General features: G+C 38.3%; 119 protein-coding genes, 2 tRNA genes and 2 pseudogenes (1 of these 123 running past the window's edge). 45 read left to right on the forward strand and 78 right to left on the reverse strand.

Annotated features, from left to right (window positions below; all coding sequences use genetic code 11):
• Positions 1 to 5: 5 nt before the first annotated feature.
• From P375_RS09185 to P375_RS09220, 8 genes are all read right to left on the reverse strand, one after another.
• A complete protein-coding gene (locus P375_RS09185; protein ID WP_039136328.1) occupies positions 6 to 254 on the reverse strand; it encodes a hypothetical protein in 249 nt (82 codons plus the stop codon).
• Positions 255 to 549: 295 nt separating this feature from the next.
• Complete coding sequence (gene tatC / locus P375_RS09190; protein WP_039136331.1) at positions 550 to 1,278, reverse strand: twin-arginine translocase subunit TatC; 729 nt, start codon at positions 1,276 to 1,278, stop codon at positions 550 to 552.
• Between the two features lie 27 nt (positions 1,279 to 1,305).
• Positions 1,306 to 1,866, reverse strand: a complete 561-nt coding sequence (tatB, locus tag P375_RS09195; RefSeq protein WP_039136333.1) for a Sec-independent protein translocase protein TatB — start codon at positions 1,864 to 1,866, stop codon at positions 1,306 to 1,308.
• Positions 1,867 to 1,868: 2 nt separating this feature from the next.
• Positions 1,869 to 2,105: a Sec-independent protein translocase subunit TatA gene (gene tatA / locus P375_RS09200; RefSeq protein WP_021461294.1), complete on the reverse strand. Its 237-nt coding sequence runs from the start codon at positions 2,103 to 2,105 to the stop codon at positions 1,869 to 1,871.
• A gap of 70 nt (positions 2,106 to 2,175) precedes the next feature.
• A complete protein-coding gene (gene ubiB / locus P375_RS09205) occupies positions 2,176 to 3,816 on the reverse strand; it encodes a ubiquinone biosynthesis regulatory protein kinase UbiB (protein WP_039136335.1) in 1,641 nt (546 codons plus the stop codon).
• Positions 3,813 to 4,442, reverse strand: coding sequence for a ubiquinone biosynthesis accessory factor UbiJ (locus P375_RS09210; protein WP_039136337.1), 630 nt, complete (start codon positions 4,440 to 4,442; stop codon positions 3,813 to 3,815). Before P375_RS09210 ends, ubiB begins: the two co-directional genes overlap by 4 nt.
• 10 nt (positions 4,443 to 4,452) lie before the next feature.
• A complete protein-coding gene (gene ubiE, locus P375_RS12655; RefSeq protein ID WP_039136340.1) occupies positions 4,453 to 5,226 on the reverse strand; it encodes a bifunctional demethylmenaquinone methyltransferase/2-methoxy-6-polyprenyl-1,4-benzoquinol methylase UbiE in 774 nt (257 codons plus the stop codon).
• Between the two features lie 9 nt (positions 5,227 to 5,235).
• Positions 5,236 to 6,690, reverse strand: coding sequence for an aminoacyl-histidine dipeptidase (locus P375_RS09220; protein WP_039136342.1), 1,455 nt, complete (start codon positions 6,688 to 6,690; stop codon positions 5,236 to 5,238).
• Positions 6,691 to 6,819: 129 nt separating this feature from the next.
• On the opposite strand from P375_RS09220, the gene gpt reads away from it, so the two are divergent.
• From gpt to P375_RS09245, 5 genes are all read left to right on the forward strand, one after another.
• Positions 6,820 to 7,278: a xanthine phosphoribosyltransferase gene (gpt, locus tag P375_RS09225; protein ID WP_013746851.1), complete on the forward strand. Its 459-nt coding sequence runs from the start codon at positions 6,820 to 6,822 to the stop codon at positions 7,276 to 7,278.
• A gap of 22 nt (positions 7,279 to 7,300) precedes the next feature.
• Positions 7,301 to 7,885: a D-sedoheptulose 7-phosphate isomerase gene (gene lpcA / locus P375_RS09230; RefSeq protein ID WP_039136344.1), complete on the forward strand. Its 585-nt coding sequence runs from the start codon at positions 7,301 to 7,303 to the stop codon at positions 7,883 to 7,885.
• A gap of 102 nt (positions 7,886 to 7,987) precedes the next feature.
• Positions 7,988 to 9,532, forward strand: coding sequence for a phosphoethanolamine transferase (locus P375_RS09235; RefSeq protein ID WP_052121823.1), 1,545 nt, complete (start codon positions 7,988 to 7,990; stop codon positions 9,530 to 9,532).
• An 83-nt stretch (positions 9,533 to 9,615) separates the two neighbouring features.
• Complete coding sequence (locus tag P375_RS09240) at positions 9,616 to 10,278, forward strand: response regulator transcription factor (protein WP_039136346.1); 663 nt, start codon at positions 9,616 to 9,618, stop codon at positions 10,276 to 10,278.
• Complete coding sequence (locus tag P375_RS09245) at positions 10,260 to 11,630, forward strand: sensor histidine kinase (protein WP_039136348.1); 1,371 nt, start codon at positions 10,260 to 10,262, stop codon at positions 11,628 to 11,630. The genes P375_RS09240 and P375_RS09245 overlap by 19 nt, the downstream gene beginning before the upstream one ends.
• A 61-nt stretch (positions 11,631 to 11,691) precedes the next feature.
• On the opposite strand, the gene pfkA is transcribed toward P375_RS09245, so the two are convergent.
• From pfkA to ung, 5 genes are all read right to left on the reverse strand, one after another.
• On the reverse strand, positions 11,692 to 12,657 hold the full coding sequence (pfkA, locus tag P375_RS09250; protein ID WP_039092036.1) for a 6-phosphofructokinase: 966 nt from the start codon (positions 12,655 to 12,657) through the stop codon (positions 11,692 to 11,694).
• Between the two features lie 129 nt (positions 12,658 to 12,786).
• Entirely contained in the window at positions 12,787 to 13,686 is a 900-nt protein-coding gene (locus P375_RS09255; RefSeq protein WP_039136351.1) for a cation diffusion facilitator family transporter, read from the reverse strand.
• Entirely contained in the window at positions 13,676 to 14,245 is a 570-nt protein-coding gene (locus tag P375_RS09260; RefSeq protein WP_245176447.1) for a hypothetical protein, read from the reverse strand. Before P375_RS09260 ends, P375_RS09255 begins: the two co-directional genes overlap by 11 nt.
• Positions 14,235 to 15,014 (reverse strand): peroxide stress protein YaaA, encoded by a 780-nt coding sequence (gene yaaA, locus P375_RS09265; protein WP_039136357.1) that lies wholly within the window; start codon positions 15,012 to 15,014, stop codon positions 14,235 to 14,237. Before yaaA ends, P375_RS09260 begins: the two co-directional genes overlap by 11 nt.
• A 14-nt stretch (positions 15,015 to 15,028) precedes the next feature.
• Entirely contained in the window at positions 15,029 to 15,697 is a 669-nt protein-coding gene (gene ung / locus P375_RS09270; RefSeq protein WP_039136359.1) for a uracil-DNA glycosylase, read from the reverse strand.
• Positions 15,698 to 15,995: 298 nt separating this feature from the next.
• On the opposite strand from ung, the gene grcA reads away from it, so the two are divergent.
• Entirely contained in the window at positions 15,996 to 16,379 is a 384-nt protein-coding gene (gene grcA / locus P375_RS09275) for an autonomous glycyl radical cofactor GrcA (protein ID WP_039136361.1), read from the forward strand.
• A gap of 53 nt (positions 16,380 to 16,432) precedes the next feature.
• On the opposite strand, the gene P375_RS09280 is transcribed toward grcA, so the two are convergent.
• Both P375_RS09280 and P375_RS09285 read right to left on the reverse strand, forming a co-directional pair.
• A complete protein-coding gene (locus P375_RS09280; RefSeq protein WP_052119434.1) occupies positions 16,433 to 16,885 on the reverse strand; it encodes an NfeD family protein in 453 nt (150 codons plus the stop codon).
• Positions 16,882 to 17,838 carry an SPFH domain-containing protein gene (locus P375_RS09285; protein WP_018346390.1) on the reverse strand — a complete coding sequence of 319 codons (957 nt, stop codon included), beginning with the start codon at positions 17,836 to 17,838 and terminating at the stop codon, positions 16,882 to 16,884. The genes P375_RS09280 and P375_RS09285 overlap by 4 nt, the downstream gene beginning before the upstream one ends.
• 187 nt (positions 17,839 to 18,025) lie before the next feature.
• Here P375_RS09285 and moeA point away from each other — a divergent pair, with 187 nt between their 5' ends.
• On the forward strand, positions 18,026 to 19,255 hold the full coding sequence (gene moeA / locus P375_RS09290; protein WP_039136363.1) for a molybdopterin molybdotransferase MoeA: 1,230 nt from the start codon (positions 18,026 to 18,028) through the stop codon (positions 19,253 to 19,255).
• An 8-nt stretch (positions 19,256 to 19,263) separates the two neighbouring features.
• The gene (gene moeB, locus P375_RS09295) at positions 19,264 to 19,992 is read left to right on the forward strand and encodes a molybdopterin-synthase adenylyltransferase MoeB (protein ID WP_039136366.1); all 729 of its coding nucleotides are present in this window, start codon (positions 19,264 to 19,266) and stop codon (positions 19,990 to 19,992) included.
• A gap of 47 nt (positions 19,993 to 20,039) precedes the next feature.
• On the opposite strand, the gene P375_RS09300 is transcribed toward moeB, so the two are convergent.
• The 5 genes from P375_RS09300 to arsC all read right to left on the reverse strand — a co-directional run bounded on the left by P375_RS09300 (position 20,040) and on the right by arsC (position 22,573).
• Positions 20,040 to 20,333, reverse strand: a complete 294-nt coding sequence (locus P375_RS09300) for a heavy-metal-associated domain-containing protein (RefSeq protein ID WP_039136370.1) — start codon at positions 20,331 to 20,333, stop codon at positions 20,040 to 20,042.
• Between the two features lie 2 nt (positions 20,334 to 20,335).
• Positions 20,336 to 20,698, reverse strand: coding sequence for a mercuric transporter MerT family protein (locus tag P375_RS09305; RefSeq protein ID WP_013746833.1), 363 nt, complete (start codon positions 20,696 to 20,698; stop codon positions 20,336 to 20,338).
• Positions 20,670 to 21,776: a transglutaminase domain-containing protein gene (locus tag P375_RS09310; protein ID WP_039136372.1), complete on the reverse strand. Its 1,107-nt coding sequence runs from the start codon at positions 21,774 to 21,776 to the stop codon at positions 20,670 to 20,672. The genes P375_RS09305 and P375_RS09310 overlap by 29 nt, the downstream gene beginning before the upstream one ends.
• A gap of 173 nt (positions 21,777 to 21,949) precedes the next feature.
• Positions 21,950 to 22,135, reverse strand: coding sequence for an alternative ribosome-rescue factor A (locus P375_RS09315; protein WP_230585709.1), 186 nt, complete (start codon positions 22,133 to 22,135; stop codon positions 21,950 to 21,952).
• Positions 22,136 to 22,210: 75 nt separating this feature from the next.
• Positions 22,211 to 22,573, reverse strand: a complete 363-nt coding sequence (arsC, locus tag P375_RS09320) for an arsenate reductase (glutaredoxin) (protein WP_013746830.1) — start codon at positions 22,571 to 22,573, stop codon at positions 22,211 to 22,213.
• Between the two features lie 281 nt (positions 22,574 to 22,854).
• On the opposite strand from arsC, the gene rplM reads away from it, so the two are divergent.
• Positions 22,855 to 23,283 (forward strand): 50S ribosomal protein L13, encoded by a 429-nt coding sequence (rplM, locus tag P375_RS09325; RefSeq protein WP_026211022.1) that lies wholly within the window; start codon positions 22,855 to 22,857, stop codon positions 23,281 to 23,283.
• Between the two features lie 16 nt (positions 23,284 to 23,299).
• A complete protein-coding gene (rpsI, locus tag P375_RS09330; RefSeq protein ID WP_013746828.1) occupies positions 23,300 to 23,689 on the forward strand; it encodes a 30S ribosomal protein S9 in 390 nt (129 codons plus the stop codon).
• A gap of 230 nt (positions 23,690 to 23,919) precedes the next feature.
• Here the strand turns inward: rpsI and P375_RS09335 are convergent, their stop codons facing one another.
• Positions 23,920 to 24,264: a DUF496 family protein gene (locus tag P375_RS09335; protein WP_013746827.1), complete on the reverse strand. Its 345-nt coding sequence runs from the start codon at positions 24,262 to 24,264 to the stop codon at positions 23,920 to 23,922.
• A 212-nt stretch (positions 24,265 to 24,476) separates the two neighbouring features.
• Between P375_RS09335 and serC the strand changes: the two genes are divergently transcribed.
• The 5 genes from serC (at position 24,477) to gloA2 (ending at position 29,941) form a co-directional block, all read left to right on the forward strand.
• Positions 24,477 to 25,562 carry a 3-phosphoserine/phosphohydroxythreonine transaminase gene (serC, locus tag P375_RS09340; RefSeq protein WP_039136374.1) on the forward strand — a complete coding sequence of 362 codons (1,086 nt, stop codon included), beginning with the start codon at positions 24,477 to 24,479 and terminating at the stop codon, positions 25,560 to 25,562.
• An 18-nt stretch (positions 25,563 to 25,580) separates the two neighbouring features.
• Positions 25,581 to 26,678, forward strand: coding sequence for a histidinol-phosphate transaminase (gene hisC / locus P375_RS09345; protein WP_039136376.1), 1,098 nt, complete (start codon positions 25,581 to 25,583; stop codon positions 26,676 to 26,678).
• Between the two features lie 28 nt (positions 26,679 to 26,706).
• Positions 26,707 to 28,005 (forward strand): 3-phosphoshikimate 1-carboxyvinyltransferase, encoded by a 1,299-nt coding sequence (gene aroA, locus P375_RS09350; RefSeq protein WP_039136378.1) that lies wholly within the window; start codon positions 26,707 to 26,709, stop codon positions 28,003 to 28,005.
• 197 nt (positions 28,006 to 28,202) lie between these two features.
• Entirely contained in the window at positions 28,203 to 29,540 is a 1,338-nt protein-coding gene (gene hemA / locus P375_RS09355) for a glutamyl-tRNA reductase (protein WP_039136380.1), read from the forward strand.
• Positions 29,528 to 29,941, forward strand: coding sequence for an SMU1112c/YaeR family gloxylase I-like metalloprotein (gene gloA2 / locus P375_RS09360; RefSeq protein WP_039136383.1), 414 nt, complete (start codon positions 29,528 to 29,530; stop codon positions 29,939 to 29,941). Before hemA ends, gloA2 begins: the two co-directional genes overlap by 13 nt.
• A gap of 426 nt (positions 29,942 to 30,367) precedes the next feature.
• Here gloA2 and pal read toward each other — a convergent pair whose 3' ends face one another.
• The 10 genes from pal to P375_RS09410 all read right to left on the reverse strand — a co-directional run bounded on the left by pal (position 30,368) and on the right by P375_RS09410 (position 38,194).
• On the reverse strand, positions 30,368 to 30,820 hold the full coding sequence (gene pal / locus P375_RS09370; RefSeq protein ID WP_013746819.1) for a peptidoglycan-associated lipoprotein Pal: 453 nt from the start codon (positions 30,818 to 30,820) through the stop codon (positions 30,368 to 30,370).
• A gap of 10 nt (positions 30,821 to 30,830) precedes the next feature.
• The gene (gene tolB / locus P375_RS09375) at positions 30,831 to 32,129 is read right to left on the reverse strand and encodes a Tol-Pal system beta propeller repeat protein TolB (protein WP_013746818.1); all 1,299 of its coding nucleotides are present in this window, start codon (positions 32,127 to 32,129) and stop codon (positions 30,831 to 30,833) included.
• Positions 32,130 to 32,154: 25 nt separating this feature from the next.
• Positions 32,155 to 33,387 carry a cell envelope integrity protein TolA gene (gene tolA / locus P375_RS09380; protein WP_039136387.1) on the reverse strand — a complete coding sequence of 411 codons (1,233 nt, stop codon included), beginning with the start codon at positions 33,385 to 33,387 and terminating at the stop codon, positions 32,155 to 32,157.
• A 16-nt stretch (positions 33,388 to 33,403) separates the two neighbouring features.
• Positions 33,404 to 33,826 carry a colicin uptake protein TolR gene (gene tolR / locus P375_RS09385; protein WP_013746816.1) on the reverse strand — a complete coding sequence of 141 codons (423 nt, stop codon included), beginning with the start codon at positions 33,824 to 33,826 and terminating at the stop codon, positions 33,404 to 33,406.
• Between the two features lie 26 nt (positions 33,827 to 33,852).
• Positions 33,853 to 34,542, reverse strand: a complete 690-nt coding sequence (gene tolQ / locus P375_RS09390) for a protein TolQ (RefSeq protein WP_039136389.1) — start codon at positions 34,540 to 34,542, stop codon at positions 33,853 to 33,855.
• Positions 34,543 to 34,564: 22 nt separating this feature from the next.
• The gene (ybgC, locus tag P375_RS09395) at positions 34,565 to 34,975 is read right to left on the reverse strand and encodes a tol-pal system-associated acyl-CoA thioesterase (RefSeq protein ID WP_039136391.1); all 411 of its coding nucleotides are present in this window, start codon (positions 34,973 to 34,975) and stop codon (positions 34,565 to 34,567) included.
• A 110-nt stretch (positions 34,976 to 35,085) separates the two neighbouring features.
• Entirely contained in the window at positions 35,086 to 35,373 is a 288-nt protein-coding gene (gene ybgE / locus P375_RS09400) for a cyd operon protein YbgE (protein WP_039136392.1), read from the reverse strand.
• 9 nt (positions 35,374 to 35,382) lie between these two features.
• Positions 35,383 to 35,481, reverse strand: coding sequence for a cytochrome bd oxidase small subunit, CydX/CbdX family (locus P375_RS12230; protein ID WP_018346408.1), 99 nt, complete (start codon positions 35,479 to 35,481; stop codon positions 35,383 to 35,385).
• 10 nt (positions 35,482 to 35,491) lie between these two features.
• Positions 35,492 to 36,628, reverse strand: coding sequence for a cytochrome d ubiquinol oxidase subunit II (gene cydB, locus P375_RS09405; protein WP_018346409.1), 1,137 nt, complete (start codon positions 36,626 to 36,628; stop codon positions 35,492 to 35,494).
• A 15-nt stretch (positions 36,629 to 36,643) separates the two neighbouring features.
• A complete protein-coding gene (locus tag P375_RS09410) occupies positions 36,644 to 38,194 on the reverse strand; it encodes a cytochrome ubiquinol oxidase subunit I (protein ID WP_039136393.1) in 1,551 nt (516 codons plus the stop codon).
• A gap of 459 nt (positions 38,195 to 38,653) precedes the next feature.
• On the opposite strand from P375_RS09410, the gene P375_RS09415 reads away from it, so the two are divergent.
• Complete coding sequence (locus P375_RS09415) at positions 38,654 to 38,944, forward strand: DUF5339 domain-containing protein (RefSeq protein ID WP_013746810.1); 291 nt, start codon at positions 38,654 to 38,656, stop codon at positions 38,942 to 38,944.
• 445 nt (positions 38,945 to 39,389) lie between these two features.
• Here P375_RS09415 and P375_RS09420 read toward each other — a convergent pair whose 3' ends face one another.
• From P375_RS09420 to P375_RS09465, 10 genes are all read right to left on the reverse strand, one after another.
• The gene (locus tag P375_RS09420) at positions 39,390 to 40,796 is read right to left on the reverse strand and encodes an MFS transporter (protein WP_209434821.1); all 1,407 of its coding nucleotides are present in this window, start codon (positions 40,794 to 40,796) and stop codon (positions 39,390 to 39,392) included.
• Positions 40,797 to 40,882: 86 nt separating this feature from the next.
• Positions 40,883 to 41,770, reverse strand: a complete 888-nt coding sequence (cyoE, locus tag P375_RS09425; RefSeq protein ID WP_013746808.1) for a heme o synthase — start codon at positions 41,768 to 41,770, stop codon at positions 40,883 to 40,885.
• 11 nt (positions 41,771 to 41,781) lie between these two features.
• Positions 41,782 to 42,114, reverse strand: coding sequence for a cytochrome o ubiquinol oxidase subunit IV (gene cyoD, locus P375_RS09430; RefSeq protein ID WP_013746807.1), 333 nt, complete (start codon positions 42,112 to 42,114; stop codon positions 41,782 to 41,784).
• Complete coding sequence (locus tag P375_RS09435; protein WP_039136400.1) at positions 42,111 to 42,719, reverse strand: cytochrome o ubiquinol oxidase subunit III; 609 nt, start codon at positions 42,717 to 42,719, stop codon at positions 42,111 to 42,113. Before P375_RS09435 ends, cyoD begins: the two co-directional genes overlap by 4 nt.
• Positions 42,719 to 44,701: a cytochrome o ubiquinol oxidase subunit I gene (gene cyoB / locus P375_RS09440; RefSeq protein ID WP_018346799.1), complete on the reverse strand. Its 1,983-nt coding sequence runs from the start codon at positions 44,699 to 44,701 to the stop codon at positions 42,719 to 42,721. The genes P375_RS09435 and cyoB overlap by 1 nt, the downstream gene beginning before the upstream one ends.
• Before the next feature lie 26 nt (positions 44,702 to 44,727).
• On the reverse strand, positions 44,728 to 45,657 hold the full coding sequence (cyoA, locus tag P375_RS09445; RefSeq protein ID WP_013746804.1) for a ubiquinol oxidase subunit II: 930 nt from the start codon (positions 45,655 to 45,657) through the stop codon (positions 44,728 to 44,730).
• A 417-nt stretch (positions 45,658 to 46,074) separates the two neighbouring features.
• Positions 46,075 to 46,344: a 30S ribosomal protein S15 gene (gene rpsO, locus P375_RS09450; protein WP_013746802.1), complete on the reverse strand. Its 270-nt coding sequence runs from the start codon at positions 46,342 to 46,344 to the stop codon at positions 46,075 to 46,077.
• A gap of 127 nt (positions 46,345 to 46,471) precedes the next feature.
• Positions 46,472 to 48,745, reverse strand: coding sequence for a DNA topoisomerase IV subunit A (gene parC / locus P375_RS09455; RefSeq protein ID WP_039136403.1), 2,274 nt, complete (start codon positions 48,743 to 48,745; stop codon positions 46,472 to 46,474).
• A 15-nt stretch (positions 48,746 to 48,760) separates the two neighbouring features.
• The gene (parE, locus tag P375_RS09460; protein ID WP_039136405.1) at positions 48,761 to 50,671 is read right to left on the reverse strand and encodes a DNA topoisomerase IV subunit B; all 1,911 of its coding nucleotides are present in this window, start codon (positions 50,669 to 50,671) and stop codon (positions 48,761 to 48,763) included.
• Positions 50,672 to 50,761: 90 nt separating this feature from the next.
• Positions 50,762 to 51,475: a YwiC-like family protein gene (locus P375_RS09465; protein ID WP_039085493.1), complete on the reverse strand. Its 714-nt coding sequence runs from the start codon at positions 51,473 to 51,475 to the stop codon at positions 50,762 to 50,764.
• A gap of 160 nt (positions 51,476 to 51,635) precedes the next feature.
• On the opposite strand from P375_RS09465, the gene P375_RS09470 reads away from it, so the two are divergent.
• From P375_RS09470 to P375_RS09480, 3 genes are all read left to right on the forward strand, one after another.
• Entirely contained in the window at positions 51,636 to 51,989 is a 354-nt protein-coding gene (locus tag P375_RS09470) for a RidA family protein (RefSeq protein WP_018346794.1), read from the forward strand.
• 61 nt (positions 51,990 to 52,050) lie between these two features.
• A complete protein-coding gene (locus tag P375_RS09475; protein WP_031204753.1) occupies positions 52,051 to 52,698 on the forward strand; it encodes a YchE family NAAT transporter in 648 nt (215 codons plus the stop codon).
• On the forward strand, positions 52,698 to 54,191 hold the full coding sequence (locus P375_RS09480; protein WP_039136407.1) for a peptide ABC transporter substrate-binding protein: 1,494 nt from the start codon (positions 52,698 to 52,700) through the stop codon (positions 54,189 to 54,191). The genes P375_RS09475 and P375_RS09480 overlap by 1 nt, the downstream gene beginning before the upstream one ends.
• Before the next feature lie 41 nt (positions 54,192 to 54,232).
• Here P375_RS09480 and P375_RS09485 read toward each other — a convergent pair whose 3' ends face one another.
• Positions 54,233 to 55,030, reverse strand: a complete 798-nt coding sequence (locus tag P375_RS09485; protein WP_039136542.1) for an outer membrane protein assembly factor BamD — start codon at positions 55,028 to 55,030, stop codon at positions 54,233 to 54,235.
• Positions 55,031 to 55,211: 181 nt separating this feature from the next.
• Here P375_RS09485 and rluD point away from each other — a divergent pair, with 181 nt between their 5' ends.
• The 3 genes from rluD to P375_RS09500 all read left to right on the forward strand — a co-directional run bounded on the left by rluD (position 55,212) and on the right by P375_RS09500 (position 58,982).
• Positions 55,212 to 56,186 carry a 23S rRNA pseudouridine(1911/1915/1917) synthase RluD gene (gene rluD, locus P375_RS09490; protein WP_018346790.1) on the forward strand — a complete coding sequence of 325 codons (975 nt, stop codon included), beginning with the start codon at positions 55,212 to 55,214 and terminating at the stop codon, positions 56,184 to 56,186.
• Entirely contained in the window at positions 56,186 to 56,932 is a 747-nt protein-coding gene (pgeF, locus tag P375_RS09495; protein ID WP_039136409.1) for a peptidoglycan editing factor PgeF, read from the forward strand. The genes rluD and pgeF overlap by 1 nt, the downstream gene beginning before the upstream one ends.
• Positions 56,933 to 57,038: 106 nt before the next feature.
• On the forward strand, positions 57,039 to 58,982 hold the full coding sequence (locus P375_RS09500; RefSeq protein WP_245176448.1) for an LTA synthase family protein: 1,944 nt from the start codon (positions 57,039 to 57,041) through the stop codon (positions 58,980 to 58,982).
• Between the two features lie 98 nt (positions 58,983 to 59,080).
• Here the strand turns inward: P375_RS09500 and P375_RS09505 are convergent, their stop codons facing one another.
• The 17 genes from P375_RS09505 to seqA form a co-directional block, all read right to left on the reverse strand.
• Positions 59,081 to 61,957, reverse strand: a complete 2,877-nt coding sequence (locus P375_RS09505; RefSeq protein ID WP_039136411.1) for a valine--tRNA ligase — start codon at positions 61,955 to 61,957, stop codon at positions 59,081 to 59,083.
• Positions 61,954 to 62,970, reverse strand: a complete 1,017-nt coding sequence (locus P375_RS09510; protein ID WP_039136412.1) for a DUF262 domain-containing protein — start codon at positions 62,968 to 62,970, stop codon at positions 61,954 to 61,956. The genes P375_RS09505 and P375_RS09510 overlap by 4 nt, the downstream gene beginning before the upstream one ends.
• 4 nt (positions 62,971 to 62,974) lie before the next feature.
• Positions 62,975 to 63,313 (reverse strand): hypothetical protein, encoded by a 339-nt coding sequence (locus P375_RS12820; protein WP_245176449.1) that lies wholly within the window; start codon positions 63,311 to 63,313, stop codon positions 62,975 to 62,977.
• A gap of 385 nt (positions 63,314 to 63,698) precedes the next feature.
• Positions 63,699 to 63,875: a hypothetical protein gene (locus P375_RS12435; protein ID WP_156962340.1), complete on the reverse strand. Its 177-nt coding sequence runs from the start codon at positions 63,873 to 63,875 to the stop codon at positions 63,699 to 63,701.
• Positions 63,876 to 63,892: 17 nt separating this feature from the next.
• Positions 63,893 to 64,327 carry a GNAT family N-acetyltransferase gene (locus tag P375_RS09520; protein ID WP_039136416.1) on the reverse strand — a complete coding sequence of 145 codons (435 nt, stop codon included), beginning with the start codon at positions 64,325 to 64,327 and terminating at the stop codon, positions 63,893 to 63,895.
• Entirely contained in the window at positions 64,327 to 64,764 is a 438-nt protein-coding gene (locus P375_RS09525) for a DNA polymerase III subunit chi (protein WP_039136417.1), read from the reverse strand. Before P375_RS09525 ends, P375_RS09520 begins: the two co-directional genes overlap by 1 nt.
• Before the next feature lie 98 nt (positions 64,765 to 64,862).
• Complete coding sequence (recR, locus tag P375_RS09530) at positions 64,863 to 65,465, reverse strand: recombination mediator RecR (RefSeq protein ID WP_013746785.1); 603 nt, start codon at positions 65,463 to 65,465, stop codon at positions 64,863 to 64,865.
• A gap of 72 nt (positions 65,466 to 65,537) precedes the next feature.
• Positions 65,538 to 65,867, reverse strand: coding sequence for a YbaB/EbfC family nucleoid-associated protein (locus P375_RS09535; RefSeq protein ID WP_013746784.1), 330 nt, complete (start codon positions 65,865 to 65,867; stop codon positions 65,538 to 65,540).
• A 72-nt stretch (positions 65,868 to 65,939) separates the two neighbouring features.
• The gene (gene dnaX / locus P375_RS09540; RefSeq protein ID WP_039136419.1) at positions 65,940 to 68,114 is read right to left on the reverse strand and encodes a DNA polymerase III subunit gamma/tau; all 2,175 of its coding nucleotides are present in this window, start codon (positions 68,112 to 68,114) and stop codon (positions 65,940 to 65,942) included.
• A gap of 21 nt (positions 68,115 to 68,135) precedes the next feature.
• Entirely contained in the window at positions 68,136 to 68,681 is a 546-nt protein-coding gene (gene apt / locus P375_RS09545) for an adenine phosphoribosyltransferase (RefSeq protein ID WP_013746782.1), read from the reverse strand.
• A gap of 107 nt (positions 68,682 to 68,788) precedes the next feature.
• Positions 68,789 to 69,739, reverse strand: a complete 951-nt coding sequence (gene lpxM, locus P375_RS09550) for a lauroyl-Kdo(2)-lipid IV(A) myristoyltransferase (protein ID WP_039136421.1) — start codon at positions 69,737 to 69,739, stop codon at positions 68,789 to 68,791.
• Between the two features lie 5 nt (positions 69,740 to 69,744).
• Positions 69,745 to 70,509 carry a TSUP family transporter gene (locus P375_RS09555; protein WP_013746780.1) on the reverse strand — a complete coding sequence of 255 codons (765 nt, stop codon included), beginning with the start codon at positions 70,507 to 70,509 and terminating at the stop codon, positions 69,745 to 69,747.
• Between the two features lie 14 nt (positions 70,510 to 70,523).
• The gene (gene mepA, locus P375_RS09560; RefSeq protein WP_039136422.1) at positions 70,524 to 71,369 is read right to left on the reverse strand and encodes a penicillin-insensitive murein endopeptidase; all 846 of its coding nucleotides are present in this window, start codon (positions 71,367 to 71,369) and stop codon (positions 70,524 to 70,526) included.
• Entirely contained in the window at positions 71,359 to 72,447 is a 1,089-nt protein-coding gene (aroC, locus tag P375_RS09565) for a chorismate synthase (protein ID WP_039081405.1), read from the reverse strand. The genes mepA and aroC overlap by 11 nt, the downstream gene beginning before the upstream one ends.
• A 23-nt stretch (positions 72,448 to 72,470) precedes the next feature.
• Positions 72,471 to 75,806 (reverse strand): mechanosensitive channel MscK, encoded by a 3,336-nt coding sequence (gene mscK, locus P375_RS09570; RefSeq protein ID WP_039136423.1) that lies wholly within the window; start codon positions 75,804 to 75,806, stop codon positions 72,471 to 72,473.
• A gap of 1 nt (position 75,807) precedes the next feature.
• A complete protein-coding gene (menE, locus tag P375_RS09575) occupies positions 75,808 to 77,262 on the reverse strand; it encodes an o-succinylbenzoate--CoA ligase (RefSeq protein ID WP_039136425.1) in 1,455 nt (484 codons plus the stop codon).
• Positions 77,262 to 77,915, reverse strand: a complete 654-nt coding sequence (gene seqA, locus P375_RS09580) for a replication initiation negative regulator SeqA (RefSeq protein WP_039136427.1) — start codon at positions 77,913 to 77,915, stop codon at positions 77,262 to 77,264. Before seqA ends, menE begins: the two co-directional genes overlap by 1 nt.
• 175 nt (positions 77,916 to 78,090) lie before the next feature.
• Between seqA and P375_RS09585 the strand changes: the two genes are divergently transcribed.
• The 4 genes from P375_RS09585 to fur all read left to right on the forward strand — a co-directional run bounded on the left by P375_RS09585 (position 78,091) and on the right by fur (position 80,410).
• A complete protein-coding gene (locus P375_RS09585) occupies positions 78,091 to 78,879 on the forward strand; it encodes an alpha/beta fold hydrolase (RefSeq protein ID WP_039136429.1) in 789 nt (262 codons plus the stop codon).
• A 111-nt stretch (positions 78,880 to 78,990) separates the two neighbouring features.
• Positions 78,991 to 79,272 carry a LexA regulated protein gene (gene ybfE, locus P375_RS09590; RefSeq protein WP_013746773.1) on the forward strand — a complete coding sequence of 94 codons (282 nt, stop codon included), beginning with the start codon at positions 78,991 to 78,993 and terminating at the stop codon, positions 79,270 to 79,272.
• A gap of 1 nt (position 79,273) precedes the next feature.
• Positions 79,274 to 79,798, forward strand: coding sequence for a flavodoxin FldA (gene fldA / locus P375_RS09595; RefSeq protein ID WP_039136432.1), 525 nt, complete (start codon positions 79,274 to 79,276; stop codon positions 79,796 to 79,798).
• A gap of 168 nt (positions 79,799 to 79,966) precedes the next feature.
• Positions 79,967 to 80,410 carry a ferric iron uptake transcriptional regulator gene (fur, locus tag P375_RS09600; RefSeq protein ID WP_039094609.1) on the forward strand — a complete coding sequence of 148 codons (444 nt, stop codon included), beginning with the start codon at positions 79,967 to 79,969 and terminating at the stop codon, positions 80,408 to 80,410.
• Positions 80,411 to 80,481: 71 nt separating this feature from the next.
• Here the strand turns inward: fur and mog are convergent, their stop codons facing one another.
• The 13 genes from mog to nrdD all read right to left on the reverse strand — a co-directional run bounded on the left by mog (position 80,482) and on the right by nrdD (position 91,765).
• Positions 80,482 to 81,051: a molybdopterin adenylyltransferase gene (mog, locus tag P375_RS09605; RefSeq protein ID WP_039094586.1), complete on the reverse strand. Its 570-nt coding sequence runs from the start codon at positions 81,049 to 81,051 to the stop codon at positions 80,482 to 80,484.
• Positions 81,052 to 81,054: 3 nt separating this feature from the next.
• A complete protein-coding gene (locus tag P375_RS09610; protein WP_039136439.1) occupies positions 81,055 to 81,525 on the reverse strand; it encodes a DMT family transporter in 471 nt (156 codons plus the stop codon).
• Positions 81,525 to 81,863: a nitrogen regulatory protein P-II gene (glnB, locus tag P375_RS09615; protein ID WP_013746768.1), complete on the reverse strand. Its 339-nt coding sequence runs from the start codon at positions 81,861 to 81,863 to the stop codon at positions 81,525 to 81,527. The genes P375_RS09610 and glnB overlap by 1 nt, the downstream gene beginning before the upstream one ends.
• 22 nt (positions 81,864 to 81,885) lie before the next feature.
• The gene (gene rlmC / locus P375_RS09620) at positions 81,886 to 83,049 is read right to left on the reverse strand and encodes a 23S rRNA (uracil(747)-C(5))-methyltransferase RlmC (RefSeq protein WP_084598507.1); all 1,164 of its coding nucleotides are present in this window, start codon (positions 83,047 to 83,049) and stop codon (positions 81,886 to 81,888) included.
• Positions 83,049 to 84,080: a beta-N-acetylhexosaminidase gene (nagZ, locus tag P375_RS09625; protein ID WP_039136441.1), complete on the reverse strand. Its 1,032-nt coding sequence runs from the start codon at positions 84,078 to 84,080 to the stop codon at positions 83,049 to 83,051. The genes rlmC and nagZ overlap by 1 nt, the downstream gene beginning before the upstream one ends.
• 7 nt (positions 84,081 to 84,087) lie before the next feature.
• Entirely contained in the window at positions 84,088 to 84,789 is a 702-nt protein-coding gene (locus P375_RS09630) for a phosphotransferase (RefSeq protein ID WP_245176450.1), read from the reverse strand.
• Positions 84,790 to 84,798: 9 nt separating this feature from the next.
• Positions 84,799 to 85,158 (reverse strand): YcfL family protein, encoded by a 360-nt coding sequence (locus P375_RS09635; protein WP_039083603.1) that lies wholly within the window; start codon positions 85,156 to 85,158, stop codon positions 84,799 to 84,801.
• A gap of 14 nt (positions 85,159 to 85,172) precedes the next feature.
• Positions 85,173 to 86,150: an elongation factor P--(R)-beta-lysine ligase gene (gene epmA / locus P375_RS09640; RefSeq protein ID WP_039136442.1), complete on the reverse strand. Its 978-nt coding sequence runs from the start codon at positions 86,148 to 86,150 to the stop codon at positions 85,173 to 85,175.
• A 75-nt stretch (positions 86,151 to 86,225) separates the two neighbouring features.
• Positions 86,226 to 87,026, reverse strand: a complete 801-nt coding sequence (locus P375_RS09645; RefSeq protein WP_039136445.1) for a TatD family hydrolase — start codon at positions 87,024 to 87,026, stop codon at positions 86,226 to 86,228.
• A 4-nt stretch (positions 87,027 to 87,030) separates the two neighbouring features.
• Entirely contained in the window at positions 87,031 to 87,372 is a 342-nt protein-coding gene (locus tag P375_RS09650) for a SirB2 family protein (protein WP_039136548.1), read from the reverse strand.
• 65 nt (positions 87,373 to 87,437) lie between these two features.
• Positions 87,438 to 88,934: a carbon starvation CstA family protein gene (locus P375_RS09655; RefSeq protein WP_039136449.1), complete on the reverse strand. Its 1,497-nt coding sequence runs from the start codon at positions 88,932 to 88,934 to the stop codon at positions 87,438 to 87,440.
• 173 nt (positions 88,935 to 89,107) lie between these two features.
• On the reverse strand, positions 89,108 to 89,575 hold the full coding sequence (gene nrdG, locus P375_RS09660) for an anaerobic ribonucleoside-triphosphate reductase-activating protein (RefSeq protein WP_039136452.1): 468 nt from the start codon (positions 89,573 to 89,575) through the stop codon (positions 89,108 to 89,110).
• Positions 89,576 to 89,584: 9 nt separating this feature from the next.
• A complete protein-coding gene (gene nrdD / locus P375_RS09665; RefSeq protein ID WP_245176451.1) occupies positions 89,585 to 91,765 on the reverse strand; it encodes an anaerobic ribonucleoside-triphosphate reductase in 2,181 nt (726 codons plus the stop codon).
• A 234-nt stretch (positions 91,766 to 91,999) separates the two neighbouring features.
• On the opposite strand from nrdD, the gene dld reads away from it, so the two are divergent.
• Positions 92,000 to 93,691, forward strand: coding sequence for a D-lactate dehydrogenase (gene dld, locus P375_RS09670; RefSeq protein WP_039136460.1), 1,692 nt, complete (start codon positions 92,000 to 92,002; stop codon positions 93,689 to 93,691).
• A gap of 64 nt (positions 93,692 to 93,755) precedes the next feature.
• Here the strand turns inward: dld and crr are convergent, their stop codons facing one another.
• From crr to rsgA, 4 genes are all read right to left on the reverse strand, one after another.
• Positions 93,756 to 94,256: a PTS glucose transporter subunit IIA gene (crr, locus tag P375_RS09675; protein WP_039136462.1), complete on the reverse strand. Its 501-nt coding sequence runs from the start codon at positions 94,254 to 94,256 to the stop codon at positions 93,756 to 93,758.
• Between the two features lie 73 nt (positions 94,257 to 94,329).
• On the reverse strand, positions 94,330 to 96,057 hold the full coding sequence (ptsI, locus tag P375_RS09680) for a phosphoenolpyruvate-protein phosphotransferase PtsI (protein ID WP_039136466.1): 1,728 nt from the start codon (positions 96,055 to 96,057) through the stop codon (positions 94,330 to 94,332).
• Between the two features lie 55 nt (positions 96,058 to 96,112).
• Positions 96,113 to 96,370, reverse strand: coding sequence for a phosphocarrier protein Hpr (gene ptsH / locus P375_RS09685; RefSeq protein WP_013746754.1), 258 nt, complete (start codon positions 96,368 to 96,370; stop codon positions 96,113 to 96,115).
• Between the two features lie 260 nt (positions 96,371 to 96,630).
• Positions 96,631 to 97,704, reverse strand: coding sequence for a small ribosomal subunit biogenesis GTPase RsgA (gene rsgA / locus P375_RS09690; protein WP_039136469.1), 1,074 nt, complete (start codon positions 97,702 to 97,704; stop codon positions 96,631 to 96,633).
• A gap of 72 nt (positions 97,705 to 97,776) precedes the next feature.
• On the opposite strand from rsgA, the gene orn reads away from it, so the two are divergent.
• From orn to P375_RS09745, 11 genes are all read left to right on the forward strand, one after another.
• A complete protein-coding gene (gene orn, locus P375_RS09695) occupies positions 97,777 to 98,325 on the forward strand; it encodes an oligoribonuclease (protein WP_013746752.1) in 549 nt (182 codons plus the stop codon).
• An 81-nt stretch (positions 98,326 to 98,406) separates the two neighbouring features.
• Positions 98,407 to 98,482, forward strand: a tRNA-Gly gene (locus P375_RS09700).
• A 24-nt stretch (positions 98,483 to 98,506) separates the two neighbouring features.
• Positions 98,507 to 98,582: transfer RNA gene (locus P375_RS09705), tRNA-Gly, on the forward strand.
• Between the two features lie 148 nt (positions 98,583 to 98,730).
• Positions 98,731 to 99,381, forward strand: coding sequence for a 5-oxoprolinase subunit PxpB (gene pxpB, locus P375_RS09710; RefSeq protein WP_039136471.1), 651 nt, complete (start codon positions 98,731 to 98,733; stop codon positions 99,379 to 99,381).
• The gene (locus tag P375_RS09715; RefSeq protein ID WP_039136473.1) at positions 99,378 to 100,310 is read left to right on the forward strand and encodes a biotin-dependent carboxyltransferase family protein; all 933 of its coding nucleotides are present in this window, start codon (positions 99,378 to 99,380) and stop codon (positions 100,308 to 100,310) included. The genes pxpB and P375_RS09715 overlap by 4 nt, the downstream gene beginning before the upstream one ends.
• Positions 100,297 to 101,037: a 5-oxoprolinase subunit PxpA gene (gene pxpA / locus P375_RS09720; RefSeq protein ID WP_039136480.1), complete on the forward strand. Its 741-nt coding sequence runs from the start codon at positions 100,297 to 100,299 to the stop codon at positions 101,035 to 101,037. Before P375_RS09715 ends, pxpA begins: the two co-directional genes overlap by 14 nt.
• Before the next feature lie 25 nt (positions 101,038 to 101,062).
• Positions 101,063 to 102,247: an NRAMP family divalent metal transporter gene (locus P375_RS09725; protein WP_039136483.1), complete on the forward strand. Its 1,185-nt coding sequence runs from the start codon at positions 101,063 to 101,065 to the stop codon at positions 102,245 to 102,247.
• A gap of 230 nt (positions 102,248 to 102,477) precedes the next feature.
• Positions 102,478 to 102,741, forward strand: a complete 264-nt coding sequence (locus P375_RS09730; RefSeq protein ID WP_039095279.1) for an oxaloacetate decarboxylase subunit gamma — start codon at positions 102,478 to 102,480, stop codon at positions 102,739 to 102,741.
• An 11-nt stretch (positions 102,742 to 102,752) separates the two neighbouring features.
• Positions 102,753 to 104,609: a sodium-extruding oxaloacetate decarboxylase subunit alpha gene (gene oadA, locus P375_RS09735; protein WP_039136486.1), complete on the forward strand. Its 1,857-nt coding sequence runs from the start codon at positions 102,753 to 102,755 to the stop codon at positions 104,607 to 104,609.
• Between the two features lie 10 nt (positions 104,610 to 104,619).
• Positions 104,620 to 105,927, forward strand: coding sequence for a sodium ion-translocating decarboxylase subunit beta (locus P375_RS09740; RefSeq protein WP_039136489.1), 1,308 nt, complete (start codon positions 104,620 to 104,622; stop codon positions 105,925 to 105,927).
• Positions 105,928 to 106,081: 154 nt separating this feature from the next.
• On the forward strand, positions 106,082 to 106,642 hold the full coding sequence (locus tag P375_RS09745; RefSeq protein ID WP_039136497.1) for an acetate uptake transporter: 561 nt from the start codon (positions 106,082 to 106,084) through the stop codon (positions 106,640 to 106,642).
• Between the two features lie 14 nt (positions 106,643 to 106,656).
• Here the strand turns inward: P375_RS09745 and P375_RS09750 are convergent, their stop codons facing one another.
• Positions 106,657 to 107,082 carry a LysR family transcriptional regulator gene (locus P375_RS09750; RefSeq protein ID WP_234702181.1) on the reverse strand — a complete coding sequence of 142 codons (426 nt, stop codon included), beginning with the start codon at positions 107,080 to 107,082 and terminating at the stop codon, positions 106,657 to 106,659.
• 155 nt (positions 107,083 to 107,237) lie between these two features.
• Between P375_RS09750 and tsaE the strand changes: the two genes are divergently transcribed.
• The 7 genes and pseudogenes from tsaE (at position 107,238) to ggt (ending at position 114,592) form a co-directional block, all read left to right on the forward strand.
• Entirely contained in the window at positions 107,238 to 107,723 is a 486-nt protein-coding gene (gene tsaE, locus P375_RS09755) for a tRNA (adenosine(37)-N6)-threonylcarbamoyltransferase complex ATPase subunit type 1 TsaE (RefSeq protein ID WP_039136500.1), read from the forward strand.
• Positions 107,724 to 107,774: 51 nt separating this feature from the next.
• Positions 107,775 to 108,092 (forward strand): annotated as a pseudogene (locus tag P375_RS13025) (AMIN domain-containing protein); the annotation flags it as partial.
• A gap of 192 nt (positions 108,093 to 108,284) precedes the next feature.
• Positions 108,285 to 108,968: pseudogene (locus P375_RS13030) on the forward strand (N-acetylmuramoyl-L-alanine amidase); the annotation flags it as partial.
• A gap of 242 nt (positions 108,969 to 109,210) precedes the next feature.
• The gene (gene mutL / locus P375_RS09765) at positions 109,211 to 111,082 is read left to right on the forward strand and encodes a DNA mismatch repair endonuclease MutL (protein ID WP_039136506.1); all 1,872 of its coding nucleotides are present in this window, start codon (positions 109,211 to 109,213) and stop codon (positions 111,080 to 111,082) included.
• A 4-nt stretch (positions 111,083 to 111,086) separates the two neighbouring features.
• Positions 111,087 to 112,019, forward strand: coding sequence for a tRNA (adenosine(37)-N6)-dimethylallyltransferase MiaA (gene miaA, locus P375_RS09770; protein ID WP_039136509.1), 933 nt, complete (start codon positions 111,087 to 111,089; stop codon positions 112,017 to 112,019).
• Between the two features lie 172 nt (positions 112,020 to 112,191).
• Positions 112,192 to 112,467: an RNA chaperone Hfq gene (gene hfq / locus P375_RS09775; protein WP_039136512.1), complete on the forward strand. Its 276-nt coding sequence runs from the start codon at positions 112,192 to 112,194 to the stop codon at positions 112,465 to 112,467.
• Positions 112,468 to 112,750: 283 nt separating this feature from the next.
• On the forward strand, positions 112,751 to 114,592 hold the full coding sequence (gene ggt / locus P375_RS09780; RefSeq protein ID WP_039136515.1) for a gamma-glutamyltransferase: 1,842 nt from the start codon (positions 112,751 to 112,753) through the stop codon (positions 114,590 to 114,592).
• Between the two features lie 59 nt (positions 114,593 to 114,651).
• Here the strand turns inward: ggt and P375_RS09785 are convergent, their stop codons facing one another.
• Positions 114,652 to 115,343 carry the 3' portion of a glycerate kinase gene (locus P375_RS09785; RefSeq protein WP_039136518.1) on the reverse strand. Its footprint extends 442 nt past the window's final position, so the window shows 692 of its 1,134 coding nt (coding positions 443-1,134); the start codon falls outside the window, past its right edge; it ends in the stop codon at positions 114,652 to 114,654.

Below are 115,343 nucleotides of genomic sequence, written 5' to 3' on the forward strand. Positions count from 1 at the left end.
TCAGATCATTTCGATGGCTTAAATGAAGGCTCTTTTTTCTCTTGTTTATTTTCTACTGATTGTTTATCTTCTTTTGAAGATTTATTATGACTAGTATTATTTTCTGTAGAAGAATTAATACCGTCTTGTTGCTCATCTTGAACAGGATTAATTACAACAGCATTATCTTTTTGCGAAGAATTCCCCCCACTAGAGTTACAAGCCGCTAAAATAAATGATAAACCAAACAGAATAGATTTATTTAATAATTTCATAAAAACCCCCATAAAGTTGATACTTTTAAAGTGGTATAGTATACCTACTTTTACAAAAAATAAAAGTACCTAAATTATTAACAAAATATTAATGTTAAGTGAATTTTTATTCATAGTAATATTATTATAAAAAAACCGAACCTTTGAGGCTCGGTATAACAAATTTATATGTACGTTGAATATGAGTTGCGGTATTCGTTAACACTTGATTGGTATTTGATCTAAAAGTTAAATAATTGTCTCAAATTTTTATAAGGTTATTTTTCATACTTAAAATTTAAACCGCTCTATTAATTTAATTTGATTTTGGCTGATAAAAACGGGCAAATAATACACCTATTTCAAATAATAAGTACATTGGAACAGCAAGTAATGTTTGTGAAAAAATATCAGGCGGTGTCAGTAACATTCCAATAACGAATGCACCTACTAAAATATAAGGTCGCTTCTGTTTTAGATCTTCAATGCTGACCACACCACTCCAGCAGAGAAGAATAATTGCAACCGGCACTTCAAAACAGATGCCAAAAGCTAAAAACAGAGTTAACACAAAATCAAGATAACTACTGATATCTGTTGCTATTGCTACACTTTCAGGCGCTGTTTTGGTTAAAAATGCAAATACTAAGGGGAAAACCACATAATAAGCAAACGCCACACCAACATAAAACAGCAATGTACTAGAAACTAACAGAGGATAAATTAACCGTTTTTCGTGTTTATACAATGCCGGAGCAATAAATGCCCACACTTGATACAAAATATAAGGTACGGACAAAAATATTGCCGTAATAGCAGTTAATTTAATTGGTGTAAAAAAAGGTGCAACAATATTGGTTGCAATCATCGTTGAATTTTGTGGAAGCTCATTAATTAACGGAGCTGAAATAATATGATAAATATCATTTGCAAAATAAACCAATGCAAGAAACACAACCAACACACAGATAAAACTTTTCAAAATGCGATTGCGTAACTCAATAAGATGGGTAATCAGCGGTTGAGATTCATCTACGCTAGCCATAACTTTCCTTTGCTAAATAGCGATAATTTAAGATTTTTTAGCCGGATCGGTTATTTTTTCCGCCGGCACATCCGCTAACGGATCATAACTTGCCAACTCATCCTGATGCTGTTCAAGAATTAATTTTTCTTCATCTGCTTCAGCCAATTCTGCTTGTTCATCGGCAGCAAGCAGTTGCTGTTCCTCAGCTTTATCAGTGGTGATGGACTGCTCTTCACCCTGCGCATCCATTTTGGTCTGCTGTTCCAATGAAGATTTCAACTCGCTCACAGCATTGTTCGCTGCTTGGGTTTGTTGATCCAACTGCTGTTGCATTTTTTGTGCAGAGGCTTTAAGCTCTTCAACCGTTTTGCTTAATTCAGGAGAAAGTGCTGATAAATTGAGATGCTCCGCTTTTTTGATGCTCTCTTGCAACTCTTGCAATTCAAGCTCCTGTGCCAATTCGCTTTGCACATTGTTAGCGAGATTACGCAAAGTGCGTATCCAACTAACAACGGTACGAATTGCCACCGGCAGACGCTGCGGACCTAAAACCACTAAACCGATGACAAAAATCAGAACAAGTTCAGAAAAACCGATATCAAACACAGTTATGCCTGCTCTTTATCTTTAGTTTTTGTGTCAGTTTGTGTGTTTGAATTTGAGGATTGAGATTCGATAGATTTCTTAAATTCGGCATCTTTTTCCCCCTCTTCACTCATTGCCTTTTTAAAACCTTTAACAGATTCGCCAAGATCAGAACCTAATGTTTTTAATTTTTTTGTTCCAAAAAGCAATACAACGATTAATACAATAATTAATAATTGCCAAATACTGATTCCACCCATAATGTACCTCTAGTCAAAATAAAATGTTGATTAAATTATACTGCTGCTTTTACGCTGCAACAATGCAACTTTACCGTTTTAAAGTTATTATTAATAATAGCACAACGCCTAATAACAACAGCCCAACAGCAATATTCAGCGGTAAAAATTGAAAGCTGAATAAGCTGCCAAAGAATAGCAAACTCGCACTAATAAAACCATACACACGTTGGGTATTTTTTCGTTGTTGCTGCTTTAACTGCTGCTGAATCAAAGTTAATTGCCGACGAATTTGTTTCTGTTCCAACAATGCCTGATGCAATGTCTGTGGAAAAGAGGCAAAATGCTCACGCAAAAAAGGCAAATGTGATTGAAAATCACGATACATTTTCTTGACGCTAATCTGCTCATTCAGCCAATCCTGCAAAAACGGTTTAGCCGTTTGCCATAAATCCAATTGCGGATATAGCTGTCTACCCAATCCTTCGATATAAAGCAATGTTTTCTGGAGTAAGACCAACTGCGGCTGCACCTGCATTTGAAAACGACGCGCAGTATTAAATAGATTTAACAACACGTTTCCAAATGAAATTTCTGCCAACGGTTTAGAAAAAATCGGTTCACAAACAATTCTGAACGCCTGTTCGAACTCTTCTACATTGGTATCTTCCGGCACCCAACCGGAATCAATATGTAACTGCGCAACGCGACGATAATCGCGATTAAAGAAAGCCAAAAAGTTTTCCGCTAAATAGCGTTTATCTTCGCTGTTCAACGTGCCGACAATGCCACAATCAATACCGATATATTGCGGTGATTCCGGGTGATGATAGCTGACAAAAATATTGCCGGGATGCATATCAGCGTGGAAAAAACTGTCGCGAAACACTTGTGTAAAAAAGACCTGTACCCCACGTTCCGCCAACAGTTTCATATCTGTACCGTTTGCTTCCAATGCCGGAATATCTGAAATTGGAATGCCGTAAATACGTTCCATTACAATGACATTCTTATGACAAAAATCGCTATACATTTCCGGCACATACAACATTGGGCTGTCTAAAAAGTTTTCTCTTAACTGAATCGCATTTGACATTTCCTGTCGTAAATCCAATTCCGCCAACAATGTTTTCTCATATTCACGAATCACTTCCACCGGACGCAACCGATAGCCCTCTCTGGTTAGACGTGGAATCCATTTCGCAATTTTGTACATTAAAGCTACATCCAAAGCGATAACCGGCGCAATATCCGGACGAATCACTTTAAATACTACCTCTTTCCCTGCCAGCGGTTGGGTCGCATTAAATCTTGCAGTGTGAACTTGTGCGATTGATGCCGATGCCAGCGCTTGCTCATCAAAAGCCTCAAACCAACGCTCAATCTTATCGCCTAACGCTTTTTCAATTTCCGCTCTTGCCAATTTTCCATCAAACGGCTCTACTTGATCTTGCAACAGTGCCAACTCATTAGCGAGCTCTTCAGGGAAAAGATCTCGTCGTGTCGAAAGCATTTGTCCTAATTTGATCCATACCGGCCCCAACTCTTGAAAAGCCATCCGCAAACGCCAACCAAGAGATTTATCCGGATAACGATTTTGCCACCAAAAACAGAGTTTACGCCCATAACGAAGCGGACGAGTTAATGGAATTTTAGGCAATGCTTGATCCAAGCCGTATTGCAATAATACTCGGACAATATGATAAAAACGAAAATAGTGCTTTATTTTCATAGTTTTCCTGCAAGTTGGTTGATTTTATCTTCTACACGCTGCAAATCCTGTTGCAACTCGGCAACCTGATCATAAAAATGTACCAACGCCAAAGAGGGGGCAATCAACTGCCACTCTTCGGTCAGCCGTTCTCCCCAATGGCGCTCACTGGTTACAAAATGTTCAGTCATACGATTTTTTATCTGTCGCATCGTATGGGTTAAAGAATATACAACAGCATCGCCAAGATACGGAGCTAACAGTTCTTCCGGATCTTTTTCCAAGTGCTCAAATAGCGCCATTGTATCCTGTAAAACTTGCAAATCACCCTGAAACACAACCTGCTTTTGATTAATTAACGCTGACAACTCACTTTTTTTCAGTCGTTGCAATAATAACGAAGCATCTGCCGACACTTCGCAATCAACTTCGCCATCATATTGTGCCAACAGATCGACACGTTGTGGAGAAAACAGCAAATAACAATGCCCGCCTTGTTTAAGATGCAACAACAACACCTTGCCTGCCAACTTACGTAATCGTGGGTTAATATCTTCACTGCGTTGGATAAGATAATTTACCGCTTGTTCCAGCAAGCCATTTACTAACTGCGGCAACATTAATTGCTGTTTAATTGAAGAAAGCATTTATCGCTCCTTAAAATTTATAACCACGATGCAATGCCACAATACCGGCGGTTAAATTGAAATATTGCGTCTGTTCAAAGCCGGCATCAATCATCATTTGTTCCAACACGGATTGTTCCGGGTGCATTCTGATTGACTCCGCCAAATAGCGATAACTGTCAGCATCATTCACCACCACTTCGCCCACTTTTGGCAAAATATTGAATGAATAAAAATTATAAACTTTGCTCAACGGTTCAATAATCGGCTTAGAAAATTCCAACACCAAAAGACGACCGCCTGGTTTCAACACACGATACATTGAACGCAATGCTTTATCTTTATCCGTCACATTTCGTAAACCAAAACTAATCACAATACAGTCAAAAGTGTTATCCGAAAATGGCAACATTTCCGCATTTGCTTGCACATATTCTACATTGCCGACTACTCCTAAATTACGCAACTTGTCACGTCCTACCTGCAACATAGAATCATTAATATCAGCTAAAATAACCTGTCCACTTTCCCCCACCATTTTGGAGAATTTTGCCGAAAAATCACCAGTACCACCAGCAAGATCCAATACTTTCTGACCTTTACGCACACCACTGCAATCAATAGTAAAACGTTTCCAAACTCGGTGAATACCGAATGAAAGTAGATCATTCATCAAATCATACTTATCTGCTACAGAATGAAAAACATTGGCAACCAGTTTTTGTTTTTCTGATTTTGCGACCGTTTTAAACCCGAAATGAGTTAACTCTTCATTATTTAAATTCGGTTGTTGTTCCTGTTCCATTATCTCATCCTATTTTTGGGGCATTGTTGCCAATAATTCTGTTAATAATTGCCAATAAACTGCCACAGCAGGAATATGACAACGTTCATCCGGAGAGTGAGCCCCCAAAATGGTCGGTCCAATTGAAACCATCTCCATATTTGGATAAACTTTATTGATTAACCCGCACTCCAATCCGGCGTGAATCACTTTGATTACACTCTCTTTGCCTAAAATACGGTCATATAACGTTTTCGTGCGTTTAACAATATTGGCATCCGCCTGCGGCTCCCAACCAGGATAACGTCCAGAAAAGACCACTTCAGCATCGGCTAAACGACAAACGGAACGCACCAAACTCACCACATCATCTTGTCCGTGATCATTCAATGAACGTGCCAATAACGTTAATTTAATCTGCTCCGCTTTGGTTTCCAATACGCCTAAACTGATAGAGGTTTCCACCACATCCGGCAACACATCACTAAAACGAATAACGCCATTCGGTAAGGCATTAATTAAATCTAATAAAATTTGGCTCTGACGCTCGCTTAATCCCTGTTCCGCTGTTGCCTCTTCGAGCGCAAAATTGATCTGTTTTTCTGCGTGAGACAACGCTTCAATCAGTTGTTGCGATAATAATTGCCACACCTGCTTAAACTTCTCTACCGATGCACTGGAGAGCAAAACGGTAGCAAACGCCTCGCGTGGGATTGCATTACGCACCGAACCGCCGGAAATTTCTGCCAAACGGAAGCTAACTTTGGTCAATACCTTTTCAAGTGTTTTTGCTAAAAGTTTAATCGCATTACCACGATTTAAATGAATCTCCGCCCCCGAATGACCACCTTTTAGCCCTGTTAACGCAATATGTACTGCCACTTCATTTTTGCGTAACTCTTGCCATTGCACTGGGAAACGAATATCAACATCTTCACCGCCAGCACAACCGATATAAATTTCACCTTCATCTTCGGTATCAGTATTAATCATCACCTCACTTTGCAACCAATTCGGTTGCAATCCCAATGCACCGACCATTCCAGTTTCCTCACTAGCAGTCAATAAAACCTCTAACGGCGGATGTGCGACATCATTACTATCCAACACCGCTAAACAGGAGGCCATACCAATACCATTATCTGCACCTAAGGTTGTACCTTTGGCTTTTACCCATTCGCCATCAACATAAGGCTCTATTGGATCAGTTAAAAAATTATGTGCCGTATTTTTATTTGCCTGTGGCACCATATCTAAATGCGCCTGCAACGCCACCGGCTGATGATCTTCCATTCCTGCGGTTGCCGCTTTGCGAATCAAAATATTCCCGGCTGCATCCTGTCCAACCCATAACTGTTTCTGTTTTGCCCACTGAATAATGAAATCGGCAAGTGCCTGTTCGTGGTGAGAAGGATGAGGGATTGAACAAATTTTATCAAACCATTGCCATACTAATTTTGGTGATAATTCTGTAATTGAAGACATAATTTTTCCTTTGAAATAGTTACTTTTGCAGAAAACAAAAAGAAATTGCGTTAAATGATAGCATAGAAAGCAATTTCGCGTTATCCTTACGCAATTTTTTATAACTTCAAACACAAAGGTACATTTATTATGAGCGAAAAATATGTTGTTACTTGGGATATGTTTCAAATGCACGCCCGCAAATTATCCGAACGCCTCCTTCCGGCTTCACAATGGAAAGGAATTATTGCGGTTAGTCGTGGTGGGTTATTCCCAGCAGCGGTTATTGCACGCGAATTAGGTATTCGTTTAGTTGAAACCGTTTGTATCGCAAGTTATGACCACGATCAACAGAATGAATTAAAAGTGTTGCATCGCGCAGAAGGTGACGGCGAAGGCTTTATCGTAGTCGATGATTTGGTTGACACAGGTAACACTGCACGTGCTATTCGTGAGATGTATCCAAAAGCAAAATTTGTAACCGTATTTGCAAAACCTGCAGGTGCGCCTTTAGTTGATGATTATGTTGTTGATATTCCACAAAATACTTGGATTGAACAACCTTGGGATATGGGAATTACTTTTGTTCCACCTCTTTCTCGTAAATAAATAAAATTTCTTGGAGTTGCTGATGTATTTAACACAAATCAAAGCCGAACTGACACAGGCGGCAGATGTTTTAGACAAATTTTTATCCGATGATAAAAATATTGAGCTAATTCAACAGGCGGCACTCATTATTGCCGACAGTTTTAAACAGGGCGGAAAAGTTTTAAGTTGCGGTAATGGAGGTTCACATTGTGATGCAATGCATTTTGCCGAAGAGTTGACCGGTCGTTATCGTGAAAATCGTCCGGGTTATCCCGCCATTGCCATTTCAGATGTTAGCCATTTAAGCTGTGTAAGTAATGATTTCGGTTACGATTATGTTTTTTCGCGTTATATAGAGGCAGTCGGTCAAAAAGGTGATGTTTTGTTCGGGCTGTCAACTTCCGGCAACTCAAAAAATGTTTTAAATGCAATCGAAGCAGCAAAAGCGAAAGGAATGAAAGTAATCGCATTAACCGGCAAAGATGGTGGGAAAATGGCAGGTCTAGCAGATGTTGAAATTCGTGTCCCTCATTTCGGTTATGCTGATCGTATTCAAGAAATTCATATCAAAGTTATCCATATTTTGATGATGTTGATTGAATTTGAAATGGCGAAACAGAACTAATAATTTCATTATTTATGGATTATTTTGTGCATCAATTCACTTTTGATGCACATTTTCTTTTCACCGTCTAACGCTGTTTTTTTCACCACTAAGGACATTTTGATGAAAAAATTTTTCAATCTCTTCAAAAATCTTAATTTGAAACAGTTTTTTGTTGCCATCATTGCCTTAGTTTCTCTCTATTTTTCATCGCTATTTATGCTTAATGGCAGTGGCAAACAGATTGAAATTCAGGATGTTTTGCTTCTCGCTGCACTCATTCTTATTTTTAACGCTTCCCGTAAAGCATTTTATTTCGTTATTCTTCCTATTGCCATTGCTTATACATTATATGCGCCAGTAGGAATGATGTTCGGAGCGCCGAATTATCAATATTTAGCTTCTGTTTTAGCGACGAATCTAGCCGAAGGTAGCGAATTTTTACAACAAATTCCGTTACAATATTATTTAATGGCAATCGCTATTGTGCCGTTACTGCTTTTATTCCGCTATTTAAGCCAACGTTTCCAACTAAAATTCTATAAAAATAAAACGTTGCTCTGTTTCATTCTCTTTTTCGCCTTAGTTAATCAATCCCCGTTTTCCTTTTTTCATCAATTTTTCGCTGCTGCAACTCAAGTTAAAGACGAACTGATTCGTTTAAACCAATTTCAACTGGAAAGTCGTTGGGGAGCTTCTCAGTTTAACGGAGAATATAAAAATTATGTGTTGGTCATCGGTGAAAGTGTGCGTCGTGATTATATGCACGCTTATGGTTATCCTATTGAAAATACCCCCTTTATGGAAAACGTCAACGGTATTATCGTTGATGGTTTAGAATCAGCCGGAAGCAACACTATCGCCTCTTTACGCCTTATGCTAACAAAACCTGATAAACAAAATTGGGCGCCTGATTATTCATTAAATTTAATTGATTTAATTAAATCTGCTGGCATAAAAACTTACTGGCTATCCAATCAAGGTTTTTTGGGTCAATTTGATACACCGATCACCGCCATTGCCGATTTAAATGATGAACATTACTTTATCGCTAAAAATGATTCTATTAGTAATGACTCCAGTGATTTTCAATTGATTGCGCCATTAAAAAATATTCTTGCACAACCTATCAATCAAACAAAATTTATTGTAGTTCATCTTTATGGATCACACCCTAAAGCGTGTGATCGTATTAAGGATTATCAAAATATTTCTCCAGTAAAAGATAAGAAATATCAATATCTTAGCTGTTATGTTTCATCTATTAGAAAAACCGATCAAGTACTACAACAAATCTATCAAGCATTACAAAAACAATATCAGCTACACCAACAGTCATTTTCAATGATCTACTTTGCTGATCACGGATTGGCACATAAAACTATTGATAACGAAGTACTATTTTTCAACAATGCTGGCAGTCCATTACATCACGATGTTCCACTATTTATGACCTCTTCTGACAGCCAACAGCATCAAAAATGCACTAGTTTCAAATCTGGCTTGAATTTCACTGAAGCAATTGCAAATTGGATGAATATTCAAAATCAACAGATTTCAACACAATTTAATCTGTTCGACTGTAAAAGTGACAACGATGATTATGGATTAAAAGAACGTTTACCTAAAACTAAGTTAGATCCGGCAATAGACATTAGAAACAAATAAAAAGTCATTGATCAATCTACATAAATTACGTTTCTATTTTATGATAGAATTTCACTCATTTATTTTTAGATCAACTTTATAATATGAGAATTCTACTGGTTGAAGATGATCCAATGATCGCAAATGTATTATCCGATAACTTGAAAGACGCAAGTTACGCAGTCGATTGGGTGGAAAATGGAGAACTGGCATTAAGTGCAGTAAAATCACAGCCTTATGATTTGGTTTTATTAGACTTAGGGCTACCTAAAAAAGATGGATTGGAAGTTTTAGCACAGTTACGCCAACAACAGTTTGGTTTTCCGATTATTATTCTTACCGCACGAGATGATCTACCAAGCCGTTTACAGGGTTTGGATGGTGGAGCCGATGATTACATCATTAAACCGTTTGATATGGCTGAGCTTTTGGCTCGCATTCGTGTTGCGCTGCGTAAACAGAGCGGTCATCATACTGCAGAGATTCGATACGGCAATCTTTTATTGAATTTAAAAACTTATCAAGTGCAAAACCTCACTACTCAAGAAACTCAGCAGCTCACAAATAAAGAATTTGCTATTTTGCAAACATTATTACAACATCCAGGCGTTATCTATTCACGTAGTGATCTTGAAGATAAGATTTATGGTTGGGGCGAAGAAGTTGAAAGTAATGCTATTGATTTTTTGATTCACGCACTGCGTAAAAAATTGGGAAAAGAAGCAATTAAAAATATTCGAGGTGTCGGTTGGACTATTCCAAAATAACTAAAAGATTATTACGCTGGCGTTATTCCATTCAAGCAAAATTAACCTTAACACTTGTAATCGTTACTTTTTTCACCGCCACCGTTACGGCAGTTTCTACTGCTTATAATGCGTTTTATGCCGCTTATCAGTTACAGGATGACTTATTAATTCAGACAGCACGTTTTACTTCACTTCGTAACAATTTTTCCGAACAAATGCCTTTACCATTAAACGATGATGACAACCAAATTTATGTACAAAGCATTTTTACTTCACCTAATAATAAATATTTCATTCCATTTCTCTATCAAATGAGAGAAGGATTTCATACCGTCAAAATTCATAAAAAAGAATTTCGTGTTTTCGTACGACAAATAAAAACACAAAATAGGATGCAAAAAATTGCAGTAATGCAAGAAACCGAATTCAGAACAAAAAAAGCGATTGATGCCACTTGGCAAACTATTTTGCCATTCTTAATTTTTATGCCAATTGTCATTCTACTATCAATTCTAGTGATTAATTTCACTTTTATTCCACTGCGTAAACTTTCAGTAGCTATTCAACAACGGCAAAAAAATGATCTCAGCATTATTCCTTTAGCAAAAACACCTTATGAAGTACATAGCTTTATTACAGCCATTAACCATTTATTGAAACAAGTAGATAAGTCGGTAAAAGAACAACAACAGTTTATTGCCAATGCCGCCCACGAATTACGTTCTCCAATGACGGTTCTCTCTTTACAGGCAGAACGTTTAGCAACTCACGCTGTTCCGATAGAAACTAAACAGCAAATTGAACAGCTTATTCAAGCAATTCAGCGTAATCGCCATTTATTGGATCAACTGCTATCTTTTGCTCGTAGTCAGGCACATCAAACTCAACAACCAGATATTAAACCAATTTCGGTAAAAGCTACCTTTAAACAGGTTATTGAAACCTTGCTACCATTGGCAGAACAAAAGCAGATTGATATTGGCGTGATCAGTGAACAGGATGCTGAAATTTGTATCGGTGAAACGGATCTCTTCACCATTATTAAAATTCTACTCGAAAATGCTATTGTTTATGCTCCGGAAGAAAGTTTTGTTGATTTATCAGTTGAACAACTACAAGACGATAAAGTGAAAATCATTGTAGAAGATAATGGCAACGGGATTGTAGAAGAGGAGCGAGAAAAGGTTTTAAAACCATTTTACCGCATTTTAGGAACTCAACAGCAAGGTACCGGATTGGGGTTAGCAATTGCATCAACTTTAGTACAGTATTATGGTGGCACGATTAAACTTAAAGCAGCACAACAATACACACACGGTCTGCGTGTAGAAATTATCTTGCCAATCCATCAAAAACTTCTAAATAGTTAGACGGCATAGAACAAAAAACGCATATTGTTGTCAATATGCGTTTTTCTTGAATGCTGGTAACTTAATAAAGTTTTCTTGATGTATTGAACCAATCTTCTTTAAAACTACGCTTCATATTTTGAATAGCATCAATAATATCATGATGAACGAGTTGTTCATTTTGGATACCGACACAACGACCTTTTTCACCTTGCAATAATAATTCAACCGCATAAACTCCCATTCTGGAAGCCAAAATACGGTCAAAGGCACAAGGCGCCCCACCACGTTGAATATGTCCCAATACTGTCGCACGAGTTTCGTGATGGACACGTTCTTCGATCTCTTTCGCTAACTCGTTAACGTCACACATATGTTCAGTAATCGCAATAATGGCGTGGCGTTTACCCTTTTCAATACCATATTCTACTTTACGAATTAATGCTTCACGTTCAAAAGGGCGTTCCGGAATCACGATAAATTCACAACCGCCTGCAATCGCTGCTGCTAAAGTTAAATCACCACAATGACGCCCCATAATTTCCACGATAGAGATACGTTGGTGAGAGCTTGAAGTATCACGTAAACGGTCAATCGCATCCAATGCAGTTTCTAATGCTGTTTGATAACCGATAGTATAATCAGTACCGGCGACATCATTATCAATTGTGCCAGGCAAGCCGATACAAGGAAAATCGTGTTCCTCAGTTAATAATTTTGCTCCCATATAGGAACCATCACCACCTATAACAACAAGGGCATCAATACCGTGAAAACGCAAATTTTCAACACATTTTGCACGTACTGAAGGATCTTTAAATTCTGGGAAACGTGCTGAACCCAAGAATGTACCGCCACGATTAATCACATCAGAAACACTAAAACGTTCCAATTTTTTAATTTTATTAAAATATAATCCTTGGTATCCGTCATAAACCCCATAAACTTCCAATCCTTCGTATAGAGTCGCACGAACTACACCACGGATTGCGGCATTCATTCCCGGCGCATCACCACCACTTGTTAATACGGCAATTTTCTTAATCATATGTTGTCCTCATTAGGAAATATTTTATCGAAAAAAATAAATCAAAAACCGCGCTAAGATTACACCATTCAACAAGCTCGCTCTAGCAAAATTTTCGATTAGTGCGGTAATTTTTGATCTAATTCGTGATTATGTTGTCGTTTGAGCCATTTCTTGTTTTACCACTGTAGTTGGCTCTTGATGAATCATTATGTCGGAATTTGGGAAAGCCTGTCGCAATTCCTGTTCCAATTCTTCGGTAATAGCGTGAGCCACCATCAAAGGGAGATTATCCTCCAACTCTAAATGCAACTGAATAAAACGCACTGCCCCAGCACGGCGTGTTTTTATATCGTGAACTCCAAGTACTTTCGGATTTCGTTTCGCAATTTTTTTAATCTCTGAGATTTCCTCTTCCGGCAAAGCCACATCCAATAACATTTGCACTGATTCCGATACCATTTTTAATGCATTAATTAAAATATAAACAGCGATAATTAAGGCACAAATCGCATCTGCCATTACAAAACCGTAATAACTGATCACCAACGCAATCAAAATACCTAAATTCATAAATAAATCGGTCTGATAGTGCAAACTATCCGCCTTAATCGCCGGACTATCAGTACGTTTTATTGTATATTTTTGAAAACTCACCAAAATGGCAGTCATTATCACTGAAACAATGGTAACTGCGATCCCCCAAATATTATGATCAGTAATTTCAGGCGAATGAAGACGTTGAATGCCTTGCAAAAATAGAAAGACGACCGATCCGCAAATAAACATCCCCTGCGCCAATGACGCCAGTGATTCTGCTTTACCGTGACCGAATGAGTGATTATCATCCGCCGGCATTAATGCAAAGCGAAGAATCAACATATTCGTAAAAGAAGCTAACAGATCCAAAAGTGAATCCGTAATTGCCGCTAAAATACTGACTGAACCGGTTTTCCACCAAGCAATAGCTTTAATTGATACCAAAAAAAAGGCAGTAAAAATCGCTAAACACGCTGCTCTTTTTACATAAATCGAATATCTATCTTTCATCACAACTCCAAGGGAATGCAAACTTTGCTAATTTTTGCATCATTGGTTCCGCCACTTGTTGCTGCAATTTTTTCAAAATAGCCGTTTGGCTACTCTTAATTGGGGCAAACTGTTGCGTATATTGAAATTGAACAAAACCACATTTCGCCAAATTTTCACCTTTTGCGACATCCACTTGATAATCAATAAACTGCTCTGCCGGCGGATAAACCACATAGCTATATAATTTTCCTTGTTCTAATTTATTGTTATAAACATCAACACCTGTGTTACGGAACATTCTTTCGCGTAATTGAATACGTTGCTGATATTTCGCATCCGTTTTCACAAAATTCTGTTGCAAATCTTGAAAAATTTCTAAATGTTTCTGTTGATCTTTATTTATTAATTCATAGGTATATTTCACCACTGAACCAAGATCATCAGTTTTACTCAATTGATAGTGCTGTTGTTCAAACTCAATTTTATTCGGTACAGTCACTTTCTGTTGCATCATCGGTTGACTAACACAGCCAGATAAAAGCAATAAACCCAACCAATAGCTCCGTTTAATCATCATTTAACTCCCGTTTAAAGATTAATTCCGTTGTTGTAGATAGATTTTCATCAAACCAATATCCGCCTAAATCAAATGTTTTTAACTGTTCAATTTCGGTTAATCGTTGTTGTAACAGATAGCGACTCATTAATCCTCTAGCTTTCTTAGCATAAAAACTAATCACTTTATAAGTTCCGTTTTTACGATCCATAAAAATAGGCTTTATAATTGTTGCCTGTAAACGCTGTGTATTGACCACTTTAAAATATTCATCAGATGCCAAATTCACTAATATATTATCACCTTGCTGATCCAATGCTTGCTGTAACTGATCGGTGATCACATTTCCCCAAAAATGATACAGATCATTTCCTCTTTCATTTTTCAACTTTGTTCCCATTTCTAAACGATAAGGTTGCATTAAATCCAACGGCTTTAATAATCCATACAATCCGGACAACATTCTTAAATGTGATTGTGCAAACTGAATATCCTCTGCTGATAATGTTTCCGCCTCTAATCCAGTATAAACATCACCTTTGAAAGCATAAATTGCTGCTTTACTATTTTCCGTATGATGTTGTAGCACCCACTCAGCAAAACGAGCAGCATTTAACCCTGCCAGTTTATCGCTAATTTTCATTAATGAAGCAATTTCTGCCGGTGTTAATCGGCGACAAATTTCAATTAATTGCTGACTATATTGTGTTAAATCTGGTTGTGTATAACTTGAAATCGGACTCGGTGTTGAAAAATCCAATGTTTTTGCAGGTGAAATAATAGCTAACATATTTTTCCTTTTAATTATAAATTGGGTAATGACCAATCAATCGGTGTTTTACCCTGTTGTATTAAATACTGGTTGGTACTTGAAAAGTGGTGACAACCTAAGAAACCTCGATGAGCAGAAAGTGGCGATGGATGTGGAGCCGTCAAAACGCAATGTTTTTGTCGATCAATAAATTGCCCTTTTTTCTGAGCGTGACTCCCCCATAATAAAAAAACCAATCCTTGCGTATGATGGTTTAAAGTAGCAATAACGTGATCTGTGAACGTTTCCCAACCAAAATTAGCGTGTGAATGTGCCTTTCCCTGTTCCACGGTTAATACGGTATTTAATAACAACACGCCTTGTTGTGCCCAAGAGACCAAATACCCGTGGTTTGGAATGTGGAATCCAGTAATATCTTGCGATAACTCTTTATAAATATTCTGCAATGAAGGCGGTATCTGCACATTCGGACGTACTGAAAAAGCTAAACCGTGAGCTTGATTAGGACCGTGATAAGGATCTTGCCCTAAAATCACCACTTTTACCTGATCAAACTCAGTGTAACGAAATGCATTAAATACATCTGTTTTTGGTGGATAAATTATTTTCCCTGAATCTCTTTGTTGCTGAACCTGTTGCAAAATATGTTGGAAATAAGGTTGCGCTTTTTCGCTGCCTATCATATCTTTCCACGTTCTCATCTCGTTATCCTTTTTATCACTTATCGCATTTGAAAAGGCAATTATAAAAATCTTATAACAAAATCGCCAATAAAAAATACATCACAAATTGTTACAACTTCATTATTAAAAGGTAAAAACAAATATTTAATCCAGACTTCAAGTTAAACAATTGTTGATTAAAATCAAATTTAAAATCAGACAAAAACTTTTTATTAATCAATAAAATGATTTATTGCAATTTAATTTGAAAATATAAAATATTTTGATAAAATTCACTCAATTCATTAATTTTAAACCTAGGCTTTTGGAGGCTATTATGATTAAAGGTATTCAAATTACACAAGCTGCAAATGACAATTTAATTAACTCTTTCTGGTTATTAGATAATGAGAAAGGTGAAGCACGCTGTCTATGTGCAAAAGGCGATTACGTTGAAGACCAAATCGTTGCAATCAATGATTTAGGAAAAATTGAATATCGTGAATTGCCAGTTGATGTTGCGCCAACTGTAAAAGTAGAAGGTGGTCAACATTTAAACGTTAACGTTTTACGTCGCGAAACTTTGGAAGATGCAGTAAAACATCCAGAAAAATATCCACAATTAACTATTCGTGTTTCTGGTTATGCTGTGCGTTTTAATTCATTAACTCCGGAACAACAACGCGATGTAATTACCCGTACTTTCACTGAAAGTTTATAATTTTTTTCCTCTTTAAAAATTTAACGGCGATATTTCTATCGCCGTTTTTTTACTTAATTTTTTATTACTTTCACAACCAAAGTAATCCCCTTTATTGATACTACTTCTACAACATCACCTTGATGTAATTGATTACCTTCAACACGCCAACTACCGTCACCAAACTTGGCACGAGCAATATGATCTGTAAAAACTTCGGTAATTACACCTTGTTGCCCCAACATTGCCAAACCTCGTTGATTCAACATTTCGGCAGCAATATCCTGCTGATTACGTTTACTCTGAATTTTCCACCAACACAAACTAGCAAGCACTGCTATCGCCGCAAACAATATTCCCCCAATCACTAATGAAAGCAGAAAAAAATAACTCAATATTGCCAACACTAATGCCGCGATTCCCCACCATAAAAAGAAAATTCCAGGGACAACAATTTCCAAAATTAAAAGCACAAACCCGAGTACCAACCAATGAATTGCTCCCCATTGCGCTAACCATTCCATCATTTTTGTGTTCCCGATTGTTTTAACAATTCATTGATACCAGCAATTGATCCCATTAAATTGCTCGCTTCCAACGGCATCAATACCACTTTGCTATTCTCCGCTTGTCCAATTTGTTGTAAAGCTTCAGTATACTTTTGAGCAACAAAATAATTAACCGCTTGAATATTACCAGCTGCAATAGCCTCAGACACCATTTGTGTTGCTTTTGCCTCTGCTTCCGCTTCACGTTCACGTGCTTCGGCACGTAAAAAAGCTTCCTGCCGTTCTCCCTCTGCTTGCAAAATTCTGGACTGTTTTTCTGCTTCAGATTGCAAGATCTGTGCCTGTTTTTCACCTTCCGCCCGAAGAATTGCAGCTTGACGCACTCCTTCAGCTTCAAGAATTTCAGCTCGCTTATTACGCTCCGCTTTCATTTGCGCATTCATTGAATTAATCAACTCTTTTGGTGGACGCACATCCCTAATTTCAATTCTTGTTACTTTCACACCCCAAGGATTGGTTGCTTCATCTACAATTGCCAATAATCGACTATTTATTGCATCACGCTGCGATAACATTTCATCCAACTCCATTGATCCCAGCACAGTACGAATATTAGTCAAAGTTAAATTAATTATTGCCTGTTCCAAATGATTAACTTCATAAGCAGCATTACGAGCATCAATCACCTGCACAAAACAGACTGCATCAATCGATACATTTGCATTATCTTTGGAAATTACCTCTTGTGATGGAATGTCCAACACCTGTTCCATCATATTAATTTTACGACCAATACGATCAATAAACGGAACAATAATATTCAATCCCGGCGTTAATGTTCTGGTATAACGTCCGAATCGTTCAATAGTCCAATGATACCCTTGTGGCACAGTCTTTACCGCTGAAACCAAAACAACAATCACTAAAATAATGAAAAAAATTGTTCCAATTGGAATACTCTCTAAATACATAACGCCTCCTAAATTAAATTGAAGCTACATCATCCCACAACAATAAACGATTGCAATAGAGAAATGGAATCTATTTACAAATTTATAATTTACCACAAATTATACCCATAAAGGCTTATCAACTTAACCTAAACAAACAAACTAAGTTACGCTACAATGCACTATCACTATTTATAAGGATAAATTTATGGCTGAATTATTAACCTTTGAACAAGCATTAGACTCACTTTTACAACAACTTCCAGCTCCAAATAAAACACACTGTGAAACTATTTCTCTTGATCAGGCAGATCAACGTATTTGTGCCGAAGCCGTTATTTCACCGATTAATGTGCCGGCTTTTGATAATTCCGCAATGGATGGTTACGCCGTAAGAATGGCTGATTTGCAACAATCTATGACACTGACAATTGCTGGTAAAGCCTTTGCCGGACAACCTTTTAATGGTGAATGGACAAAAGGCGGCACAGTAAGAATTATGACTGGTGCAATGATCCCTGAAGGAACCGATGCGGTGATAATGCAAGAAAAAGCTATCGTCAATGCTGACGGTAGCGTTACTTTCCCACAACTTCCTAAATTGGGTGAGAATATTCGCCGTATTGGTGATGATGTCAAACAGGGTGAAGAGGTTCTATCTCAAGGTGCAAAATTAACATCAGTATCCTTGCCACTACTCGCTTCATTAGGTGTTGAAAAGATAAAGGTTTTTCCCCGAATCAAAGTGGCTATTATTTCCACTGGTGATGAATTAGTTCCAGTCGGTCAACCATTACAAGACGGGCAAATTTATGATACCAACCGTTTTGCAGTTAAATTAATGTTGCAACGTTTAAATTGTGAAATACTGGATTTCGGTATTTTACCAGACAATGAACAGCAATTTGAGCAAGCATTCCGCGATGCGCAACAACAGGCTGATCTAGTCATTACCAGCGGTGGTGTTTCTGTTGGAGAAGCAGATTTCACCAAAAATGTGCTTGAACGTTTAGGCAATATTAATTTTTGGAAATTAGCCATTAAACCGGGTAAACCTTTTGCTTTCGGCAAATTAGAAAATGCTTGGTTCTGTGGCTTACCTGGCAATCCAGTTTCAGCGTTTGTCACCTTCTATCAATTAGTGCAACCGGCAATTGCCAAATTAAGTGGGTTTAGCCAATGGAAAGCACCACAAAAATTACCGGCAATTGCAGCACAACCATTGAAAAAAAGTATAGGTCGCTTAGACTTTCAACGCGGTTTCTATCACATCAATGAACAGGGACAACTTGAAGTTTCTCCCGTCCGTTTCCAAGGTTCACATATGTTCAGTTCTTTTGTCCAAAGCAATTGTTTTATTGTGTTGGAGCAGGAGCGAGGCAATGTAGCTACAGGAGAATCAGTAATGATAGAGCCTTTTAATTTTTTAATTAATTAATAGATAAAATGAAAATTGAATTAACCAATTACGAAATGTTGCGTTATAACCGGCAAATTGTGATGAAAGCAATTGATTTAGACGGTCAGGAAACATTAAAAGCAGGTAAAATGCTGATTGTCGGGCTGGGTGGTTTGGGTTGTGCTGCCGCACAATATCTTGCTGCTGCTGGTGTAGGCGAGTTAACATTGTTGGATTTTGATAAGGTATCGTTATCTAATTTACAACGTCAGATTTTGCATACCGATCAGCGTATTGATATGCCGAAAGTCGAATCGGCTAAAATGGCACTTTCCCAAATTAATCCGCTTATTAAAATTAATGCGATTAATCAGAAAATGACTTCGCAACAGTTGGAACAATTAATTGCGACTGTTGATGTCGTGTTGGATTGTACTGATAATGTCGAAAGCCGCAATCAGCTTGATCTGATTTGCCAACAATTACATAAACCGCTTGTTTCCGGTGCGGCAATCAGAATGGAAGGGCAAATTACTGTTTTTACTTATCAACCCGGCACACCGAGCTATCGTAATTTAAGTCAATTATTCGGCGAGAATGTTTTAAGCTGTGTCGAAGCCGGCGTCTTATCGCCGATTGTCGGCATTGTCGGTTCTATTCAGGCGTTAGAAGCAATTAAGGTGCTGCTCAATATCGGCGATATTTTATGTGGCAGATTATTGATGATTGATGGAATGTCAATGCAATTTAGGGAATTAAAACTCCCTGTTTCTTAAGCAAAAAATGGGCAAAAAGCCCATTTTCTCAACAATTACAACATTTGTTACAGCACTTTTGCGTGATAGTGCAATTTTTCCATTGCTTTAATCAACTGCTCATTGCTGACCTTATCGGTTGTGATCACTTTTACTGTATGTGCATTCATATCCGCTTTGGTCTTCAAAACGCCTTCAATTGAACGCAACTCCTTATTCACCAAATAAACACACAACTGACAATTCATCTCATCAACCTGCATCGTCAGCTCTCTTTGATTATTTGTTACCGACTGTTCGTCTGCATAACTGTAACCACATAACAAGATTAAAAATAACAATACTGCAAAAAATTTTTTCATCTTTAAGCCATCCTTTCTAAAATCCACGGTAAGACAGTCGGATAAGTGAGAAAAAATAAAATAATGACAAACACTAACCAATATAAAATCATTAGCCATTTGCGCGATAAATATTTAGTACAGATAATTTTTTTAGAAAACATCAGTAACCAAAAACCGTAACCGAATGCTGCCAATGAAATAATCAGCATCGGAATACGCAAATAATCATATTGATTGAGTTCAATTAGCCACGTGGAAGAAACACCGAAAACTAAATAAATCAAGGGTGCAATGCAGCATAACGTTGAGGTCACTGCTGCAACCACAGCAGTGACACAACTTGCAAAGAAACGATTATTTAATTTCTTTTGAGATAAATTCATAACCGAACTCTTTAGCATCAAAAGAGTTAAGCGGATCACCGCCTACTTCAGCATACGGATAACCAAAGTTATTAATTGGTTTCAATTCAGGTGCCGGATAGAGATCAAAATCACGCGCGTGATTAAAGCCGACCCAGTTTGCTTCCCAGTTACCGAATAAATATTTCGCTACCGCTTGAGTATCCGCATCCTGCACTGATTTTTTCTCAGTTAGGCGCATTTTCGCCACATCAGCAGAATCGACCGGCACCCAGCCGTAACCGGCTAAATAAAATTCAGCTCGGCAATGTTGACCGCCATTTTCATTCGCAACGCCATCTTTAGCACTGCCAAAAGCTTTTTTAGAATATTTTGACATTTTCGGTGCATCCCCTAAACGAATACCGAAAATTTCTCGCGCCGGAATACCGGAAGCTCTAGCCAACGCAACAAATACCGAATTAATATCAGTACATTTACCTTTTAATACACCTGTTGTTAGGATTTTTTCAACATCACCGTCACCACAGCCTAAAACAGAATTATCACGTTCCATATTGTTGACGATCCATTCGTGAATCAATTCTGCTTTTTTCAATGGATTTTTTTCATTGCCAACGATTTTATCGGCATATTCTTTAACAATACCATCAATTTTGATATGAGATGTTGCTTTTAAATAGGGTTGAACATCCACTGAATATTCAATCTTTTCCGGAACTTTATAATCTTTCAATGCACCGGTAACCATCGGTTCACGATCTTTAGTTTCGATCACCATTTTCACTTTAAGCAGACGTTTATCCGCTTTTTCATCCCAATTTGCAAACAATGTTTTTGCGCCGTATTGGTTATTTTCCGTCACATAGGCATTGCGATAATTGCCTTCAAATTCAACGGATTTTAAAGTCTGATAATCACTATTGAAAGGCAATGGAACCCACAAATTTGTTTCGCCTTGAGCACCTTTAGGCACAACAAGATCGTAACTATTAGTAAATTCATAGGTGTGAGTGGTTGTATTTGGATTAACTTGAGTAACAGGTGCTGCAAATGCCATTCCGGACATCAGCATAGAAGCTAAAAGAAGTTTTTTCATATTGTATAACCTTAAAATAAACATAACTTGTTATATTTCATTTGTCCGACAAAAATGCCGGACGACTAAGAATACTCACATTATCGGTATAAGAAAAGCTTCTTTTTATAAAAATGGAAATTTTTTTGAGAAAAAAGAGGGGAAGACAAAACAAAAATGCAACGATAAAGACTTTAAAATAAAATGTTTATCGTTGCATTTTCATAATTGCGTTTAACGTGTTTCGCCTTACGTTGATAACTGCCTTTGCCTTTGCGATTACGCTCAACTCGAGCTCTGAACAGTTTATCCGTCACCAGTGCTTTCATCGCACTCTCTTGAATGTCACCTCGTTGGTGTTGATATTTCATATTCATCATATATCTCCATAATAAAATTATAAAAACGCCGCTGATTAAAGCGGCGGCTATTATGACAAAAAATTAACGAGTTGACTATAAAATTTCCAACACTTGTTCCGGTGGACGACCGATGCGCGCTTGATTACCATTTATGACAATCGGACGTTCCAACAAAGCGGAATGTTCCACAATTGCCTGTAATAATTGTTGTCGTTGCGCTTCCACATTTGGATCAAGCTGATCCAAACCTAATGATTTATACAGTTCATCTTTTGTACGCATCATTTTTCTCGGATCATCAATCGCTAATTTACGCATCAAATCTTCAAGCTCCTGCAATGAAAAATGATGTTGCAAATAAAGCTCTATTTCAGGCTTCACTTGCTTTTCTTCTAATAATTGCAATGTTGCTCTGCTTTTCGAACAACGTGGGTTATGCAAAATTTTAACACTCATCTATTTATTACTCCTTTCTTGTATGGCAAAGAGATGATTACTTTAACACGTCAGCTTTCATTATGTGGAAAATCCGAAAATAAACCATAAAAAATAAAATTTAAATAGTTTTTTAATTTTGCTTACTGTATAATCTTGCGACCCTGTTAATTACATTGGTTTTCCCGCCGTGTAATTTTTTTATGCTTAAAATCTACTCGAAGGGGTATGACGACAAGCGAAAAGGTGTGTTCAAATTTTTGGGCACAGGGTGTTAAATTATTATTTTGGTAATGAAATTAATGAAAACTTTTGTAGCAAAACCAGAAACAGTAAAACGCGACTGGTATGTAGTTGATGCGACAGGTAAAACTTTAGGTCGTTTAGCTACAGAAATCGCACGTCGCTTGCGTGGTAAACACAAAGCTGAATATACTCCACACGTTGATACAGGTGATTACATCATCGTTATCAATGCAGAAAAAGTAGCCGTAACCGGTCGTAAAAAAACTGATAAACTTTACTACTGGCACACTGGCTATGTTGGTGGTATTAAACAAGCGACTTTTGCTGAAATGATTGCTCGTCGTCCTGAACGCGTGATTGAAATCGCAGTTAAAGGTATGTTACCTAAAGGTCCTTTAGGTCGCGATATGTACCGTAAATTGAAAGTGTATGCAGGTAGCGAACATAATCACGCTGCACAGCAACCACAAGTTTTAGATATTTAATCACGAGGTTTAGACTATGGCAGATCAAAACTACGGCACAGGCCGCCGCAAAAGCTCTTCAGCTCGTGTATTTTTAAGACCGGGCACAGGTAAAATTACTATTAATCAACGTGAAATTGATGTTTATTTTGGTCGTGAAACATCACGTATGATTGTTCGCCAACCATTAGAATTAGTTGATATGGCAGATAAATTTGATCTTTATATCACTGTTAAAGGTGGCGGTATTTCTGGTCAAGCAGGTGCAATTCGTCACGGTATTACTCGTGCGTTAATTGAATACGATGAAACATTACGCCCAGCATTACGTGCTGCAGGATTTGTAACCCGTGATGCTCGTCGTGTTGAACGTAAAAAAGTGGGTCTTCACAAAGCACGTCGTCGTCCACAATACTCAAAACGTTAATACGATTTTGCACGATTCAAGATCAAAAAAGGGCTGTTTTCAGCCCTTTTTTCTTTTTTGCCCTATATGCCTTCTTTTCTGTATTCTAAAATTGAAGTTAATAATATCTTTTCTTATATTTGCTTTCTGCTTCTAATAAATAGCAAATATAAAACCTGCCTTATGTTCTAATCACTAGTTTTTTAAGACAGGTTTTCCTTTCGTATTTCAGTGTATAAGCACTGTTTTTACTACTCTTTATTTTTCTTCAGCATTTCCGCGTGTAAACGACTCTGCTCCTTCATTGCTTTTTTGATTTCTTGGCGTTGTTTTGACGCTTCAGCATTACGAATCATATAGTCATCCACACGAGACTCATAATCATCACGCATATTGGCAATAATGGCACGAATATCCGCTACCGACATATCATCAGTGATATATTGATTTAAGTTATCAAGTAATAACACCCTTTTCTGGTTATCTCTAATTTTGCGATCATTATCGGCAATATCACGCAAAAGTTTATTCTTTTGACGATACATACGCACATACTCCAACACATCTTCAAAACATTTTTTGCTTACATTTTCCATAGTTGACTCTCTTATTGATACATAAAACATTCTGTGCCTACTGTAGCGGTTTTTTAGGGTATCGTCAAAAAGATGTGACGGTTTTCTTACTTGGATCAAATACGTCTGCTCAATAATTCATAAACCGGATAGAAAGCGATTGATAATTCACATTTCTAGTGTTAAAACTAAGCACATTTGTATGAATAAAATAAACAAGAAGGTGAATAAATATGACAGACGTATTTAATTTTAGTGCAGGTCCGGCAATGATGCCTAAGGAAGTTTTACAACGTGCCCAAGCAGAACTGCTTGACTGGGAATCTCTCGGCACTTCAGTAATGGAAGTTAGCCATCGTGGCGCTAATTTTATGGCATTGGCAAAACGTTCTATTGAAGACTTACGCAAACTATTCAATGTGCCTGATAATTATCAAATTCTGTTTGCTCAAGGTGGTGCCAGAGGGCAATTTGCGGCGATTCCAATGAATTTACTTTCTGAAAATGGCAAAGCGCTTTATTTAACCAGTGGACACTGGTCAACAGCAGCAGCCAAAGAAGCAAAATTATTCGGCAATGTAGATGAAATCAATATTTTAACGGAAGAGAACGGTAAAACTGCCGTAACTGATCTTGATTTCAGTAATATTGCCGAACAATACGATTATGTACATTACTGCCCAAATGAAACTATTAGCGGTGTAGAAATCTTTGACGTTCCTAACGTCGGTAATGCTACATTAATTGCGGATATGTCATCAAATATTCTTTCTCGCAAAGTTGATATCAGCAAATTCGGTATGATTTATGCCGGTGCTCAAAAAAATATGGGGCCATCAGGGATCACATTAATCATTATTCGCGATGATCTTATCGGTAAAGCACGTCGTAGCACGCCATCAGTGTGGAATTATCAAATTTTGCGCGATCACGATTCTATGTTTAATACACCACCAACATTTGCTTGGTATCTCTGTTCATTAGTATTTGAACATTTATTAGCAAATGGTGGAATTGAACAAATTGAGTTAAAAAACCGTGCCAAAGCAGAATTGCTCTATCGCTATATTGATCAAAGCAACTTTTATCAGAATAAAGTTGCGTCCAAAAATCGTTCATTAATGAATGTGACCTTCACCACCAATAATGATGAATTAAATGCAAAATTTGTCAGTGAATCCAATGCTGCCGGTTTAAGAGCATTAAAAGGTCATAAAGTGCTTGGCGGTATGCGTGCTTCCATTTACAACGCAATGCCGATTGCCGGAGTAGAAGCCTTAATTGCTTTTATGGAAAAATTTGCTAAAGAAAATCAATAATTAATCATAGGAAATCATATGAAATTCTTAGATGTTGCCAATACTGGCGTTAAACAGTTATCTCCTTATCAAGCAGGAAAACCAATAGAAGAATTAGAACGAGAATTAGGCATTCATAATATTATTAAATTGGCTTCTAACGAAAATCCTTTTGGCTTTTCCGATGTTGCCAAGCAAGCTATTTTAAATGAGCTCAACCAACTTACACGTTATCCTGATTCCAATGGTTTTTACTTTAAACAAGCAGCAGCAAAAAAATTTGGTCTTGATCCGTCACAAATTACGTTAGGCAACGGTTCAAATGATCTTATTGAATTAATTGCGCACACCTTTGTCAGTGAACAAGACGAGGTTATTTTCTCGCAATATGCCTTTATCGTTTATCCTTTAGTGACACAGGCGCTTAACGCTAAAGCAGTTGTCATTCCGGCAAAAGAGTGGGGGCACGATTTACCTCAATTTTTAGCGCATATTACTGATAAAACTAAATTAATTTATATTGCTAACCCAAATAATCCGACAGGAACATTCCTAACAACGGCAGAAATTGATCAATTTTTGGCAAAAGTACCGGAACATATTATTGTAGTACTTGATGAAGCTTACACTGAATTCACCGATCCTGCCGAACGTGTCCCTTCATTCGAACTACAGAAAAAATATACTAATTTAGTGGTGTGCAGAACACTTTCAAAAGCATACGGCTTAGCAGGTCTTCGTATAGGTTATGCTGTTTCTAACCCTGAAATTGCCGGCTTATTTAATCGTGTTCGTCAGCCGTTTAATTGCAACAGTCTTGCTTTAGCCGCAGCTACTGCCGTGATCAATGATGATGATTTCGTCAATAAAGTGGCTGAAAATAATCGACAAGGAATGAAACTGCTCGTGGATTTCTTTGAAAAGCAAGGATTGGATTATATTCCATCCAAAGGTAACTTTATTACGGTTGATTTTAAACAACCTGCCTTGCCTATTTACGATGCGCTGCTACATAAAGGCATTATTGTGCGTCCTATTGCCGGTTACGGAATGCCTAATCACTTGCGTATCAGCATTGGTTTACCGGAAGAAAATCAAGCATTTATCGATGCATTAACTGAGATTTTAGCTAATTAATTGATAATTAAAAGGAACACTGCTGTTTATGAATTCCATTACATTGAATCCTATCGCTTATATTGACGGAGAAATTACACTACCCGGTTCGAAAAGCCTTTCCAACCGAGCATTATTATTAGCCGCCCTAGCAAAGGGAACAACAACAATCACTAATCTTTTGGATAGCGATGATGTCCGCCATATGTTGAATGCACTAAAAGCATTAGGTATTCAATATCAATTATCCGAAAATAAAACTGTCTGTGAAATTCAAGGCAATGCCGGTGCTTTTGAATGGCAAAACGGATTAAGTTTATTTTTAGGAAATGCCGGCACAGCAATGCGTCCTTTAACGGCGGCACTCTGTTTAGCGCCAAACAAAGCTAAGCCTAGTGAAATTGTCTTAACCGGTGAACCAAGAATGAAAGAACGTCCAATTCAACATTTAGTTGATGCTTTGCGGCAAATGGGCGCTGAAATAGACTATTTGGAACAAGAAGGTTATCCACCGCTTGCCATTCGCAATCACGGATTAAACGGTGGCAAAGTTGAAATCAATGGCTCTATTTCATCTCAATTTCTTACTGCGTTATTAATTGCTGCTCCGTTAGCAAAACAGGATAGCGAAATTCATATTATCGGGGATCTGGTATCCAAACCTTATATTGATATCACATTGAAGATGATGGCTGCTTTCGGGGTGCAAGTGCAACACCATAACTACCAGATATTTTTCGTTAAAGGTAACCAACAGTATCAATCGCCATCCTCCTTTATGGTTGAGGGTGATGCCTCTTCCGCCTCCTATTTCTTGGCTGCTGCTGCCATAAAAGGTAAAGTCAAAGTCAACGGTATCGGTAAAAAGAGTATTCAGGGCGATATCCAATTTATTGATGTTCTTGAACAAATGGGAGCAAAAGTACATTGGCACGATCACTATGTTGAAATCGAAAAAAATGAGTTACACGGTATTGATTTGGATATGAATCATATTCCAGATGCAGCAATGACAATTGCCATCACCGCGCTTTTTGCTGAAGGCGAGACTGTCATTCGTAATATTTATAACTGGCGCGTGAAAGAAACTGATCGTTTAACGGCAATAGCTACCGAGCTAAAAAAAATAGGAGCTGAAGTTGAAGAGGGAAAGGATTTCATACGAATTCAACCACTTGCTCTAGATCAGTTTAAACATACAGAAATAGCAACCTATAATGATCACCGAATAGCGATGTGTTTTGCACTAATCGCTCTATCAAATACACCAGTAACTATTTTAGAACCAGAGTGTACGGCAAAAACATTTCCGACCTTTTTTGAGGAATTCAAAAAAATTGCTCATTAACAAAAAGGAGATATTGATATTACAATCAATATCTCCGCTCTTTCAGTATAATCCCTATGAGGTATCTTTTCCTGCTAAATCAAAAAATTTCCTGCTTTCATTTGCTAGTTGTTACTAGATTATTTAAAATCTTGCGATGTTCTGTTTTGTTTTTTTAATGTGGGAATAGCGGTGTTCCGCTAGTAAAAGAGTGATTTATGGCAATTTTGGTATTAGGTATTAACCATAAAACCGCAACCGTGGATTTACGTGAAAAGGTTTCATTCGATAATGATAAACGTCAACTGGCACTACAACAGTTACAATCCGAATTAGCAGAAAGTGCAGTTATTGTATCAACCTGTAACCGCACTGAAATTTACTTACACAACCGCCATATTTCACCACAAGAAGACAACAAACAAAATCAAGAGTGGTTACGACAAATCAAGAACTGGTTTGTACAATTACATCAAATTTCAGAAGAAGAATTACAGCATTCCATTTACATCCAACAGAACCAACAATGTGTAACGCATCTAATGCGTGTTGCCTGTGGCTTGGACTCATTAATACTAGGTGAGCCACAAATTTTAGGGCAAGTGAAACAAGCATTTCAATTCAGTGAAACTTTTTATCAGCAGCAGAATTCTACTATCTCTACCGAACTTTCACGCCTATTTCAGAAAATATTTTCTACCGCCAAACGGGTAAGAACAGAAACTGAAATTGGCGGTAGTGCCGTTTCTGTTGCTTATGCAGCTTGTAGCTTAGCTAGACAAATTTTTGATTCTTTTAAACGTTTACGCATTTTATTAGTGGGTGCCGGTGAAACTATCGAATTGGTCAGTCGTCATCTGTTTCAGCACGGCGCAAAACACATTATGATTGCTAACCGTACCATTGCTAACGCAGAAGCATTGGCAGCACGTGTTGGCGGGCAAATGGATATTTTATCGCTGGATCAACTCCAACAAGGGCTAAATCTTGCTGATATTGTGATTACTTCTACCGGCAGCCCAAATATCCTCATTACACACGAAATGGTCAAAGTGGCACAGAAACAACGCCGATTTGATCCAATGTTGATTGTTGATATTGCTGTTCCTCGCGACGTTGAAGATAAAGTAAGTGAGCTTGAATCTGTCTATCATTATAGCGTTGACGATCTGCAAAATATTATTCAGCACAATATGCAACAACGGGAACAAGCTTCCATTGAAGCGGAAAATATTATTCAGGAAGAGTGCGCTGATTTCTTTGTTTGGCTAAAACTGCATCAATCTTCAAGTCTGATAAAAAATTATCGTCAACAGGCAGAGCAAATTCGTTTGGAGCTGCTTGAAAAAGCATTAACTTCATTACAACAAGGCACTGATAGCGAAAAAGTAATGCAAGAATTAAGCTATAAATTAATGAATCGTTTATTACACACACCAACACAAGTAATGCAACAATTAGTTAAATCAGGCGAAACAAAAAGTTTACAACTATTTTCTAAATCACTTGGTCTCAGTGATGATAATGAACAACAGGAGAAGGAATGTCACCCTTAATAGGCTTTCATCATATCGCCCTAATTGTTTCCAATTATGAAGTTTCCAAGCATTTTTATGTCAATATTCTTGGTGCTGAAGTTATTGCTGAAACTTATCGCAATGCAAGACAAAGTTATAAATTAGATTTACGTTTTCACGATGGTAGCCAAATTGAGCTGTTCTCTTTCCCAATAACGCCACCAAGGTCAACAATGCCTGAAGCTTGTGGATTGCGTCATCTTGCTTTTAAAGTAAACAATCTTGAACAAGCTATTGAATATTTGAATCAACACAATGTTGAATGTGAACCGGTACGCATTGATGAACTCACTGGCAAGCAATTCACTTTTTTTAAAGATCCTGACGGTTTACCGCTGGAGCTTTATCAGTGGGAAAACCACTCAAATCACCACTGGTAATGACATCAAAACCGTATTGGCGTGAAATAATCTTGAAACCATAAGCTTACTTAAAGATATCCAAGCTAAAGAGATTTTCAACGCTGCACACGACCGCATTGAGCGTGAAGTGGGTAAACAAACCAACCTGACGATGAACAATGAAAAAATCCTCCTGAATTTTGGCAAAAACACTATTTTGATAAATAAAGAAGGGATTTAGTTAGATGGTGTACATATTGGGATGCAGGAGAAGGAGTTGCAAGTGCCTGAGAATACGAGGGAATTAAAACCACGCTATCGAATCCAGTTTCATCTATTAGATGATGAAGGAAAACCTTACCAAAATACGCCATTTACCATCAAACTTGTAGTGGTACACTACAAATTCCAAACAAAAAGAAAGCCCCAAAAGGGGCTTTCCAAAAGGATTGCTAATAGACGTGATTAGTAAGCTAATACTGCACGACGATCTTTAGCATAATCTGCTTCGGTGTGACCTAAAACAGCTGGTTTTTCTTCACCGTAAGAGATTGTTGATAATTGACCACCTTGAACGCCTTTACCTTCTAAGTAGCTTTTAACTGCATCAGCACGACGTTGACCTAACGCGATGTTATATTCTGGAGTACCACGTGGGTCAGTATGACCTTCAACTTGTACTTTTGAAGAAGTATCTGTTAAGTATTGTGCATGAGCATCTAATAATTGAGCATATTCTGGTTGGATATCATATTTATCAAAACCAAAATATACAGTGTTGTAGCGTTGTTGTAATTCTTGCGCAGTCATATTACCGTAAAGTTTGCCTTGTTGATCAGCTGCTTTATCAGAGCTGCTACAAGCTGCTAACGCTAATACTGGTGCTGCAACCATTAACACTTTAGCTAATTTTTTCATTTTATTCTCCTTAATTTTGAGTTAAATATGGCGACCAGGCAGGGAATTTAATTTGTCCCCCTGAACCAGGTAACCTTGCTTTGAAACGTCCATCTGAGGACACTAATTGTAGCACTTTGCTTACACCTTGGGTAGAACTATAAATCACCATAGTTCCATTAGGTGCAAAGCTCGGGCTTTCATCTAGGAAAGTAGAAGTTAACGCTGTAATACTTCCGCTTTCTAAATCTTTTTTCACCAATTTATTACCATTGACCATTACAATCTCTTTACCGTCCGGAGACATTTCACCGCTATAGCTGTTTCCTGGAGGGCTTACTAATGACGCACCACCGCCATTCGCACCCATCATATAAACAGCAGGAGCACCGCCTCTGTCAGACGTAAAGATAATGGAAGAACCGTCACTAGACCAGCTTGGCTCTGTATTATTACCGCTACCACTGGTTAATTTCACCGGTGAACCGCCACCAACACCCATCACATAAATATTCAACACACCGTCCTCATTTGAAGCAAATGCAATACGAGAACCGTCCGGTGAAAATGATGGTGCACCGTTATGACCTGGTAATGATGCAATAATTTTACGGGATTTACTAGCAAGATCTTGCAAAACCAATAAAGATTTTTTCTTTTCAAATACGCTATATGCTAATTTTTTACCATCTGCAGACCAAGCCGGTGACATAATAGGTTGTGAGCTATGGAATACATTAAAAGCATTGTAACCGTCATAGTCAGATACTTGTAAATCATAAGAGCCGGAATTATTTTGGATAACATAAGCAATACGTGTTCTAAATGCTCCACGGATACCGGTTAATTTTTCAAACACCTGATCGCTAACAGTATGTGCGCCCCAGCGAATCCATTGATTGGTTACAGTATAAGAATTCTGCGATAAAACCGCGCCCGGTGTACCTGATGCCCCAACAGTATCAACAAGTTGGTATGAAATACTATAACCGCCACCTGCTGGTGTTACCTGTCCGACAACAATAGCATCGATACCCAATGCTGACCAAGCTTCAACATTAACCTCGCCGGCAGAAGTCGGCTGCTGAGGCATTCTGTCTACCGGAATCGGATTAAATTTACCGCTAAAGCGTAAATCTGAAGAGATAATATCTGCAATATCAGCAGGTGCTGAACCGGGACCATTCCATTTAAAAGGAACAACCGCAATTGGGCGCGCACTATCCACCCCTTCATCAATAACGATTCTAACTTCGGCAAAAACTTGCGTTGCCTGCACTAACAGACAGGCTATTGCCAATATCCAACTATATACAACTTTTTTAATCATAAGGTCACTCTTCCTCAAGTATTACCTATCTCAATTTAAAATCAATTACCGGTTTTTGATATTTTCTATACACAGCATCTGATGGTGGCGCCGGCACTTTCTTCGTTAAGGCTACCGCTCTCAATGCTGATGTACAGATATCATCTGAACCAGAAACTTTGTGATAATTTAAAATTGTTCCATCTCTCGCCAATTCAATTTGTATCGTACAAACTTTATTGGCAAAACTTGCATCTTTCAACCAACGGCGTTGAATTTCACGCTTAATAATTGCTGTATATTGATCTCCAACAACATCTCCTTCACCAGCACCATTACCACCGCTAGAGCCTTCTGCTCCTTTACGGTTACTGTTACTTCCTTGACGACTACTACCACCGCCAATATCACCATTATTAAGGAAATCATCCAATGCATTCTGTTGAGCTAAACGTTGTGCTTTTGCTTCTGCATCTGCCTTAGCCTTTGCAGCGGCTTTTGCTTCTGCAACAGCTTTCGCTTTAGCCTCAGCAGCTGCTTTGGCTTTTGCTGCTTGTTCCGCTTTTGCTTTAGCTTCAGCTGCTGCTTGTTCCGCTTTTGCTTTAGCTTCAGCTGCTGCTTTTTCAGCTTTTTCTTTAGCCTCTTTTTCCGCTTTAGCTTTAGCTTCAGCCGCTGCTTTTTCAGCTTTTTCTCTAGCCTCTTTTTCCGCTTTAGCTTTAGCTGCTGCCTTTTCAGCTTTTTCCTTAGCTTCTTTTTCCGCTTTAGCTTTAGCTTCAGCCGCTACTTTTTCAGCTTTCGCTTTAGCATCAGCAGCTGCTTTAGCCTCTTTTTCTTTTGCCTCTTTTTTTGCTTGTGCTTCAGCTAAAGCTGCCTTTTCCGCTTGTTCTTTCGCTAATTGTTCAGCTTTCTCTTTAGCTTCTTGTTCCGCCTTTTCTCTTGCCGCCTGTTCTGCTTTTTCTTTTGCTTCTTTGATCTTTTGCTGTTCTTGGCGTTCTTTTTCAGCCTGTTCTTTACTTTGCTGTTCTCTTTCTTTATCAGCTATTTCTCGTTTTGATGGCGGATTACCTTTCTTCTCTTGCTGTAATCTGCCCCATTCTTGAGCGGCAGCCCCAGTATCAACCATAATGGCACCCAAAACTTCGCCATTGCCCTCACCGCCCCCCATTGGTCTTACTTCTTCCAGTCTTGAACCGATAAAAAGTAAACCAAAAAGCAGAATGTGCAAAAGAATTGAAATCAAAACTGCTTTTTTGAATTTCTGTTGTTGATTATATTGCACAATACTATCCTAATTTTTATAGCGGATCTGTCATTAAACCCACGCTTTTTATCCCTGCGGTATGCAGTAAATTTAACCCTTTGATAATTTCTTCATAAGGTGCATCTTTTGCCCCACCAACAAGAAACAGTGTTGTATTATCCTTTTCAAATGCTTCTTTTGACATTTGAACAACCATTTCTTCGGTTAGATTTTCATTTCTTACACCATCAATAGAAAGCGTATATTGATTTGTACCGTCAACTTCCAAAATAACAGGTGTTTTATCTTCATTAGAAACGGTTTGACTGTCAGTAGAGTCCGGCAAATCAACTTGCACACTTTGGCTAATAATCGGTGCAGTAGCCATAAATATTAATAATAAAACTAACAATACATCCAAAAACGGGACGATATTAATTTCAGACTTTATTGATCGACCCTGACGACGAGATTGCATAATGTCCTCTTCAACATTAATAAAAATTAGTTATGAAAATTACTTTGACCAAATACTTTGCGGTGCAAAATTGTCGTAAATTCATCAATAAAATTTGCATAATTCTGTTCAAGCTTATTCACTCTTAAACTCAAACGGTTATAAGCCATTACCGCAGGAATTGCCGCAAAAAGCCCAATTGCAGTTGCAATTAGGGCTTCAGCAATACCAGGTGCCACCATTTGCAAGGTTGCCTGCTTAACATTACTTAATGCCATAAATGCGTGCATAATTCCCCATACTGTACCGAATAACCCGATATAAGGACTAACTGAGGCCACTGTCGCTAAGAAAGGCACTGTATTTTCTACATCTTCAATCTCACGATTCATCGCTAAATGCATTGCACGCGAACTTCCTTGGATAATAGATTCTGATGCGTTAGGATTAGCCTGTTTAAGGCGGGAAAATTCTTTAAAGCCAACGAAAAAGATTTGCTCACTACCAGAAAGTCCGTCACGACGATTGGATAATCCTTCATAAAGTTTAGTTAAATCTTCACCTGACCAAAAGCGTTCTTCAAAAGCCATTGATTGTTTTAATGCTTTAGAAAGAATCTTACTGCGTTGAATAATAATTGCCCAAGAAATAATTGAAAATAGGATCAAAATCGAAATCACTATTTGTACAACTACACTGGCTTTAAGAAATAAGTCGAAAAAATTCAATTCAGACATTTAATGCTCCATAAATTGCCTATCACGGTTTTTCATCTTTGAGTAATCTTTTGATTTCTTGAGGAAGTGAGGTGGGTTTCATGAGATTTATATTTACGCAAGCTACTTTCACGGTGGCAGAACAATAAAGTTTGTCCTTTTGAATCAACTTCTGTGTGAAAACCAAACTGGCATTTTTAACTTCAACTAAAATCGTTTCGACAATTAATAAATCGTCTAGGCGAGCTGGATAGCGGAAATCAATTTCCATCTGTTTAACAACAAAAGCAAGACCTTGCTGTTGTATAATTTCATTTTGAGAGAACCCTTTTTCTCTCAAGAATTCTGTTCTCGCTCGTTCAAAAAAATGAAGATAGCGAGCATGATAAACAACACCCCCTGCATCAGTATCTTCATAATAGATGCGAACCGGATATGTAGAGTTATTTTTCATTGCTACTGCTATCTGTTTCTCTATAACAAAAAAGTTTCGCTATTCTAATGAACGTGCAAATTAACTGCAATAGGCTTGATGACTTAAACGTAAAAATTTTTTCTTTGCCATCACATAAAATAAATAAATATGAGTGCAATAATCGCAACAATATAAGAAAAAATCGGTAAAAACAATAATTTCCATATTGTTTTATAAATTTCCAAACCAAAGCCGTGAATCCATAGTGTCGCTACGCTCCAAAAAATAATCAACGTATAAATCGGCGAAATACCACCATAATCCAATGCAAAGCGTTCCGTATACAGAAAAATTGTTGCTGTCAGAATGAATGCGAGAACGAATGAAAGGGCTCGAAATGAGCCCTTATTTGTTAATTGATACAGTGTTTGAATCATATCGTATTATTACTCATCAAACTTACCGGTTTTTTCAATACTGATATTGATCACCGCTGTTAAGCAGACTGCAAATAACACGCCCAAAACCCAAGTTACATAAAACATAATTTTCTCCTTAGTATAATGAGTGTTTGTTATTTTCGATGAAGTTTTCATCGATACGACCAAACATCTTAATGTATGACCAGATGGTGTAGCTTAATAGGATTACAACAAAAATAAGAGCTAGGATTAACATTAATGTTAATGTTAATTGGCTTGAGCTTGAATCCCATAATAATAAGCTCATTTCTGGATGAGTCACTGACGGCATTAAGAATGGGAACATTGAAACACCGCAAGTTAAGATAATGCCAGCCATTGTCAATGATGAGAATAAGAAGGCAAATCCAGAACGATCCGCTTTAGAGAACACGATGTTCAATAATGCAGAAACAACTGCCAATGCAGGGAAAATCCAAAGAATCGGCATTTCTTTGTAATTATTGAACCAAGCACCTTCCTGCATAATCACTTCTTTACCGAATGGTGATGTAGGAGCACTATGATCGATCGCACTGGTTACAACGAAACCGTCTTTGAATAATAACCATACGCCGGCTAATACAAATGCAACTAAAGTGACTAATGCACCAACTTGAGAAATCACTCTTGCGCGATTACGTAAATCGGCAGTTGTTTTCATTTGTAACCAAGCAGCACCTTGTGTTGTTAACATTGCTAAGCTGATAACACCACAAAGAAGGGCGAATGGATTTAATAATTCGAAGAACGATCCTGTATATTTCACTTGAACGATAGAGCTGAATTCAAACGGCACACCTTGCAATAAGTTGCCGAATGCCACACCGAAAACAAGTGAAGGAACAAAACCACCGATAAATAATCCTAAATCCCACGCTTTACGCCAAGTCGGATTTTCTACTTTAGCGCGATATTCCAATCCAACCGGACGGAAGAACAGTGCGGCTAAAACAAGGATCATTGCGATATAAAATCCTGAGAAGGATGTCGCATAAATAAGTGGGAATGCAGCAAACATTGCACCACCGGCAGTTAATAACCAAACTTGGTTACCATCCCAGTGTGGAGCGATAGAGTTGAGCATAATACGTTTTTCCACTTCTTTTTTACCTGCGAAAGGAAGAAGTGTTAAAACACCCATATCGAATCCATCAGTAACTGCAAAGCCAATAAGCAACACACCTAAGAGGATCCACCATACAAATCGTAGAAATTCATAATCAATCATGATTTAGGCTCCTGCTTATTTAGTTGATTGTTCAAAATAGTAACGACCGGTCTTTAATGCGCTTGGACCAAGTCGACTATATTTAACCATTAGATATACTTCTGCAATTAAGAAGATAGTATATAACGCACAGACTAGACCAATTGAGAACCAGAGATCGCCGGTTGTCAATGCAGAGTTTGCTACGCCTACCGGTAATACTTCAAAAATTGCCCAAGGCTGTCTTCCGTATTCAGCTAAGAACCAACCTGATTCAATTGCAATCCACGGTAATGGAAGCCCATAAAGCAATGCTTTAAGTAAAAACTTGTTCTCACCAACAGTTTTTCTCATATTTGCAACAAATGCGCCGATGAGAAGAAGTAGTAATAAACCACCAGCAAACATCATAATACGGAATGACCAGAAAGTCGGTCCAACATCAGGAATAGTATCTGCTGCTGCCTGTTTTACCTGTTCATCAGTCGCATCAACAACATTATCGGTATAACGTTTTAGCAATAAACCGTATCCAAGATCTTTTTCCACTGCTTTAAATTGAGCAATAGTATCTGCATCTTTTTGACCTGAACGAAGTTTTTCAAGCAAACCGTATGCAACCATACCATTACGTACACGTTCTTCATTTTGAACTCGTAGATCATTCAAACCGGTGATTTCTTTATCTAAAGAACGGGTGGCAATGATACCTGCAGCGTAAGGAATTTGTAATGCAAATTCATTACGGCCTTCTTGTGAATTCGGAACAATAGCAATATTCCACGCAGCCGGAGCCGGTTCAGTATCCCATTCACCTTCCATAGCAGCAAGTTTAGTAGGTTGAGCCTGACCGACTTCATAACCTGCTTCATCACCCATAATTAAAACGGATAATACTGCAATGAAACCGAATGTCGCACCAACAGAGAAAGAACGTTTTGCAAAACCGATATCACGACCTTTAAGCAAATAGTAAGAACTCACTGCTAATACGAAAACCGCACCACAAACATAACCGGAAGATAAGGTATGTAAGAATTTAGTTTGTGCTTGAGGATTTAACCATAGGTCTAGGAAACTGCTCATTTCCATACGCATAGTATCAAAATTGAATTCTGCGCCTACAGGATCTTGCATCCAGCCGTTTGCAACCAAAATCCACATTGCAGATAGGTTTGAACCGAATGCAACGCAGTAAGTTGATAACAAGTGTTTCGCTTTTGAAAGTCTATCCCAACCGAAGAAGAATAAACCCACGAAAGTAGATTCTAAGAAGAATGCAAGTAATGCTTCAATTGCTAATGGTGCACCGAAGATATCACCTACATAGTGTGAATAATAAGACCAGTTAGTACCAAATTGGAATTCCATTGTGATACCAGTTGTTACCCCTAGAGCAAAGTTAATACCAAACAATTTGCCCCAGAACTTAGTCATATCTTTATATACCTCTTTCCCTGTCGTTACATAGATGGTTTCCATTATTACAAGAATAAAAGATAACCCCAATGTTACCGGCACGAATAGGAAGTGGTATAGTGCAGTCAATGCAAACTGCAATCTCGAGAGTTCAACAATGTCTAACATCTCAATCAACCTCTTGTACCCAATACAAGTTTTAAAAAAGATTACAAATCCTGTAATCACCCCATCAGCTATTAATCAATACCAATTAATTAGCTTAAATATCAAACTCAGGTAAAGATATGATTTATTTCACACCGAAATAAAGGATAACTCTAACCGTTTAATACATCTTTTATTCTACTCCTAAAAATGGGGTATAGGAAACCCAAAAAGTTTTAGATTGATCACAAAATCGCATTAAAATCAAAAAAATAAATTTCAATAACAGAATATTATTTGATACATATCAATTTTTATATTTTTTGTAACATTTTATTAAAAACTTCTTTTTTGATTTTTCGACAAAAACAGACTGTTCCTTCTCTAACAATGTCATTTTTTATAGACAATGCCCTCTTTTTTTGTTATTTTCTGTCGCACATTTTTTCGACGAACATTTTAAAATCTTACGGTCAGTATATGTTTAAATTTAGTTTTTTAGCAGCACTACTCTTTTGTGCTTTAGCTTCCAATAGTTTTGCCAACACAAGTACACAAATTCCTAGCCAATGCCAACAACTCTTCCAGCAGACAGAAGAACTCATTTCAGAAGCAGAGAAACAACCCGGCACACACCTACAAATTGCAAACATCAAAAATAAACTATCTGAAAGCAAACAAAAAATCCTACAAATGAGTGTTGAACATCAAATTAAAAGTTGCGATAAAGGATTACTTGCATTAAATAATATGAAAGGAAAAGAAGAATAATTAATCAAAAAGATTATATTATAGCCAATAAAATCTTTTTCTTTAAAAAAATAGAACAAATAAGTGTTTAGCAGAAAAACAAGTTTAATAATATTTAGTTGCTAAAATTATTTATATTTTGATCGTATTATTTTTATTGTTTGTACAGTGCCTAATAAACAGAAAATTTGGTAGTAACTATTTTTTATAGTTACTACCAATTTTTTAGTCATAATCAACCGAGTTGTTGCTCAAAAGCAACTCAAAGGCTAATGCTATAAGACTTCAAGCCACTTTTTAGCAACAATTTTGTCTACTATGCCTGTTAATTTATGTTTTAACTCACAGAAAATATCTGAAATACTTCTTATAAGTTAAAAAGTTGAAAGAGAGTCACTCTTCCAAATTAAATGGTATTAGCCATAAACCGTGTGTTTTCAGACATTGTTAATAAAACAATCCACAGCTAGCATAAATCTGTTTTTTCTTGTTGTGCGACTGCTACCTCCAAAACTTGGCGAGTTGTCATCGTACTATCAATTTTAATATAAGCACATTGATCTTCAGGAATGATAATAGCCTCATAAACCCCAGTTTGTCGTAAGAAAAAATCTTTCCATACATCATTATTACGACATTCAGTAAGTCCAGTAAGCCGAATACGCAAATTAGCCAAATATGGGGGTTCATTCATCGTAAAAGCAAGCGCGAGCCATAAGACCGCCAACAGCGTTGCTGATAAAAACAATACCTCTGTACCAAAATGCCCAACAATCCAACCGCCGATACTTCCTCCGGCAGCAGCACCCAAAAACTGGAACGTCGAATAAACGCCTAACGCTGTGCCTTTACTTCCTGCCGGCGCTTCTTTACTAATAAGGGATGGAAGCAATGCCTCCATAAGATTAAAGCCGATAAAAAACAATAAAGTTCCAAGAATAAGAGCCCACAACTGATTATCCGCCCACCACAAAGTTGCTTCGGCAGCAATCAAAATCACAATACAGCACAAGAAAACAGCCTTCATTTTGCGTTTCGTTTCAGCAATAATAATTCCCGGAACCACACTTACAAAAGCAATAAGCATTGTGACGAGATAAATCTGCCAATGACGATAAGCCGGAAAATCGGCACGCTCAAAACAAAGAGGTAACGCAATAAAAGTTGTCATCAACAAGCAGTGCATACAAAAAATACCAATGTTAAGTTTCATTATCTGTGGTTGCTTTAATACCTCTTTCAAACAACCTTTAATCACTGCCGATTCACTGTTACGTATGTGATATTGACTTTTTGGGATCACTGTTATGGTTAAGAAAATCCCGCCTGTAGCCAATATCGCTATAAACCAAAATAACCCTTGCAAACCAATCTGATGCGTAATGATAGGCCCTGTCACCATCGCAATTGCAAAAGTGATGCCAAAAGAAACACCTATAAATGCCATTGCTTTAGTGCGAATTTGTTCACGTGTTAAATCGGATAATAATGCCATTACCGCTGCAGAAATTGCCCCACTGCCTTGTAAGGCGCGCCCTATAATTACACCCCAGATTGAAGTTGACAAAGCAGCAATGATGCTGCCAATGACAAAAATGGATAATCCTAAAATAATTAAAGTTTTACGTTCTACTTTATCAGACCACAAGCCAAAAGGGATTTGAAAAATTGCTTGCATAAAACCATATATACCAATCGCAATACCGATAAGGGTTTCATTCGCTCCCTGTAAATGCATACCATAAGTAGTCAATACCGGTAGCACCATAAACATTCCGAACATACGTAAGGAAAAAATGGTACCGAGTCCCCAAGTAGCCTTACGCTCTTCGGTGGTCATACAATTATCATTATTAAGTGCTGTTTTATTCATACTATTTTTAACGGATTTAATAAAATACAAAAAATCTGCCCAGAGGACAGATTTTAAATACAATACCAACTAAGTTTATTAAATGCTTAATTGGTCAAACTAACAATGGAATGTGCCGGCACCATAAAGTCAATCGACATCATAATATTTAGGGTACAAATAGCAATAATAGAAAAGACAAACAATTTTCTTGCCCAAACATAATCATTATTCTCTGACTTATAACCCGATAATGCCATACATAACCACCACACGCTCACAGCAGTAGCTACCACAAGGTATTTATAACCGGCATAACCACCTATGGATAACATCAGTGCGGCAAACATAAAGGCTATGATATACAGCAAAATATGATGCTTAGCAACAGCAATACCTTTTACCACCGGCAGCACAGGAATATTGGCTGCTTGATAGTCTTTGAAACGGAAGATCGCAATAGCATAAGAATGCGGCATTTGCCATAAACTAAAAATAGCTAATAAAATCAATGCGCCCGTATCAAATTCATTACTTACAGCACAATAACCAATAACAGGTGGAGCGGCACCGGACAAACTGCCGATGAGCGTGCCATAAACTGAATGACGCTTCATATAAAGGCTATATACAAATACATATACCACAAATCCCATCACAGCCAGCCACATAGCTAGAGGATTAGCCCCGAAATAAAGGATAGCAAATCCTAAAACGCCTAATACAATGGCTAAGGCAAACGTAGTATGTACTGATACTAAACCTTTAACTAATACACGATTTTTTGTGCGTTCCATTTTACGATCGATATCACGATCTATCAGATTATTGAAGGCACAACCTGATGCAACCACTAATGACACACCAAGAATCGTATAAGCAAACAGCATATGATCCATATGCCCTTTGGCCGCTAACAGAAACCCACCGACAACCGAAATAAGATTGCCGATGATAATTCCCGGTTTGGTTACTTGTAGGTAAGATTTAATCATAGTAAATCCTATTAGCCTGCCATCATATTGGCATTCAAACTCCACATAATCCAGATGGATAATGCTACCAATAATAGAATCACAATCGCGGTAAAAATAAACGATATGAGATTCCAGCGCCCATCTTCAGAAGTCCCCATATGCAAGAAACAGACAAGCTGAACAATTAGCTGTATCACTGCTGTAACGGCAATAATAACCAATAATGACATTTTGGACGCACTGCCGTTCATCACCATCAGGAATGGAATTAATGTCAAAATAACAGATAAACCGAAACCAATAAGATAGCTTTTAACACTACCGTGTTCAGTAGCAGCATAATCGTGGTTATCGTAACTCATAGCAAGACCCCCATTAAATAAACAACGGAAAAGACACAAATCCAAACAATGTCAAGGAAGTGCCAGAATAAACTTAAACACATTAAACGAGTACGGTTAACCGCAGATAAACCGCGTGTAACCACCTGAATCATCATCACCACCATCCAAATCAATCCGGCAGTAACGTGTAAACCGTGTGTACCGACTAGTGTAAAGAATCCGGAGAGGAAACCGCTACGATCAGGTCCTACACCTTGTGCAATCAAATGGTGGAACTCATTGATTTCCATACCAACGAAAGCCGCACCGAATAGGAAAGTTACAACTAACCATAATAAAACCTGCTTAACATTATTGCGGTTCATTGCTAAAACAGCAAATCCATAAGTAATGGAACTGAACAGCAATAGGAAGGTTTCCACTAACACATAAGGTAACTCGAAAATATCTTTGCCGCTCGGTGCCCCTGCTGTACCTGGTAACAACACGATATAGGTTGCGAACAGACAAGAAAATAGAATCAAGTCGCTCATTAAATAAATCCAAAACCCGAAAACTTTAATCGGTCCAGTATCGTGGTGTCCTTGATGGACACCGTTATGTATTACAGTATTTGTTGACATTATTGCAGCCCTGCTTGAGATAATTCTTTAAAGTGTTTATTTTCAATCGTTTCAATTTGATCGACAGGAACATAATAATCCACATCTTGATCGAAACTTTTAGCAATCCAAGTAACAACCATACCGACGAAACTCACGATTGCTAACCACCAGATATGCCATATCATTGCGAAACCGAAAATCATAGTAAATACAGCAATGATGACACCCGCAGCAGTATTTTTCGGCATATGAATAGGGGCATAAGTTGTTGGTTTAGCATAAGCCACACCTTTTTCTTTGTTATCCCAAAAAGCATCACGATCTTCTACTCGAGGAGTCACCGCAAAATTATAGAAAGGCGGTGGTGAAGAAGTTGCCCATTCAAGAGTACGTCCGCCCCAAGGGTCACCGGTGGTATCTCTGTTTTTATTTCGATCACGGATCGATACACCAAGTTGAATAAACTGACAAGCAATACCCAAAGCAATAATCACCGCACCAAGTGCTGCTACACCGAGTAATGTATGATATTCAGGATCAATTTGTTGGCTTAAACGGCGAGTCATTCCCATAAAACCTAATGCATATAGCGGTAAAAACGCAACAATGAAACCGATTTGCCAGCACCAGAATGCACGCTTACCCCATTTTTCATTTAAAGTGAAACCGAATGCTTTAGGGAACCAGTAGTTCAATCCGGCAAAGAGACCGAACACCACACCACCGATAATAGTGTTATGGAAGTGAGCAATTAAGAATACGCTGCCGTGTAACACAAAGTCAGCAGCCGGTACTGCCAATAACACACCGGTCATTCCACCAATAGCAAAGGTCACAATAAAGCCAATGGTCCATAACATCGGTACGCTGAGTTTGATACGACCTTGATACATCGTGAACAGCCAGTTGAAAATTTTCACCCCTGTTGGAATGGAAATGATCATCGTTGCTATACCAAAGAAAGCATTAACATTTGCGCCTGATCCCATAGTAAAGAAATGGTGTAACCAAACGATGAAAGACAAGATAGTAATACATACTGTCGCCCACACCATTGAGGTATAACCAAACATTTTCTTACGAGAGAAAGTAGCTGTAACTTCCGCATAAACCCCAAACATAGGTAACACCAGAATATATACTTCCGGATGGCCCCACGCCCAGATTAAGTTGATATACATCATCATATTGCCACCCAAATCATTGGTGAAGAAATGGGTACCCAAATAACGATCTAATGTAAGTAAAGCAACGCTTGCGGTTAAAATCGGGAATGAAGTTAAAATCAACACGTTAGAACAGAAAGAAGCCCAACAGAAAATTGGCATTTTCATCAAGCTCATTCCCGGAGCACGCATTTTGAGGATAGTGGCAATAAAGTTAATCGCACTTAATGTTGTTCCTATACCCGATATCTGTAACGTCCAAATCCAATAATCGACGCCCACATCAGGACTATATTGCAGTTCCGACAATGGCGGATAAGCCAACCACCCGGTTTTAGCGAACTCACCAACCCCCAAAGAGAGGTTAATCAAAACCACACTAACAGCGGTAAACCAAAAGCCTAAATTGTTTAAAAACGGATACGCAACGTCACGAGCACCAATTTGCAACGGAATAACAATATTCATTAAACCGATCACAAACGGCATAGCAACGAAGAAAATCATAATAACACCGTGAGCCGTAAAGATTTGGTCATAGTGTTCCGGCGGTAAAAAGCCTGCGTAGCCCCCTGATGCTAAAAATTGCTGACTACGCATCATAATGGCATCGGCAAAACCACGTATTAACATAACAATGGCTAAAAAGATGTACATAATACCGATACGTTTATGGTCAACAGTCGTAATCCAGTCTCGCCATAACGGGCCCCACAATTTAAAATAAGTTAAAGCGATAATAACAGCAATACCGCCCAAAATAATACCGCTAACCGTTACCATCACAATAGGTTCATGAAACGGTATCGCGTCTAATGATAATTTTCCTAACATAGTTATATCCTTCGATGCTTATTTAACTATTCAGTAATTGCGACTGATGACTCATTATGCGAAATATGTGTGCTATGCCCTTGCATATCCGGCTTATGCATATGAGGACTACCAAATTTTGCCATAATGTCATAAAAGAGATTCGGAACTACACTGGAGAAATATTTCGGCTTATCATATTTACTCGGGATAGCGACTTGATTATATGCATCCATCGTGTTCAAAGAATCTGGTGACTGTTTCACTTTAGCGACCCAATCTGCAAAAGAGGCTTCATCCGGAGTAGCAATCGCGTTGAATTTCATACCCGAAAATCCTGAACCACTATAACTTGCGGAAATACCTTTATAAGTACCGGGTTCATCAGCGATCAAATGTAGTTTAGTCTGCATACCTGCCATTGCATAAACTTGGCTACCTAATTGCGGAATGAAGAAAGAATTCATCACAGTATCTGAAGTGATTTTGAATTCTACGGGGGTATTTTGTGGGAAGGCAATTTCATTCACTGTCGCAATGCCTTGTTCAGGATAAATAAACAACCATTTCCAATCTAGGGAAACCACTTGAATAGTGATTGGTTTATTCTCATGTTCTAATGGACGGTATGGATCAAGTGAATGGGTGGTTTTCCAAGTGATGGTTCCTAAAATAAGGATAATGATGACAGGAATTCCCCAAACCACCATTTCGATCTTATTGGAATGCGCCCAGTTTGGAGAGTATTTCTCTTTTACATTGCTTTCCCGATATTTTCTGGCAAATACGATTGCCATTATGATTACCGGAATCACGACAAGCAACATTAAACCGGTTGCAATCAGGATGAGATCACGCTCCGCCATCCCGATTTGACCTTTAGGATTGAGCAATACAGCATTCTCACAACCACTTAATAAAAAAGCGGCACAGATAAGTACCAAGCTCCATTTGGTCTGTTTACTACTCAGTTTCATAAAAAATAACCTCAATACAGAAACAAACTAAAGTTTTAGAGAATGAAGCACAAATGCTTAATGCCGGCAGACAAAATAATGGCAATTTAGCTTGTACAATCATTACTCTGCTTCTTCGGATTATATAAAAATGGGACGCCATATTAACATTTCATTCATATTTGTGTCACCAATTTTTATTACATTTTTATAACTTAATTATATTTTTTAATATTATGTTTATTAAGTTAACATAGCTTAATAAATAATGAGGGTTATACGGCTTGTACAAATAGCTAAAAACTTGCGCTTATACGCATTGATGGGAAGATCACGAAGATTTTTATGTTAAAAAAGAGTTAACAAGATGTATAAATAGAACAAAACAAAAAAGCCCGAAAGCAGATCACTTTCGGGCTCTATGAAAACGTCAAAGAATTAGCGACGTAAACCTAAACTTGTGATTAATTTAGTGTAACTTTCTAAGTTAGAACGTCTTAAATAATCCAATAATTTACGACGACGAGAAACCATCCCTAACAAACCACGACGACCATGGTGGTCTTTTTTGTGAACAGAGAAATGTTCTTGTAAGTGGTTAATTTGTGCAGTTAATAATGCAATTTGAACTTCTGGTGAACCAGTATCTTTTGCATCACGACCATACTCAGCGACGATTTTTGCTTTTGCTTCAGTGCTTAGAGACATAAATAAACTCCTAATAAAGTTAAATTAAAACACATCGTAGCCGATCTCTAATCCAGCCACGACAAGAGTCGCATATTCTACCTTTTTGCTATTGCAATAGCAAATATTTACCTGCATATTTCTGTGCTTAATTGGTTAATACAAATTCTTCCGGTTTTTCCGGTGGAATAATCTCAATTTCCGCACTATGCTGCACTCCGCGCGGCAATGAAGCACCTCTACGACCTCGTTCGCCATAATAATGGCTGATTTCTTTCGCATCCAAAGTCACTTTACGCTTACCGGAACGGAATATCAAAGAACTACCCTCTTCAATCACAAATAATCTCACCAACGACTCCTCTCTTGCTTTTGCTTTCGCAGCAGGAATATTGATAATTTTATTTCCTTTTCCTTTCGATAACTGCGGCAATTCACTGATCGGAAAGAGTAACATTTTGTTCGCTGAAGTAATCGCTACCAATAAAACCGATTTGTTTTCAATCACTACCGGAGGCAACACTTTTGCATTTTCAGGTAATGAAATCGCCGCTTTACCGGCTTTATTACGCGTGATTAAATCTTCCGCATTGCAGACAAAACCATACCCGGCATCTGATGCCATTAAGAGTGCTTGCTCTGCTTTCGGCATCAATAGCTGTTCTATCATTGCACCTGCCGGCAACGTTAATTTACCGGTGATCGGTTCACCTTGTGAACGAGCAGACGGCAAGGATAACGGATCCAAACTGTAACTCCGCCCTGAGCTATCAAGGAAAATCACCTGTTGATTAGAACGACCGCAAACGTGAGCCAGATAATTATCTCCTGCCTTATAACTTAAACTTTGTGGATCAATATCGTGCCCTTTAGCACAACGCACCCATCCCATTTCAGAAAGGATCACCGTTACCGGCTCTACCGGCACTAAAGCACTTTCAGAGATTGCTTTTGCCTCTTCACGTTCAACAATTTTCGATAATCTCGGACTGGCATATGTTTTTGCATCTTGCTCAATCTCTTTTTTGATCAATTGGTTCAAATTTTTATCCGAAGATAATATTTTTTCCAACCGTTTACGTTCCTGCTCTAACTGTTTCTGTTCCGCTCTTAATTCAGTTTCTTCCAATTTCGCTAAATGACGTAAACGTAAATTCAGTATCGCTTCCGCCTGCTCTTCTGATAAGGCAAATCTCGACATTAACTCCTGTTTAGGTTCATCTTCATTGCGAATAATATGAATAACTTCATCAATATTTAAGAAAGCAATCAACAAGCCGTCTAGAATATGTAGTCTTGATAACACTTTATCCAAACGATATTGCAAGCGACGAGTGACCGTTTGACGACGGAAACTGAGCCATTCCGTTAAAATCGTATATAAATTTTTCACTGCCGGCTTACGATCCAAACCGATCATATTCATATTGACACGATAACTTTTTTCTAAATCCGTTGTGGCAAAAAGATGCGCCATTAATTCATTTTCATCAACTCGATTAGAACGTGGAACAATCACCAATCTGGTTGGATTTTCGTGATCCGATTCATCTTTAATATCATCCACCATCGGCAATTTCTTATTGCGCATCTGTGTCGCAATCTGCTCAATAATTTTAGCGCCTGAAGCCTGATAAGGCAGTGCGGTAATCACAATTTCGCCGTCCTCTTTACTCCATACCGCCCGCATTTTTAGTGAGCCTTTGCCATTCAGATAGATTTTTCGCAAATCCTCTTTCGGCGTAATAATCTCCGCCTCTGTTGGGAAATCCGGTGCTTTAACAATATCCAATACTTCATCCATTGAAGTATCCGGATTCTCCAACAATAAAATTAATGCTTGGGCAATCTCATTAATATTATGCGGAGGAATATCGGTCGCCATCCCCACAGCAATTCCGGTAGTACCATTCAATAAAATATGCGGTAATCTTGCCGGCAAATATTGTGGCTCATCAAGAGTACCGTCAAAATTTGGTTGATAATCGACTGTCCCCTGCCCCAATTCCGAAAGCAATAATTCTGAAATTTTTGATAAACGAGATTCGGTATAACGCATTGCCGCAAAAGATTTCGGGTCGTCCGGTGCTCCCCAGTTTCCTTGTCCATCAACCAATGGATAACGATAAGAAAACGGCTGTGCCATCAGTACCATTGCTTCATAACAAGCGGTATCACCGTGCGGATGGAATTTACCCAGTACATCACCGACCGTACGCGCCGATTTTTTATATTTCGCACTCGCATTCAAACCTAATTCGGACATCGCATAAATAATGCGGCGCTGCACCGGTTTTAAACCATCGCCGATAAATGGCAACGCACGATCCATAATCACATACATTGAATAATTGAGGTACGCATTCTCCGTAAAATGCCCTATCGGCATCTGCTCAACGCCTTCGTAATTAATTGTACTCATCTCTCTTTACCAAACTTAAACGTTTAACTCTGCGTGATCGCCTTTTTCTTGTAACCAATTTTTGCGATCATCCGCACGTTTTTTCGCCAAAAGCATATCTAACATTTCTAATGTATGATCCGCCTCGTCATCACTGCCTTGATTCGGTTGATACACCAACTGAACTAAGCGACGTGTATTCGGATCCATTGTGGTTTCGCGTAATTGCAAAGGATTCATCTCCCCCAAACCTTTAAAACGCTGCACATTAATTTTGCCTTTTTTAGATTTTAGGCGTTCCAAAATGGCCTCTTTTTCATTTTCATCCAAGGCATAATGCACCTCTTTACCTAAATCAATACGGTACAACGGCGGCATCGCAACATAAACGTGCCCCTCTTCCACCAATTTAGGGAAATGACGCAAAAACAATGCACATAATAAGGTGGCAATATGCAAACCGTCCGAATCCGCATCCGCTAGAATGCACACCTTGCCATAGCGTAATTGCGATAAATCATCAGTATCGGGATCAATGCCTAACGCCACAGCGATATCGTGAATTTCTTGTGAGCCCAACACTTGATCGCCAGCCACTTCCCAAGTGTTAAGGATTTTTCCGCGTAACGGCAAAATCGCCTGATACTCACGATCACGTGCCTGTTTTGCCGAACCGCCGGCAGAATCGCCCTCCACCAAAAACAGCTCGGTACGACTCAAATCCTGTTGGGTACAGTCTGCCAATTTTCCGGGCAATGCCGGACCGCTCACCAATTTTTTACGCACAACTTTTTTCGCACTGCGTAAACGACGTTGTGCCGAAGCAATCGTCATTTCTGCCAACTGCTCCGCTTGTTGAATATTCTGATTAAGCCATAAACTAAAACTATCTTTGACGACACCGCTGACAAACACCGCACTCTGACGAGAAGATAAACGCTCTTTTGTCTGTCCGGCAAATTGCGGATCCTGCATTTTTAACGACAAAATATAAGCACAGCGCTCCCAAATATCATCCGCCGTTAACTTAACGCCACGCGGTAATAAATTGCGGAATTCACAAAATTCTCGCATTGCATCCAACAAACCTTGACGCAAACCATTGACGTGCGTACCTCCTAGTGGCGTAGGAATCAAATTAACATAACTCTCGCCAATGATATTCCCACCCTCCGGTAACCAGAATAACGCCCAATTCACCGCTTCAGTATCACTTTTAAATTCGCCGATAAACGGTTGTTCCGGCAAAGTTACCACGCCATCAACGGCTTCTAATAAGTAATCAGAAAGCCCATCCTGATAACACCAACGCTCTTCCGTTTGATTAACTTTATCAATAAATTTTATTTCCAATCCCGGACAAAGTACCGCTTTCGCGCGTAATAAATGACGAAGACGTGAAACAGAGAATTTTGCTGAATCAAAATATTTTGCATTAGGCCAAAATCTTACTGTCGTACCGGTTGTGCGTCTGCCGCAAGTGCCGACCACTTCCAACTCTTCTATTTTTTTACCGTCGGCAAAAGCAATATGATAAATTTCACCATTGCGTTTAACAGAAACATCAACGCGTGCAGAGAGTGCATTTACAACGGAGATTCCCACGCCGTGTAAACCACCGGCAAACTGGTAATTTTTATTTGAGAATTTTCCACCGGCGTGCAGTTTGGTTAAGATCAGCTCAATACCGGAAATTTTTTCTACAGGATGAATATCAACCGGCATTCCTCGCCCATTATCAATCACCTCTAACGATTGATCCTGATATAGAATAACCTCAATTTTAGTCGCATAACCGGCTAAAGCCTCATCGACACTATTATCAATAACTTCTTGACCAAGATGATTAGGACGGGTGGTATCAGTATACATTCCGGGGCGCAACTGCACCGGTTCGAGATCCTTCAGAACGGTTATATCATTCGCATTATAAATATTTTCACTCATCTTTTTTTCTGTCGCTGTTGATCACAAAGCGCAAATTCTAGCATTTTTTTAACAGCGAACAAAGGCGAACCCTGCCCCGTATTTATTCAGCTATGTCGTTGCTAAGTAAAGCACAATCAAAAAATAGAGTGAAATAACGAACTCAATTAAACCAATCTGTTTTACCGATAACTTATATTTCGGCAAAAAAATCGCGCGTAACATCGGCAGCAGATAAGCCAAAGCAACACCAATATTAACGAACAAGCCAATAACGACACAAAGTGTATGAAACACACAGGAGAGATAATAATAACGAGGATTTTTGCGCTCACGCATTACGCTCTTCACATATAAAGTCGTACCGACAAAGAAGAGTGTCGGATAAAGCGCGATTGAAAGCATATTTTGATCCCACTTTTGTTGCGAAAAGAAATAAGCCGCCATTCCGGCAATCGCAAAAATCAAAATAGCAGCAATATCATTCAGTAATGCCCGCTCATTTTTCTGTTTTGTATAGTAAATATTGATTAAACCAAACGGTAGCATCGCACCTAAAAAGTAGAGAATACGAGGGTTATACCACAATGGTAAAACAGCAAACAGCAAACTCGCGCCACCATAAATAAATGTCCAACGGCGATACAGCGCCAAATTTCTGCCTTTAAATAACGCCAGAAACGGATAGGTCATCAAATAGAGTGAAAACCAAGCAAGCAGAAGAAGACAATGCAACCAAATCGGTTTAGAAAGCAGCATTCCATACAAAAACGGTAGCAGTGCCATCACAATCGCACCGTGTTGATTAGAAATTAATGGTTTCATTAAAAGCTCCTTAATGGTTGAAACATCGCTCTTCGGGGCGGTAGAATGTGCCTCATTTTCAGGAAGTTGCCGCTTCCGAATCAGAGAATATATATTCTGTTAATGAAAACCCATTTTACCCTTAAAATAATTTATCAGATATAACTTAAAGGAGTGCTTTATGAGTGAAATTAAACATATTGATGCCGGTAATCGCTTATCGGAAGCCACTATTTACGCAGGAATTGTCTATCTGGCAGGACAAGTGGCAGAAGATTCATCATTGAATGCTTATGAGCAAACGCAACAGGTGTTACAGCTTATCGACATTTTATTGGAAAAAAGCGGTTCAGATAAATCTCGTATTTTACGCGCTGAAATTTTCTTAGCCGATATGAATGACTATGCTGAAATGAACCGCGCTTGGGATCAATGGGTCGTTGTTGGCAAAGCACCTGCACGTTCCACCGTTGAAGCAAAACTTGCCGATCCGAACTGGAAAGTGGAGATTGTGATTACTGCGGCGTGTAAATAACGGCTTCTTATGCCATAATAAACGCTTTCTAATTTATACAATACTGAAATCATTAATGCCTATGCCGTTTATTGAAAACTTTCCTATTTATATGCAGTTTTTTATTGGATTATTTGCCGTCACCAATCCGGTCGGATCATTACCTATTTTTATGAGTATGACCAGTAACCAATATGAAGCCGAACGCCAAAAAACAATGTTGGTGACCTCCACTGCCATCGGTGTAGTTTTACTTACCAGCCTATTTGTTGGTCAAGCATTGCTTAATTTTTTCAGTATTTCCATTAATTCCTTCCGTATCGCCGGTGGTCTGCTTGTTATTTCCATTGCAATGACAATGATCAGCGGTAAATTGGGTGAAGAAAAACAAAATAAAGAAGAACGCGCCACCAATTTTTCTGAAAATGAAAGTATTGCCGTTGTACCGCTTGCTATGCCATTAATTGCCGGCCCGGGTGCTATCAGCTCAACCATCGTCTGGGCTTCACGTTATAACAGTTGGATCGATTGGCTGGGCTTCGCAATCGCAATTTTAATTTTTTCGCTGATGTGTTATGCCATTTTCCGTTCCGGTCCAATGATTATGAAATATCTCGGTAAAACCGGCAGCAATGTAGTCACACGTATTATGGGCTTAATTCTAATGTCGCTCGGTATTGAGATCTGCGTTGCCGGTATCTCTAATTTATTCCCGGGGTTATTACACTGATGTGGCATAAATTGTTAAGTAAAAGTAGTTTTATTATTTATGCACTACTGTTAATAGTAAGTTGTGATCAACAACACTCTTCACAAACAACAACTACAACCACAGAAAATAGCACACCTTCTCGACAAACACTTATTCGCGGAGGTGAATTTTCCCGTTTCCAACTCAATCCGCAACAGGTCACTGATCTGCAAAACAGTGCGATAATTTATGATCTTTATGAAGGGTTAGTAAGCTACGATCTGCACGGTAATATTATTCCCGCCGTTGCTCAATCCTGGCAAACAAAAGATAACAAAGTTTGGTTGTTTACTTTACGCAATGATGCCAAATGGTCGGATGGTTCTGCCGTGACTGCCGCCAATTTTGTGAACAGCTGGCAAAATTTATTTATAGAAAATTCACCGTCAGCGCCGTATTTAGCTTTTATTGCCATTAAAAATGCAAAGGCCGTTCTGCAGAAACAACTTGAACCAGCAGCATTAGGCATAACTGCTCCGGATGATTACCATTTGCAAATTGAGCTGGACAAAGCAAATGCCAACTTCCCCTTAATGTTGGCACATATTTCCTTATTGCCAATAAAAAACTCTCTACATAACGGTGCTTATACTTTAAATAACATTGATGAAAACAAAGTAATATTAACGCGTAATCCCTTTTATTGGCAAAAATTGCACGTTTCTTTCCAAAAAGTTGAATACTGGAGGACAAATCTTAAGTCAAAAGAAATTGATCTACGCTTAAATACTAATAATGATACGCAACAAACCGTACCGAAATTATGTAGCTATTATTATGAGTTAAACCCTAATCACCACACTTTAAAAAATAGTGCGGTAAGACAAGCATTAGTGAGCCTAATTTCCAGTAAAAGTGCAATTAATGGCGTGAATATTAACGGTAAAGCCAGTACTAATTTATTACCTTCATCAATGTTATTAAGCGCCTATTTCAATTCAGCACCGCCGGAACAGCTATTACAACAGGCAGGTATCTCTATTCAACATCCATTACATTTAAATCTAACCGTTGATAACAACCCGGTAAATCTTGCCATAGCACAAAATTTAGTGCGTCAGTTTTCTCAATCAGATTTAATCAGAGCAGGTATTCAAGCGAAGACTCAGCAGGAATGGGCGTTGTTGCATAGCCAACAGCAATTTCAACTGATTCGTAGTGGTTGGTGTGCCGATTACAATGATATTTCCGCCTTTTTAAACAATTTTCACTCGAAAAGCCCGGATAACTTAATGCATTATCATAACGAAAAAGTGGATCAATGGTTGGAACAGGCAATGTTGGAAACAGAAAATGAAAAACGGCAACAAATTTATCAGCAGGTTCTTGATACGCTGACAACCGATGCCGTTATTTTGCCAATTTATCACTATTATTTACCGGTCAAAATTGCTGCCGATATTGCCGGTTATGATTTAAACAATCCAACGCAAATTTTTTACAGCAAAGATCTCTATCGTTCCGTGCAATAAAAATGCGATCACCTTGATCGCATTTTCTCTTGATAATAAGGTTATTTCACCGGCGGTTTAACATCCGGACGCGATTCCGGTTTTTCTAATTCAGGAAATTCTTTTTGTTTACTGTTTGCTAAAACCTGTGCAATTTCTTGCGCCTGTTTATCTAAATGTAATGCGGCATAAGCCTGTTGCAACATTGGCAATGCTTTATAAGCATAACTTGTATCCGGATATAAACGGAGCAAATTATCTTGAATTCGATTCACCACCGCAACGTAAGCATCACGTTTCTGATAAAATTCCGCAATTTCATATTGATGTTTTGCCAAACTTTCACGAATATAGCTCATTCGTTGTTTCACATCCGGCGTATATTCACTGTTCGGGAAATAACGCACTAAGGTTTCAAAGTTATGATAAGCATCTTCTCTTGGCTTAGTTTCACGTGAAGAACGTTCCACACCGAAGAAATCTTGGAATAAATTATCCCCCAACGCCATATTGGTTAAACCGGCAATATATAACACATAATCCAAATGAGGGCCTTGCGGATATTTTTGCAAATAACGCTCCGCTGTCGACAAAGTATTCACATAATCTTCATTGCGGTAATAGGCATAAATTAAATTTAAATCTGCCTGTTGTGCATATTCGCCATATGGAAAACGATTATCCGTAGCTTCAAGATAACGGATTGCTTGACGATAATTCTCATCCTGCAAATATTCTTGGGCTTTTTGATATAGTTCACTCACCGGAGCCTGCTCAACCTGCTCTTTAGAGGAGTTGGAACAAGCTGATAATACCAAAGCGGATAAAGCAGTCACAGCAATTACTTTTATCTTATTCATATGCATCTAAATCCTTAATTTTTTATTAGGTGAATTGCACAACAATTACACAATTCTTGATTCGATCTATAAACTCGTGAACAGTTAAGGTAAAATCACGACTTTAACTCTATTGGTTGCTGTTATTGTATAGTGTATCAGCAAATAATTAAATGTTTATATTACTGGAATTAAAACCACGATGGAACACAAAAAATTAACAGCAGAGGTTCAACCTCATCAATTAGGTCAACGTTTAGACCAAACTTTAGCGGAATTGTTTCCGGAATATTCTCGTTCTCGCATAAAAACGTGGATCGAAGCCGGTTTAGTACAAGTGGATGATAAGATTGTCACCGTACCGAAAGAAAAAGTGTTCGGTACGGAACAGATTATTATGCAAGCGGAAATCGAAGAAGATACTCGGTTTACACCACAAAATATCCCACTGGATATTGTATATGAAGATGAACATATTCTCGTCATTAATAAAAGCAAAGATCTTGTTGTTCATCCAGGTGCCGGCAACCCTGATAATACCGTATTAAACGCTCTTTTATATCATTATCCGCCGATTGCGGAAGTGCCGCGTGCCGGAATTGTGCATCGTTTAGACAAAGACACCACCGGTTTAATGGTGGTTGCAAAAACAATAGAGGCACAAACCAAATTGGTTCGTGCGTTACAAAAACGACAAATTACTCGCGAATACGAAGCCATTGCCAGCGGTATTATGACGAAAGGCGGAACGGTTGATCAACCAATGGCGCGCCATCCGACCAAGCGCACACATATGGCGGTACATCCATTAGGCAAACCGGCAGTCACTCACTATCGCATTATGGAGCGTTTTCGTAATTACACTCGCTTAAGATTGCGGCTTGAAACCGGACGTACGCACCAAATTCGCGTACATATGGCATATATCGCGCATCCGCTACTTGGTGATCAAACTTATGGCGGACGCCCTAAACCACCAAAAGGGGCAAGTGAAGCATTATTAACCGTATTACGACAATTCCAACGTCAGGCACTGCACGCTATTATGTTACGTTTAGAACATCCGATTAGCGGTGAATTAATGGAGTGGTATGCACCATTACCGGATGACTTTGTCACATTAGTCAATGCACTAAAAGCAGATTATGAACTACACAAAGATGAGTTAGATTATTGATGGACGCAATTTACCCAAATTGGCAAGTGCCGAATAATATTCACGCCTTAAGTACTCTACGCAGCGGAGGTTATAGCTGCGGTGCTTATGCCGGTATGAATTTAGGCGATCACGTTGGCGATACCGCAGAAATCGTTGCTAAAAATCGACAATTGTTGGTAGAGCAATTTCAATTGCCGCAATCACCAACTTTTTTCACTCAAATACACAGCAATCTTGTTAAGAGATTGCCTCTTAACAGCGAAGATAAAACCGCAGATGCCTGTTACAGCAACCAACCTAATCAAGTCTGCCTCATTATGACGGCGGATTGCTTACCGGTTATTTTGGCTGCCGAAAATGGTCAAGAAGTTGCTGCTGCCCACGCCGGTTGGCGAGGGTTAGCCAACGGTATATTAGAAAATACCCTGAACTGCTTTAACGCGCCGGCAGATAAAATTAAAGTCTGGCTTGCACCGGCTATCAGTGCCAAAGCATTTCAAGTCGGGCAGGATGTTTACGATGCCTTTTGTTTAAATAATGAAACGGCAAAACAGGCGTTTAAGATTGATGACCAAAATCAAGGTAAATATTTTGCAGATATTTATCAATTAGCAAGAATTCGTCTACAACAGGCAGGCGTGCTATCTAAAAATATTAGTGGTGGCGAATATTGCACTTACTCCGATCCGGAAAAATTTTATTCTTATCGTCGAGATAAAATTACAGGAAGAGTGGCAACATTAATTTGGTTTGAAGATAAATAACTCTCGTTTGGGGAATTCATAAATGACTTTTTATTTAAACTTTCTCTTTGTTCTCACCATTTTATTTTTTTATTTTGTTTTTCAAACCATATTGATTAGAAAACATATGGTAAAAAGTTTCATCGATACGGATTTATTGCAAGATCCTCAAAATTACCGTTCATTTTCTCGTATGTGGAGAATGGGGTATCGCTATGATGCCAAAATCAGTGCAATAATTATTGCTGTTCCATTTATTATTGGTTCAGTTTTAATCGCATTTTCGCTTTATCAAGCGACAATTAGCTTATTCAGTTTCTATATTTTTCTAATTTCATTACTCTTTACCGGCATTAATATCGGTAACTATTTTTACTTTAAAACCTATAAAAGCTATTACAATATTTTTATGTTTGGTATTGTCGAAGATGATACTAAAGCCGTCTTAAATAATATTTGGGAAGATTATCCTATTATTAAACTCTTAGTCCTCACCATTCTCGCTGCCATTTTTCCTACGTCCATTTTTATTTATATTCTCTCTCAACGGCCTTTAGTAATAGAAAATTATAGTACATTGATTACTATTACTTTTGGCTTAATCAGCCTTATTTATCTCGCTTATGCAGCTCGAGGATATTTTTTCACCCATCCGTTAGCCAAAATGCACGCTCAAGTTTCCTCATTAAGTATTATTAATCAAATGGTGCCGAATGGCATTATTGCAATGAAATGGGCCTTTGAAGATCGAAAACGTGACATTCAATTCTCAGCCGTTGATAAAAAACAGGGTTCAAAATTAATCAAACAATTTACAAAAATTATTCCGACAACCCAATGTTTCGAGTACGAAAATCCTCAACAATTTTTTATTGATAAAACTGAAAAAAATACTTTTTTGCAACAAAACCCACCACATATTGTTATGGCTTTAATGGAAAGTTTTGGCAATAATTTCTTACAACTTGATAACGCTGAAACGAATGATTTGTTGGGAAAATTGCGCAAATATTTTCAGCAGGATTATTATTTTAAGTTTTTTACTTCCGACTATAATGGCACAGCACCATCACTATCTTCTCTCTATTTTTATAGTCCGATTCAAAATATTAGCCAATCGATCGCACAAAATAAAAGTTTGTTACAAACTCCGTTTTTTATTTATAAAAATAAAGGTTATAAAACAGTTTTTATTACTGCAGGAAATATTATGTGGCGTAATTTAGCCAACTATATGCCGCTGCAAGGTATTGATGAACTTTACGATCAAAACTCGATTATAGATACATTTCCCGAATCAAAAACTACCCTCTCCTATTGGGGTATTGCTGATGAATATGCTTTTAAACTGGCAGAAAAATTATTGCAAGAAAGTAACCAGCCACTTTTTATTAATATTCTAACAATGACAAATCATCCACCGTTCAAAGCACCGGATCATTATCATCCTTTTGTGGTCAATCCGGATATATTGACTGGGAAGATTTTAGCTAAGGATAAAACTGAACAGAAAAATATTTTGCAGGCATTCCAATATGCAGCAAATGCATTAGGCGAATTTATTGAAAATATAGAAAAAAGTAATATTGCAGAAAAAACAATTATTGCCGCAACAGGTGATCATTATATGCGTGCAATGGAAAATCGTTTTCCGCTTGATCTGTTTTTAGATAAAACAGTACCATTTTTTATTCATATCCCATCAACTATAAAAGCAAATTTAGCAATAGACTTTAATCCTTATAGATTGGGTTCACATAAAGATATTATGCCTACGTTATTTGCATTGAGTCTATCTGATTGCGAATATTGGCATTTGGCTGGAAGAAATTTATTATCGAATAAAGCAGAGAATAAATTCAATTTTGCTTTTAATGAAACCGTATTTATTACCCCTGATGCAGTTTACGACCTCCACTCTGAAAATATTGTCAAATATCAGTGGAATAAACAGAATGGTGAAACTGCAAAGCAACTTGAGATAGGTGAAGAGGAAGCAAAAGAAATAAGATCTTATTCCGAGCTATTATATTGGCAAATTAACTATCAAGTTGAAGGCATAAAAGAATAACATTATTTATGTCTTAATAAAAAACCTACGAGCTTTCGTAGGTTTTTATTTGTATTTAGGGCATATCTTCAAAAAGATATGCCCTTTTATATTTTTACTTATAACGCTTCAATAGCAGCATATTGTGCTTTTAATTTATCAAGACCATCCAAATAGCCTTGCATTTTTTCACGTTCTTTAGCAATAACGGCTTCCGGCGCTTTCGCAACAAAATTCTCATTATTTAATTTATTCTCAATACGTTGAACTTCCTGCTGCAACTTATTAAGCTCTTTGGTTAAACGCGCTAATTCCGCTTGTTTATCAATAAAACCTGCCATTGGGATGAGTAATTCCGCATTACCCAATAACTTCGTTACTGCTAACGGTGCTTCTTCATCAGAAGACAAAATATTAATGCTTTCTAATTTTGCCATTGTCTTAATTAATGACAAATTATTATTTAAACAGTTAATTTCATCTTCCGTTAAATGACGCAATAACACATCTAATGCTTTGCTCGGAGCAATATTCATTTCTGAACGAATATTACGAACGTTCACAATTAATTCTTTAATCCAGTTAATTTCGTTAATTGCCTGTTCATCCACCAAATTGGCATCAAACTGCGGGAATGGTTGCAACATAATAGTATCCGCATCAATGTTGACTAATCCTTTCACTTTTTGCCAAATTTCTTCGGTAATAAATGGAATAATAGGATGCGCTAAACGCAATATTTGTTCCAATACGGTAATTAATGTATGACGCGTACCGCGTTGTTGAATTTCAGAACCGCTGTTTAATACCGGTTTTGTTAATTCCAAATACCAGTCACAGAATTGATTCCAAATAAACTCATATAAAGTGGTTGCTGCAATATCAAAACGATATTGATCCAATGCCTGTCGGAATGTTTTTACAGTTTGATTAAATTCCGCCAAAATCCAACGATCCGCTAGAGATAATTCCATCTCCTTATTCTCACCATAGCCACAATCTTTACCGTTAATATTCATCAAGGCAAAACGGCTCGCATTCCATAATTTATTACAGAAATTACGGTAACCTTCCAGACGTTTCATATCCCAGTTAATATCACGTCCGGTTGATGCCAATGCTGCTAAGGTAAAACGCAATGCATCCGTACCGTGCGCCACAATGCCTTCAGGAAACTCTTTACGTGTTGCCTTTTCAATTTTTGCTGCCAACTGCGGCTGCATCATATTGCCGGTTCGTTTCGCGACTAAACTTTCAAGATCGATACCGTCAATCATATCCAATGGGTCAATCACGTTACCTTTCGATTTCGACATTTTTGCGCCATTTTCATCACGCACTAATCCGGTTACATAAACCGTTCTGAACGGCACTTGCGGTTTGCCATTTTCATCTTTGATGAAATGCATTGTGAACATTATCATTCTTGCCACCCAGAAGAAGATAATGTCAAAACCGGTGATTAACACATTTGTCGGATGGAACATCTGCAAATCTTTAGTGTTATTCGGCCAACCCAATGTGGAGAACGTCCATAATCCTGATGAGAACCAAGTATCTAAGACATCTTCATCCTGTTTTAATTTGATGTCGTCACTTAACTGATATTTTTGACGCACTTCCGCTTCATTACGTGCAACATAAATATTGCCTTGCTCATCATACCAAGCCGGAATGCGGTGTCCCCACCATAGCTGTCTGGAAATACACCAATCTTGAATATCACGCATCCAAGAGAAATAGAGATTTTCATATTGTTTCGGCACAAATTGGATTTCTCCGTCTTCTACCGCTTTAATGGCAACTTCTGCTAACGGTTTCACGCTCACATACCATTGATCGGTCAGCATTGGCTCAATCGGCACACCACCACGATCGCCATAAGGAACTTTAAGATCATGCGGTTTAATTTCTTCCAACAAACCTAAAGCCTCGAAATCTGCCACGATTTGTTTACGTGCGGCAAAACGCTCCATTCCACGATATTTCTCAGGAATTTCCGCCACATAATTCGCTAACGGCTTATTATCTACGCCGATAATTTCCGCTTCATCACGAATATCCGCATTCAAAGTCATCACGTTCACCATTGGCAACTGATGACGCTTACCCACTTCGTAGTCGTTGAAATCGTGGGCAGGTGTAATTTTTACCACGCCTGTACCAAATTCACGATCCACATAATCATCAGCGATAATCGGGATTTCACGATTCGCCAGCGGTAAGATCACGGTTTTGCCGATAAGAGATTGATAGCGTTCATCTTCAGGGTGTACCGCCACCGCTGTATCGCCCAGCATTGTTTCAGGACGGGTGGTCGCCACCACTAAATAATCCTTACCGTCTGCTGTTTTTTCACCATTTGCCAACGGATAGCGGAAATGCCAGAGCGAGCCTTTGCTTTCCTTATTTTCCACTTCGAGATCGGAAATCGCGGTGTGTAGTTTTGGATCCCAGTTTACAAGGCGTTTCCCACGATAAATCAAGCCCTCTTCGTGCAAACGCACAAAGACTTCTTTCACCGCATCAGAAAGACCATCGTCCATTGTGAAACGCTCACGTTCCCAATCAATGGAATTGCCCAAACGTCGCATTTGCTGGCTGATCGTGCCACCTGAATAGGCTTTCCAATCCCAAATTTTTTCGATAAAGGCTTTACGTCCGTAATCGTGGCGAGTTTTGCCCTCTTCCGCTGCGATTTTACGCTCCACCACCATTTGCGTGGCGATCCCCGCGTGGTCAGTCCCCGCCTGCCAAAGGGTGTTATCCCCCTCCATACGATGAAAACGGATCAGCGTATCCATCAAAGTTTGCTGGAAAGCGTGCCCCATATGCAACGACCCTGTTACATTCGGCGGCGGAATCGCAATACAATAACTCGGTGCATTCGGGTTTTCATTCGGCTTAAAATAGCCCTGTTCTTCCCAGTGTTTATAAAGTGCTTGTTCTACGGCAGAGGGATCAAAACGATCTGCCATTTCAAATTTTTGTGTCATTGTTTATTCTCGTTGATTTCAAGTACATAATAGTCAAATAAATCAGCCCTGATTATCCTTGCCTTTCGATTATTTGTTCCCGTATACATAGCTGAATAATAATCACCATAGTCATTATCTTTATTCTTATTCCCCAATATCTTCTCCTCAAAAAGAATAAGATTTTCTTTCAAATTTAATGAAGAATTTTCTATGTATTCATAATTCTTTATAATTTCAACCATTAAAGTAAAAAAGTTTGATTTTCTAAACCAAATAGATGAATCTTCAAGATTAAAGGAAGATATATTATTTAAAACATTAGATATCATACTAGCCATTTTAGTTGAATTTTCATAATTTTCATTATATTTGGCAATATAAAGTTCCAATTCTTTATCTCTATTATAGTAACCATCATTCTCTATAGTTGCCATTATTTGAAGTATAAAATATAAATCCCCCATCCTTGTTAACTCAGACTCATGAAAAATATTTAATAGTTGTTTTTTATCTATTCCATCTAATATTTTCTTAGCTGTCTGTATAAATGCACCATCATACACTGCATTATGTATTTCTATATCTTCAAGTTTAAATTTTGTTAAGTTTATTCTTTTAAAAATCTCTCTAATTACGTTATCTTCAACATCTCCAATATCTCTAAATACCAACTGATATTCCATAAAACTTTTTTGTTTTTCTTTTCCCAGCTCTTTAAATCTAGGTATTGATTTAAAGGGTTTATTTTCTATATAAAAATCATTAATATAATTTTGTATAGTGGTCAATCGTTGTTGTCCATCAATTACTTTCTGTGAAGTGCTTCTTGTCTCATGATCATATCCAGCACTAGAAACATATATCTCTGGGAACGGATACCCTAACAAGATAGTTTCGATAAATTTCTCTTGATGTTCTAATGTCCATACAAACTTTCTTTGAAATTCAGGTTGTAGATCTAACTTTTTAGACTGAATTCGCTCATAAACATCAGCTATAGTTGGGTTAGTAACAGATTGTTTTATTTGCATAATACTATACTCCTTTAGCAATTGAAGCAATCACGCTTCTATATTTTACTTGTATCCCATTATATATATATTTTTCAAAATGAGGATAACTTTTATATACACCTGCTGAAACCTTATAATTGCCTATTTCTGATTTCCCATAAGATATAGATTGAAAGAAATCAAACCATTCACGCCGCAAAGGATTATCACCTAAAAGTTGTAATTGAATTGGTAATAAATCAGGTCTAATCCACCCAATTGCTAGATATTTAAGAAAGCTGTGATACTTATCTAAAGCCTCCTCATGAAGAGTAATTTGTCGATTTCGTATTTTCCATTGAAAGTGTTCAATACCTTCCATTACTCTTTCAAATAGCGTTTTCGAAATAATAGCTACATCTATATCTGAATTCTCATTAAACTCAGTACCCTTAATATAACTAAAACCTAACTTAGCAGAGCCAGATATGAAAACTTCATGAAAAGGAACTTCCCATTTTTTGGCAATCCTTTCTCGAAAATCATAAAATTTATGCTCATTATTTTTAAAAACATAAGGAATCCCATGTATTACATATTTTCTTGTGAATCTAAGTAACTCCTCATCACTCTTTACCTTTTCTAAATCACAAAAAAACTTTTCTTTTTCTAATTCACTAATAAAAACCCCCTTAGATGATCAAATAAAGATCTATATATTCGCCATTTTATCCGTATCATTTTTACCGCAATAAAAAATAGCCAAACTATTTTGCATGCTCAATCACTTCTTCCCGTCCATCAGGATAATGGCGCACAATATTCCCATTGGGACGCTGGAAGGTGAGAATTTCACGTTTTTTCTTATCTTCCATCCACACTTTAAAAAGAATATGCAACTGCCGTTGTTGTTCAATGATTTCTTCTTTTGTCATTGGTTTCATTATTTCTTCCTCCAACCTTAGCTCACTAATGTCATATCCAAATGCAGTATGCCGTCTTCTAAATATTCCGTTGAAATGGCTTGGAAACCGAAAGATTGATAAAAATCCTGTAAATAAGTTTGAGCTTGGATTAGCACGGGTTGGGTTGTCCAATGTTGTTGGCAATAAGCTAATGCTTGTTGCACCAATGCTTTAGCTAAGCCTTTGCCCCGTGCGTGTTGTACTACTAGCACTCTGCCAATATGCACGCCGTCATCTTGCGGGATAATGCGGCAGTAAGCACAAATTTTGCCGTCAAATTCTTGCCAAAAATGCACCGCACTTTTATCCCAGTGATCCACTTCTTGATAGGCACATTGTTGTTCCACCACAAACACGGCGGTGCGTAATTGATAAATGGCAAACAATTCTTCTGTGCTAAGTTGAGCAAAGGATTTTGCAATCCACGACATTAGGCTTGCTCCGTGCTTAATTGCCAACCAAGCTGGCGGTATTGTTTATAACGTTCTCTGGCTAGCGCTTTCAATTGTTCATCTGCCGGAACAAACTCTATCACTTGAGGGAAAAGTAATGCAAATTCAGGAACCTGTAATGATAATGAAATTAATAGATCTCGCCGTTGTGAATTACGCTTTCCCGGCCAACAGATTTCTACCGGCGTCATAAAACCGCTAACCTCACCGGATAAATTATGCGGGACAAACTGTTGCGGATCTCGTTGCCATAACAGTTCATCAATCAAAAAAGCCTGCTCTTCATTTTGGCAAGAAATCAGCACCTTTTTTCCTAATCGCCACGCATCCGCCGCCAAATCACACGCTTTATTTTCTAAGGGGTTTTCTTGCGTCGTTGTGTTAGAAAAAACATAAAAAAGAGCCTGTTTTGCCATAATTATCCTGCTTATTCATAGAATTGCGTTATTGTAGCGTAAAAGGAAAATAGGATAAAGAATCGCCCATACAAATGGCGAAAATCCGATTTGCATCACTACTTTAATTCTCGTCTGCCAATAAACGAGTGCGATAATGTTGTACCGTCCACCATTTCCAATTCACCGCCAACCGGAATACCGTGAGCAATGCGGCTCACTTTTACCCCATACTGTTGACACATTTCGGCAATATAATTCGCCGTGGCATCGCCTTCAATCGTTGGATTAGTCGCTAAAATCACTTCAGAAAAAGATTCTGTCTGCAATCTTTTCTGCAATAAATCTAGCCCAATCTCTTTCGGGCCGATACCATCCAATGGCGATAGATGCCCCATTAATACAAAATAACGACCTGAAAACTGCCCTGTCTGTTCAATTGCCTGAATATCGGAAGGCATTTCCACTATACATAACTGCCCGTTCTCTTGGCGGCGATAGTTATTGCAAATATTACACACTTCTTCTTCGGTAAAAGTGCGACATTGACTGCAATGACCGATATGCGCCATCGCTTCTGTCAGCGTTTTAGCCAAATTCATTGCGCCGCTGCGATCACGCTGTAATAAATAATATGCCATTCGTTGTGCTGATTTCGGGCCGACTCCCGGCAGGCAACGCAAAGCATCCATCAATTCATCAAGTAAAGGGCTAATTTGCATAATTTAAAGAAAGGACCTAAATAAAATTATATTTAACAACAGAGATAAGGGAGCTATTGCTCCCCATCTTGATTAGAAAGGCATTTTAAAACCTGGTGGTAATTGCATTCCGGCAGTAACGGAAGCCATTTTCTCTTTTTGTAATTCATCTGCACGGCGAACAGCATCATTGAAAGCTGCCGCAACAAGATCTTCCAACATATCCTTATCATCTTCCAACAATGAAGGATCAATCTCGACACGGCGGCAACTGTGCGCCCCATTAACGGTGACTTTCACAAGTCCGGCACCGGATTCGCCGGTCACTTCCATCTGTGCAATCTCTTCTTGCATTTTCTGCATCCGTTCTTGCATCTGTTGCGCCTGTTTCATCAAGCCGCCTAATCCACCTTTTCCAAACATAATTTTTACCTATCTATTGTGTAATGAAAAATAAAAGCTGTATTTTAACTGAAAAGCATATTTGTGCAATTCTCAATGACCTGTTTTACCTGTCGGGCGCACCGAATCTAAAGTAATTTGAGCATCAAATTGCTGCATAAAGTCCTGCAACACTCGATCCTGTTGCAGATTTTGTTGCGCTTGAACCACTAATTGCTGATAAATTTCGTTGCGTATCTCAAACGGCGTTTTTTGTTCTCCTTGATAAACATCAAGTTCAATCCGCATCTGATGGCCGTAAAAATCTTTCAATGCTTGCGTAATAAAAGCAGAATCTAAAGTTTTCAATAAATTAAAGGCTTCAGGGCGCAATCCCAATTTCAAAAAATCATCCGTTTTTTCAAGAATGACCGACTTTAATAGAACCCCTTTGCTGTTGCCTTTAACCGCCATTTTCTCAATATCACTGCTCCACTCGCTCTGCTTCGCCGTTAAAGCAATGACCTGCTCCAACACTTCAGGCGTATATCGTTTCAATAATGTTTGCTTAATTTCTGAAGGTTTTACTGCCTGTCCTTGCAGCGCCAACGAAGGATCGCTCCAAGACCAGTGATAATCCTCACTGATACTTTCATTTTCACTCTCTTCATCATCATTGGCTTCGGTGCTGTCAGCTTTTTCCCACAATGAAGAGTGCTCGGCGACCTCTATATTGTGAACATTATTGCTTGCAAACGCGCTATTTTCAGCTGCAGAATTCTGTTTGACTGGAATGGACGGTGGCACTTCATTTACTGTCTGAGTAGCGTTATTTTCTACTTGCTCAAATTGCTCAAACTTTTTTTTTTCGTGCGCTACAACTTCCTTGTCATCCAGAACCATATGTGCCGGCTGCCCCTGTTCCAGATGAGACACCGCCTGCAAAATGCTCAAAGATTGTTGTGCTGAAGACTTCATTTCCTGTGGTTGACTGCTATCCGCCGGCGTAGTTGATTCACCGGCATCAATTTGCTGTACAACCTGTTTCCAGCTGCTATTAGCGGCACTCTCTTTGTTTATAGAAACGGATGGCACTTCATTACGCTGACTTTGTGACAGTGAATTTTGTACAGAAAAGGATGAGTTCTCGCTTTTTTCAACAGGCTTTGTTGCTGAAGAGGAAACAGCAATCACTTCATTAGACAAGGAAAAACGCTTTGGATGAAACGCCAATGCGCGCAACATTGTCATCTCAACCCCGATTCTAGGATCAGGCGAATAGGAGAGTTCTTCTCGACCTTTAATCATCAATTCATAATAGAACTGCACATCTTCCGGTGACAGATTTTTCGCTAATAAAGTTAGTGCCGTATCCGCCTGTTCCGGATTAGGTGGTAGGAACTGCAACATAGCAATTTGATGTAACGTTTCCGCCATCTCTTGCAGCACTCTTTCCCAATCAACGCCTTGTTGTGCAATCTCATTCAACACTTGCATTGCTTGCTCACCATCGGCTTGAGAAAGCGCTTTTAATAAGGCAATAGATTTATCGTTATCCAACAAGCCAAGCATCATATTGACATCATTGACATTAATATTGCCATTACTCAAGGCTATCGCCTGATCGGTTAAACTCAAAGCATCACGCACACTGCCTTGTGCCGCACGCGCAATTTTCATCAAGGCTTGCGGTTGATAATCGATCTGTTCCTTTTGCAATAGTTTCTGCAAATGCGCAGCAATCACATCCGCATCCAACGCTTTTAAATGAAATTGAATGCAACGAGAAAGAACAGTAATCGGCAATTTTTGCGGATCAGTCGTTGCCAAGAGGAATTTGACATATTCGGGCGGCTCTTCCAACGTTTTTAACAACGCATTAAAACTATGCCGCGATAGCATATGCACTTCATCGATAAGATAAATCTTGAATCGACCACGTACCGGTTTGTATTGCACATTATCCAGCAACTCTCGGGTATCTTCGACTTTAGTGCGTGAAGCCGCATCGATCTCGATCAGATCAATAAAATTCCCTTCTTTAATCGCACGACAATTTTCACATTCACCGCACGGCGTAGCTGTAATCCCTTTTTCACAATTTAATCCTTTGGCAAACAGACGTGCGATAGAGGTTTTTCCAACACCGCGAGTACCGGAAAACAGATAGGCGTGATGTAATCGCTGATTATTTAAGGCATTGGTCAACGCAGCAATAATATGCTCTTGCCCCACCACATCAGAAAACTGATCCGGTCTCCATTTACGCGCCAATACCTGATAACTCATACTTTCCCTTTTTATTTACTGTTAGTGTCCGGCAAAATCCACCAGCGTAAAAGGTTCTACGCCTAATTTACGCAAACGCTCTTCACCGCCTAATTCAGGTAAACTGATCACAAATGCGGCGTGTTCCACTTTACCGCCTAAACGTTGAATTAATTTAATAGTAGCTTCCACTGTGCCGCCGGTTGCCAATAAATCGTCAATAATAAGCACATTATCATTTTGATTGACTGAATCGGTATGCATTTCTAACGTGTCCTGACCATACTCTAATTCATAAGATTGCGAAATCACTTCGCGCGGCAATTTACCCGGTTTTCTCACTAAAATAAAAGGAACATTTAAAGCTAACGCTACCGGCGCGCCGAAAATAAATCCTCTTGATTCTGTACCGGCAACTTTTGTAATGTTTTTATCTTTAAAGTGTTCTGCGATTAAATCGATAGTTGCTTTAAATGCTGCCGGCGTTTCGACTAAACTGGTAATATCGCGGAAAATAATGCCTTCCGCAGGATAATTTGGAATAGATTTAATTGATGATTTAATTAATTCTTTTTGCTGTTGGTTCATTATGATTTGCCTAACAAAAATTATACAGCTTCCGCTGTTCTCAAAGCCTCGTATTCTAACAGTGCTACTTCTGAAAAAATACACTTTTATATCAAAAAATAAAATTTCTATTGATAAATATCAACGCCGTCTTTACGCGTTTTCAGTAATCGTAAAATCCAGACATACTGCTCCGGTGTTACCGTAACAAATTTTTCGATCACTTCATTCATTAATCTTGCACTTTGTTGCTCGTCATCTGTCAACGCTAATGGCGCATCAATTTCAATTTCATAACGTCCTTGTTGTGCGTTGTAACGGGCAAACATTGGAATTACCACCGCTTTAGCAATTTTGCACATTTTATTCAGTCCGGGTAATGTCGCCTTGTAAGTTGCAAAAAAATCGGTATAAACACTTAATTCTTCGCCATAATCTTCATCCGGCAGATAATACCCCATCTCCCCTTTGCGAACGGCATTCAGAAAAGGCTTAATGCCATTTTGGCGCGCGTGCATTTTGCCGCCGAAACGTTCTCGAACCGCATTCCAAAGCCAATCCACCAACGGATTTCGATGTGGATTATACATTGCGGTCATTGGCATTCCTTGCGTATGCAAAATGATACCGGAAGCATCAATAGCCCAAGTATGAGGAACCAACAAAATAATATTTTTACCCTGTTGTTTTGCTTGACGTAAATGCTCTATGCCTAAAAACAGACTCCGTTTTTGCAAATGTTTAGTGGAACGCAGTGCTATTTCGCCGATTCCCAACATTGTTTGCGCCACGGTCATAAACATTTTGTCGATTACTTGCTCACGCTGCTGTTCACTCCAATGTGGAAAACAGTAACGCAAATTAACTTGTGCCCGTTTTCGTTGTTTTTTGGCGACTTTTCCGACCAATAAACCGATTTTCGCTGCCAAAGCATCACGGCAACGAAACGGCACAAAAGCCAATAAAACCAATAAAAACACGCCGAACCAAACACCCCAAAATTTCGGATGCAGATAACTCCAACGGAACTGAGGTTCATACCCTACTCGTGCTGTAATTCTTCTATTTTCGTCAGACATCTTTTTTAGTTAAACCAACCATAGTCATACATCATTTTGGCAGTCATAATAAATGCCATTATCACCACCATTGGACGAATCAATTTTTGTCCTTTAGTTAATACCATTTTGGCACCTAATCTTGCGCCTAAAAAACCGCCGATCATCATAACGAAGCCAAGCGTCCAATAAACTTCTCCACCTAAAATAAAAAAGACCAATGAAGTGAAATTGGAGGTGAAATTTAAGATTTTAGCGTGAGCAGTTGCTTTCGCTAAATTAAATCCCAACAAGGTGACAAAAGCGACACACAAAAAAGAGCCGGTTCCCGGTCCGAAAAAGCCGTCATAGAAACCGATTGGAAATGCTGCCGCTAGCGCAAATGCAGTAAAACTTAGACGTTGATGACAATCTTTCTCACCCAATTTAGGCGAAAATAAAAAATACAAGCCAACAACCAATACCAAAATAGGCAATAATGATTTGATCACAGATGCATCAATTAATTGCACGGCAATTGTACCGATCATTGCGCCGCTAAAAGTACCGATAATCATCTTCCAGACAGTACGCAAATCTACCGCTTTTTTTCTCACAAAATAAAGACTTGCAGAAAAAGAACCGCCGCTCGCCTGCAGTTTATTGGTCGCCAATGCCGCTGCCGGTGGCAAGCCGGCAGCCAATAATGCCGGAATCGTGATCAATCCGCCACCGCCGGCAATCGCATCGATAAATCCGGCTATTCCCGCCAACAAAAAAAGAATCGCATAAATATCCAAGCCGATGTCCATTTTTTCTCCTCTATTTATTGTGCAAACCACTGCTGTTTATCAGGGGAATCCAATAATTGCTGACACAAAAAAGGTAATTGTGGCGGTTTCTTCGGTGAACTTGGTGCAGTTGCAGAACGCGGTTTAAACCACGACATCAACTCTTCGCCACAACCATCTCCGACAGGAATTGGCGCCTGCTCTTCACAATATTGCGCACCTTTTGGACAATGTAAACGCACGTGAAAATGTGCATCGTGCCCGAACCACGGACGTAATTTTCTTAACCAACTACGATCACCTTTAATCGTTTGACACAGTTTCAATTTAATCGCCGGATTAACAAAAATTCTTGCCACTTTATTATCTTGTGCTGCCAAACGAATTAATTCAGTCTGATTGGGCGTCCAAACACGCTCATCTACCCGTTGCGCTTTGCGATCCACCATTAAAATAGCTGTCGGGTTTAAGGCCTGCTTTGCGCTCATTGCCCCCATTTTTAACCAAATATCAGCATCCAATCCCATTTGATGGCTAGCGTGCCCGCTAGCAAAACGACCACCAGCGGGCATTGCAATATCGCCAACTAACATTGTCGGCAAACCTGCATTTTTAACCTTTTGTCCTAAATGTTGTAGATAACTCAACATTTCCGGATGCCCGAAAAAACGCAACTTTTGAGATCGAATCACCTGATAACCTTCCCCCTGCAAAGGCAACGCCTGTGCGCCAATAATACAACCATTGCTGTAACTACCAATTGGCAACGGATCACCAGCAATCGGTCGCTTAATTCTCTGCCATTCTGTTTCTGCTAAACCAACATTCATCAAACTAAAAACAACACAGAGCGCTAAAACAATTCGCTGACTAAGCTTCATTTTTTAATCCACACTGCCCTTGATAACGTAATAAATGATCCATTAACACGATCGCTACCATTGCTTCTGCAATCGGCACTGCACGAATACCGACGCAAGGATCGTGTCTGCCTTTAGTGACCACCTCAACGGCTTGATTCTGCAAGTTCACACTGCGTCCCGGAATTGTGATGCTGGAAGTCGGCTTCAATGCAATAGTTGCCACTATCGGTTGACCTGAGCTGATTCCGCCTAAAATGCCGCCGGCGTGGTTGGAACAAAAACCTTGCGGTGTCATTTCATCACGATGTTGGCTACCTCGCTGCGTTACTACCGCAAAGCCATCACCGATTTCTACACCTTTAACCGCATTAATGCCCATTAAGGCGTGTGCCAAATCAGCATCCAAACGATCAAAAACCGGTTCGCCTAATCCAACCGGAACATTTTCTGCCACAACCGTCAATTTTGCGCCAATAGAATCACCGGCTTTCTTTAATTCTCGGATTAATGCATCAAATTTTTCAATTGTTGCCTCATCCGGACAGAAAAATGGATTACTGTTAACAAAATCCCAATCAATTTTCTCTAATGGTTGTGCCGGCACTTGGATATCACCAATTTGAGATAGAAATGCACGAATTTTGATGCCGAAATGCTGTGCAAGATATTTTTTAGCAATCCCTCCGGCTGCAACACGAATTGCCGTTTCCCGTGCGGAAGAACGCCCGCCGCCACGATAATCTCTAATGCCGTATTTCTGTTGATAGGTGTAATCAGCGTGTCCGGGACGGAAACGATCTTTAATCTCACTATAATCTTTAGAGCGTTGATCGCTGTTCTTGATCAATAAACCGATACTTGTTCCTGTTGTTTTTCCTTCAAATACACCTGATAAAATCTGCACTTCATCATCTTCCCGACGTGGCGTGGTATAGCGTGATGTGCCCGGTTTACGGCGATCCAAATCCGGTTGAAGATCTGCTTCACTCAATTCTAATCCCGGCGGAACACCGTCTACAATGCCGCCTAATGCAATACCGTGCGACTCACCAAACGTCGTTACTTTAAATAGTTGTCCAATACTATTGCCTGCCATATTCGCTTCCTCTTTCTAATACTTTATTGTGTTAATTTATTTTCTGTCGATGTCGCCACTTTCATTTCTTCTCCGCTTTGTTGATTTTTGATAAAAACATCCAGCTGGTTAAAGGCGATTTCAATATTATTTTCCGCAAATAATTGATTAATTCTGCGATTCAAAAAATCTGTTGTTGGCAATCTGTCCGACAAATCTCCTACATAAACCCGTAATTCGTGATCCAACGTGCTGGCACCGAAAGTCAGAAAATAGGCTCTTGGCTCCGGTTCTTTCAACACTTTTTCACAATCCTTCGCTGCTTGTAACAACAATCTTTTGGTTAATTCCAGATCTGAACCATAAGCAACCCCGACCGTAATCACCAAACGCGTGATCGTGTTGGATAATGCCCAGTTTGTCAAACGTTCCGTTACAAATGCCTTATTCGGAACGATAACCTCTTTACCGTCATAATCGACCAATGTGGTTGCACGAATACGAATTTTGGAAACCGTACCCGAATATTCACCGATAGTAATGGTATCGCCGATGCGCACCGGACGTTCAAACAGGATAATAATACCGGAAACAAAATTTGCAAAAATTTCCTGCAAACCGAAACCAAGACCAACAGATAATGCCGCAAATAACCACTGCAATTTTGACCACGACATTCCCAGTGTTGAAAATGCCCAAGCCGCGCCGATTGCCACGATAAAATAGGTTAATAAAGTTGTAATAGTATAAGGCGCACCTTGTGAAAGTTTAATTCTCGAAAAAACAAACACCTCTAATAAACCAGCAATATTTCTGACTAACACATAAGTGACTAATAGAATGAAAATTGCCAGTAGCATATTTAGTAAGGTGATGGATTCCACTACCGTGCCGGTTTCAGTGGTAACCGTCTGTTGCCATAAAGTAATGCTTTCCAAATGATACGCCACTGTTAATAAATCCGACCATACAATATAGTAGAAACCGACTAACACCGCCCATAATGCCCATTCAGCAATACGCGCCACCTGTTGTTTAACCTGACTCAATGCCAATTCGGAATCTTTAGTATCAATTACAATTTCCTCTGAACGCCCATTTTCATTTTTATTTTGATTTTTCTCCCGCTGCTCTTTTAAGCGTTTATACGCCAGACGTCTTGCCGATACCGCCAATGTGCGATCGGTAATCTGTTTGATTAATACCCACAAAACAGTGACCAGATAACTGGCAATAAAGTGTGTAATGAGATTTAAAGCGGTATAGTAATAGCCGACCACAATCAACACGATCAACGCTATCGGAATTAACAACAGCAATACACGAATCACTTTCAACAATACCGGCCCAACGTGTTGATAACCGCCATCATTTTCTTGTGTCGCCTCATATTTTCTGACCGCATACCCGAAACGAGGTGCAATAATCAAAACGCAAAAAATCAATGCCGAAATGGTAATAACTTCACCGATAACATCATTGGTCAACGGCGTATTGCTCATATCGCTAATCAAAGTGGTATTAATTAAGAAAATAATTGCCCAAATTGAACGTTTTAATACCGCTAAAAATAGCTTGCCGCTCTCTTTTGCCAAACCAAAATGACGATAAACCAGACCATTCGGTTTCAATAGCTCAATTAAGAAAGAAAATAGCCACCAATAGCCTGCCATTTTTAAGGTCCACGGCCACGCTAAAATAGGATCAGCAATGGTGAAATGCCCCACCAACACAAAAATAATTAAAAACATCAATGGGTAAGGCACGACTAATATTGCGGTTAACAGAATGGCTAACGGCGTATGCCATTGGCTATCTGCATTTAAGGAACCGACTTGAGAATTGATCTTTGCCAACCAAGATTGCAATTTTGCTTTTTGAGAATAAATCAAAGCTGCGACTAGTGATAAAAACAGAACAAAGCCCAACATCGGAATAAGATTTCGACTGAAATGACGTGTATCGCTCGCATTACTGATATTCTTTAACTGTGTCAACGCCAATTTTGGAAATGACACCATCCAATCCCAATCGATTGGATTATTACTCTTCACCCAGAAACTCTGCTGTTGCAATTTTTGTTGCAAATCATCGCTGATCAATCTGACCTGCTGCTGATTCAACTCAATAGTAATCGCTAAATTTAACTGTGCATTCAATAATTTAAGAATATCTGAATAAATTTTCTTCCGCTCAGATAATACCGAAATTAAAGTGCTTTTTTCAGAATCACTCAAGCCGGAGGCGTTATGTAACTTGGCGATATACTCTTCCGGAGCATAAATTGCATCTCTTGCTTGTGTTAAATCGAAAATCTGCACGCGCAGATCGGCAATGCGTTTTCCCAAGCCTTCAATCGTTTGATCTGTCGGTAAATTCTGTTTTTGCTGATTGATGATACGAGATAAAACCAACGTTCCCTGCAAAGCACTAATCTGTTCATCAATGCTACGTTGTGTTTGCGTTAAGTTATCCAACACATTTTTAATGCGTAAACTCTCTTGCGACAATTGGTTAGAGGTTTGCGTTTCATTCAATAACTGCTGGCTCAATTGTGTATTCTGATTTAACTCATTCTGAATCAGCGGATTAACATTTTCATCCTTTGTCTGTTGCGATTTTTCTAATTGTGCCAACTGTTTTTTAGAGGCATCCAAACGTTTGCTATTCAGTACGGATTGCAACGCCTGCTGTTCACTTTTCGCCTGCTGCAAATAGTAAGTTTTTTGATCGCGCTGTAATTCATACCAAGAGTTCAGGGTAGAACTCTCTTTTAATAAGGTTTGATTGTAGTCATTCTGTGCTTCAATCAATGCCAACTCAATTTGATATTTATTCACCAAGATTGGATCGAGCTGACTATCCGTTAACGATTTATTGATCGCCTGTGTTTTTGCCAAATTATCACTTAATATCGATTGAATACGATCCGGCAATGTCTGTTGATTTACCAATTTAGAGGCAATCTCATTCAGCGCAGTTTGCAACTCATCTACTTTTTGGAAAGAGGCTTCCATTCTTTTTTGCAGATTATCTTCCGACAATTTTGCCAGATCATCAGTATTGACGGCATTATTCGAATTGGTTTTAAGTTTTTGCAATTCTGACTGTAACTTAGGAATTTCTATTGTTGCCGTTTTAATCTGACTGTTCAGCTCGTTTGTCTGTTTTTTCTGTTCATCCAACTGTTTTAATAAATCCAAACTGTCATCCAGTGCCGTCAGTAATTGCTGCTGTGTGGCATCATTACTGTTAGGATTTGCTTTTTGCGCTGTAATTTGTGCCTGAATGTCGCTTGCGGAAGGAATTTGAGCCTGCGCATTAATACCGACCAATAAAGCCGCCCAAAACAGCACGAAAACCAAAATACGTTTGCTCATATCATTCCTCTGAATTTTGTAAAAATAACGATAATTGTTGTGACAATAAATGTCGGGAAACCTTAATGCCTAACGCCGATCGCATAATTTTTTCAAACGGATAATAGGCGATCGGTTGCTTAAATTTTTCTAGTTTTTCCCGTAATGCGACTTGAACAGCGTTCACTTTATCAAAACTAAAGCCATTCGCAAAATCAATCACTGCAACCGGACGCTGCCCATAGATTTGATCTTCAATCGGCAAGACAAAAACCTGTTTTACATCAGGTTGTTGCAAAATAATAGCCTCAATCTCTTCCGGTTGAATATTTTCTCCGCCGGAAATAAACATATTATCAATCCGCCCTTGAATAAATAACTCTTTCGTATTCGCTGCTTGATAACCTCTATCTCGTGTGGCAAACCAACCTTCTTGATTTAATAAGGTTTTTATTTCGCCATTTTTCTGCCAATAACCTAACGCCAGTGTTTGACCTCTCACCCAGATTTCACCGTCAACTAATCGATATTCCCGTAACGGTAAAAGATAACCGACACCGGCACTGACATCACTTTTTTTCGCAAATACGGTCGATGCGGCTTCTGTCATTCCATAGCCGGAATAACAGTGAATACCGGCGCGTATCGCTTGCTGAGTTAATGCCACCGGAATATGTGCCCCACCCAATAAAATGTGACTTAAACGAAAGGATGAAATTTTATTTTCCTGTAAAAAATAAAGAAAGTGCTGTAACTGTGTCGGCACTAAAGCGCTGTGAGTAACCTGTAATAAATTCTGGTAGATATTGTCACCAACACAACGTAAACAACAACCATTTTGCAACCAACGCCAAACTATGCCTTGTCCGGAAACGTGAAACAGCGGTAATGCCAGCAACCATTCACTGTTTTCATCAATCTGCAATAATGGTGAAATACCTTCGGCACTGGCTAAATGATGAGATAGAGTATGCACGACCGCTTTCGGCAGCCCGGTCGAACCGGAAGTTAACGTGAAAGTCAGTGGGCATTTTGTCGCCAACCTTTGTTGAATTACATCATCCGCTAAACCAAAATCAAGCTGTTGCAGCTTACCTACTTCCAAGCTATTTATATTTAGTTGCGTGCAATCTAGCAAATAATCCATATTGCACTGCTCACAAATTTGTATGATTTTTTCTGCCGGAAACATCGGATTAATCACCAACACGCGACATCGCAAACGTAATGCGACCAAATAGGCAATCACTAATTCAGGTTGATAGCGTCCAATTAATGCAACACCTTTACCTAAACTGATACCTTGTGTTTGCCAATTCTCCGCCCATTGTTCAATCAATTGATATAAATCACGCCACGTCAAATAATGTTCAACAATAGAAAAGCGGGTTTTATTCCCGCTTTTAATTTGCTGTTTTAATTTAAATTTTAATGCAATTTCCGCTGGTTTTATCTCGGCATATTGTTGCCATAACATCAAATTGTTTCCTCTTCAATATGTGGCGATGTAAACTGAAATGCCACTAATTGTACTAAATGTTCTGGCACATACATTGCTCGCATAACAGACTCTAACATATTTAATTTTCTAGCTGTATTATTATTTGTTGCCACCCAAAACGGTGATTTCGGAATTTGTTTAGGGTTAACGCTACTACCGGAAGCTTCGATCTCAGCTACTTCCAAAGAAAAATAAACTCTTGAACGACCTTGGCTCACTTCTGTTGCACTCGAAAAGCCTTCCGGATTAGCACGGTAAAGCATACTTAAAATCATTAAAAAACGATTAACCTGTTTATCTTCGTGCAGAAATTCTGCGGAACTGATGAGTTTTTGAATTTGTCGATTCGTATGCTCAATTACCTCTTTGCTCGGCTGTTTCGGTAATACAGGCGTTTGTTCAGAAGTCGTCAGACTGAATTCTCTCTCCGCAGTGGCTTCGCCTTCCGAACGGCTATTATTACTCTGATTACCCATCTCCACAACATTCGATGAAATATGCTCTTTTTTTGTTTGAACTTGAGGAAAATTTAATAATCTACGTAAAATTGTTGAGGCATCTTCACCGATTGCTTGCGTGTTACTGGCAATATATTGGTAAAGTTCGTCATCAATACTAATTGTTTTCATCATTTGCTCCAAGTTCTGCTAAATGACCATTATTATACGTCATAACAAGACAAAGCCGAAAATAAAATCCGCATTATGTTTAATTTATCAACCATTTTTTCATAACTGATTAAAACTTGATCCTTATTAAGAAATATTTTATCTTCAACCATCATTTCCTTAGATAAAATTTATTATGATCACTCCATTACTTAATTTCGATTATCAACCCTCTGCAAATGCTCAAGCAGATACTCTTGTTTTTATTCACGGACTTTTTGGTGATATGAACAATTTGGGCATCATTGCTAAAGCTTTTGATCAACAATATTCTTTATTAAGAATCGATTTACGTAACCACGGCAGAAGCTTTCATCACGATGAGATGAATTATCCATTAATGGCTGATGATTTATTACGAGTTCTGCAACATCTTGGCCTGAAGAAAGTCATTATTATCGGACATTCAATGGGGGGCAAAACCGCTATGCAATTTGCATTGACTTACCCTGAATATGTAAAAAGTTTAATTGTACTCGATATTGCACCGGTTACTTATACCCATAACGAACACAGCACTATCTTCCAAGCATTGTTTGCTGTTGCTGAAGCTCAATCGGAAACACGCCAACAAGCAAAAGTTATTATGGAACAGTATATTGAAAACTCGGCAATTTTACAGTTTGTCTTAAAATCATTTGATGCAAAACAGCCTCAAAGATTCCGTTTTAATACCAACGTGTTGTTTAAACGTTATCAACAACTTATGGATTGGTCTGAAAACGATAATGTATGCACGTTGCCTACGCTATTTATTCGTGGTGGAAATTCCAATTATGTATTACCTCAATACAGAGATAAAATTATGCAGCTTTTTCCTAATGCTAATGCATTTACTATTAATGGTGCTGCACATTGGGTACACGCCGATAAACCACAATATGTGATTCGAGCAATTGAAAGACATCTACAACAAAAGTCATAAATTTAAATGGCATGATATTTTCAGTTTGCTGGAAACTGTGATATATTGCACGCCACAAAACAGCTTATCAATCTCAAGTAGTCTGAAAGATGGTTTTCAGTGAGTATAATAATGGCAAAACAAGAAGCAGATTGCATAACATTAGACTTATTTGCTCACGTTGCTAAAGTCGGAAGACCTCGCACAAATCCGCTTAGTCGCGAACAACAAATCCGCATTAATAAACGAAATCAGTTACGTCGCGATAAAGCTGTGGGTCTAAAACGAGTTGAACTAAAATTACACACAACAATGGTAAATCAACTTGAACAATTAGCAGAAACGGCAAATATGAGTCGTCAACAATTGATCGAACAAATATTACAAACATATTTAGACAAAAATAGGAATTAATATGGCACTTATTGGTTTATTTTATGGTAGCGATACTGGTAATACAGAAAATATTGCCAAAATGATCCAAAAACAGTTAGGTAGCGAACTCGTTGATATTCACGATATAGCCAAAAGCACAAAAGAAGATATTGAAGCTTACGATTTTATTATGATCGGAATCCCGACGTGGTATTACGGTGAAGCGCAGTGTGACTGGGATGACTTCTTTCCAACCTTGGAAGAAATAGATTTTACAGATAAATTAGTTGCTATTTTCGGTTGCGGTGATCAGGAAGATTATGCTGATTATTTCTGTGATGCAATGGGAACAGTCCGTGATATTATCGAACCTCACGGTGCGACAATTGTCGGTTATTGGCCTACGGAAGGTTATCACTTTGAATCATCAAAAGCACTGATCGATGAAAAAACTTTTGTCGGATTATGTATTGATGAAGATCGCCAACCGGAATTAAGCAATGAACGCGTTGAAAAATGGTGTAAACAACTTTATAGCGAAATGTGTTTAGATCAACTTGCTTAACCCCTTTAATTATCATTTGCATTCAAAAACGAAATAATCCATACTTCTGAAATGGATTATTTCTATCTTCTTAATAGAAATTTTCAGTTATCCATTTATCATTCATAAAGTTAAGATATACAAAAATTTATGACATTGATTTAATTAGAGGCGAGTATGACAACAAATATTGTAGACGAAAACATTAAGTTATTAAAAAAAGTGGGATTAAAAATTACTGAACCACGTTTAAAAATCCTCTCATTAATGCAACGTACTCCGGTACAACATTTCTCAGCTGAAGATGTTTATAAATGGTTGCTTGAAGAAGATGAAGAAATTGGATTAGCAACCGTATACCGCGTTTTAAATCAATTCGACGAAGCCAACATTCTTATTCGCCATAATTTTGAAGGAAATAAATCTGTATTTGAGCTTGCACCGCAGGAACACCACGATCATATTATTTGTATGGATTGTGGCAAAGTGTTTGAATTTAATGATGATCTTATTGAGAGAAGACAAAAAGAGATCAGTGAGCAGAACGGAATAAAATTACTTTCACACAGTCTATATCTCTATGGTAAATGTGCCGACATTAAAAATTGTGAAGAAAAAAATCAAAATAAATAATTAATATAAATAAATGGTTGCTGTTTATTTTTTAACTTACCAGCAACCATTTTCATTTTCGACTTTTTGCTCTACTTTTTCTTTGGTCTAAAACTATCAACAATTGTTTTATGAGTATCAATATAAATACCGCTTAATAACTCCAAACAATAAGGTACAGCAGCAAAAATACCTTTCACAATCACTTTACCGTTTTCATCTTTCAATCCTTCCAACGTTTCTTTAATTGCTTTTGGCTGCCCTGGCAGGTTAAGAATTAAACTTTCTTTACGGATCACCCCCACTTGACGCGAAAGAATAGCGGTTGGCACAAATTGCAAACTAATCTGTCGCATTTGTTCTCCAAAACCCGGCATTTCTCGATCAGCCACTGCTAATGTTGCATCAGGCGTTACATCTCGCTTTGCTGGCCCTGTTCCACCAGTAGTCAACACTAAATGACAACCACACTCATCCACCAACTCTTTTAATGTTTGTTCAATTAACGACTGTTCATCAGGAATCAAACGTTTTTCTACCGTAAAAGGCGCTATTAATGCCTGCTCTAGCCACTGTTGCAAAGAAGGCAATCCTTTATCTTCATAAACACCTTGCGAGGCACGATCTGAAATAGAAACTAATCCAACTTTAAACTGAGTCATTATTTATCCTTTTATTGAAAACCACTTATCACCGAAAAAGAATAGCAATAATCCTCCCATTACCACCAACATACCTACCATTTTCCAGACAGTAACCTCTCGCACCGGCATATAAATTAAGCCAAAATGATCAATAATCATCGCCGCAATCAGCTGCCCAATAATGATAAAAAATAGCATATTGGTAATGCCTACTTTCGGAGCAAGAAAAATCGTAGTAAACACCACTAACGCACCTAATGGCCCGCCAATAAATTTCCAAAACGGTTGCCCAGCAAGATTTTGCAAGCCTTCCCATAAATTTGTCTTAAGCAAACATACCACCAACAACGCTAATGCTCCTGTAGCAAAAGAAATTAATGCCGCAATTAACGGCTGACCGGCAACCACTTTACTGAGCTGACTATTAATTGCCGCCTGCGAAGCAAGCCCAACACCAGCAACTAAAGCAAACGCAACATAAATGATTCCCACTAAATTGCGTCCTCGTTTTCTTCTCCGGTACGAATACGAATCACCCGTTCCACATCGTAAACAAAAATTTTACCATCACCGATTTTTCCAGATTGAGCATTATCAATAATCGCCTCAACGCACTGTTCAACCTGCTCATCAACTACAACAATTTCCAATTTCACTTTAGGCAGAAAATCTACCATATATTCCGCTCCACGATAAAGCTCGGTATGACCTTTTTGTCGACCAAATCCCTTTACCTCGCTCACTGTCATACCGGTAATTCCGAGATCCGATAATGCTTCACGCACATCATCCAATTTAAATGGTTTAATAATTGCCTCTATCTTTTTCACATTGACCTCCTATGGCGAAATTTTATTTAGTTAATTCCAACAACACTAATACCTCATAGTGTGCCGTATGTGGGAACATATCAAATAACTGTACTTTGTTTAAATGATAACCAGATAAGCGTTGTAAATCCTGCTGCATTGTCGTTACATTACAACTGGAATATAGCAAAAAACGAGGTTGTAGTTCATTTAAATATTGTATTAATTTTTCACCAATACCTCGTCTTGGCGGATTTATAATTACTAAATCTGGTTTATCACCTTGATGTGCTTGAAATTTACTCGCATCAAGATCCTGAAATATCGCATTATATAATCCAGCTTTTTCAGCTGCTAAACGTGCAGAGCGGATTGCCGATTCTGAAATCTCAATACCGACTAATGACACCTCCGGTTCAACCTTTTTTCTAGCTAACGCACAATGCAAACCAAAACCGCCTACCCCACAGAACAAATCCCAAATCTGTTTAATCGGCAATGCTTGTGTCCATTGTTGAGCAGTGTGATATAAAGCAGCAGCAACTTGCGGATTAGTTTGAAAAAAGCCCTGTGGGCGAATAAATAGGGAAATCTGATTGAATTGCTCTTCCAACACCTGTTGTTCTGTGAAGTAAATTTCTGTTTCACCCTCTAAAATAGCCGCATGTTGCGGTTGAATATTGGCACTAATCACGGCTAACTGTGGCAATTTTTGTTGTAATGAAGGCAATTCTCTACGAATCAAAGGCAATTTTGTTTCACTACGCAATACAAAACGCAACATAAACTGTTGATTGAATTGACTCTGTGTCAACAATAAATATTTTAACTCACCTTTACGCTTCGCCACGTTATAAGGCACAAGCCCTGCTCTAGCAATAAAATCTTTTAATTGAGCGAAAATCTGTTTAAATTCAGTGGGATAAAGTGGGCAATCGGTAAGATCAGTTGCACTGTTCATATCTTTGGGATTGGATAAAATACCTAATATCGGTTTCTCCACTACGCCACTAACCACCATTTTTGCCCGATTACGCATAGCCTGTTGTGTCGATTGCTGTGAAGGAAAATAGATTGTTTCTTCGCTCACTAATTCGGATAGGCATTGTTGTAAATGCTGTTGTTTACGCTTAATTTGTTGTTGATAGGTTTGTTCTAGCCAAGTGCAAGAGCAGCATTGCCCTTGTGCATAATAAAGACATTGCATCAACCTTTTACCTCTAACCATTTTTGTTGTAATGAGGATAAAAAATGGTGTGCTTTAAGCCAACGTTCACTTGCTTGTAACTGAGATAAAGAAAACGTTTTTTTCTTAGTTAATTGTAAATAAGCTGTTTTTTCTTGTTCTGTTGGCTGATATGACAATTGATCCAGCACTTCAATCACCCCAGCACGCTCATTACATAATAGTAAAATATCACAGCCTGCCTCTAAAGCCTGTTGGCTACGCTCTACAAAACCGCCCATTACACCAGCACCTTTCATTCCTAAATCATCAGAAAAAATAATACCATTAAAACCAAGCTGTTGCCTTAGTACCTTTTTTAACCAGAAACTTGAGCCACTCGCCGGACGTGCATCAGCCTTCGTATAAATCACATGTGCTGGCATAATTGCATTCAGTTTCTGTTTTTCAATTAATTGTTGAAACGGTTGCAAATCTTGTTGTTGAATCTGGGCAAAAGAGCGTTCATCCCTTGGTGTTTCCAGATGCGAATCGGCAATAACGTGTCCGTGACCAGGAAAATGTTTTCCTGTTGTTGCCATTCCAGCCTGTAGCATACCATCACAAAAGGATTCCGCTAACGGCAATAACTGATGCCAATCTTGATGGAAACTGCGATCACCAATTGCTTTACATTGATGTCCAACATCCAAAACCGGTGCAAAACTTAAATCAATATCCATTGCGATCATTTCGGATGCCATCAACCACGCACTTTCCTGTATCCAATATTGTTGTTCATCGTTCGGTAATAATGCACTAAATGCCTGCATTGCTGGTAATTGCGTAAACCCCTTACGAAAACGCTGCACTCTGCCTCCTTCCTGATCAACCGTAATCAGAAGAGGACGTTTTACTTTTTGTCGAACTGTTTTAATTAAATGCAACAACTGCTGAATATCTTCAAAGTTACGCGAAAACAGAATAATGCCAGCAATTAGCGGATGATTAAGAATTTCAATCTCTTCCGCATCTACTGATTTACCTTGTAAATCAATGATTAATTTAGACATAACACCCTCAATTCAATTGTTGATGACAAATAAGCCACAGTGAGATCAAATAATCTGCCCATTGCAAACAAGCCTTTTTTTGTGCTTGCCACTGCTGAAATGAGACCAATGGATGATTGATAAAATAATGTTTTAAAAAATAATTTTCTTGCCTTGTAGTTAAACGATTAGCTTGCAAAAATAACGCCAGCTCCCAAAACGGATGAGCAGAACCGGCATACTCCCAATCAATAAAAGCTAACTTTTGATCGTCTCTTACAATATTACCGAGATGTAAATCAAAATGGCACAATGTTTTCACCCCTGTTAAGTCTGGTCGTATTGATGGAGTAATTAAATTCGGTGCATATTTAGCTAACTCTGTACAACGTTCAATAACATTAATTTCACCCAACGCTGCAAAAACCGTTTGCTGTTGTAACTGTTTTAATGCCACTGCGACCTTTTTTAACAAAGGCTTCGTCCATTTTTTTGCCGTTTTCCCCCAAATATAGCTCACAACCAGTTGATATGAATGTTGTTCTATGATTGTGGGGGAAATAATTGCCTTATTATCAACAGAAGCCAAATAGTTTAAAACGGCAGCCTCTCGTTCACGATCTACACCAAGCAGCAACAATTCAGGAGTTTGATAACGAGCGACATAACAAATCCCATCAATGATGACAATTTCACTGCCTTGTGTCATTCCCTGTGTTTGTAAATTCATTTTTCTTATCTAATTGGCTTTAAAATAGACACGGTAATTCACACTGTTTTCATTCGGCTTTTGTAACTGGATCGTTTTTTGTTGTTGTGCGGCTAAAGTTAACACATTCCACTGCTCTTCCTGCTGCCAGTTAGCACGCTGAGTAACACCATTTTTGTCATACCAAGTCAGCAAGAAAGCAGCTTTAATCAACTCATCAGCTCTATTTTTTATCTCGAGCTGTGATGAATTTGCTGACACCTGCAATGAAGGTGCCAACACAGCTTCAATATTAATCACCGGTTGATTGCTACGCAACGGTGACTTCATCTGTGAAGAACAAGCATTTAATCCCAGCAATACACTCAACATTAAAAAAAGTGTTCTCATTTTGCCTCCATCTATTATGCATTTTTTATTGAAAAAGAGATGACATCTTCAATATTGTTTGTCGATAACGCAATCATTAATAAGCGATCCACCCCCAATGCTACACCGGAACAAGATGGCATTCCAGATTTCAATGCTGCCAGAAAACGGCTATCCATTTGTTGCGGTGGCAAATGCAATTTTTCACGCAACAGATTATCTTGTTCAAAACGGTGCATTTGTTCGTTTGCATCTGTCAATTCGTGAAAACCATTCGCTAACTCCAAACCTTTATAATAGAACTCAAAACGCTCCGCTACACGATGATCTTCTGAACTGATTTGTGCCAATGCGGCTTGTGCTGATGGAAAATGATACACCGCAATTGGACGTTCCTGTCCAATATTTTTTTCGACTACTTCACTGAATAAATATTGCAGCAGCGTATCTCTTCCTTCCATATCTGCGTTGATCAATCCTTGTGCTTTTGCCTTTTCTACTAACTCTGCTTTGGTAGCAGATAACGGATCAATACCAACATATTCCTGAAATACAAACTGATAGCTCAAAGATTCCGCAGGTGGGCAATCTAAAATTTGTTGCAACAAATCATCCACTTCATTGATTAAACGATACATATCAAAAAAAGGACGATACCACTCTAGCATAGTAAACTCTGGATTATGACGTTTACCCGCCTCTTCATTCCTAAACACTTTGCAGATTTGGAAAATCGGACCGCTACCCTCTGCTAATAAACGTTTCATATGGTATTCAGGACTGGTAATTAAATGCAGCGTTTTTTTCTGATCAAAAGGCGGTGTAAATTCTGTTTGGAAGGTAGAAAGATGAACATCCGTCACCGAAAACTCGCTTAAAATAGGGGTTTCAACTTCCAATAAACCACGATCAACAAAAAATTGTCGAATATCAGCAATAATTTTGGCTCGTTTTAACAGGTTCTGAATGGATGAAGTGGATTTCCAATTTAATGATTGCTCAATATCTGACATAGTAATTCCTTAATCAATAGAAAACCCGTTTATTGTAATGACTTCAACTATAAATAACAATTTAGCTCATAATACTTAACTATGCTTTTCCGACAACAGCAACTGTACGCTGCTTTGCCAAAGCTGTTCTGCAATATTCTCCTGATTTTCCGATCTTAATTTGCATAATTCTGCAAAAATAAGCGGTAAACGTGCCGGATGATTAGGCTGCCCTTGCCAGCCCATTATTGGCATATCCGGACTATCCGTTTCAAGCACCAAAGCAGATAACGGCAAACGGGCAATCGCCTGCCGAGTTTTATTCGCACGTGGATAAGTAATAGTACCGCCAACACCAATTTTATAACCGAGATCCACAAATCGTTTCGCCTGTTCATAGCTGCCGGAAAAACCGTGAACAATACCCGTTTTCGGCAATTGATGTCGCTTTAAAAAGGTATAAAGCTGATCGTGTGCGCGGCGAGAATGTAGATTCACCGGCAAATGGTAACGGTTTGCCAAATTTAATTGCGCATCAAAAAACTCGCACTGTTTCTGCCACATTTCCGCTGTAATAATTTCTGTTGGATAACGATCCAGACCAATTTCTGCCACCGCAATACATTGTTTATTTTGTTGTGCCAAGTGCTGTTCAAGATAATCTAAATCTTGACTTTTATGCGTGGCAATAAAAAGAGGGTGCAATCCCACACCATAGTAGAGATTCGGTTGCCCACTGAGCCAAGTCGGCAAAAAATCAATACTTTGTCGATTAATACCAACAACCAACATTTTCTCAACCTGATGAGCTTTTGCTTCCGCTACCAAATGAGATAATGATTGATTCAGCTCTTGTGCCAAATAATCCAAATGCGTATGTGTATCAAAAAACGGCATAATATTAATGGAAATAGCCTAATAACATCGCGACAATAAAACTAATTAATGCAGGTAAAATGAATTTATTTTGTGGATTTTGTCGTTTAAATGCTTTTGCTGCCAAAATAATATATAACACCAAAGCAATAAATTTAATTATTAACCAATTCATTAATGGAAATTGAAAAAAGAGTAGAAAAGAAAGACCACTCAATAGCAAAACAGTATCAATAATATGCGGTAAAACACGTAACAATTTATATTGACGCCAATCTTTTGTCTGTAATTGCAAGCCACCACGAATCACGAACAGAATTAAACTTAACCAAGCACTAAATAAATGTAGGTAAATGAATGTTTTCATAACAAAAATAGCCATCTATAAAAGTAGATGGCTATTTTGCATAATCAATTAATTAAAATCAATAATTAAGCAGAGGTAACCTCTGAATCGGGATCTCCATTAGCAATTGGTTTTAATAACAAGAAGAAAGCAACAACAGCTATTACTGTCATAGCAACACCTAACCATACTGCCACAGTATAATCTAAGCCAAAGCCAATTTTCGCATATGCTAAATAAGTTGCCGAAACCATTGTCATAAATATAGCCGGTATAGTACAAATCCAATGAAATTTCTTATAACGATAGAGATATGCCCCAGCTGTCCATAACATCACCATTGCCGTAGTTTGGTTTGCCCAACCAAAATAACGCCAAATCACTTGGAAATCTACTTTAGAGATAATGAATCCTATAACGAATAATGGAATAGCAATAATTAATCGTTTAACTAAATGGCGCTGATCAATTTTGAAAAATTCAGCGATAATTAATCGAGCTGCACGGAATGAAGTATCCCCAGAAGTAATTGGCAACACTACCACACCAAGTACTGCTAAGAAACCACCAAACATACCTAGCATAGTTGTTGCTGATTCATAAACTACTTGTGCCGGTGTTCCAGCTTTAATCGCTTCATTCATTAATTCAGGGCTATCATAGAAAGTTAAACCTACTGCACACCAAATAAGAGCAATAATACCCTCACCGATCATCGCACCATAGAATACAAACCTTCCTTCTTTTTCGTTTTCCATACAACGCGCCATTAATGGTGATTGTGTAGCGTGGAAACCTGAAACTGCACCGCAAGCAATAGTTACAAATAATAATGGCCAAAGTGGTAAACCTGATGGATTAAGATTTTTAAAGAAATCCGTTAATGATATATCTCCGCCAAAGGAATGGAACAAAGGTTTGCCTTCCACTAATAATGCGATAAACATTCCTACGGACATAAATAACAATAAAGCACCGAATAATGGGTAGATTCGACCAATAATTTTATCTACCGGCACAAGTGTGGCTACAATATAGTAGGCAAAAATAATTAATGTCCAAATAGCTAAAGTTGAACTTTTATCAAAAGAAACATCAAAGAAACGTGGTAATTCATTAACTGTAAGGTTAGTCAATAAATTAGCAGGTGAAGTAACAAATACTACCCCAACTAATACCAACAATAGCAGTGCCAAAATATTCATAAAATGTTTGGCTGGTTGTCCTAAATATTTACCGGCTAAATTAGGCACGGAAGCACCACCATTACGCACACTCAACATACCACTAAAATAATCGTGTACTGCTCCAGCAAAAATACAACCAAAAACAATCCATAACATTGCTACTGGCCCGTATAATGCACCAAGTATTGGTCCAAAAATTGGTCCAGTCCCTGCAATATTTAATAATTGAATTAACCAAATTTTGCCTTTAGACATAGGAACATAGTCAACACCATCTGCCATTAAATGTGCTGGCGTTTCACGTTTAGGATTAATCTTAAAAACTTTCTCTACGATAGATCCATAAATAAAATAGCCAGCTATTAATAAAGCAACAGCAATAATGAACCACAACATAATTTCACCTTTAACAATAGTTGTTCAAAACGGACAAATTCTAGCAAAAGCCTTAACTTATTGTTAAAAATTTCTGTAAAGATGTGATTAATATCACAACAATCTGCTTTATATGATGAAATTTTTATCATCTATAACTAAAAATAGTTATAAATTTTAGTCTAAAAAGTAATCTAAATGTTAAACCGATAGATAACCTGATTAGTAGAACCTCTCCAAACTAAACTTGGGTCTGCCTGTTCTTGTATAAATTTACCATCAATCAAAACATCAATATAATGTAACATTTCTCGCTGTTGTTGATTTAATTCGTCTAAACGATACCCTGTCCAACACCAAATATCTTTCCCTTTACACTCCGTTTTTATTCGTTTCACTAACGGTAATAATCTTTCAACGTTTTTCGGATGCAATGGATCACCACCGGAAAGCGATAAACCTTGACGACGAATACGTGTATCCTGTAAATCTCGAATAATCTGCTCTTCCATTGCATCAGTAAAAGGAATACCAGAAGCAAACGACCAACTTTTTTGGTTATAACAGCCACGACACTGATGGGTACAACCAGCAACGAACAGTGTACAACGAGTTCCTTCACCATTAACGACATCAACAGGATAATATTGTAAATAATTCATTTTCAAACCTTATAAATGTTTAACCCGTCTTTTCACCTCTTCCTGTTTTCCAGGATTAAATGGTCTAGCATCTGGGCTACCCAAATAACCGCATACCCGGCGAATAACCGACACTTTAGCACTATCGTGATTACCACATTTAGGGCAGACAAATCCTTTACTGGTACATTCAAATTCACCAGTAAACCCACATTCATAACACTCATCAATAGGTGTGTTAGTGCCATAATAAGGCACACGGTCATAGCTATAATCCCAAACATCCTCTAATGCTTTTAGATTATGTTGCAAATTAGGATACTCTCCATAGCAGATAAAACCGCCACTCGCCAAAGGTGGATACACCATTTCAAAATCCAATTTATCGTAAGGATTAACTTTTTTCTCAACATCCAAATGGAAACTGTTGGTGTAATAACCTTTGTCAGTTACTCCTTCAACAACACCGAACCGCTTGCTATCCAAACGACAAAAACGATCACACAAGCTCTCACTTGGTGTTGAATATAAACTGAAAGCATAACCGGTTTCCGCCTGCCATTTTTTTGTTACCTCACTAAGATAACTGACAATCGCCACACCTTTTTCCTGTAACACTTCAGAATCAAAAATATGTCCTTGTCCGTATAATGCATTAATTGTTTCGTGAATACCGATATAACCAAGTGAAATTGAAGCTCTTCCTTGTTTAAAAATATCAGCTACATTATCATCCGCTTTCAATCTCACCCCACAAGCGCCTTCCATATAGAGAATCGGTGCAACTCTTGCTTTAGTTTGTTCCAATCGTGCAATTCGAGTTAATAACGCTTGTTTAGCTATCGCTAAACGCTGATCTAAAATATGATAAAAACGTTGTTCATCGTGTTGAGCCTCCAACGCAATACGCGGTAAATTAATGCTCACCACACCAAGATTATTACGTCCGGCGTGAATTTCCTTACCGTTCTCAACATAACGCCCTAAGAAACTACGACATCCCATAGGCGCTTTGAATGAACCGGTAACTTTTACCACTTGATCATAATTAAGAATATCTGGATACATTCTTTTAGATGCACATTCCAATGCCAATTGTTTAATATCATAATTCGGATCTTGTGGTTGTTGATTTAAACCGCGTTTAATCGTAAAAACCAATTTCGGAAATACAGCAGTTTTGTGATTTTTTCCTAAACCAAAAATACGATTCTGCAAAATCGAACGTTGAATTAATTTTGCCTGCCAACTTGTCCCCAGCCCGAAACCGAAGGTAACAAACGGAGTTTGTCCATTAGCGGTATGCAACGTGTTGACTTCATACTCCAAAGATTGAAATGCATCAAAACACTCTTTTTCAATTAAAGCTTTTGCATACCCCTCCCGATCAGGAATATGCCACACTTCCGCATTATGCAGATGTTTTTGGTAACTTTTTTCAACATAAGGCGCTAACACTTCATCCAAGCGATCGATGGTTGTTCCACCGTAAATATGGCTCGCCACTTGAGCTATAATCTGAGCTGTAACTGCTGTTGCAGTCGTAATTGATTTAGGCGGTTCAATTTCAGCATTGCCCATTTTAAAACCTTTAGTTAACATACCTTGCAAATCAACCAACATACAGTTAAACATTGGGAAAAACGGTGCATAATCCAAATCGTGGTAATGAATTTCACCACGTTCGTGAGCTTGTACTACCTCTTTTGGCAACAAATAACTTTTTGCATAATGACGTGCAACAATACCAGCCAATAAATCTCGTTGTGTCGGAATCACTTTTGCATCTTTATTAGCATTTTCATTTATTAGCAACACATTATTTTGTTCAATCAGCCCTTCAATTTCTTGCGTTAATCGGCTTCTCTTTTCACGTTCTTTATCTCTATCGTGACGATATTCAATATAAGCACGCGCCACTTGCGGATACCGGCTTTGCATTAAATGGTTTTCAACCCGCTGTTGAATATCAGCAATATCAATCTGTTGATTCACCCCATTCAGAATTTCAAAACTAATTTCCTGACTAAGTTGTTCAAAATAGCTGTCATCCTCAATATTGACCGCCTGTGCAGCGTTTTTCATCGCATTTAAGATAAATTGGGAATCAAACTGTGCTTTAGAGCCGTCACGTTTAATCACAATCGGTAAAACAGATAGATCTCGATAATTTACGGAATTAAGTTGTTGTTGAGAGGAATAAGTAAACATAGCAATCTCCTTTTTAAAATCGGAAGATACTATATATAGATATTTTTTATAATGCAAACACAATATATTGTGCCTTGTTGCTATTTTTCATTGTTTTTTACTAACTTGTAAAATGTTTTTTCCTGCTTTAAAAAAGATAGCTGTTATACCCTAGTGGCGCTATAATCACTGGGTTTTAACAAATTTAACATTTCTAAAATTTATTTTTCCTACTGATAAACAAAGGAGTGTTTTATGAACAATAAGCAATCTCTCATTCAAAAACTGCAACAGATCGTTGGCAAACCACACTTACTTACCGATGAAGCCAAAACCTTACCTTATCGACAAGGATTCCGGTTCGGAGAAGGAAAAGCGATTGCTGTTGCTTTACCTGGTTCGCTGTTAGAACAGTGGCAAATTTTACAAGCCTGTGTTGCTGCCGATGTAATCGTGATAACACAAGCTGCCAATACCGGATTAACCGGCGGCTCTACCCCTGACGGCAACGATTATGATAGAGATATTGTGATCGTCAATACAATGCGTTTAGATAAAATTCAAACTATTAACAATGCCGAACAAGTAATTTGCTTACCGGGAAGCACCTTATTTAAGTTGGAACAAGAGTTAGCTAAACACGGCAGAGAGGCACACTCCGTGATTGGTTCGTCCTGTTTAGGCGCATCTGTATTAGGCGGTATTTGCAATAATTCCGGCGGTTCTTTGGTTCAGCGTGGGCCGGCTTATACACAAATGGCTCTCTTTGCACAAATTGATCAGCAAGGAGAATTAAAATTGGTCAACCATCTAGGCGTTGATTTAGGCTCTTCACCTGAAGAAATTTTAACCCGTTTAGAAAATCAAGATTATACAGCGCAAGATATTCATAATGATGTCGGTGTCGGACACGATCACCACTATTGCGATCACGTACGTCAAGTTGATGAAGACACGCCGGCACGCTTTAATGCCGATCCTAACCGTTTATATGAGGCCTCCGGCTGCGCCGGTAAATTGATGGTTTTCGCGGTTCGGGTAGATACTTTCCCATTAGAAAAAAATACACAGGTTTTCTATATCGGTACTAATGATATTCACGAACTAAATGATATTCGTCGCACCATTTTAGCTGAATTTAAACAGTTGCCAATTTCAGGTGAATATATTCATCGCGAGGCATTTGATGTTGCAGCAATCTATGGCAAAGACACATTCTGGGCAATTAAAATTCTTGGCACTAACAACTTACCTAAATTATTTAAATTAAAGAATAATGTTGATCGTTTTTGTCGCAAAATCCCGTTTTTACCGGAAAATATCTCCGATAAATTAATGCAACTTGCAAGCCATCTATTACCACAACATTTACCGCAAAAACTGCGTGATTATCGTGATCAATATGAACATCATTTGATTTTAAAAATGGCAAATAACGGTATTAATGAAGCCAGAAACTTTTTACAAGACTATTTCTCGAATAAGAGCAGTGCATTTTTTGAATGCAATCCACAAGAGGCGCAAGCAGCAATGCTACACCGTTTTGCAGTTGCCGGCGCAGCGGTGCGTTATCGCATTATTCACCACCAACAAGTGGAAGATATTGTCGCACTGGATGTTGCTTTACGCCGTAATGACAGAGAATGGTTTGAAACCTTACCGGACAACATTAATCAAAAATGTATCCATAAACTCTATTATGGACACTTTATGTGCCACGTTTTCCATCAGGATTACATCATTAAAAAAGGTGTGGATACTCAGCAGCTAGAAGAAGAAATGTTGGTATTACTGGATCAACGCGGTGCGCAATATCCGGCAGAACACAACGTTGGGCATCTTTATCATGCCAAACCGACTTTGAAAAAATTCTATCAACAGTTAGATCCGACAAATAGTTTCAATCCGGGTATCGGTAAAACATCTAAGAAAAAATATTGGGCATAAACCTAAAAACAAAAACCACATTGTCTAAAACAATGTGGTTTTTAATCTTTGATGATGACAGCAATTATTTTCTAATTACTAATACAACAGATTCTCCGGCAACTGCTTCACCAGATTTTTTCTCCATATGTGTCACTTCATCCATATTAGAGATAACAATTGGAGTTAATACTGATTTTGCCTTTGCTTCCAATAATTCAAGATCTAATTCGATTACTGTATCACCACGTTTCACAGTTTGTCCTTCTTGTGCAACACGATTAAAACCTTCACCTTTTAGTTCTACCGTATCAATACCAAAGTGGACAAATAATTCAACACCTTCTTTTGACTCCATTGAGAAAGCGTGATTAGTTTCAAAAATCTTACCGATAACACCATCAACCGGTGCTACAATTTTATTGCCGGTAGGACGAATTGCAACTCCATCGCCTACGATTTTCTCAGAAAATACAACATCTGGAACATCTTCAATATTAACAATTTCACCTGTTAACGGTGCATAAATCTGCACTTCAACAGATTTATTTTCTTTAGAACCGAATAGTTTATCGAATAAACCCATTTTCTTCTCCTTATCAGAATCATTTCTAAGCTCAAGCTGTGCTTAATATTAGCGGAAAATTTTATATTTGTATCTAATTTAATGCTTTTTCAGCTAAAAAATTAGAAATAAGTTGTTCAATATCTTCTGCTGTAGGCTGCTGTAAAACTTCTTTTGCAAGATCCTGTGCATCCTGATAATTCACATTACGAATTAATTTCTTAATTTTCGGCACAGAAATTGCACTCATACTGAACTCATCCAAGCCCATACCAAGCAATAGTATGGTTGCTTTTTCATCCCCAGCTAATTCACCACACATTCCTGTCCATTTCCCCTCAGCGTGTGAAGCATCAATTACTTGTTTGATTAATGATAATACTGAAGGTGTCAATGGATTATAAAGATGAGAAATCAATTCATTACCACGATCCACTGCTAATGTATATTGTGTTAAGTCATTTGTTCCGATACTAAAGAAATCAACTTCTTTCGCTAAGAATTTAGCATTAACAGCTGCTGACGGTGTTTCAACCATTACGCCAACTTGAATATTTTCATCAAAATCTTTACCTTCTTCACGTAACTGTTGTTTTAATGTTTCCAATACCGCTTTCAATTCCCGCACTTCCTCAACGGAAATGATCATTGGAAACATTACAGCTAATTTACCAAATGCTGAAGCACGTAAAACCGCTCTTAACTGAGCAATTAAAATTTCTCGACGATCCAACGCAATACGGATAGCGCGCCAACCTAAGAAAGGGTTCATCTCTTTCGGCAAATTCATATAAGGCAAATCTTTATCGCCACCAATATCCATTGTACGTAAAATAACTAAACGGTTTTTCATCGCTTCCACCACCGCTTTATATGCTTGGAATTGCTCTTCTTCGCTTGGTAGCTGATCACGATCCATAAATAAAAATTCTGTACGATATAAACCAACACCTTCCGCACCATTACGTTCTGCTCCATCAATATCACGAATTGTCCCAATATTGGCACAAACATCAACTTGACGACCATCTAACGTAACTGCTGGCAAATCTTTTAATTTAATTAATTCCGCTTTTTCTTCTTTATATTTTTGTTCTAATGCTCGTAAATGGCTTATTTCTTCTTCTGTAGGATTAACATAAACAGCATTATTAATTGCATCAAGTACAACATAATCACCGGTATTAATGCGTGAAGTAACATCATTTGTACCGACAATTGCAGGTAATTCTAAAGAACGTGCCATAATAGAGGTATGGGATGTTCTTCCTCCAATATCAGTAATAAAACCAAGCACTTTATCTAAATTAAGCTGTGCAGTTTCTGATGGAGTAAGATCATATGCTACTAAAATAGATTCTTCCGAAATTTCACCCAAATCTATAATGTTCATACCTAAAATATTTTTCAACAAACGATTTCCAATATCACGAATATCTCCAGCACGCTCTTTAAGATATTCATCATCGATATCAGAAAGCATTGCGACTTGCTGATCAATAATGACAGAAGCCGCAACATCCGCTGTTACTTTATGTTCTTTTAAATAGGCTACGATTTCTTCTTCCAACTCCTCATCTTCCAAGATCATTAAATGACCTTCAAAAATGGCTTCTTTTTCTTCACCTAAAGTTTGACGTGCCTTTTCCTTGATTGCAGTTAACTGTGCTGACGCCGCTTCTCTACCTCTGTAGAATCGAGCAACTTCGCTTTCCACTTCATCATCGGAAATTTTACGTTTATCAAGAACAATTTGTTCCTCTTTCAATACTAAGGCTTTACCAAAAACAATGCCTGGGGAAGCTAAAATACCTGAAATCATAATATAACCTTCTTTAAAATCACTAAATAGAACAGAATGATAACTTCGGAATAAATTATTCTAAAGTCGGAATTAATGCGACAAGATGATCAACCGCCGCAACTTCATCTTCACCTTCTGCAGAGATAGTGATTGTAGTACCTTGAGTTAACCCTAAGGTTTGTAATTTAAACAAACTCTTTGCACTTGCACTTTTACCGCCTGAAGTCACGGTAATATCTGATGAGAAACCTTTGGCTTCTTTTACAAATTGAGCAGCTGGACGAGTGTGTAAACCATTTGGCGCAGTGATGGTAATTTCTTGAGAATACATTTTTCTCTCCTTAAATCTCATAGATGGTTAAATAAAAAATAACTACACTTTATCGTTTAACTGCAACGCAAAATGTAGAATAGCAACATTTTTTCAATATTTATTTTATTTTATAAAATAAATGTCATCGCTAGTATCGACATTCTTCGCTAAGAATCAAGTATAAATCCTCGAAAATTTGCGTTACCGCACAAAATTACGTATTTTTATTAGATAATTTTAAGAAAAAATAACCCAATTGCCGAATATTTAAACAGAAATCAAATACTTTTTTCTTTTCTCATCTTAGCGCTACTAAAATGTCGTTGGGATTTTGTTTCATTTTTAGCTGCAATTAAACGGTGATAATTTTCCAAACGTATAGGATCAATCACGCCTTCTTCTACCGCCTCTCTTATTGAGCATCCCGGATCTTGAAGATGCTTACAGTCTTTAAACTTACAAGTCCCCAAATAAGGTAAAAATTCTCGATAACCACGAGTAATATCATCAGTTTCTAAATGCCACAACCCGAATTCACGAATACCGGGTGAATCGATCAAATTGCCACCTTGTGGTAAATGGTAAAGCGTTGATGCTGTCGTCGTATGCTGTCCTAAACCAGAAGATTCACTGACTTCCCCCACTTCCGTTTTAATTTCTGGGAGAATAGCATTCACCAAGCTGGACTTTCCAACACCTGATTGCCCAACAAAAATAGAGTTTCCCTGCGATAATAATGTTGTCAGTTCATTCATCCCTTCGCCCGTTAAAGTGGACAACATTAAGGTTTGATAGCCTATTTTCTGATAAATCATCAGTAAATTTTTTACTTTGTCACGTTGTTCATCATCTAACAAATCCACCTTATTAACGATGATAATAGGTGTAATATTTGCCTTTTCACAAATCACTAAATAGCGGTCAATAATATTTAATGACAATTTTGGCATAATAGCTGAAACGATAGCGATTTGATCAATATTGGCGGCAATAACCTTTAAGCCATCGTAATAATCCGGACGAGTCAACTCACTTTGGCGTGGGTGTTTTGCTTCAATCACACCGCTAATACCATCCATTTCCTGTAAGCCTTTGCGCCAAATAACTCGATCACCGACCACAATATCAGCCAACGTTCGACGTAAATTACAGCGAAACTTTTCTCCTTGGATATTTTCTACATCAGCGTGTTGCGAATAACGTGTCACAACAACACCCTCTTCCACCGCCCCCAACATATCCTCACTCCAAGTATCTTGCTGTTTTAATTGTTGTTGATGTTTATGCAAATTTCTATGCTGATTAGAGGCTATTCGCCGTTGTTGATTGTACGTCAGCTTACGTTTACTCAATTTCGCTCCTTATCGTTTTTATAAAAATAGCGTAAAATGTTGCACAAAATTAGAATAAAGGATACCCGATATATGCAATTAGATAAACAAAATCTCATCTGGATTGATTTAGAGATGACCGGACTTGATCCCAATAAAGATAGAATCATTGAAATCGCCACTATTGTGACCGATAAAAATTTAAACATTCTTGCGGAAGGGCCGGTATTGGCAATCAAACAGGATGATAAAATTTTAGCCGGAATGAACGAATGGTGCCAAAAAACGCATAGCGCAAACGGCTTAATTGAACGTGTTCGTCAAAGTAAATTAACAGAACGTGCTGCCGAATTACAAACACTTGATTTTTTGAAAAAATGGGTGCCAAAAGGCGTTTCACCGATTTGCGGTAACAGCGTGGCACAGGATAAACGTTTTATTTTTAACTATATGCCTGATTTGGCAGATTATTTTCATTATCGCTATCTTGATGTCAGCACATTAAAAGAGTTGGCAGCTCGTTGGAAACCGGAAATTTTATCGGGCTTTAAAAAGAAAAATTCACATTTAGCATTGGATGATATTCGCGAATCTATTGCTGAATTAGCGTACTATCGCCAACACTTTATCAATCTTGATTAATCGACTGCTTGATAAATCATCAGATTTTCTTGTTCGGTAGTTGCACTGGCGAAAAATATTCGTATAATGCACTACCGTTAAGCGGGAATAGCTCAGTTGGTAGAGCACGACCTTGCCAAGGTCGGGGTCGCGAGTTCGAGCCTCGTTTCCCGCTCCATTTTTCCTCCTATTTTTCTATAATGCGGGAATAGCTCAGTTGGTAGAGCACGACCTTGCCAAGGTCGGGGTCGCGAGTTCGAGCCTCGTTTCCCGCTCCAATTTTTTTATTTTTATCAAAATGTATTTAACAATTTGAGAGTAAGATCACATTTCTGATTTTTGCTACTCTAGATTCTCTTTTTTTATTTGACAGCTGTTGCAATTACCTTTAAAAACTTAACTGTTTTTTAACGGGAGTTATCACTAATGATTACATTTTCCTATACTAGCGAACATTCATTACTTGTCTTATTACCGCCTCCGGCAGAATTAAGTAAACAACAAAGAATTTGGTTTATGGCTGATTCCGCACGTCATTTCACTGATGTAGAAGAAGTCGTTGTCGGTATGAATAATTTCACTATCTATTATCATATTGATACTGATATAACAGCATTAGAGAAAAAACTGAAGCAGTTATGGCAACAATCAGAACAGCAACAATTTCAGCATCAACCACGATTAATCGAAATTCCAGTTCATTACGGTGGAGAGTTTGGTGAAGATCTTTTTACTGTTGCCCAATTTCATCAAACTACCACCAAAGAGATTATTCATCGCCACACCTCATCTACCTACACCGTATTTATGATGGGGTTTCAACCTGGTTTCCCTTATTTAGGCGGACTACCTGAAAATCTACATACCCCAAGACGCAGTCAACCTCGCACCAAAGTACCTGCTGGTTCAGTTGGCATCGGTGGTAGTCAAACCGGAGTTTACCCATTTACTTCACCGGGAGGTTGGCAACTTATCGGTAGAACAGAAATGCCACTTTTTGATATTCAACAAACTCCCCCGGTTCTATTGCAAGCTGGTGATAATGTTCGTTTTATCGCAGAGAGTATTCAACTATGATTTATATTGAAAATATCAATGCATTTGCTCACATTCAAGATTTAGGACGTTTCGGATATCGCAATTTCGGGATTGGTCACGCAGGCGCAATGGATACACTTGCATTACAAGCAGGAAATATTTTATTACATAATGAAGAAAATACTCCTGCAATTGAAATTACACTAGGGGGACTAAGCATTACTTTCGATTGTGATACCCCATTTTGTATCACTGGTGCATTATGTGAAGCTAATCTTGATGATACACCAATCTACTCCTATTGGCGTTATACTGCCAAAGCTAGACAACGCTTAACAATTAAACGTATCACACAAGGAAATTATGCTTATCTCTGTGTCGCTGGTGGTTTTTTAGTATCTAAAGTATTGGATTCTTACAGTACAGATATCAAGGCAGCTTTTGGCGGTTATTGCGGTCGTTTATTAAAAGCAGGTGATCATATTCCTACGGTAAAACGCGACCAAACATTATCATCTATCGGTATCGAGCCTATTTCTTTTACTAACCATATTTATGTGATTACTTCCTCTGAATTTGATTCTTTTACCACAAAAAGTCAGCAAAGTTTTACAGAACAAGCGTGGAAATTAGCAGCAAACAGTAACCGTATGGGCTACCGTTTCTACGGCGAACAACCTTTGAAATTAAAAAGTACACTCGAAATGCTTTCTTATGCCGCACCAATGGGGACAATACAAGTACCACCGGACGGTCAACCGATAATTTTAATGGCAGATACACAAACTACTGGAGGTTACCCTAAATTGGGTTGTGTTATTCAAGCTGATCTTGGACGTTTAGCTCAAAACCCTTTTGGTAGCGAGATCTATTTCCAATTAACTTCACGACAATACGCATTAGAAATTTATCAAAAAAATCAGAATTATCTCAACAATATACGGAGAGTTATAAATGAAACACGTTGATTTGAATGTTGATCTCGCCGAAGGCTGTAGTAACGATCAACACTTATTGCAGTTAGTCACTTCCGCTAATATTGCTTGCGGACTACACGCCGGTGATTTTAATGAAATGCATAAAGCAATTCGATGGGCTAAAGAAAACAATGTGCGTATCGGTGCACATCCCAGTTTTCCTGATAGAGAAAATTTTGGACGCACCAATATGCAGTTACCCGATGAAAAGCTAAAAGCCTGTTTGCTATACCAACTCGGTGCCGTCAAAGCCTTATGTGATGCCGAAGGTGTTTCACTATCCTATGTTAAGCCTCACGGTGCGTTATACAATCAAGCAGCTAAAGATGAATCGTTGGCAACATTAATTGCGCTAACGATTAAGCAATTTGATCCTTCACTTAAACTGATGGGGTTATCCGGTAGCTTAATGTTAAAGGTTGCACAACAATGCGGACTTGAAATAATTTCTGAAGTATTCGCAGATCGTCATTATTTAGCTGACGGTTCCTTAGTACCACGTTCTCAAGCAAATGCATTAGTAGATAATGATGACGAAGCAATTAGCCAAGTTCTACAAATGGTCTTACTAGGTTCGGTGAAAACTGTTGATGGGAAAGATGTTTCTATCCAAGCGGACAGTATCTGTTTACACGGAGATGGAGAACACGCAATTTTATTTGCTGAAAAAATTCGTAAGGCACTGACTGAACACCAAATCCATTTAACCCCCAATTAATTTAATCACATAAAAAGGAGTACCTATGATAAAAAATCGTAGCGCATTACTCGGTGCCGCTTTTTTAATGGCAACCTCTGCTATCGGACCGGGATTTCTCACACAAACCGCCACCTTTACTCAATCGTTATTAGCCAGTTTCGGCTTTGTTATTCTACTTTCCATTCTATTAGATATTGGAGCTCAACTTAATATTTGGCGAATCGTTGCCGTTTCAGAAAAGAAAGCTCAAGATATTGCTAATCAAGTACTACCAGGCGCAGGTTATTTCCTTGCTGTTCTGATAGTGATAGGAGGATTAGCTTTTAACATAGGAAACGTTGGTGGTGCCGGTCTCGGTTTAAATATTTTAACTGGGCTTGAACCCGAAGTAGGAGCTATCATCAGTGGTGCAATTGCGGTAGGTATTTTCTTATTTAAAGAGGCTGGGAAAATAATGGATCGATTTGCACAATTAATGGGGTTTGTGATGATTGCACTCACTATTTATGTTGCCGTCAATGCACAGCCTCCATTAGCAGATGCTGCCATACACACATTTATCCCAGAAAAAATTGATGTTATCGCTATCGTTACTCTTGTTGGGGGAACAGTTGGTGGGTATATCACTTTTGCCGGTGCGCACAGATTACTTGATGCCGGCATCAAAGGACAAGATTCATTAAAAGAAGTCAGTAAAAGTTCTGTTTCTGCTATTTTAATCGCTTCTATTATGCGTGTCGTACTCTTTTTGGCAGTGCTTGGTGTTGTTTCCTTAGGCGTTAAACTAAACCCCGCCAATCCAGCTTCCACTCCATTTTCTCACGTTGCCGGTAATGTAGGGCTGATTATCTTCGGTATCGTGATTTGGGCCGCATCCATTACATCTGTTATCGGGGCTGCTTATACATCAGTTTCATTCATTACCAGTTTTTCACCAGCAATTGAAAAACATAAAAACTACTGGATTATTGCCTTTATAGTTATATCAACAGCCGTATTAGCAACAGTAGGTAAGCCTGCGCAAGTTTTAGTTTTTGTCGGAACATTAAACGGTTTAATTCTACCTATATCGTTGGGGTTAATTTTATTAGCCGCACACAAAACAAAAATTGTTGGCAACTATAAACATCCAATCTGGATGACAATATCAGGTGCTATCGTTGTTATTTTAATGGCAATTTTAAGTGCAATCACTTTATCTAAATACATTGGAGGATTATTCAGTTAATCTCTTGTGAAGCAGAAATAAAGTGCCAATAACAAAATTTCTTTTGATCCACTTCACAGAATTGCAAAAATTTTTATGCAAACTCAATTTGACTGTTATAAAGTATTTTACAAATTCTAAACTTAGCATCTTAAGCTAAGATCACCACTCACTAAAAATGGGAAGAGCATTTTCTTCCCTCTCTTTTTAGTAGTAATTGACAGACTTGAAATCAGTGCAAGGAGTTGTTTATGACTAAACTGGAACTCTTGATGGAAGGCGTAAATCTTATGTTTTCCGGTATGGGCTTCGTGATCGGTTTTCTTATTTTACTGATCTTTCTAATTAGCCTAATGTCCAATATGATTAATCGCTTTTCCCCTCCTCCACTTGCAACTACATCCACTGAGAACTCTCAAATTTCAGCACCAAAAACAACAGATGATATCGAACGGTTGCGCCCGGTCATCATTGCTGCAATAGCGCACCATCGTCGTCAACAAGGAATCAAGTAAGGAACTAAATTATGACAGTACAAGCTAAAAAAATCGCAATTACCGATGTCGTTTTACGCGATGCTCATCAATCTTTATTCGCCACTCGTTTACGTTTAAAAGATATGTTACCAATTGCCGCTGAGTTGGATGAAGTCGGCTATTGGTCTTTAGAAGCGTGGGGTGGTGCTACTTTTGATGCCTGTATCCGTTTTTTAGGCGAAGATCCTTGGGTTCGTTTGCGTGAATTGAAAAAAGCAATGCCAAAAACGCCTTTGCAAATGCTTTTACGCGGTCAAAATATTCTTGGTTATCGTCATTATGCTGATGATGTAGTCGATCGCTTTGTTGAACGCGCCGTCGCCAACGGAATGAGCGTATTCCGCGTTTTCGATGCGATGAACGATCCTCGTAATATGAAACAGGCATTGACCGCTGTGCGTAAAAATGGCGGCCACGCACAAGGTACATTGAGCTACACCACCAGTCCGGTTCATACTTTGGAAACCTGGTTGGATACTACTGAGCAATTGCTTGAAATTGGTATTGATTCCCTTGTAATCAAGGATATGTCAGGTATTTTAACGCCAATGGCGGCTTATGAACTGGTCAGTGCAATCAAAAAACGGTTTGATGTTCGCTTGCATTTACACTGCCACTCAACAACCGGTATGGCAGAAATGGCTCAATTAAAGGCAATTGAAGCTGGGGTTGACGGTATCGACACTTCCATTTCTTCAATGAGCGGAACTTATGGTCATCCGGCTACAGAGTCAATGGTTGCCACATTACAAAATACGCCTTACGACACCGGGCTTGATCTACATAAAATTGAAAAAATTGCAGCTTATTTCCGTGAGGTTCGTAAAAAATATGTCGCTTTTGAAGGTCAATTAAAAGGCGTTGATAGCCGAATTTTAGTCGCACAGGTTCCAGGTGGAATGTTGACCAACTTGGAAAGCCAATTAAAACAACAAAATGCCTCTGATAAATTGGATCTTGTATTAAAAGAAATTCCACAAGTACGCAAAGATTTAGGCTATATTCCACTGGTAACACCAACTTCTCAAATTGTCGGCACTCAATCAGTGATCAATGTTTTAATGGGCGAACGTTATAAAAATATCGCCAAAGAAACCGCCGGCATTCTAAAAGGCGAATATGGCAAAACACCGGCGCCAGTTAATGCCGAACTTCAAGCCCGTGTTTTAGAAGGAAAACAGCCAATTACCGACCGTCCAGCAGACCATATTGCACCGGAAATGGATAAGTTAATCACAGAAGTAAAACAACAGGCGGCAGAAAAAGGAATTAAACTGGCAAAAGATGAAATTGATGATGTGCTTATTGTTGCATTATTCCCTCAAGTCGGTTGGAAGTTCCTTGAAAATCGTAATAATCCAGCGGCATTTGAACCTGAACCAACCGGTAAACCTGTTGAAAAAGCCGCAGTTAAAGCAGAGGTTAAACCGGCTACTGCAGAATCTGCGATTTATACCGTTGAACTTGAAGGCAAAGCCTTCGTAGTGAAAGTCAGCAACGGTGGCAATATTGATCAAATTGCAGCCAGCCAACCGCAAACTCCTACTCCTACTCCTACTCCTACTCCTACGCCAATACCAACACCTGTTGCCTCACCTGCTGCTCCGGCTACACCAGCTTCATCATCCTCTCAAGGCGAACCAGTAAACGCACCAATGGCAGGATCAATTGTTAAAGTCGTTGTTACAGAAGGACAACAGGTAGCGCAAGATGATGTGTTGCTTGTACTTGAAGCGATGAAAATGGAAACTCAAATCTGTGCTGCCAAAGCCGGTACCGTGCAAGGCATTAAAATCAAAGCAGGCGATATGGTCGCGGTCGGAGATACACTAATGACATTAGTCTAGGGACATCAATATGGAAAGTTTTGTAGCATTAATACAAGGTATGGGGTTATGGCACCTCAGCTTTGGTCAAGCCATAATGATGGCGGTCAGCCTACTCTTAATCTGGTTGGCGATTGCCCGTCAGTTTGAACCGCTGTTATTGCTGCCAATCGGTTTTGGTGGATTATTATCCAACATTCCCGAAGCCGGTCTGGCGATGACAGCCTTAGATAACCTGTTACATCAAGGCATTGCCGATCAATTAACACTGGTTGCCGCTAAACTCGGTAGTGCCAGTGATCCGGCTTCTATTAAAGCGGCATTAGCAACTGCGCTCCCTTCCGTGCAAGAAGAGTTGGAGAGTTTGGCAACCGATTTAGGTTACACACCGGGCGTTTTGGCACAGTTTTATCACGTTGCTATCCACTCTGGTGTCGCTCCGTTGATTATCTTTATGGGAGTCGGGGCAATGACTGATTTCGGTCCATTAATTGCTAATCCTAAAACATTATTACTTGGTGCAGCAGCACAATTCGGTATTTTTGCCACCGTTCTGGGTGCATTAGCATTAAACTATTTCGGCATTATTGAATTTACTTTACCGCAATCAGCAGCCATCGGAATTATCGGTGGGGCGGATGGACCGACTGCAATCTATTTAGCCAGCAAATTAGCACCAGAGTTACTGGGAGCAATTGCCGTTGCCGCATACTCTTATATGGCTTTGGTGCCACTAATCCAACCGCCAATTATGCGTGCCTTAACGTCTGAACAAGAACGTAAAATTCGTATGGTGCAATTACGTCCGGTCAGCAAAAGGGAAAAAATTCTGTTCCCTATCATCCTGTTACTGCTAGTTGCGCTATTACTTCCAGATGCTGCGCCGTTGTTAGGGATGTTCTGTTTCGGAAATTTAATGCGTGAAAGTGGCGTTGTAGAACGTCTAAGTGACACAGCACAAAATGCATTAATTAATACCGTAACAATTTTCTTGGGGCTTTCCGTTGGAGCCAAGCTGGTTGCTGATAAATTCTTACAACCTCAAACACTTGGTATTCTTGCATTGGGAGTGATTGCATTCTGTATCGGTACTGCTAGCGGTGTTTTAATGGGCAAATTGATGAATCGCTTCAGTAAAACCCCATTAAATCCATTAATTGGCGCTGCCGGCGTTTCGGCAGTACCAATGGCAGCACGCGTTGCCAATAAATTAGGTTTAGAAGCGGATAAACAAAACTTCTTACTAATGCACGCAATGGGGCCGAATGTTGCCGGAGTTATCGGTTCAGCAATTGCTGCCGGCGTGATGTTGAAATATATTTCAGCATTGATGTCATAATAGACAAAATTTTTTAAATTCATCTATCAAAAGGGGAGATATTCGCTCCCCTTTTTTCACTCCTAAAAAACAATCTTTTATTAAAAAAATATTTCAAAATCATTTCTTAACTGTTAATATCAGATCAATTTTTAACCACTATAGGAGATCCAATATGGAACGCATACTTAAAGATCAAACAGCAAATCCTACACCGCTTGGTTTATTTGGTTTTGCGATGACGACCTTCCTTCTAAATCTGCATAATGCCGGTTTCTACCAGCTCGATGTAATGATTATGAGTATGGGGATTTTTTATGGCGGATTGGCGCAATTTATTGCAGGAATTATGGAGTGGAAAAAAGGTAACACTTTTGGCTTTACTGCTTTCTGTTCCTATGGCGCATTTTGGTTAGCACTTGTTTTCATTTGGGTCGCGCCTCTAGCTGGATTAACCGCCGTCAATTCAACATCACTAGGCTTTTTCTTATTAATTTGGGGATTGCTCTCTTGTGTGATGTTTATTGGCACTTTAGCCGGCAACACTATCGGAAAACTGGTTTTCGGCTCGTTGGTTATCCTATTTTTCTTATTAGCGGCAGCCAATTTTCTCCATAGCGAAACATTGCATACCATTGCCGGTATTGAAGGCTTGATTTGTGCGGCATTCGCCTTTTATGAAGCCGCCGCCTTAGTGATTAATGGCAAATTCGGCAGAACCGTTTTAGCCTTATAATAATTAGTGCGCAATTATCCACAAAAATGTCCGAAAAATTCGGACATTTTAACATCAAGATGAATCTTAGGATTAGCTTTTCCAAACTCCTTTAAAGCCGGCACTAACCAACGTGCACAAAATGTTGGGTGGGAAACAAGATTAAGCGTTTCTGTTTCAGCACCGTGTGCCATCACATCAATCGTAGAAAGCTCGATTTGTTTCAAGATATTTTCAATTTCAATATAAAACTTTTTACCAACTGGTGTGAGATAAAGACTTTGTGAAGAGCGTTCAAACAGCTGTAACTGCAACAAATCTTCCAGTTGCGCCACCTGTTTACTAACGGCACTTTGTGTCATATACAGTTCCTGAGCAGCTTTAGTAAAACTTAAATGTCTAGCAGCAGTTTCAAAACATTGCATTGCGGTAGTTGAAGGGTATTTGCGGAAACAAAGCATAATGAAAGATCTCTACGATAATTAAGGCATACGCCTCAGTTTATGCCTTTCGCTTATTTTTTACAATCTTGTAACAAATAAAATTTATCCGATTTCAATAATTTTGCTATGATAAGAGACTTTTCTATCTTTTTTTCAGGATTGTAGGATTTTTTATGGCAGAATCATTAACTCTTTTTCTTGTGAATGAAGAGGCTACTATTGCTTTAGGGCAAAAATTAAGTCGTTTTTTACTCACCCCGACACAAAATTTTGTAATCTATCTTAATGGGCAACTTGGTGCTGGTAAAACTACCCTAACGAGATCAATTATTCAAGCAATGGGCTATCAAGGCAATGTAAAAAGCCCAACTTACGCTTTAGTGGAAGAGTATCATTTGCCACAAAAGAGCATTTACCATTTTGATCTGTACCGGTTAAGCGATCCGGAAGAGTTAGAATTTATCGGTTTCCGTGACTATTTTCGTGAAAATGCACTCTGCTTGCTAGAGTGGGCAGAAAAAGGTGGTGACATAATTCCACAACCTGATTTGCTCATCAATATTGAATATCAGGAACAAGCACGCCAAATCACACTCATTGCAAATTCAAATATCGCTGCTCAAATGATTTGCGCTTTAAAGTCAGATCCAGCAAAATAACGGCTGCTGTTTTTACTGTAAATAACTAACCTGTTGATATTAAAGAATAAGATGAAGAAATTAACACTATTTGTTTATTGGTTAATCACACTGCTATGTTTTTCCGTCAGTTTGTCGAGCGTTGCCGGCACATTAAAATCGATCAATATCAGTAATAACAATAAAGAAACTAGAGTCGATTTTCGCTTTAGTTTTCCAACAAAATATAGTTATTTTTATCTTGAAAAACCAAATCGTTTAATCATAGATTTTTCTAATAGTGATAGCGTTCGTGGCATTTTACCTCGTAAGAATAACACTAATCTACAAAGCATTGAACAAGCAAAAGCAGCTCGTCCAAATAATCTTAGAGTTGTATTACGGCTAGAACAAAGTGTTCGTGCCATTTTTATGCACAACAACAATACCATTTCAGTAAAAATTGCTAATCCGAACGGTACAAATAAAACGGTTGCTGTCAAAAATAATGATAAAAAAAGCATCCCCTCAAAAACAAACCGAAAAGAAGCAAGTGTTAATTTTACGCCACCAACTACAACACCATATCGTGCATCTACATACATTGTAGCCATTGACCCAGGACACGGTGGTAAAGATCCAGGTGCTATTGGTAAAATTCTAAAAATCAAAGAAAAAAATATCACTCTTTCTATTGCTAAAGAGCTAAAAGCATTGCTTGACCGAGATCCAAACTTTAAAGCAGTTTTAACTCGTTCCGGCGATTATTTTATTTCTGTGCCGGATCGTTCTGATATTGCGCGTAAATATAAAGCTAATTTTTTGATTTCTATCCACGCTGATTCGGCACCAAGTGCTTCGCCAAAAGGAGCTTCCGTATGGGTTTTATCCAATCGTAGAGCCAACAGTGAAATGGGAAAATGGCTTGAAGATCACGAAAAACAGTCAGAACTATTGGGTGGTGCCGGTAATGTGCTATCCACACATAATGAAAAATATTTAGGGCAAACCGTACTTGACTTACAATTTGGGCATTCGCAACGGGTAGGTTACGAACTTGGTGATAATATTTTACGCCGTTTCGGTCAAATTGCTCAATTAAGTCGCAAAGAACCACAACACGCCAGCCTTGGTGTACTACGTGCGCCAGATATTCCATCGGTATTAGTTGAAACCGGATTTGTTAGTAATAAGATTGAAGAGCAAAAACTGAATACTCTCTCTTATCGCCGTCAAATTGCACGTGCTATTTACCTCGGTTTAGTCGATTATCGTAAAAATAATCTAAGCAACAACCATAATATTGAAAATACATCTCCTCATACAAACAGCAATAAGCAACAGCAAAATAAAAATAAAGACAAAAATGAGAAATTACCAACATTCCATACTGTCAGGAAAGATGAGACGCTATATCAGATTTCACGAACTTACAATATTTCTGTTAACAGACTATTAAAGCTAAATCCTAAATTAAATCCAGATCATCTTTTAGTCGGACAAAAAGTACGATTAACGGAGAATTAATTATGCCTATTCAAATACTACCTCCACTTCTCGCTAACCAAATTGCCGCTGGGGAAGTGGTTGAACGCCCAGCTTCCGTTGTCAAAGAGTTGATTGAAAACAGTCTTGATGCCGGAGCTGATAAAATCCAAATTGATATAGAACAAAGTGGCAGTCGTTTGATCCGTATTCGTGACAATGGTTATGGCATTGCGAAAGAGGAAATTCAACTTTCTTTAGTACGCCACGCCACCAGCAAAATCGCCACTTTGGATGATTTGGAAAATATTTTAAGTCTAGGTTTTCGTGGTGAAGCCCTAGCAAGTATCAGTTCCGTTTCTCGTTTAACGCTGACTTCTCGAACAGCGGAACAGACCGAAGCGTGGCAAGTTTATGCCCAAGGGCAGGAAATGGATACTACCATCAAACCGGCTTCTCATCCAATCGGTACAACTGTTGAGGTAGAAAATCTCTTTTTTAATACCCCCGCACGCCGTAAATTTTTGCGTTCCGATAAAACTGAATTCGCCCATATTGATGAGGTGGTGAAAAGAATTGCATTAGCAAAACCGACAGTGCATTTTACATTAACCCATAATGGAAAATTGATTCACCAATATAAAGCAGCAAATGACACTAACAGCCAATTAAAACGTCTTGCGACAATTTGTGGTACTGACTTTACCGAACACGCTTTACGCATTGATTGGCAATATGAAGAAATGCACTTACAAGGTTGGGTAGCAGAACCAAGATTTTTCCGTTCTCAAAATGATTTTAACTTCAGTTATGTCAATGGCAGAATGATGAAAGACAAAGTGATTTTACACGCCGTTCGCCAAGCCTATGCCGATTATCTTTCGCCTGATCAATATCCTGCTTTTATTTTATTTCTCGATCTCGATCCTACTTTGGTTGATGTGAATGTTCACCCTACTAAACACGAAGTACGTTTTCATCAGGCACGCTTAGTACACGATTTTATTTTACAAGGTGTTGCCAATGCATTGGCACAAACGACAGAATTATTTGCACAAAACGATAAAACCGCTATGGTTGTCGAATCAGAAAAATCGCAAAATATTGCTGAACCTAATGCTCATTATCAATCAACTCTCAACCTAGATAATACATTTCCTCCGGCATTCAAAAATAATCGACAAGCCGCTGGAGATAATATTTTTAATACAAATGCAATAAACCGTTGGGCAATCCCTCATTCCTCTCAAAATGATAAAGCTGCTTATCGTCAATATGAGAAATTACTGCAATCTTCACATTCAGACAAAAATATTTCATCTGAATCTCTCAGTAGTAATCATTCTACTACAACAGAAACAGACGTTATTATGCCATCATCGAATCGAACCGAACAAAATGATGATCACTTGAAAGTCTTAACCTTATTGTCTCAAGGCTATTTATGCTTACAGCAACAAGAACAGCTGTATTTATTGTCAATACAAAAATTACAACAGTTGCATTGTAGTTTACAGCTACAAAAACCAGATAAACCGATGCAAGCTTTGCTGATTCCAACAACATTTCAGTTGGATAACTCTCAATTGGAAAATTTTAACCAATATCAAACGTTTTTCACTCAAGCCGGTTTTCATATTCAATGTTACGATCAGCGTATTACTATTACTCAAGTAGCAACGCTATTACGACAACAAAATCTACAACAGATTGTAATTTCGTTACTTAGTCAAACGTTTGATGATTTTCCTCAATTTTTAAATTCCGTTTGCCAACAAATTACATTTAAACCTATTAGTGTATTGGCTGATGCCATTACTTTATTACAGGATACGGAACAATTATTGCCGGGAAACCAAGATATTATGCAATATTGTCACCAAATTGACTTAACGCCTTATTTCGTTACAAATTAACATTATGGATAAAAAACCGCTTGCACTCTCTTTAATGGGACCGACTGCATCAGGCAAAACCGGTCTGGCATTACAATTAGCAAAAAAAATACCTTGTGAAATTATCAGTGTCGACTCTGCACTTATTTATCGAGGAATGGACATTGGCACAGCCAAACCGACACCGGAAGAATTAGCTATCGTACCACATCATCTAATTGATATTAAAGATCCTGCAGAAAGCTATTCTGCTGCCGATTTTCGTAATGATGCTTTAACTTTAATGCAAAAGATTACTGCTAAAGGAAAAATTCCATTGCTGGTTGGTGGCACAATGCTCTATTACAAGGCCTTATTGGAAGGGCTTTCTCCACTACCACAGGCAAATGCTGAAATCAGAACGCAAATAGAAAAACAAGCAGAACAAATAGGATGGCAAGGGTTACATCAGCAACTTGCGGTAATTGATCCTCAATCAGCACAACGTATCCATCCAAATGATCCACAACGTATTAATCGTGCATTGGAAGTCTATTACTTAACCGGAAAATCACTGACTGAATTAACTGAACAAAAAGGAGAACCTTTACCTTATCAACTGTTGCAATTTGCTATTACTCCAAAAGAACGTGCTATTTTGCATCAGCGTATAGAGCTTCGTTTCCAACAGATGTTGGAACAAGGTTTTCAACAAGAGGTAGAAAAACTCTTCGCTAGAAAGGATCTGCACTTAAATTTACCATCCATTCGTTGTGTCGGTTATCGTCAAATGTGGGAATTTCTACAAGGAAAATATGATTTTGCAGAAATGAAATATCGTAGCATTTGTGCTACAAGACAACTAGCAAAACGGCAAATTACTTGGCTTCGTGGTTGGAATTCACCAATAAATTGGCTGGATAGTCTAAATATCAAACAATCAGAGCAAGAAATTCTTGAAAAAATAGCACAAAATTAAAGATAAATTCCTGATCAGTTAATTTCATTGATGACAGCACAAAATATTATTGTTATATTGTTGCATAAGCTGTTTAAAGCTGGTTCAGTTTCTTAGTTTAATCGATTGCATAGCTACTAAAACTAAGATCTTACAGACATTATTGATTATTTTAATAAAAAAGGAAAAGAAAATGGCAAAAGGACAATCATTACAAGATCCTTATTTAAATGCACTTCGTCGTGAACGTATTCCGGTTTCAATCTACCTCGTAAACGGTATTAAGTTGCAAGGTCAAATTGAATCATTTGACCAATTTGTTATTCTTCTTAAAAATACTGTAAGCCAAATGGTATATAAACACGCTATTTCTACTGTTGTCCCTGCACGCGCAATTTCTCATCATAATCATCAAGCAAATGCAGTCAATCAGGAAGAAGACATCGCCGTAACAAACGAAGAAGAATAATTTGTGACAAATTAATTTAGATTCAGGATTTCCTTTATTCTTTAAAGGAAATCTATTCTTATTATTCTTTCAAATATCCTTTATCTATTAAGATAAAGGATTTTTTATTAACAGCTTAGTGAAGTTTATTTTCATTATATCTCTTCACTATAACCATTAACCCCACTATTCACCCACTAAAAACATAACAAAATAATTACATTTGTTAAAAATATTGCAAAATTAAAAATATTTTGTTAAATCTATATTTCTTTCTTATTATTCCCCAATATGGAGTTATTCTATGCCAAAATCATTTCGCAACCGGAAAAAGAATTTATTCACTTTATTACTAACATTACCATTAGTCAGCACTGCCGTATTCTCAAATACCGCGCCTCAACCAATACAATCCTCACAACAAATTGATAGTAAATACTCGTCGTTAGAAGATACATCTCAAACAACACAAGCTACAAAACAAACTATCGCTGCCGCTTTACGTTATGACAGCAGTAAAGATATTTTTCATCCTGTTTATGGTACACAAGGTATTGTGGCTACAGAACAACATCTTGCCAGTCAAGTGGGTTTACAGATTTTAAAAGAGGGAGGGAATGCTATTGATGCTGCCGTTGCAGTCGGCTTTGCATTAGCTGTTGTTTTACCAAATGCAGGTAATATTGGTGGCGGTGGTTTTATGGTATTACACGATGCAAAATCTGGTGAAAATTTTGCAATAGATTTTCGTGAAATAGCGCCATTAAAAGCTCACAAAAATATGTACCTTGATGAAAAAGGTAATGTTATTGATGGAAAATCATTATTCACTCACTTTGCCGTTGGTGTCCCCGGAACGGTAGCAGGAATGGAATATGCTTTGAAAAAATGGGGAACTATGTCATTGGAAAAAGTGATCGCACCAGCAATTAAACTTGCCAATGAAGGCTTTATTATCAGTGATACCCTAGGGAAAACATTAGCTATAGAAAAAGATAATCTTGCTAAATGGGAAAGCACAAAAGCTATCTTTTTCAAAGGTGAGCAACCTCTGACAAGCGGTGATCGTTTAATTCAGAAAGACTTAGCTCATTCATTGCAGCTTATTGCCAAACAAGGTTCTCAAGCTTTCTACCAAGGTGAAATTGCTGAAAAAATTGTAAAAGAAATGGAAAAATACGGTGGCTTAATCACTTTAGAAGATATGAAAAGCTATCGTGTTATTGAACGCAAACCTGTTACTGGAAATTATCGTGGATATAAAATTGTTACTATGCCACCACCAAGCTCCGGTGGCGCACATCTTATTCAAATATTAAATATTCTCGAACATTATCCTTTAGAGAAATATGGGGCAAACAGTGCAAAAGCCATTACTAAATACGCGGAAGCAATGAAACTAGCTTATGCCGATCGCTCTGAATATTTAGGCGATCCGGATTTCGTTAAAATTCCTTTAAATGGTTTAATTTCTAAAAAATATGCGGATGAATTGGTCAAAAAAATTCCTTCAGATCATATCGTTCCATCAAAAGAGATTAAAGCGAGTGAACCACAACTCTATGAAAGTGATCAAACCACGCACTACTCTATTATGGATAAAAGCGGAAATGCTGTTGCTGTAACCTACACACTCAATCTTAATTTCGGCAGTGGTATCGTTGCTGAAGGTACAGGAATTTTATTAAATAATGAAATGGATGATTTCTCTTCCAAACCCGGTGTACCAAATGCTTTTGGCTTAATCGGTGGAGAGGCTAATGCTATTGCAGCAAAAAAACGCCCATTATCATCAATGACTCCAACATTGGTAATGAAAGATAATAAACCTTTTCTCGTTACTGGTAGTCCTGGTGGTGCACGAATTATTACAACAGTCTTACAAAGTATTGTAAATACTATTGATTATAAAATGAATGTTGCTGAAGCAATTTCTGTACCTCGCATCCATCATCAATGGCTACCAGATGAATTAAGAATTGAAGAAGGTATTAGTCCGGATACCATTCACCTTTTACAAAAAGAAGGATATAAGGTAATAACCAAAGCCTCAATGGGACGTGTACAAATTGTACAATCTACAGAAGATGGTTTCTTCGGCGCATCCGATCCGAGAAACCCTGACGGCGCAACTTTCGCTTATTAAACCTTTAAAAAATAAAAATATCCCTAATTGAACAAATTAGGGATATTTCGATATTAATCTTAAATCTTCAAATTCAATGTTCTTGCCACATTTTGAGCGGTGGAAATCAGATTTTCTCGTCCTTGTGCCAAAGTATCTGACAATGAAGCTACATTACGAATAATTGGGAAAACCGCATCAATTCCGGCATCATAAACTACTTCATAATCTGCTCGTAAACATCCCACTATGGCAATCACTGCTTTATTGAAACGTTTTGCCGTTTTTGCTACACCAACCGGTGTTTTACCATACACTGTTTGGCTATCCATCCTGCCTTCACCGGTAATCACTAAATCAGCATCTATCATTACTTCCGCTAAATTTGTTGCTTCGATAACTATGTCAACACCTGACTTAAGATGACAATTAGGTAATAATTGTAGCCCTGCCCCCATACCACCAGCAGCACCAGCACCTGCAATATTGGCAATATCCTTATTTAATTGCTGTTCTACTTTTTGCGAGAAGAAAGAGAGGGCTGCATCCAATTCTTTAATCATTGCCACTGTAGCCCCCTTTTGGGGACCGAATACTGCCGAAGCACCACGTTCACCACATAACGGGTTATCCACATCACAAGCCACTTCAATCTGTGTTGTTGCCAATCTTGGATCCAAAGTAGACAGATCAATTTTAGACAATCGTTTTAACGCTGCACCACCTGCTACTAACGGTTTCCCCTTATTATCTAAAAATGCGGCTCCTAATG

Source organism: Gallibacterium genomosp. 2 (assembly GCF_000771895.1).
GTDB lineage: Bacteria > Pseudomonadota > Gammaproteobacteria > Enterobacterales > Pasteurellaceae > Gallibacterium.

Bases quoted from the DNA above. Each gene is read 5' to 3' on its own strand.
- gloA2 (WP_039136383.1), top strand. From the start codon at position 29,528: ATGTCACCCTTAATAGGCTTTCATCATATCGCCCTAATTGTTTCCAAT.
- P375_RS09255 (WP_039136351.1), bottom strand. From the start codon at position 13,686: ATGAAAGATAGATATTCGATTTATGTAAAAAGAGCAGCGTGTTTAGCG.
- oadA (WP_039136486.1), top strand. From the start codon at position 102,753: ATGACAGTACAAGCTAAAAAAATCGCAATTACCGATGTCGTTTTACGC.
- P375_RS09585 (WP_039136429.1), top strand. From the start codon at position 78,091: ATGATCACTCCATTACTTAATTTCGATTATCAACCCTCTGCAAATGCT.
- P375_RS09650 (WP_039136548.1), bottom strand. From the start codon at position 87,372: ATGAAAACATTCATTTACCTACATTTATTTAGTGCTTGGTTAAGTTTA.
- crr (WP_039136462.1), bottom strand. From the start codon at position 94,256: ATGGGTTTATTCGATAAACTATTCGGTTCTAAAGAAAATAAATCTGTT.
- tatA (WP_021461294.1), bottom strand. From the start codon at position 2,105: ATGGGTGGAATCAGTATTTGGCAATTATTAATTATTGTATTAATCGTT.
- tolQ (WP_039136389.1), bottom strand. From the start codon at position 34,542: ATGTCTGAATTGAATTTTTTCGACTTATTTCTTAAAGCCAGTGTAGTT.
- dld (WP_039136460.1), top strand. From the start codon at position 92,000: ATGAACAATAAGCAATCTCTCATTCAAAAACTGCAACAGATCGTTGGC.
- ybgE (WP_039136392.1), bottom strand. From the start codon at position 35,373: ATGATTCAAACACTGTATCAATTAACAAATAAGGGCTCATTTCGAGCC.
- ptsH (WP_013746754.1), bottom strand. From the start codon at position 96,370: ATGTATTCTCAAGAAATTACCATCACTGCGCCAAATGGTTTACACACT.
- P375_RS09715 (WP_039136473.1), top strand. From the start codon at position 99,378: ATGATTTATATTGAAAATATCAATGCATTTGCTCACATTCAAGATTTA.
- cydB (WP_018346409.1), bottom strand. From the start codon at position 36,628: ATGATTGATTATGAATTTCTACGATTTGTATGGTGGATCCTCTTAGGT.
- hemA (WP_039136380.1), top strand. From the start codon at position 28,203: ATGGCAATTTTGGTATTAGGTATTAACCATAAAACCGCAACCGTGGAT.
- P375_RS09415 (WP_013746810.1), top strand. From the start codon at position 38,654: ATGTTTAAATTTAGTTTTTTAGCAGCACTACTCTTTTGTGCTTTAGCT.
- nrdD (WP_245176451.1), bottom strand. From the start codon at position 91,765: ATGTTTACTTATTCCTCTCAACAACAACTTAATTCCGTAAATTATCGA.
- P375_RS09420 (WP_209434821.1), bottom strand. From the start codon at position 40,796: ATGAATAAAACAGCACTTAATAATGATAATTGTATGACCACCGAAGAG.
- P375_RS09505 (WP_039136411.1), bottom strand. From the start codon at position 61,957: ATGACACAAAAATTTGAAATGGCAGATCGTTTTGATCCCTCTGCCGTA.
- P375_RS09510 (WP_039136412.1), bottom strand. From the start codon at position 62,970: ATGCAAATAAAACAATCTGTTACTAACCCAACTATAGCTGATGTTTAT.
- grcA (WP_039136361.1), top strand. From the start codon at position 15,996: ATGATTAAAGGTATTCAAATTACACAAGCTGCAAATGACAATTTAATT.
- P375_RS09210 (WP_039136337.1), bottom strand. From the start codon at position 4,442: ATGCTTTCTTCAATTAAACAGCAATTAATGTTGCCGCAGTTAGTAAAT.
- menE (WP_039136425.1), bottom strand. From the start codon at position 77,262: ATGTTATGGCAACAATATGCCGAGATAAAACCAGCGGAAATTGCATTA.
- apt (WP_013746782.1), bottom strand. From the start codon at position 68,681: ATGAACCAACAGCAAAAAGAATTAATTAAATCATCAATTAAATCTATT.
- rluD (WP_018346790.1), top strand. From the start codon at position 55,212: ATGGAACACAAAAAATTAACAGCAGAGGTTCAACCTCATCAATTAGGT.
- arsC (WP_013746830.1), bottom strand. From the start codon at position 22,573: ATGAGTGTTAAAATTTTGCATAACCCACGTTGTTCGAAAAGCAGAGCA.
- P375_RS09480 (WP_039136407.1), top strand. From the start codon at position 52,698: ATGTGGCATAAATTGTTAAGTAAAAGTAGTTTTATTATTTATGCACTA.
- P375_RS09485 (WP_039136542.1), bottom strand. From the start codon at position 55,030: ATGAATAAGATAAAAGTAATTGCTGTGACTGCTTTATCCGCTTTGGTA.
- cyoE (WP_013746808.1), bottom strand. From the start codon at position 41,770: ATGATTAAATCTTACCTACAAGTAACCAAACCGGGAATTATCATCGGC.
- miaA (WP_039136509.1), top strand. From the start codon at position 111,087: ATGGATAAAAAACCGCTTGCACTCTCTTTAATGGGACCGACTGCATCA.
- ung (WP_039136359.1), bottom strand. From the start codon at position 15,697: ATGAGAACGTGGAAAGATATGATAGGCAGCGAAAAAGCGCAACCTTAT.
- tolB (WP_013746818.1), bottom strand. From the start codon at position 32,129: ATGATTAAAAAAGTTGTATATAGTTGGATATTGGCAATAGCCTGTCTG.
- rpsI (WP_013746828.1), top strand. From the start codon at position 23,300: ATGGCAGATCAAAACTACGGCACAGGCCGCCGCAAAAGCTCTTCAGCT.
- recR (WP_013746785.1), bottom strand. From the start codon at position 65,465: ATGCAAATTAGCCCTTTACTTGATGAATTGATGGATGCTTTGCGTTGC.
- P375_RS09315 (WP_230585709.1), bottom strand. From the start codon at position 22,135: ATGATGAATATGAAATATCAACACCAACGAGGTGACATTCAAGAGAGT.
- mog (WP_039094586.1), bottom strand. From the start codon at position 81,051: ATGACTCAGTTTAAAGTTGGATTAGTTTCTATTTCAGATCGTGCCTCG.
- P375_RS09555 (WP_013746780.1), bottom strand. From the start codon at position 70,509: ATGGACATCGGCTTGGATATTTATGCGATTCTTTTTTTGTTGGCGGGA.
- P375_RS09740 (WP_039136489.1), top strand. From the start codon at position 104,620: ATGGAAAGTTTTGTAGCATTAATACAAGGTATGGGGTTATGGCACCTC.
- P375_RS09235 (WP_052121823.1), top strand. From the start codon at position 7,988: ATGAAAAAATTTTTCAATCTCTTCAAAAATCTTAATTTGAAACAGTTT.
- P375_RS09500 (WP_245176448.1), top strand. From the start codon at position 57,039: ATGGTAAAAAGTTTCATCGATACGGATTTATTGCAAGATCCTCAAAAT.
- P375_RS09280 (WP_052119434.1), bottom strand. From the start codon at position 16,885: ATGATGGAATGGTTAGCGCAATGGGGAGCAATTCATTGGTTGGTACTC.
- P375_RS12230 (WP_018346408.1), bottom strand. From the start codon at position 35,481: ATGTTTTATGTAACTTGGGTTTTGGGCGTGTTATTTGCAGTCTGCTTA.
- gpt (WP_013746851.1), top strand. From the start codon at position 6,820: ATGAGCGAAAAATATGTTGTTACTTGGGATATGTTTCAAATGCACGCC.
- fldA (WP_039136432.1), top strand. From the start codon at position 79,274: ATGGCACTTATTGGTTTATTTTATGGTAGCGATACTGGTAATACAGAA.
- P375_RS09525 (WP_039136417.1), bottom strand. From the start codon at position 64,764: ATGGCAAAACAGGCTCTTTTTTATGTTTTTTCTAACACAACGACGCAA.
- cyoB (WP_018346799.1), bottom strand. From the start codon at position 44,701: ATGTTAGGAAAATTATCATTAGACGCGATACCGTTTCATGAACCTATT.
- seqA (WP_039136427.1), bottom strand. From the start codon at position 77,915: ATGAAAACAATTAGTATTGATGACGAACTTTACCAATATATTGCCAGT.
- dnaX (WP_039136419.1), bottom strand. From the start codon at position 68,114: ATGAGTTATCAGGTATTGGCGCGTAAATGGAGACCGGATCAGTTTTCT.
- P375_RS09630 (WP_245176450.1), bottom strand. From the start codon at position 84,789: ATGAATTTACAAACACAGGGAATGACACAAGGCAGTGAAATTGTCATC.
- P375_RS09260 (WP_245176447.1), bottom strand. From the start codon at position 14,245: ATGATGATTAAACGGAGCTATTGGTTGGGTTTATTGCTTTTATCTGGC.
- P375_RS09475 (WP_031204753.1), top strand. From the start codon at position 52,051: ATGCCGTTTATTGAAAACTTTCCTATTTATATGCAGTTTTTTATTGGA.
- parC (WP_039136403.1), bottom strand. From the start codon at position 48,745: ATGAGTACAATTAATTACGAAGGCGTTGAGCAGATGCCGATAGGGCAT.
- pfkA (WP_039092036.1), bottom strand. From the start codon at position 12,657: ATGATTAAGAAAATTGCCGTATTAACAAGTGGTGGTGATGCGCCGGGA.
- pal (WP_013746819.1), bottom strand. From the start codon at position 30,820: ATGAAAAAATTAGCTAAAGTGTTAATGGTTGCAGCACCAGTATTAGCG.
- P375_RS09185 (WP_039136328.1), bottom strand. From the start codon at position 254: ATGAAATTATTAAATAAATCTATTCTGTTTGGTTTATCATTTATTTTA.
- ubiE (WP_039136340.1), bottom strand. From the start codon at position 5,226: ATGGAACAGGAACAACAACCGAATTTAAATAATGAAGAGTTAACTCAT.
- P375_RS09730 (WP_039095279.1), top strand. From the start codon at position 102,478: ATGACTAAACTGGAACTCTTGATGGAAGGCGTAAATCTTATGTTTTCC.
- epmA (WP_039136442.1), bottom strand. From the start codon at position 86,150: ATGTCAGATATTGAGCAATCATTAAATTGGAAATCCACTTCATCCATT.
- ybgC (WP_039136391.1), bottom strand. From the start codon at position 34,975: ATGAAAAATAACTCTACATATCCGGTTCGCATCTATTATGAAGATACT.
- yaaA (WP_039136357.1), bottom strand. From the start codon at position 15,014: ATGTTAGCTATTATTTCACCTGCAAAAACATTGGATTTTTCAACACCG.
- mscK (WP_039136423.1), bottom strand. From the start codon at position 75,806: ATGAGCAAACGTATTTTGGTTTTCGTGCTGTTTTGGGCGGCTTTATTG.
- ptsI (WP_039136466.1), bottom strand. From the start codon at position 96,057: ATGATTTCAGGTATTTTAGCTTCCCCAGGCATTGTTTTTGGTAAAGCC.
- ubiB (WP_039136335.1), bottom strand. From the start codon at position 3,816: ATGAAAATAAAGCACTATTTTCGTTTTTATCATATTGTCCGAGTATTA.
- lpcA (WP_039136344.1), top strand. From the start codon at position 7,301: ATGTATTTAACACAAATCAAAGCCGAACTGACACAGGCGGCAGATGTT.
- parE (WP_039136405.1), bottom strand. From the start codon at position 50,671: ATGAGTGAAAATATTTATAATGCGAATGATATAACCGTTCTGAAGGAT.
- P375_RS09335 (WP_013746827.1), bottom strand. From the start codon at position 24,264: ATGGAAAATGTAAGCAAAAAATGTTTTGAAGATGTGTTGGAGTATGTG.
- lpxM (WP_039136421.1), bottom strand. From the start codon at position 69,739: ATGTCTGACGAAAATAGAAGAATTACAGCACGAGTAGGGTATGAACCT.
- cyoA (WP_013746804.1), bottom strand. From the start codon at position 45,657: ATGAAACTGAGTAGTAAACAGACCAAATGGAGCTTGGTACTTATCTGT.
- ggt (WP_039136515.1), top strand. From the start codon at position 112,751: ATGCCAAAATCATTTCGCAACCGGAAAAAGAATTTATTCACTTTATTA.
- P375_RS09240 (WP_039136346.1), top strand. From the start codon at position 9,616: ATGAGAATTCTACTGGTTGAAGATGATCCAATGATCGCAAATGTATTA.
- P375_RS09305 (WP_013746833.1), bottom strand. From the start codon at position 20,698: ATGAATTTATCTCAAAAGAAATTAAATAATCGTTTCTTTGCAAGTTGT.
- P375_RS09745 (WP_039136497.1), top strand. From the start codon at position 106,082: ATGGAACGCATACTTAAAGATCAAACAGCAAATCCTACACCGCTTGGT.
- rplM (WP_026211022.1), top strand. From the start codon at position 22,855: ATGAAAACTTTTGTAGCAAAACCAGAAACAGTAAAACGCGACTGGTAT.
- P375_RS09725 (WP_039136483.1), top strand. From the start codon at position 101,063: ATGATAAAAAATCGTAGCGCATTACTCGGTGCCGCTTTTTTAATGGCA.
- hfq (WP_039136512.1), top strand. From the start codon at position 112,192: ATGGCAAAAGGACAATCATTACAAGATCCTTATTTAAATGCACTTCGT.
- pgeF (WP_039136409.1), top strand. From the start codon at position 56,186: ATGGACGCAATTTACCCAAATTGGCAAGTGCCGAATAATATTCACGCC.
- moeA (WP_039136363.1), top strand. From the start codon at position 18,026: ATGGCTGAATTATTAACCTTTGAACAAGCATTAGACTCACTTTTACAA.
- serC (WP_039136374.1), top strand. From the start codon at position 24,477: ATGACAGACGTATTTAATTTTAGTGCAGGTCCGGCAATGATGCCTAAG.
- rpsO (WP_013746802.1), bottom strand. From the start codon at position 46,344: ATGTCTCTAAGCACTGAAGCAAAAGCAAAAATCGTCGCTGAGTATGGT.
- P375_RS09310 (WP_039136372.1), bottom strand. From the start codon at position 21,776: ATGAAAAAACTTCTTTTAGCTTCTATGCTGATGTCCGGAATGGCATTT.
- rlmC (WP_084598507.1), bottom strand. From the start codon at position 83,049: ATGCAATGTCTTTATTATGCACAAGGGCAATGCTGCTCTTGCACTTGG.
- P375_RS09300 (WP_039136370.1), bottom strand. From the start codon at position 20,333: ATGAAAAAATTTTTTGCAGTATTGTTATTTTTAATCTTGTTATGTGGT.
- P375_RS09410 (WP_039136393.1), bottom strand. From the start codon at position 38,194: ATGTTAGACATTGTTGAACTCTCGAGATTGCAGTTTGCATTGACTGCA.
- mutL (WP_039136506.1), top strand. From the start codon at position 109,211: ATGCCTATTCAAATACTACCTCCACTTCTCGCTAACCAAATTGCCGCT.
- P375_RS09220 (WP_039136342.1), bottom strand. From the start codon at position 6,690: ATGTCTTCAATTACAGAATTATCACCAAAATTAGTATGGCAATGGTTT.
- mepA (WP_039136422.1), bottom strand. From the start codon at position 71,369: ATGAAGCTTAGTCAGCGAATTGTTTTAGCGCTCTGTGTTGTTTTTAGT.
- pxpB (WP_039136471.1), top strand. From the start codon at position 98,731: ATGATTACATTTTCCTATACTAGCGAACATTCATTACTTGTCTTATTA.
- P375_RS09750 (WP_234702181.1), bottom strand. From the start codon at position 107,082: ATGCTTTGTTTCCGCAAATACCCTTCAACTACCGCAATGCAATGTTTT.
- nagZ (WP_039136441.1), bottom strand. From the start codon at position 84,080: ATGTCTAAATTAATCATTGATTTACAAGGTAAATCAGTAGATGCGGAA.
- P375_RS09470 (WP_018346794.1), top strand. From the start codon at position 51,636: ATGAGTGAAATTAAACATATTGATGCCGGTAATCGCTTATCGGAAGCC.
- tatC (WP_039136331.1), bottom strand. From the start codon at position 1,278: ATGGCTAGCGTAGATGAATCTCAACCGCTGATTACCCATCTTATTGAG.
- hisC (WP_039136376.1), top strand. From the start codon at position 25,581: ATGAAATTCTTAGATGTTGCCAATACTGGCGTTAAACAGTTATCTCCT.
- P375_RS09435 (WP_039136400.1), bottom strand. From the start codon at position 42,719: ATGTCAACAAATACTGTAATACATAACGGTGTCCATCAAGGACACCAC.
- aroA (WP_039136378.1), top strand. From the start codon at position 26,707: ATGAATTCCATTACATTGAATCCTATCGCTTATATTGACGGAGAAATT.
- cyoD (WP_013746807.1), bottom strand. From the start codon at position 42,114: ATGAGTTACGATAACCACGATTATGCTGCTACTGAACACGGTAGTGTT.
- P375_RS09535 (WP_013746784.1), bottom strand. From the start codon at position 65,867: ATGTTTGGAAAAGGTGGATTAGGCGGCTTGATGAAACAGGCGCAACAG.
- tolR (WP_013746816.1), bottom strand. From the start codon at position 33,826: ATGCAATCTCGTCGTCAGGGTCGATCAATAAAGTCTGAAATTAATATC.
- P375_RS09465 (WP_039085493.1), bottom strand. From the start codon at position 51,475: ATGAAACCATTAATTTCTAATCAACACGGTGCGATTGTGATGGCACTG.
- P375_RS09645 (WP_039136445.1), bottom strand. From the start codon at position 87,026: ATGCCGTTTTTTGATACACATACGCATTTGGATTATTTGGCACAAGAG.
- P375_RS09285 (WP_018346390.1), bottom strand. From the start codon at position 17,838: ATGTATTTAGAGAGTATTCCAATTGGAACAATTTTTTTCATTATTTTA.
- P375_RS12820 (WP_245176449.1), bottom strand. From the start codon at position 63,313: ATGGAAGGTATTGAACACTTTCAATGGAAAATACGAAATCGACAAATT.
- P375_RS09520 (WP_039136416.1), bottom strand. From the start codon at position 64,327: ATGTCGTGGATTGCAAAATCCTTTGCTCAACTTAGCACAGAAGAATTG.
- moeB (WP_039136366.1), top strand. From the start codon at position 19,264: ATGAAAATTGAATTAACCAATTACGAAATGTTGCGTTATAACCGGCAA.
- tsaE (WP_039136500.1), top strand. From the start codon at position 107,238: ATGGCAGAATCATTAACTCTTTTTCTTGTGAATGAAGAGGCTACTATT.
- nrdG (WP_039136452.1), bottom strand. From the start codon at position 89,575: ATGAATTATTTACAATATTATCCTGTTGATGTCGTTAATGGTGAAGGA.
- orn (WP_013746752.1), top strand. From the start codon at position 97,777: ATGCAATTAGATAAACAAAATCTCATCTGGATTGATTTAGAGATGACC.
- aroC (WP_039081405.1), bottom strand. From the start codon at position 72,447: ATGGCAGGCAATAGTATTGGACAACTATTTAAAGTAACGACGTTTGGT.
- ybfE (WP_013746773.1), top strand. From the start codon at position 78,991: ATGGCAAAACAAGAAGCAGATTGCATAACATTAGACTTATTTGCTCAC.
- P375_RS09655 (WP_039136449.1), bottom strand. From the start codon at position 88,934: ATGTTGTGGTTCATTATTGCTGTTGCTTTATTAATAGCTGGCTATTTT.
- P375_RS12435 (WP_156962340.1), bottom strand. From the start codon at position 63,875: ATGAAACCAATGACAAAAGAAGAAATCATTGAACAACAACGGCAGTTG.
- pxpA (WP_039136480.1), top strand. From the start codon at position 100,297: ATGAAACACGTTGATTTGAATGTTGATCTCGCCGAAGGCTGTAGTAAC.
- P375_RS09635 (WP_039083603.1), bottom strand. From the start codon at position 85,158: ATGAGAACACTTTTTTTAATGTTGAGTGTATTGCTGGGATTAAATGCT.